This window comes from Paractinoplanes ferrugineus (assembly GCF_016862195.1).
Classification (GTDB): Bacteria; Actinomycetota; Actinomycetes; order Mycobacteriales; family Micromonosporaceae; genus Actinoplanes; species Actinoplanes ferrugineus.
In genome coordinates this window covers 56558-168990 of record NZ_BOMM01000003.1, presented here as the reverse complement: position 1 = coordinate 168990, position 112433 = coordinate 56558, and the positions used below count along the sequence as shown (strand labels likewise).

Here is a 112433-nt window from a genome sequence, read left to right as displayed (position 1 = left end):
GCCCGGCCACAGCTGGAGCCGGCTGGTGCGGCTGCTGCACGACGAGGTGGCGCACCCGGAGAGCCTGATCTACCGGCCGCTGATCGCCGAGCAGCTGCGCGGCTGTGTGCTGAGCGGGCTGCTGCTGAGCGTGCCGCACCGCCATCACGACGAGCTGACCAACCCCGGCACCGCCGGGCCGCCGCGGGCCGTCCGCCGGGCGGTGGACGCCATCCACGACGAGCCGGAGCGGCCGTTCACGGTGGGCGACCTGGCCGCCGTCGCCGGGATGAGCGTCCGCTCGCTCCAGGAAGGCTTCCGCCGGCACCTCGGCTGCCCGCCGATGGCCTATCTCCAGCAGGAACGCCTCCGGCGGGCGCACGAAAGCCTACGCCGGGCCGACCCGGTGCGGGTCACGGTGGCCGCGATCGCGCACCGCTGGGGCTTCGCCCACCTGGGCCGCTTCGCTTCCGCCTACCGCACCCGCTTCGGCGTTCCGCCGTCGGAGACCCTGCGGTCGTCCGGCTGAGAAATGCCGGTCACTCTCCCGGGTCGCGACGCGGTTGGGGTACGCCGTTGGTCCGGCTCACCCCGCCCGGAGCCCCGAAGACCTGTCCGCGTGGCGGAACCCAGTCACGGAACTGCCCCAGCCGGCGCGGCACGGCGATGAGCTCGCCGTCCCCGGCGCCCCGCTGCTCGCGCAGATAGGACACGACCCGGGCGGCGGCCACTCCGCCGTCCTCGGCGATCGCCAGCATCATCCGCCGGGTCTCGGCCGCCTCCGGATCACCCGGATCGATGCCGGGCAGCTCGTCCGTCGTACGGCGAAGCAGGGCGGCCAGACCGGCAAGCGCCTGCATCACGTCACACGCATCCCGTTCCGCGTCGGACAGGCTTGTCACGCGTCTCCCCCTCACCACACGGTTGAACAGTCGTGTTCATGCATGCGGGGCGCGGCATGCCCTGACCACCTGTCCACAAACGTGCCAGGCCGAAAATGTATTCGTCTCACTACATAGCGTCGATCCATAACACGCGAGCCCTGTCCAGTTAGCGCTCAGTTCGTCCCATCGACGACATGATCGTCCGTTTCGGTCACCTGGTCAGTCCGCGCCCGAGGGGGTAAGACGAAGGTAGCCGAGCTTGGAGGATCAGATGACCGAGAAACCGCGCCCACCACTCGAGGAGAGCCCGGAGGTGGCCGACGCGATCCAGGACGACGTGGCCGTCGACGCCTTCATCACCGGCGGGGGCACCGATCAGGACACCCCGGAGTTCCTCCCGCCCGGACCGGAGCCTCAGTGGCGTACGGGCGCCGACCAGCCGTGGGATCCAGCGGACCTGGCCGTCGCCGAGGGCCGCGACCCCACCCCGGAGAACGTCGAGCGCGCCCGCCGCGAACTGGCGGAGGACGGCCCGGCGGCGATCGAGCGCACCGTTCCCTGAGACTCCCGCAGCCGGCGCCGGACGGGCGTCAGCCGCTCATCCGACGCGGCGGACAGGCACCGTCCGGCCGCTGGTGACCGCCTGCTGGGCGGCTTCGAGGACGGCTGTCACCTCGGCGCCGAAACGCACGTCCAGTTCGGGCGCCGGGCCACCGGCGGCGGCCGCGAGAAGCTTGTCGATCGCTCGGCCGAGGGCCTCGGTCGGTGCCCACTCGGCCGCCGGGACGGCCCGCACGCCGGCCTCGCCCGCGATGATCGTCTCCTCGCGCTCGGAAGCCGGGGCGGCGTCGACGGTCAGGTTGAGCGTGCTGATCGCGCCGCTCTCGTGCCGCACCAGCACGTGCGTCATGTCATGCGGGCCGGCCATCCCGGCCACCTCGACGGCCGGGCCGAGCACCGGCAGCAGCATGGCGAGCGCGTGCGGCCCGACGTCCCACAGGCCGCCGCTTTCCTTGCGCCACGGTGACTGCCCGAACGGGTTGTCGCCGACGAAGATCGAGCCGAGATGGTCGACCCGGCCCTCCCGCCAGCCGCCGGTCGCGGCCGCCTCGGCCACGAATCCGGCCACCGGCGGCATCAACCGGCGGGTGAAGAACACGATGGAGGCGAGGTCGCGCTCGGCGACGGCGGCGGCGATCTCGTCGGCCTCGGCCGCGGTGAACGCGACCGGCTTGTCGAGCAGCAGGTGCTTGCCGGCGCGCGCCGCCCGCAGCGCCAGCGGCGCCTGGACGTCCGGCGGCAGCGCGATGGCGACGGCGTCGACGTCGGCGAGCAGGGCGTCGATCTCCGCGTACGGCTGGGCGTCGAACTGGCCGGCCAGCTCGGCGGCTTTGTCGGGATTGCGGCCCCAGACCCCGACAAGCTCGACATCTGGGTGTTCCGCGAGGGCCGGTGCGTGGGCCTGGTGGGCCCACGGTCCCGTGCCGAATAGTCCGAAGCGCATGATCGCAAACTATCCCGGCCGCACGCGCCCGGGCTACTCGCCATCAGTACTCTTTGCCGGGTGAACGGACCCCTGTCGGTCGCCACCATCGTCGTCGCCCTCGTGCTGGCGGCCTGGCTCCTGCTGCGCGCCGCGCTCAACCGCGCGCCCAGCCGCTTCGACCTGCTGGCCACCGCCGTCCTCGGCGTGCTGGTGGCGGTGCTGGTGCTGGTCGCGGTGGCCGGTCTGGTCGGCGACCACCGGCCGTCGGACACCCCCACCTTCGCCGGCTACCTGATCACTACGATCGCGTTCGCCCCGGTCGCGATCTATCTGGCCCGGATGGAGCCGACCCGGTGGGGCAATTTGATCCTCGGTGTCGCCTGCCTGGTGCTGCCGGTCCTGGTGCTGCGCCTGCAGCAGATTGCGTCGGTGACCGTTGCCTGACCAACCGCCCGCCACCACTCGCACCCGGCCGGCCGACGCCGCCCTCAACACCGGCCTGGGCCGGTTGCTGCTGTTCGTCTACGGCATCTTCGCGCTGTCGGCGAGCGCCCGGGCCCTGGTGCAGATCGCCACCCACTTCACCGAGGCCCCGCTGGCCTACCTGCTGTCCGGCGTGGCCGGCCTGGTCTACATCGCGGCCACCGTCGGCCTCGCGATCGGCGGTGAGCGTGGCCGCCGGATCGCGCTGGTCAGCTGCAGCATCGAACTGCTCGGCGTGCTGATCGTCGGCACCTTGAGCATCGCCGACGCGGTCGCCTTCCCGGACGACACCGTCTGGTCCCGCTTCGGCAGCGGTTACGGATATGTGCCGCTGGTCCTTCCGTTCGTCGGCCTGTGGTGGATCTGGCGGCACCGCCCGCGCGCGGCCGCCTGACCCTTCGGGGTTCAGCGCGGGGTGCGGACCGCGATCAGGGCCACGTCGTCCTCGTGGTCGTCGTCGGCCAGTTCGGCATAGAGGCGGTCGAGCAGCTCGGGCAGCGGTCGGTCGGCCAGGCCGGCCACCAGGTCGCAGAGCTGACTCACCCGGTCGTCCCACAGGCTGGTGCGGGTCTCGATCAGGCCGTCGGTGTAGAACAGCACGGTCGAGCCGGGCGGCACGTGCCGGAGGTGACTGGTCCGCGAGGTGCGATTGAGCACGCCCAGGAGCGGGTCGCGCTCCTCGAGCACGGTGACGACACCGTCGGTGACCAGCAGCGGGCCCGGGTGCCCGGCGTTGGACCAGTGCAGCTGATGGCCGTGGCCCGACGGGTCCGGGTAGAGGTAGGCCAGCACCACGGTCGCGGCGACCCGGTCGCCCAGCACCTGGCAGGCCGCGTCGAGCCGGCGCAGCAGGGCCGCGGGTGGCTCGTTGCGGTCCACCAGCAGGAGCCGCAGTTTGCTGCGCAGCCGGCCCATCATGGCGGCGGCCGTCATGTCGTGCCCGGTGACGTCGCCGATGACCAGGGCCAGGTGACGTGGGTCCAGCCGGACGGCGTCGTACCAGTCACCGCCGACATGCTCGCCCCGGGCGGCCGACTCGTAGCGGGAGGCCACCTCGAACGGGGTCGTGTCGGGCAACTCGGAGAGCAGTGCCGACTGCAGGACCTCGGCCGCGGACTTCTGGGCGAAAAGGTAGTCGGCACGCTGGAGCGCCTGGGCGACGTAACCGGCCACAGCCGCCAGCACCGCCTGCTCGATCTCGTCCGGCGCGAAGGGCTGCTTCCAGACGAAGGTCAGCGCGCCGATCGGGCCGGTCAGACTGGGCAGCGGCAGGCTGACCGCGGCCTCCCAACCCATCTCGGCGAACGTCTCGCCGGCGTCCGGCGCGTACGCCCGGATCGCCGCCAGGTCGGGCAGCATCACCGCGGCGCCCCGCCGGATGGCCAGCGCGGCGGGCGTGACGACGCCCGAGTAGCGGCTCCACCGCTCGGCGACCGGGGGTGGCAGCACGTCACCGGACCGCAGGCTGATCCGCCCGGCCCGGTCGACAAGCGAGACCCCGACAAAGTCCGGGCTGAGCGTCACTGTCGCCAACTCCCGCAGGACCTTGACGACGTCGTCGACGGTGCCGGTGTTGGCCAGCGCGACGCTCGCCCGCAGCAGGTGCTGACTGCGGTCGAAGGCCAGCCCGGCCCGGCTCTCCCGACGCCGGGCGGTCTGCGTGGCGATCCGCAGCCGCAGACTGTCCGAGCAGGCCGCGGCCAGGTCGGAGAGCACGGTGAGCTCGTGGTCGGTCCACCGGCGCGGCACCGAGTCGATCGCGCACAGCGATCCGAGGACGTTCCCGCCCTCGTCGGTGAGCGGCATCCCGGCGTAGCTGATGACGCCCAGCTCGGTGATCGCGAGATTGCCGGCCACCCGCGGGTCGGTACGGGCGTCCACCACGATCAACGGCGCGGCGGTCTCCACCACGAGCTTGCAGAACGAGTGCGACAGCGGGGTCTCGCGACGCTCCTGCCACGGTTCACCCAGTCCGCACGCGCCCGGGAAGACCTGGCGGTCCGCCTCCACCAGGCTGACCAGCGCCACCGGCACGTGCAGCACCCGGCGCACCAGCTCGGCGAGGCGGTCGAACACCGGGTCGGGCTCGGCGGCCAGCCCGGTTTTGGTCAGCGCGGTGAGCCGGTCGTCGCTGGGTGGCGACAACGGCACGTCTCCAACGGTCAAGCGTCGGCCTCGATCGTGTGCGGGAGGAAGAACGACGTGTCCTTGGTTACCAGACCGTCGGTGCCCAAACCCTCGCGGATGCCCATGCCGGCCGGCTCGCCGTCGATCAGCCACGAGCCGATCACCGGGTGGACCGTGCCCTCGAGACCGTCGAACGCCGGGAGCTCACACAGCTCCTGCAGCACGAACAGGCCGTCCGCCCCGTACTCCGTCGGGTTTTCGGTGATGACCTGGCCGTCACGCACCAGCGTGACCGAGCCGCCCTCGCGGCCCCACACCGGCTTCTTGGCATAGCTGGTCATGGCTTTCGCCCCGGTGGAGCCGGCGAAATGGGCGGGCAGGAGATATTTGGAGCGTTCCGGGTCGTCGCCGAACAGCTTCCACAGCACCGGCAGCAGGGCCTTGTTGCCCAGCAGGGCGGCCTTGTAGGGCGGCTCGATCCAGACCGTGCCGTGCTTGGTGGGGTCGGCCATGTTGCGGAAGAAGCCCTTGCCGCCCTCCTCGGTCCAGAACCACTCCCACGGGTAGAGCATGAAGATGATGTCGATCGGCTGGGCCTTGCTCTCCTTGCCCGGTTCGGGCACGAAGACGACCCGGTCGCCGGCCACGTCCCAGCCGATCTGGCTCATCGCGATCAGCTCGACCGGGTAACCGGCCTCCTCCGCCGTCGACATCAGGTACGCGACGTTCATGCGGTCCTCGCCGGAGGTCTCGCTCGTCTCGTAGGCAAAGAAGATCTTCGGCTTTTCCGGCAGCCACGTTCGGGCCTCGCGCAACTTGTTGATGTTGCGGCGCCAGGCGCCGGGGTTGGCCGGCTCGCCGTCGGCGGCCTCCCAGCCGACCAGGCGGTCGTGGATCGAGTTCCACTGGCGCCACGGGTGCCGGGTGAGCGCGGTCTGGTCGGCCCAGTGCCACTGCACGACCGCGCTCTCGACCAGCGACGTCGGGGTCTGCGCGTTGAATTCGAGCAGCTTGGGGGTGGTGCCGGCGCCCTTGTACCAGAAGTCGAACCGGCCGTAGACGCTCGGCGAGTAGTCCGGTGTCTCCATCGGCAACCGCATGTCGGGGTCTTTGTCGTAGTGCGTCCAGGTCTCCGCGTCGCCGTCGAACCAGGTCCGGATGATCTGCTCGTGCGCGAACTCGGGGATGCCGATCTTGGCGAGGAAGCAGCTCGACGGGTTGCAGACGGAGGCGAAGTAGCCCTCACGGCGGCCCTGCACGGTGTGCCGCGGGCACTGCTTCACCATCCAGTCGCCGGCCTCCGTGCACATGGCGAACAGGGTGGCGGTGGCCGACTCGAGCTCGCCGATCTCGGCCTCGGTGAAGTCGTAGTACGGCCCCTCCTGCCAGTACGACTGCATCGTGCCGTCGGGCAGTTCGGTGTCGTTGTAGGTCAGTCCGAGACTGTAGTTGGTCAGCTTCCAACCGTCCCGGACCGGACCATAGGGAACTCTCCGCACGTCAGCTGCCTGACTTCTTCCCACTCGACGACGACCCACTGCCGCCCTTGCCGACCACGCTCGTCTTGATGGTGCCGTTACCGATCTTGCCACTGGACGGCAGCCCGAACGACGAGCGGGACGCCTTGTCGTTGTAGGCGAACCGGCTGCCCCCGGAGGGGAGCCGACTGCCCACCGAATAGCCACGCCCGTACGACGGGGAGTGCCAGATGTAATAGGGGTACAGCCCACCGGACGAGTGGTAGTGGTTGTCGTCGCAGAGATCCTCGTCGACAATCACACCGTTCGCATCGGCGCAATAGAAGCCTTCGTCATGATATTTGCTACCTCGGTCGCAGGCCGCCGCCCCGCCCGCCGCCAGCAACAGGAACGTGCTGGTCAGCGAGACACTGCGGGAGGTCATGCGTCTGTTCATCATCTCTTTGTAACGCCCCTCAGCAACTGGTGAGGATTATTCAGGGCGGTGGAGACCGCCATGGTCATCCACCGCTCGTCGCCGGTCAAGGCAGGCCCTGAACAACGCTCAGTCGCGGGGGCCGCCCGCCACGTAGATGACCTGACCCGAGACGAACCCGGCGCCCTCGCTGACGAGGAAGGATACGGTGTTCGCGACGTCTTCGGGACGGCCCGATCGGCCCACCGGGATTTGACTGATCGCAGCTTTCTCGAAATCGGTGAAATCCATCCCGACCCGGGCGGCGGTGGCCGCTGTCATGTCGGTGACGATAAATCCGGGTGCGACCGCATTCGCGGTGATCCCGAAGCGGCCGAGCTCGATCGCGAGGGTCTTGGTGAAGCCCTGCATGCCCGCCTTGGCCGCGGCGTAGTTGGCCTGACCCCGGTTGCCCAGGGCGGACGTGCTGGACAGGCTGACGATGCGGCCCCAGCCGGCGTCGACCATGTGCTTCTGGACCGCCCGGCTGAACAGGAACGCGCCACGCAGGTGGACCGCCATGACGGTCTCCCAGTCGTCCTCGGTCATCTTGAACAGCAGGTTGTCGCGCAGCACGCCGGCGTTGTTGACAAGCACGGTCGGCGGGCCGAGCTCGGCCACCACCCGCTCGGTGGCCGCGGCGACCTGCACCGGGTCGGACACGTCGGCCCCGACGGCCAGCGCGGTGCCACCGGCGTCGTGGATCGCGGTCACGGTGTTGGCGCAGGCACCCTCGTCGAGGTCGACGACCGCGACGGCCATCCCGTCGGCGGCGAGCTTGCGGGCGGTGGCCTCCCCGATGCCGCGCGCGGCTCCGGTGACGATGGCTACGCGGGTGGGTGCGGACTGCGTCATTGCGGCCTCCGGTGGTGATCTCTGCGCCGACGGCCGACTGTAACCCGACTCATGAGCAACGCCGCATCCGGATCCACCGATAGCCATACCCGGCGACCGGGACCTGGTCGAACTTGCCCAGGTCAGGGTACTCACGGTCGGCCAGGATGTCGTTCGGGAACTCGGCCTCGGCGGACACCGAGCTGAGGTCGACCACCGCATCCTTTGTGCACAGGTTGTGCACAAAGAGCATCGTACCCGTGGAGTCCTCGGCACGGTGCACCAGAACACCCTCGGGAACCGGGACGTCGACGTGGACACAGCTGCCCGCGCCGATCTCGGGCGCCTCCTTCAGGGTCCGGATCATCCGTTCGAACCACGACAACAGCGACTTCGGGTCCTGTCGCTGGTTGGTCACGTTGATCTTCTCGTAGCCGTAGTCGCCGCTGTCGACCACCGGCCGGACCAGTTTCCCGGAGTCAGCCGTGGAGAAGCCCGCGTTCTCGAGCAACGACCACTGCATCGGCGTACGGATGGCGTCGCGCCCCTCGAGATAGAGGTCGTCGCCCATCCCGATCTCCTCGCCGTACCGCAGCACCGGCGTGCCCCGCAGGGTGAACTGCAACGAGTAGGCCAGCTCCAGCCGGCGCCGGTCACCGCCGAGCATGGGGGCCAGCCGCCGCCGGATGCCGCGTCCGTAGAGCTGCATCTCGGGCTCCGGGCCGAACTGGGCGAACACCTCTTCCCGCTGGCCGGCGGTGAGCCGGGACAGGTCGACCTCGTCGTGGTTGCGCAGGAAGGTCGCCCACTGGCCGCCGGCCGGCAACTTCGGCGTCTCGCGCAGCGCCTCGATTATCGATTCCGGGTTCTGCCGGGCCAGCGCCAGCATCACCTGGCCGTTGAGCATGAAGTCGAACAGCATGTGGATGCGGTTGTTCGAGCCGCCCGCGTCGCCGAAGAACTTCACCAGCTCGTCGGGCTCCACGTTCGCCTCGGCCAGCAGCACCGCGTCACCCTTGCGCCACTGCACGAACTGCCGCAGGTCGGTGAGGTAGTCGAGGTCCTTGGGCGGGTTGGCGTTGCCCGGCTCGGTCTCCTCGATGATGAACGGCACCGCGTCCATCCGGAACCCGGCGACGCCGAGCTGGAGCCAGAACGCGCAGATCTTCTTGATCTCCTCGCGCACGGCCGGGTTCTTGATGTTCAGGTCCGGCTGGAACTTGTAGAACCGGTGGTAATACCAGAGCTTCGCGGTGCGGTCGTAGGACCAGGTCTCGCCCTGCTCGCCGGGGAAAACCATGCCCTGGTGCCGGTCGGACGGCGCGCTGTCGGCCCAGACATACCAGTCACGGTACGGCGAATCGGGCGACGACCGCGCCGACTGGAACCACGGGTGCTGGTCGGAGGTGTGGTTCACGACCAGGTCGATGATCACCTTGATGCCGCGGTTGCCCGCCTGGTGCAACAGTTCGGCGAAGTCACCGAGGGTGCCGAAACGCGGGTCGACGTTGTAGAAGTCGGACACGTCGTAACCGTCGTCGCGGTCCGGCGACGGGTGGATCGGGTTCAGCCACAGGCAGGTGATCCCGAGCCGGGACAGATAGTCCAGCCGGCCGATCAGGCCCTGGATGTCGCCGACGCCGTCCCCGTTCGAGTCGGCGAAGGTATCGATGTCGCAGCAGTAGACGACAGCCTTCTTGTACCACTGGTCACTCATGCCCCATTACTTGTCCCGGCCATCGGAGCCCGAAACCGGCGGTCGACCTCACCGGCGACGACGAACGCCACGACCGGGACGACCACCAGCACGGCCCACTGCAGCGGGTCGATGAGCGCGATCGACTCGGGGTGGCCCGCGTTGTACTCGACGAGGCCGGCGAACCCCAGCCGGACCAGCGGGAACACGGCCAGGACCGGCACCGCGAGGACGACCACCCGGCGCCGGCCGGCGGGGTCCACCAGGGCGACCGCGATCAGGGCCAGCAACGCGGCCACGCCGAACAGCTGCCCCCGCAGACCCAACGGAGCCACCCCCTGGCCGACCAGCACCGCGCCCGCCGCCACCACCAACGGCCAGCCCCGGGGGACGCCTCGCCGGACGGACACCGTCGCGGCGATCAGCACCACCACCGCGGCCACCACGATCCAGTACGCGTTGAGGACCTGCGCGGGGGTGTCCAGATAGAACCGGAACGGCGCGACGATCTCGCCGGCCAGCCCGGCCGCCGCGCCCGCCACCCCGAGCAGCCGGATGCCGAGCACGACCCCGGCCACGGCGACCGTCCAGCCGAGCGTGCGAACCAGATCGACCCCGTAGAACCCGGTGAGGTCATGCTCCGGCCACCTGATCATCGCCCAGATCACCGCGACGAATCGACGGACGGCCATGGACAGCAGCAGGATCGAACCGAAGAGCTGCACCACGAACGCGGCGTGGCGCCACCGCTCGTCCCGATATGCCGCCCAGGCCTGCCGGAACTGGGCACCGGCGGCCGCCCGCAGCAGGTCGGCGGTCACTCCCGGCCCGGTGCGGCCGTCGGCCAGCAGGACGCCGAGCATCTCCTCGCCGTACTCCGCGCGGTGCTCTCTGGGGAAGAGCGCGAGCAGCCGACGAAAGCGTTTCTCCGGCGTGGTCATGCGGTGGCTCCCCCAAGCTCGGTCCAGCGGGCGCTCAGCCGGCGCTCCGCGATAGTGGCCTGCGCGCGCAGGCGGGCGGTCTCGGCGGTCAGGCTCCGCACGCCGGCCCCGGTGAGGCGGTAGTAGCGCCGCAGCCGGGACTGCACGATCTCCTCGCGGTCGACCTCGATCAGGCCCTCGGTGCGCAGCCGGTCGAGCGCCGCGTAGAGCGTGCCGGCACGCAGCCGGACCCGGCCGTCGGTCATCGCGGCGATGTCCTCGAGGACGGCATAGCCATGTCGCGGGTCGCCGGCGAGGGCGGTGAGGACCAGGAAGGTCGGCTCCCGCATCGGTCCGTCAGTCACGGCGGCAGCATATACCGATGATCAGTACATGAGAACGGTTGGCGGCGAGGTCATCGGGTAAACATGAGCGATGGCAGAAAGCGACCTTGGGCAGCTGTCCGGACTCACCGGCTGGGTCGCGTCGGTGATCGAGTCACTCGGCGAGGCGGGCGTCGGCCTGCTCGTCGCGCTGGAGAACCTGATCCCTCCCATTCCCAGCGAGATCGTCCTGTCGCTGGCCGGCTACCTGGCCGCCGAGGGCCGGGTCGGGCTGATCCTGGTGCTGATCACGGCGACCGCCGGGTCGGTGGCCGGGGCCTTGCTTCTCTACTGGCTCGGCCGCGGGCTCGGCGAGGACCGGCTGCGCCGATGGCTCGACCGGATTCCGCTGGTCGACGCGCAGGACCTGGACAAGGCGGATCGCTGGTTCGAGAAGCACGAGAAGTCGGCGGTGCTCGTCGGGCGCTGCGCTCCGGTCGTACGCTCCCTGGTCTCGATCCCGGCCGGCGCCAATCGCATGCCGATCGGCCAGTTCCTGGTTTTCACCGCGATCGGCAGCGGGATCTGGAACTCGCTGTTCATCATGGGCGGCTACCTGCTCGGCGCGCGCTGGCAGAACATCGAGAAGTACAGCCACTTCTTCGACTACGCGGTGGGGGCGTTCTTCGTCGGCGCGGTCATCTGGTGGGTGGTCAAAAAGCGACGCGCGGCCGCCCCGAAGAGCGACCGCGCGTCAGTCAACCGTGACTAAAATCCTGCGCTGATCTTCGTGAAGGCCCAGTCGGCCTGCGCGATGCCCGAGCAGTTGGAGACGACGCCGCCCCCGGCGCATCCTCGGTCCCGGTTGACCGCCCAGAAGGTGAACCGCGCGAGGCCCTTGCTCCTGGCGTAGTCGCGGATCCGGGTCCAGGTGTCGGTGGAGGTCAGCTCCTGCTGGTCGGACAGGCCGTTCATGCCGGAGATGCCCAGGTGGCTGTAGGCCTGCGCGTCGGTGTAGCCGAACGTCGTCTTGAGCAGGTTCTTCAGGCCCTCGGAGGCGCCGGTGGTGGCCGCGTACATGTCGGCGCCGCCGCCGAAGTCGAACGGCATCTGGGTGAAGATGTCGACGTTCGCGCCGAGCGCCTTGGCCTGCTGCACCAGCCGGGTGCCGTAGTAGTTCGGGCCCGTCGGCGACGTGCCGAAGGTCAGGATCGTCTTCACCGAGGGGTTCTTCTGCTTGACGATCTTCAACGCGTTCAGGATGCGGTCCTGCACGACGGTGTTCTCGAACTCGTCGGTGTTCTCGATGTCGATGTCGATCGCCTTCAGGCCGAAAGCGTCGATCACCTTCTGATACGCGCCGGCGAGCGCCTCCGGGGTGGCGCAGTTCGGGCCGAGCTTGTTACCGCTCCAGCCGCCGATCGACGGCACGATGCTGGCACCGGCCGCCTGGGCCTGCGCGATATAGGTGGCGTGCGCCCCGCCGGTCAGGCCGCCCTCGCCGTCCCACACCGGGTTGCAGCCGTTGGCCAGCACGAACGCGATGGTGAACGCCTTGATGCCGGTGGCGTTCATGACCGTGGCGGGCGCCGGCGGGTTGCCCCAGCCCGGGTAGACGTAGGGCGCGCTCGCCATCTTGGTGCCGGTGGACGGCGGGGTGGTGGGCGGGTTCGTGGTCGGGCCGGTGGTGGGCGGGGTGGTCGGCGGGGTGGTGCCACCGCAGGCGCCGTTGTCGGCCCACACGTCCCACTGACCCGAGTGGGTCGCCGGCGACTCGTTCTGGGTCCACCACTTCGCCGTGTAGTTGTGACCGCTCTGCGAGGCGCTGTTGCCACCGACGTAGACGGCGGACGAGGACCAGCCGGCGGCACAGGCGGTGGCCGCGTTCGACATCGTCATCGGGATGATCGCGGCGGCCAGGCCGGTGGCCGTGACCGACCCGAGGATCAGCAGTTTTCGACCGAGTTTCACGGGGACTCCTGGGGGTTGGGGCGCTCAGGGGAGGGTGGCGAGGTGCGGCTTGACGGTGTTGGCGAAGGAACTGCCGTTGGTGACGTCCCAGTTGATCGACCAGGTCATCGCGCCGCGGATGCCCGGGTAGGTCGCCGGCGGCTTGAAGCTCCCGCAGTTGGTGGTCCGAGCGAGGCAGTCGAGGGCGGCGTTGACGTTCGCCGGTGACTGGTAACCGCCACCCGCGGCGCTGGTGCTGGCCGGCAGACCGAGAGAGACCTGATCGGGGCGCAGGCCGTTCTGGGTCTGGATGCAGGCGAGGGCGGTCAGGAAGTTCACCGTGCCCTGCGAGTACGCGTTCATCTGGTCGCAGCCGAGCATCGCGCCGGAGTTGTAGTACTGCGTGTGCACCACGGTGAGGATGTCCTTGATGGACAGCGCCAGGGCGAAGTACGACGAGCCGGGGCTCTGCATGTCGATCGTCTGCGGCGCCATCGTGATGATCAGGTTGGCGCCCGCCTTGGCCCGCAGGCCGCGTAGCGCCTGGGCCATGTAGGTCGAGTTCAGACCGTTCTCGAGGTCGATGTCGACACCGTCGAAGCCGTACGTCGTCATCAGCGAGTAGACCGAGTTGGCGAAGTTGGTGGCCGCACCGGAGTCGGCGACGCTCACCGTGCCCTTCTCCCCGCCGACCGAGATGATCACCTTTTTGCCGCGCGAGTGCAGCGTGGCGATGTCGGCCTTGAACTGGGCGTCGGAGTAACCGCCGACCTGGGCGGCGAGGCCCGCATCCAGGGTGAAGGTGACCGCGCCGGGGGTCGGCGAAGCGTCCGCGAAGGCGACCGCGACCAGGTCGTAGTTGGTCGGGACGGCGGCGAGCTTGAGGGCGGCCGCGCCGTTGTAGAAGTTCTGCCAGTAGCCGGTGAGGAAGTGCTTCGGGAGCGTGCCGTTGCTCGGCGGGACCGTCGTGGGCGGGACCGTCGTGGGCGGGACCGTCGTGGGCGGAGCCGTCGTGGGCGGGGCGGTGGTCGGGGGCGCCGTGGTCGGCCGGGTGGTGGGCGGCGCCGTCGTCGGGGTGGACGTTCCGCAGGACCCGTTGTCGGCCCACACGTCCCACTGACCCGAGTGGGTCGCCGGCGACTCGTTCTGGTTCCACCATTTCGCGGTGTAGTTGTGGCCGTTCTGCGAGGCGCTGTTGCCACCGACGTAGACCTGGGTGGACGACCACGCGGAGGCACAGGCGGCGGCAGCGCCGGCCGGGCCCGAGAAGTAGACCGCCGCACCGCCCACGGCGAGCGCCGCCACGGTCGTGAGGACTACCGATCTGGAGCGCTTCATAGCCGTCCCTCCATGCGTCCTGTGATTTGCATCAATCTTTAGGACTGTTAACAGTGAAGTCCAGAGGGATGGACGTTAAACAACCTTAAATAATTTCGTACTATGCAACGATGGGCCGGAAGCGCAGGTCAGCACTTCCGGCCCATCGAGGCGGGTAACTACTTGCGGAACTGGATCCAGTTGAGGTTGACGAAGTCGTTCGGCTGCCCGCTGGTGAAGGTCACATAGACCGTGTGGCTGCCGGTGACGTTCGCGACGTTGCCGGGAATCGACGTCCAGTTCTGCCAGCCACCGGTGCTCGCCAGGGCGAAACTGCCGATCGGCGCGTTCGAGCGACTGTCCAGGCGGATCTCCACCAGGCCGCTGATCCCGGCACCCGCACCCGAGGCGACCCGGGCGACGAAGTCGCGGACCCCGCCGCCGCCGAAGTTGACATTGTTGAACTGCAGCCAGTCACCGTTCGCGACGGCACCGACGTTCTGCCCGCCCTCGGAGCAGGTCTCGACGATCACGCCGGCCGACGCGTTCGACGACTCGGCCTCGATCCGCGCGAACGCGTCCCGGCTGCCCCCGGTCGGCGGCGGCGTGGTGGGCGAGGTCGTCGGCGGCGTGGTCGTGCCCCCGCCCGACTGGTAGACCGCCACGTAGTCGACGATCATCGGCACCCCGGACTGCGTCGCCGAGGTGGGGCCGCCCCCGAACGCGGCCGGGAAGCCGCCGCCCATCGCCACGTTGAGGATCACGAACACGCCGTGGTGGGTGGCGTTGTTCCAGGTGGTCGCGTCGACCTGGTTGGCGTTGACGGTGAAGTAGTTGTTGCCGTCCAGGTACCACCGCATCTGCTCGGGCGAGACGCTGCGGTCGTACTCCAGCGCGTACGTGTGCATGCCGGTCTGGCAGCCGGAGCAGGCCTTCTCACCGCTGGTGAGGCCGGTGGTCTCGTTGCAGGGACCGCCCGGGTTGGTGCCGCAGTGCAGCGCGCCGAACACCGACGACCGGCCGTTGATGTCCTCCATGATGTCCCACTCGCCGATGCTCGGCCAGTTCGTGGCCCCCACCGGACGGGCGGCCGCGCCGAGCGTCCAGAACGCCGGCCAGTAACCGGCCGCCGCGGCTCCGCTGACGTTCGGCTGCTGCAGGCGCGCCTCGATGCGGACCTTGCCACCGGCCGGCGCCGCGAAGTCGGTGCGCTGCGTCTCGACCCGCCCCGACGTCCACCGCCCGGCCGAGTCCCGGATCGGCTTGATCACCAGGTTGCCGCTGCCGTCCTGGTAGACGTTGCTCGTCGAGTCGGTCATCGTCTCGACCTCGCCGGTGCCCCAGTTGGCCGCGCCGCCCGGATAGCCGGTGCCGATGTCGTAGAGCCAGTTCGACCGGTTGAGCCCGGTGCCGGCCGCGCCGGTGAAGTCGTCGCTGAAGACGGTGGTCATACCGGACGGCGCGGCGGGGACGGCCGCGTTGGCATCCATGGTAAAGACGGCGGTCGCAGCGACCGCGACGGCGGCGGTCGCCACCGCGAGAACGCCACGAAGCCTCTTCCGAGTGCGTGACATGGGTTGCGCCTTTCCGTAGGGGGGTCGAAGGCGGGAGTCGGGGCGCGTGAGAGCGCTCTCAGCGGATTTCACGCTTGTTACAGAGGGTTGTCAACATTGGCGGTCAACGATTGCCCGTTGTTACCGGCTTCCGCCGAACCGCATGTTCGAGCGCCGTCCACGCAGAGGACGTGACCAGGTAAAGGGCCCCGGCGAGCGGCATCCAGGCCAGCACCGGAACAGTCAGATAGGGCAGCATCCGCAGCAGCCTCGGCGTCTCCACCGGCATTCGCCGCGACGACCACCGAGCGATCAGGACAGCGACCGCAATCAATGCCAAGAACGCCGGCGCCCCCGCCCACAGATGCGCGGTCAACGGAACTCCGAAGACCGCCCCGGCCGGCGCCGTCATCGCCACCCGGTACATGATCATGAAGAACGGCGCCTGCGCCAGCGCGGGCAGAAACGCGGCGAACGGGCTGATGCCATTGGCCCGCTGCAGTGCGAACGTCTCCGCCATCAGCTTCGCGGGATCATCGGCATACTTCGCCCGCAACTGTTTCAGTTGCGGATCGAGCGCCGCCCGCCGCCGCTCCCCGAGCACCTGCAGATAGCTGATCGGGCTGATCAACAACCGGACGAGCAGCGTGAACACGACAATCGCCAAGGCCGCCGAGAGACTCCCGGCAACCGGACCGAGCAGTGTGGAAATACCTTCGACAGCGAAGTGAGCCGCGTCGACCACGGCCCCGAAAACGTCAGAAATGAACACCGATACCCCTTGGCCCGAAGCAATTTGGACACTGAGGCGGCAGTACGCAATTCCTCACCAAGATCAGCCCCGCACGTCGAGGCCGGACCGTGCACCCTTCCCGCGACACCCAGCTCGCCGGCGGGTCGTCGGCTCCAGCCGAGCCGGTGTCGCACCCGATGGCGCCCGGCCGCGCGTCGAACCGCGACCGAGGAGCCGTCGAGCCCGCAACTTCCCGTCGAGACCGCGACTTCAGGGAAAGAGGGCTCCCCCCAGTTCAGGAGGCCCCGACTTCCCTCAAAAAGGGCCCTCCGCGACCGAGGGCGCCGGCGAGGGCGCCGCATTCGGGATGGATCGGTTCGGGGCGCGGGTGCGGGCGGCCACAACCTGTCACCAGGGCACGCGGCTCCATGCGAGCAGGAGCAACGTCACCGGTGGAGCCGAGAGTCTGATCTTGGCGGAGGCTCAGGCTGCCGCGGGGCGCACAGCCGGCGCTCGCGAACGTGGGCGGCCGGGGGCGTCGGGGTCGGCCAGGCGGGGGCGCAGTGTGGCGCGGGCGCGGTGGGCCAGGGCATAGGTCGCCGGGGCGAACGGCGGAGCGAGGACCGGGATGGTCGCGGCGGCGACAAGCAGGACAGCGGCGATCAGCGCCAGCCCGACAACAAGCTGGGCCCCCGACAGCGCGGGTCCCGACAGCGCAGGCCCGGACAGCGCAGGCCCGGACAGCGCCGGCCATGCCAGAGCCGGCCCGAGCAGAGCTGACCAGAGCAGGGTCAGCCCGGAACGGGTGGGGTCGAGAAGGGCGAGGAGCGCCCGGAAACTCTCGAGCAGCATGCGGCAAAAGTAGCTTGTGCCCGCAACCGTTTCCACGCGTCAGACAAAGGGTATCCGGGGCGCATGGACGCCGCTGCCAGTGGAACCACGATCTCCGAAGAGTTGGCCGAGGAGGCCGAGTCGCAGAATCTTCTGACGCTCGGCATCGAGGAGGAATATCTACTCGTCGACGCGGTCGAGCCGCGTGGCGTGGAAGCGGTCGAGCAGGTGCTCGATCATGTTCCGGCGGAATATTCGGAGTCGGTGCAGCACGAGTATTTTCGCACCCAGATCGAGGTGGCCAGCCCGCCGCAGCTGGAGCTGAGCGGGCTCCACGCGGCGATGAAGGAGCTGCGCGGCGTGGTGGCCGGCGCGGCCGAGCAGGCGGGTGCGCGCCTGGTGGCGATCGGGGCCGGGCCGGCGGCGGGACCGGCGGCGCGGCTCGTCGACAAGCCGCGCTATCACCAGATGCGCGCGCGGTTCGGCGACCTTTCTCCTGGTCAGGGCATGTGTGGGACGCACGTACACGTCAGCATCCCCGATCGCGAAAGCGGCATCCGGGTGCTGAACCACCTGCGGCCCTGGCTTCCGGTTTTCCAGGCCGCTTCGGCCAATTCGCCGCTCTACAACGGTCGCGACACCGGCTACGCGAGCTGGCGGTCGATGCTCTGGGAGCGCTGGCCCACCGTCGGGCCGACGCCGCAGCTGGATTCGTTCGAGCATTACGAGGAGCTCGTCCGGGATCTCCAGGCGAGCGGGGCGATGCTCGACGAGGGAATGCTCTATTGGTACGCCCGGCTGTCCGCCGCCTATCCGACGGTGGAGATCCGGATGGGCGACGTGACGCCGAGCCTGGACGACGCGATGCTGCTCGCCGCCCTGGCCCGGGGTCTGGTGGCGACGCTGCTGCGAGACATCGGCGAGGGCGCGCCGGCCCCGGACGTGCCGCATCCGTTGCTGATGGCGGCGCACTGGCGGGCCGCCAAGGACGGGCTCGAGGGTCAGCTGCTCGACCTGGCCACCCGGGAGCCCCGGCCGGCCTGGCGGTTGATGCGGCAGTTGTTCGACTACGTACAACCGGAGCTCGAACGGCACGGCGACCTGGAGATGGTCACTGTCCTGATGGGACGGTTGCGGGCGCACGGCACCGGGGCGGCCCGGCAGCGCGCGATCCTGGGCCGCGACGGCACGGTCGCCGACGTGGTGGACTGGCTGGCGCGTACCACTCGCGGCGAAGCCTGATTTTTCGCCGGACCGCGACGTAGGTTGAAGGACGTGAAGCTCGTCGTCATCGGCGGTGATGCGGCCGGCATGTCGGCGGCGTCGCAGGCCCGCAAGCGTCTCGGTCCCGACCGGCTGGAGATCGTCGCGTTCGAGCGTGGCCGCTTCACGTCGTACTCGGCGTGCGGCATCCCCTACTGGATCGGTGGGGCGGTCGGCGAGCTCGACGCGCTTGTCGCCCGCTCTCCCGAGGCGCACCGCGAAGCCGGCATCGACGTGCGCCTGCGGCACGAGGTGGTCGCGATCGACGTCGAGAACCGCGAGGTCCTGGCGCGCGATCTCGTCGGCGGCGGCGAGGTGCGCGAGAAATTCGACCAGCTGATGTACGCGACCGGCGCGTCCCCGGTCACGCCGGAGTGGGCGCGCGTCCCGGCGGCCGGCGTCTTCGGGGTGCAGACGCTCGACGACGGCACCGCCATCCAGGAGTGGCTCGACGGCGAGCCGGCCCGGCGCACCGCGGTCGTGATCGGTGGCGGTTACATCGGGGTGGAGATGGCCGAAGCCCTGCTCAAGCGGGGTCTCGACGTCACGCTGCTGGAGAAGTCGGCGCAGCCGATGGCCAAGACGGTCGACCCCGACGTGGGCACGCTGGTGGCCGAGGCGATCCGCCGGGAGGGCATCAAGGTGGTCACCGAGGCGCAGGTGACCGGCTTGGCGACGACGGACGGCCGGGTCACCGAAGTGGTCACCCCGACCGGTTCGCTGCCGGCCGACATCGTGGTGCTGGGCCTGGGCGTACGCCCGAACAGCGAGCTGGCCGCGGCCGCGGGTCTGCCGGTCGGACCCACCGGCGGGGTGCGCACCGATCGGCGCATGCGGGTGGCGGGCACCGACAACATCTGGGCGGCGGGCGATTGCGTGGAGAGCCACCACCTGCTGACCGGCGCGCCGGTGAACATCCCGCTCGGCACGCACGCCAACAAGCAGGGCCGGGTGGCCGGCATCAACCTGGCCGGCGGCTACGCGACGTTCCCCGGGGTGATCGGCACCGCGGTGACCAAGGTGTGCGAGCTCGAGGTGGCCCGCACCGGTCTCACCGAGAAGGAGGCCACCCGAGCCGGCTTCGCGTTCGTGACGGCCAGTGTGGAGTCGACGAGCCGGGCCGGCTACTACCCGGGCGCCAGCCGGATGACGATCAAGCTGATCGCCGAGCGTCGCACCGGGACGTTGCTGGGCGCGCAGATCGTCGGCAAGGCCGAGGCGGCCAAACGGATCGACGCGTTGGCGGTGGCGGTGTGGAACCGGATGACGGTCGAGGAGATGACCGCTTTGGACCTCAGTTACGCCCCGCCGTTCGCCCCGGTCTGGGATCCGGTGCTGATCGCGGCGCGCAAAGCCACGGATGCCGTACACGCGGCGATGTGAGTATTTTGTGAGTTGCGGGGTCACCGACAGCTAGCTGGCGATACTACTCACCGTAGGAGTGGTATCACCGATCTGGTCTCGCATCAGATCTTGTCAGACGGTAGAGATGCAGCATGTCGCCGCAATCTCTTCGTTTCCCGAGCCCGGCGTCCGGCGACGTCGCCGAGGCGGGCGGCCGCCATCGTCGCCCCGAGTCGCTTGCCGACTCCCGGCCGCGGGTCTCTCTCGACCTGCCCCCGGTGACCGCGGATCCGGACTTCACCGAGCCGACGCCCGAGCGCCCGACCCGCTCCGCGAGGCATCAGCGCGGCACCGCCGGCCGGCGCGACATCCCGAGCCGGCGCGACATCCCGGGCCGGCAGGATGGCTCGGACCGGCAGGCCGGCTCGAGCCGGCCGGGCATTCCGGGCCCGCGCGACCGCACCGCCACCCGGCCGGGCCGCCACGCGGCGACGCACCGGTCCGGGGTCGCCGAGCGGCCGATCACCGGCAGCCACCGCGCCCCCGGGACCCTGCCGATCGAGTCCTGGCTGCTGATGGGCAAGACGCGGCAGCAGGTGCTGCTCGCCTCGCTGGTCGCGGTCGGCCTGCTGCTGATCGCGATCCCCGGCGCCCGCGGCACGAGCGGCCTCGACGCGATCAACGCCGCGTCCGAGGGCAAGGCCGGCACCCAGGCCGCCCAGAAGACCAAGCCGGACAACTCCTCGCGGGACCGGGACGACTCCCGCCCCGCGGGCGCCCAGCAGGCCAAGGCCCCGGCCGCACCGACGCCGAGCACGCCGGCCGCCACGGCCACCGGCACCGCCCCGTCGGCGGCGGCGAAGGAACAGGGCAGCGGCCCCGGCGCCTCGCTGCGAGTCACCGGCAACTCGACGGTGGCGCTCACCTTCGACGACGGCCCCGACCCGCAGCAGACCCCGAAGATCCTGGCGCTGCTCGGCCAATATCAGGTCAAGGCGACGTTCTGCCTGGTCGGCGAGCAGGTCCGCAAGCACCCCGAGATCGTGCGGCAGATCGTGGCCGCGGGACACACGCTGTGCAACCACACGTGGAACCACAGCCTCACCATCGGTAAGGACGACCCGGCGAAGATCGAGGCCGACCTCGCCCGCACCAACGCGGCGATCCAGGCCGCGGTGCCGGGCGCGCCGATCCCGTTCTTCCGGGCGCCCGGCGGCAACTTCACCGACCGCCTCGTCGGCGTGGCCGCGACCGCCGGGATGTCCTCGCTCTACTGGGAGGTCGACCCGCAGGACTGGAAGCACGACGCGGGTGAGAACGACGCCGCCCACACCGCCCGGGTGATCGCCGAGGTCAAGAAACACGTGCGGCCCGGCTCGATCGTGCTGTCCCACGACTTCAACCAGCCCGACACCATCGCGGCGTACCAGCAGCTGCTGCCGTGGCTGAAGCAGAACTTCAAGCTCGGCATCCCGGATCTGCCCACCCCGGCTCCGACCACCACGGCACCCGCACCCGCACCGAGCGCCACCACCACGGCACCCGGCCCGGCCCCGTCGGCCGGGCCGCAGCCCGCCGACGCGGTCCCGGCCGGCTAGCTCTGCTGGCAGGTGGGACACCAGTAGAGGTTGCGGCCGGCCAGGGGGCCACGGCTCACCTCGGTGCCACAGACCAGGCACGGCTGACCGGGACGGCGGTAGACGTACACCTCGCCGCCGTGCCGGTCGACGCGCGGCGCTCGCCGCATCGCCTCGGGGGTGTGTTCGGTGTGCACTGTGTCGATGCGTCCGCGCGCCACCCCCTCCTTCATCAGCGACCGCAGATCGGACCAGAGCGCGTCCCAGCCCTCGGCGCCGACCAACCGCCCCGGCGTGGTCGGTGCCAGCCCGGCCCGGAAGAGCACCTCGTTCGCGTAGATCAACCCGCAGCCGGCCACGATCGTCTGATCCAGCAGCAGCGCGAAGATCGGCTTGGTGCTTGTCGCGATCCGCTTGAACGAGGTGCTGGGGTCGGCGTCGTCCCGCAGCGGATCGGCCCCCAGCCGGTCCCGCAACTGCTGCGCCCGCACCGGATCGAACACCTCGCACGCGGTCGGCCCGCGCAGCTCCAGCCAGTGCCGTGCCCCGGCGAGCCGCATCCGCACCTGCCCGACCGGTTGCGGCACGGGCGGCGTCCCGTCCGCGAACTTTCCATAGAGTCCCAGGTGGACGTGCACGCTGAGGTCACCGTCGTAGTGATGGAACAGATGCTTGCCGTACGCCTCGGTGTCGCGCAGCGTGCGCCCGTCGACCAGCGCCGCCCCGGCCGTGAAGCGACCCTGCGGACTGCAGACGGCAAGCGGCTGCCCGGCGAAGAGCTCGCGATGCATCGCGGCAAGCCGATGAATGGTGTGTCCCTCTGGCACGAGAGGCAACGGTAGCCGCATTTCCGCCGAGAGGAGAATCGCTGGGTGACGACGTGGATGCTGAGGAAAGCTGGGGACATGAGTGACGAGCTGAAGAGGATGCCGGGCGGTCTCGAGATGCGCGGCGGGGCGACCTTCGACGACCAGGTGTTCGAGCGGCTCCTGCGGGAGCGGATCATCTTCCTGGGCAGCGAGGTGAACGACGAGGTCACCAACCGGATCTGCGCCCAGATGCTGCTGTTGGCGTCCAACGACAGCGAGCGGGACATCGCGCTCTACATCAACTCGCCGGGCGGCTCGATCAGTGCCGGCATGGCGGTCTACGACACGATGCAATACATCAAGAACGACGTCGCCACGATCGCTCTCGGCATGGCCGCCTCGATGGGCCAGTTCCTGCTCTGCGCCGGCGCCCCCGGCAAGCGCTACGCGCTGCCCCACGCCCGGGTGATGATGCACCAGTTGTCCGGTGGCATCGGTGGCACCGCGGCCGACATCGCCATCCAGGCCGAGAGCATGCTGCACGTCAAGCACGTGATGAACGAGCGGATCGCGTTCCACACCGGCCACACCGCCGAGGAGATCGAGCGCGACGCCGACCGTGACCGCTGGTTCACGGCCGAGGAGGCCAAGGCCTACGGCATGGTCGACCACGTGATCACCAAGGCCAGTGACGTGGTGGCTCTGCCGGTCTGACCAGGTCTTGTGTGCTTCTTGACGGATGTGGGTAGTGGAGTGTCATCCCCCATATCCGTCAAGGAGGTGCTGACGTGAGGCTCCCGACGTTCTCCCGCCAGACCGAGACCGATGCCGCGGAGGCGGACCGTCCGACGACGGCGAGTCCCGCCACCACCACTGACACCCCCGCTCGGGCCGGCACGCCCGTGCGCCCGCGCAGCGACGATGACACCACGGCCGATCTGCGGCCGAAAGACCGCACCGTGGCCCCGCCGCCCCCGCCCGCCGCGGTGAAGCGGTGGCCGGACAACCATGACACCGCCGAGACGCCCAAGGTCGTCGAGAAGCCGGTCGTCGCCGAGAAGCCGGTGCCGGTCGTGACCGGCCCCAAGCCGCGCGCGAGCCTGTTGGCGACGCTCGGCCTGATCCTCGGGGTGGCCTCGATCCTGCTGGTGCTCTCCGGCCCACTGCTCGGCTATGGCATCGGCGTCGCCGGCCTGGCCCTGATCCTGTCGCTGGGCGGCCTCCGCGCGACCGGCAAGCGCCACGTCGCCGGCAAGTCCGATGCCCTCCTCGGCACGGTTCTGTCGCTCGGCGCGATCGTGCTCGGCGTGCTGGCCCTGACCGGTTCGCTCTCCTGGCTGGGCACCGACTTGCAGCCGGTGAACACCCTTCGCGAGTGGCTTGATTCACAGTTTCTCAACCGGTTCTGAGGGCAATTAATCGTTCGCGGTCAGCGGTTCGCGACCGTGACAACCTTCGAAGGGCGGCTCAACGATGAGCCGCCCTTCGGTGTTTGCAACGAATCTTCGCAGCTAGGGCTGATCACGCAACGATCGATCGCGGAACGCACGATCGAGTCATAGATCCGTAAGCCACGGCGGCTCTAGCGTTTCAGTCATGCGCCGATACCTCATGTGCCGCCCGACCCATTTCGCGGTGACGTACCGGATCAACCCGTGGATGGATCCCACGGCTCCGTACGACAACGCTCTCGCCGTCCGGCAGTGGGAGACGCTCCGCCAGACGTACCTCAACCTGGGTCACACCGTCGAACTGATCGAACCGCTGCCCGGCCTGCCCGACATGGTGTTCGCGGCCAACGGCGCCACCGTGGTCGACGGCCGGGTGCTCGGGGTCCAGTTCCGCGACGCCGAGCGGGCCGACGAAGCCCCGGCGTACGCCGCCTGGTTCCGTGAGCGGCAGTTCGACGTCACGATGCCCAAGCACACCAACGAGGGCGAGGGCGACATTCTGCTCGCCGGCGACGTGCTGCTGGCCGGCACCGGTTTCCGCACGTCACACGCGTCGCACGCGGAGACGCAGGAGGTGCTGCGCCGCCCGGTGATCACACTCCAGCTGGTCGACCCGGCCTATTACCACCTCGACACGGCGCTGTGCGTGCTCGACGACACCAACGTCGCGTACTTCCCGCAGGCCTTCTCCCCCGGCTCGCTGGCGGTGCTCCGCCAGCTCTACCCGCACGCGGTGATCGCGAATGCGGAGGATGCCGCGGTGTTGGGCCTCAACGCGGTCAGCGACGGCCGTACCGTGGTGCTGCCGGTGCAGGCCGGCCACCTGGCCGCCGAGCTCAACGCGGCCGGCTACCAGACCGTCCCGGTCGACGTCTCCGAGCTGCGCAAGGCCGGCGGCGGACCGAAGTGCTGCACGTTGGAGGTGCGATGACAAGCGTCGACATGCGGACGCCGGAAGCTCTCGCGGACGCGGAGCGCTGGACCGCGCACAACTACCACCCGTTGCCCGTCGTCATCGCCTCCGGCGAGGGTGCCTGGGTCACCGACGTCGACGGGCGCCGCTACCTCGACTTCCTGGCCGGTTATTCGGCGCTCAACTTCGGGCACCGGCACCCCGGGCTGATCGCGGCCGCCCACGCGCAGCTCGACCGGGTCACGCTGACCAGCCGGGCGTTCGTGCACGACCAGTTCGCCGACTTCTGCCACAGGCTGGCCGCGCTCTGCGGCAAAGACCTGGTGCTGCCGATGAACACCGGGGCCGAGGCGGTGGAGACGGCGATCAAGGTGGCCCGCAAGTGGGGTTACCGGGTCAAGGGCGTGCCGGACGGGCAGGCCGAGATCATCGTGGCCTCGGACAACTTCCACGGCCGGACGACCACGATCATCAGCTTCTCCACCGACCCGGAGGCGCGTGCCGATTTCGGGCCGTACACCCCGGGCTTCGTCACCGTGCCGTACGGCGATCTCGCCGCGCTCGCCGACGCGTTCACGGCCAACACCGTGGCCGTGCTGATGGAGCCGATCCAGGGCGAGGCGGGCGTGCTGGTGCCGCCGGAGGGCTACCTGGGCGGCGTACGGGAGCTCTGCGACGCGCACAACGCCCTGTTCGTGGCCGACGAGATCCAGTCCGGGCTCGGCCGTACCGGTCGCACGTTCGCGATCGAGCACGAGGGCGTCGTCCCCGACATGTACGTGCTCGGCAAAGCCCTCGGCGGCGGCATCGTGCCGGTTTCCGCCGTGGCCGCCAACCGCGAAGTGCTCGGTGTGCTCAAGCCCGGCGAGCACGGCTCCACGTTCGGCGGCAACCCGCTGGCCTGCGCGGTCGGCGCGGCGGTCGTACGCCTGCTGGAGACGGGCGAGTTCCAGGCGCGCTCCGCCGAGCTCGGTGACCGGCTGCACGCCGGCCTGAACGCGCTCGTCGGCCGGGGCCTGCAGGAGGTGCGCGGCCGCGGCCTCTGGGCCGGCGTCGACATCGACCCGGCCCTGCTGACCGGGCGGCAGGCGGTCGAGCGACTGGCCGAGCGCGGCATCCTGGCCAAGGACACGCACGGCTCCACGATCCGGCTGGCCCCGCCGCTGGTGGTGACGGCCGACGAGCTGGACCACGCGGTGGCCCAGCTCGCCGCGATCCTCGCCGCTGGCTGACGACAAGGGCGATCGCTCGACGAGCGACGCGCCGCCGGCTCAGCGGTCGAACTTGCGCAGCGCCATCGTCGGCGCCTCACCCATCACCGAAGCGGGCTGGGTGAGGCCGCCGGTGGCCCACATCTTCGACCGGCCCACGTTGACCCCGGCATAGAGCTCGACCACGTCGGTCGGGCCCAGCGTGCGGCTCTCGTTGCGGCCCAGGGTGAGGCGCTCGTCGTCGTCACCCGAGCCGCCCAGGCGGATGCCGGAGCCGTTGGTGCTCACGTCCTGGACGGTCAGTGTGCCGTCCGGGCGCAGCGAGAACTGCACGTGCCCGCGGCTGATCCACTTGCGGGCGTCCTCGCTGAGCCACTGGCCGAGCATCACGCCCCGGCCACCTTCCGGAGCCCGGCCGACGACCGTCGGTTCGTCCGTCGAGACGACGAACCGTTTGCGGACGACGCCGTCGATGCGTACCGAAAGCACCTCGACCGCCGGGCGGGGACCGGCGTCCCGGAGTTTCTCACCGTGCCGGGGGCAGGTCGGCGCCCCGGCCCGCAGAGCCGGCGGCGGCTGGGCGACCGGGCTGGTGAAGGTACGCATGTCGGCGAACATGCTGTCGGCGTCGCCGCTCGACCCGTAGGTCGTGCAGTTCGACTCGGGGCAGCGCCAGACGCGGGCCAGCATCCGCTCCCCCATCGGCGAGCGCTCGGCCTGATGGGTCGGGTCGCCCCGGCCGACCCGGGAGACCAGCACCGGGATGCCACCCTCGCCGGCCACCGCGGCCAACAGCCGGCCGGGTTCGTCGACCCAGGGACGCCGCGCCCGGAACTGATCCCCGCGACTGCGGGTCAGCACCGGCACGCCGAGCAGCTCGGCCACCTCGAAGACCCGGTCGTCGAGCATCGGCACGACCTCGACCTTGCCGTCGTCGGCCCAGCGGCGGATCACCATCCGCTCGTTCGAGGTCAGGTCGGTGTCGGAGAGCAATCCCCGCGGCGAGATGACATAAACCGGAACATTCTCCTCAGAGAAGTATTGCCCGAGGGCGTCCACGACCAGTCCGAGACGCACCGAGCTGGCCGGCCGACCGCCGTCGAGGTCGGCGTACCGCACGATCTCCGACAGGTCGACGACCGCCCGCGCGAGCGCGGGATCGGTCGACAACCGCGCTTCGATGGCGTCGAGGACCTTGCTGACCTCGAATCTCACGGCTCCTCCAGGTGTTCTGCCTCGGCCCATCATGCCGTACCCCGAGGGTGCCGTTTGACCAGCGGGGCGGTCGGGAATTGACAGCCGTCAAGACGCGATCAAACCTCTGGAGGACGGACATGCGAACACCACGGCTCGCTGGGCCGGTTGTTGCGATGGTCACGGTCGCTGTCGCGGTGGCCGGATGCGATAACAGCACCGCCACATCCCCCACCCCCGCCGCGAGCGCGCCCGCGCCGAGCATCGCCGCCACCCCTTCCACAGGTGCCGCCGACGCCGGAGCGGTGTCGGCTCTGTCGAAGGCCACGGCCCTGCTCGGCACCACCAGCTTCGCGCTGACCGCGACCTCCGGTTCCGGCTTCAAGCTGACCGGCGCGATCGACCCGGTGGGCAGCAAGGCGAACGCGCAGCTCACCGCGAGCGGCCCGAACGCCGAGATCAACATCAAGACGCTGCTCATCGGCAACGACCTGTACGCCCAGGTGCCGGGCATCACCAAGGCCGGCACGTGGACGCACCTCGACGGCTCGCGGCTGCCCGCCGGGGTCACCATCGGCCTCCGGCCGAACCAGATCGACCCGGTCGGTACGGCCAACCTGCTCGGCGCGGCCACCGACGTGAAGTCGACGGGTGGCTCCTCCTATGCCGGGACGCTCGACCTGACCAAGGCCGCCGGTCTGGCCGGTCTCAGCCAGGTGACCATCGACAGCTACGGCACGGCCGCCTCGAAGGTGCCGTTCACCACGACCCTGGACGACCAGGGCCGGCTGTCGAAGCTGACGATCACGGTGCCGCAGGGCGCCCCGATCGAGGTGACCTATTCGGGTTACGGCGCGCCGGTCGACGCGACCGCCCCGGCCGCCGCCGAGATCACCGAGGCGCCGGCCAGCTTCTACAACTCGCTCGGTTCCTGATTGCGCCGGCGGGCGGTCCAGTCCGTGGACAACGGACGGGCCGCCGGCCGGTTCTCCTCGATCCAGGCGTCGATCCGCGCCCACCAGTCGTAGAGCCAGGCGACGCGCTCCTGCTCGTCGGCCGGAACGTCTTCCGGCTCGACGCTCCAGAACCGCATGATGAGCTGCTTGTCCATCGGTAGCTCGCGCCACATGTCGGCGACCGACACCATCCGGTCGAGCCCGGTGTGGGCCACGAAGATCACGCCCGCGTCGGGGGCCGAGTCGATCGCCGCCGACAGGCCACCGGGCTTCGGCGGCAGCAGGTTGCGCAGTTTCTCCGCCCGCCGGGCCAGCCCCGCCATCCCGCGCGACCGCAGCCACTCGATTCCCTTGATCCGGCGGTTGGGCGTGAAGTTGCCGCCCTCCGGGAAGATCACGAACGCGTCGTTCTCGTCCAGGCCGATCGCGAGCTCGCCGACCTCGTCCTCCAGGCTCTTCGCCCCCGGCACCGCCCGGCCCGGCGTGATGAACCGGCTCGGCAGCCGATTGAGCAGCACGTCGACCGCCGGGTCCCACTGCAGGGCCGCCTTCAACACGATCCGCGGTTCCCGGTCGAACCAGTTGACCAGGGCGTGGATCAGGATGAACGAGTCACCCGGGCCGGCATGCCGGCTCACCACGATCTCCGGGCGGCCGGGCAGCGCGATGTCGGGGTCGGTGCCGACCACATCCACTGTCAGGTGCAGCGACCAGCGGGCGACCCAGAACAGCACACCCAGGAACTTGCCGGTCAGCACGTAGTGGGCGCGCTGGAAGCCGGGGCTGCGGATCTTCCACCCGAAGCCCGACGCCACCCACATCGCGGCCAGCGCGACCAGGGCGGCGGCGTCCCAGACCACGTAGACGATCGAGAGCAGCACCAGACGCGGCACCCGCAGATGGCCCGGCACCAGCGGGGACGCGACCAGGGCGAGCAGCAGCCAGACCGGGAGCGTGGTGAGCAGTCCGATCGCGAGCAGCACCACCACGGGTCCGAAGACCAGCCGCCGGATCCAGACCGGGGGCATCAGTTACCGCTGTCCGGCAACGGGTGCACATTGGCCGCCAGGTAGCGCCGGGACGCGGTGTAGGCGCGGCTGATGCGACGGCCGACCGCAGCCATGTCGCGGTAGGCCCAGGGCGAGTCGTCGCGACCCTCACCGCCGCCGCTCGGCAGAACATGCACGCGCACATCGTCGGGCAGCGAGGCGATCTCGCGAGCGAACCGGTGCCGGCGGGCGATCTCGAACGCCACCTGGGCCACCTCCCACGGCCGGCGGGGCACGCTGAGCGGGCGCTCGACCCGCCCCACCTGGAGCACGAAGATCAGTTTGGCACCGAGCCGGACGGCCTCGCCGATCGGGATCGAGTTGACGATGCCACCGTCCACATAGTGCTCGCCGGAAATCTCCATCGGGGGCAGCAGGCCCGGCACCGCCGACGAGGCGAGCACCGCATCGACCAGCGGTCCGCTGTCGAACCAGTGCTCGGCGGCCCGCTCGATGCTGGCCGCGCAGCAGTGGAACGGAGTCTTCAGGTCGGCGAACGTGGTGTGCTCACCCAGCTCGCTCTCGAGCAGGCGACGCAGCGGCATCGGCGAATGCAGGTGGGTCCGGGCCGCGAATCGGCGCACCTGCCGGCCGATCGAATCGCCGTAGACCGCGGCTGCCTCGGGTGACGTCCAGAGCCGCACCAGCCGGTCGGTGACCGACTCGCTCGGGTCGGCCGCGACCAGCGCACCGTTCACCGCACCGATCGACGTACCGACCACCACGTCGGGCCGGAAGCCGGCTCGGAAGAGTGCCCGAAGCATCCCCACCTCGACCGCTCCGAGAACACCGCCACCACCGAGAACGAACGCCACCGAACCGTCGACCATGCCGCCATGGTGTCACTTCGCTCTGCTCGCCACCTGCGCACGGCCGACGATCGTGTCATCATCGTCGCCGTGACTCTTCCGCGCCGCGCGATATTGGCCGCCGGTCTGGCCGCCGGGCTCGCCGGTTGCGGCCGGGCCTCGTCGGGTTCCGCCGGCACCTGGACCGAGCCGGGCGCCTCCGCCGGGCCGTCGGGCGCCGCCCCGGCGTCCGCCGCCGCCCCTGCCCAGTCCGCGCCGGCCACGTCCGCCCTCGCGGCCGGGCCGTCCTATGCCGGCAAGGTCCAGGAAATCCTCACCAAATACCTCAAACCAACCAAGGACAACCCCCAGCACCCCGGGTACGCCGGAGCGGTCGCCCTGGTCATGCAGGGTGGTACCACCCGGCTGACCACGGCCGTCGGGCACGCGCTGCGCTACGGTGCCGGTCCGGTGGAGCTGGCCGCCGCCAAGCGCGTCACCATGCGCAAGGACTCGATCTTCGACCTGGCCTCGCTCACCAAGGTCTACACCGCGATCCTCACCCTGCAGCTGGTCGACCAGGGCAAGATCGCACTCGACGCACCCGTGCGCGACTACCTGCCCGACTTCACCGGCGCCGGCAAAGAGAAGATCACGGTGGCGATGCTGCTGGCCCACACCAGCGCGCTGCCGGTCGGCGCCAAGGTGACCGGCCTGACCACCAACACCGCCCGCTGGACGTCGGTGATGAAGACCCCGCTGGTCAAAGGTGGGGTGCCCGGCACCGTCTTCCGCTATTCGAGCACCGGGCTGATGGTGCTGGGCCGCCTCGTCGAGAAATTCACCGGCAAGACCCTGGACAAGGCGCTGCGCGACAACCTGCTCACGCCGCTCGGCCTGCCGGACACCGGTTTCCAGCCCCTGAAGTGGGTGCGCGACAAGCAGCGCCTGGTCGCCACCGACGCCCGCACCTCCCGCGGCCTGCTGCGCGGCACCGTCCACGACGACGTGTGCAACGCCCTCGGCGGGGTGGCGGGCCACGCCGGCGTCTTCGGCACCGCCGCCGACGTCGCGGTGATCGGCCAGATGCTGCTCGACGGCGGCACCTACCGGGGCCAGCGCATCCTGTCGGCGGCCACGGTCAAGAAGATGCTGACCGACGTCAACAAGGGCAAGAAGGCGATCGACGCCGAGCGGCCGGGCCGCTCCGCCGACCATGGCCTCGGCGTCGAGATGAACCAGCCCTGGTTCATGGGCAAGCTGGCATCGGCCACCGCTTTCGGGCACACCGGCTTCACCGGTACGTCGTTGCTGGTGGTCCCGGCTCGTCAGATGGTCGTCGTGCTGCTGACGAACCGGGCCCACCCGAACTGGTCGTGGTCCGACCCGGACACCCACCGGGTGGCTCTGCACAACGTGATCGCCGCTTAGCCGCAGGCCGGCCGAACGGGGTTACGGCAGTGCTTTGACGTACTTGCCGTTCTGGTTCTGGAACTCCCAGCTGTAGAACTTGTCCCAGTTGATGCTCCAGGTCATCAGCCCCCGCAAGTTCGGGTTGGGGCCGCTGCGCACCGGGTAGCCGCCGCAGTTCGACCCGTTCACCAGGCAACCGACCGCCTGCTGGACGGCCGCCGGGGCGATGTAGCCGTTGCCGGCGCTCACCGAGCTGGGGGCGCCGAACGCGACCTGGTCCTCGCGCAGGGCCGGGAAGACGTTCGCCGTGTTGCCGGCCACCGGGAAGCCGGCCAGCAGCATGTCGGTCATCGCGATGTGGAAGTCGGCTCCACCCATCGAGTGGTACTGGTTGTCCAGGCCCATGATCGAACCCGAGTTGTAGTCCTGGACGTGCAGGATCGTCAGGTCGTTACGCAGGGCGTAGATGACCGGGAGGTACGAGCCGGCCCGCGGGTCCTGGCCGCCCCACGGTCCGGAACCGTAGTACTGGTAGCCGAGCTGGACGAAGAACGTCTCCGGCGCCATGGTCAGCACGAAGTTGGCGCCGTACCGGGCCGTCAGCGACTTCAGCGCGCCGATCAGGTTGACGATCACCGGCGTGGTCGGGTTCTTGAAGTCGGTGTCGCCGGTGTTCAGGGACAGCGAGTGGCCCTCGAAGTCGACGTCCACGCCGTCCAGGCCGTACCTGTCGACGATCGCGCTCACCGAGCTGACGAACTTGTCCCGGGCCGCGGTGGTGGTCAGTTGCACCTGGCCGTTGGCCCCGCCGATGGAGAGCAGCACCTTCTTGCCGGCCGCGCGCTTGGCCCGGATGGCGGCGATGAAGTCGGCTTCCGACTCGACGCCGGGGCACTCGGTCGCCGGGCAGAGGGTGAACCGGATGTCCCCGGAGGTGGCGCTGGTCGGCTCGCCGAACGCCAGGTTGATGACGTCCCAGTCAGCCGGTACGTCGGCCATGCGCAGGTAGCCGGAGCCGTTGGCGAAGCTGGCGTGCAGGTAGCCGATGAGCGCGTGCTTCGGGATGCCGCTGACCGGGGAGCTGGTCGGCGGAGTCGTCGGTGGCGTGGTCGGCGGGGTGGTGGGTGGAGTGGTCGGCGGGGTGGGTGGAGTGGTCGGTGCCGTGGCGGGTGGCGTGGTCGGCGGGGTCGTGCCGCCGCACACCCCGCTGTCCGCCCACACGTCCCACTGGCCGGAGTGGGTGGCCGGGGACTCGTTCTGGGTCCACCACTTGGCCGCGTAGTTGTGGCCGTTCTGCGAAGCGGAGTTGCCACCGACATAGACCTGGGTGGCGCTCCATGCGGGCGCGCACGCGGTGGCGGCGCTCGCGGTCGAGGCGAGGTAGATGGGGACGCCGCCCGCGGCGAGCACGGCAGCCATGGCGATGGTCATCGATCGACGCATGGCTAATTATTAGGATTATTAACTGTAGTTGTAAAGAGTTCAGCTGCCGTGCTCGAACTCCGTACGGTCCAGATAGCCGTCGCCGTCGTCGTCGAACATTCGCTTCTCGAAGACGCTGTCGTGGTTCTTGTCGTACTCGGCGAAGTCGACCCGGTTGTCGAGATCGGTGTCGTGGCCGATGAAATCGGCGCGGCCGTCCCCGTCGAGATCGACCCGGATCTCGGCGCCGCCGTGTCCGTCACCGGAATAGGTCGCCTTGTCGAAGTGGCCGTCGCCGTCGGCGTCGACCCGATTGTGGTAACCCTCGGGCGCGACGACCCGGGCGGTCACGTGCCGCACCGCCTCGTCGAGACCGATCGTCGGCGCGTCGCCCAGGCCCTGCCGCACCGCCGGCAGGCCGTCGAGATCGGGGCGGTCGCCGAGGCCGGACCGGCCGCCCAGCGCCTTGCCGGCGGCCATCCCGAACTCCGACCACCCGCCGAGGTCGTCGTTGCCGTCCTGCTGCGTCATCCCTGCACGGTACGGCTTTCAGTCCAGTTCGGGCATCGCCACCGGGTGTGGTCGGGGCCGGCAGGTGCCGCATTGGACCGCGTCCTCCACCACCAGCGCCTCCACCCGTTGCCGGGTCTCGGATCGGTTCACCTGGAGGATGAACGGCCCGAACCGGGCGTGATCGGGACAGACGGCGCGCCCGCAGAAGCGGCAACTTCCGCGGGCGGCCTCGGCACAGAACCAGCAGAGCATCGGCTCCCCTTTCCGATGCGTCTGACCTTACCTAGTTGTCGGGGCTTCCCTGTACCGCGGAATTCGACGGGGTCGACGTCGTCTGGGTCGGGTCCGGGGCGGGCGTGGTGGGCGGGGGGTTGGCCGGCGGCGTGGTCGTCGCCGGTTTGCTGGTCGCGGTGGTCGCGGGCGGCTTGGGGACGGTCGGCCGCGTCGTCGTCGGCGGCCGGGTCGTGGTGGCCCGGGTCGGCCGGGTGGTCGAATTGTTGGAGTCGTCCTCCGGAGTCGTCGGAGCGGCCGTGGCGCTGGTGGCACTCACGGCCGGGGCGACGCTCGCCGACGGGCCCTCGGTCGCCGACTCGCTCGGCGCCGGCTCCTCGCTCGGCGGCGCCGATTGCTCCTCCGACGGCGGAGTGATCTCGATGCCGTCGCCGCAGGTCAGTTTCGCGCCGGTGCCGTCGGTGGACTTCCCGGCGGCGGACACCGTGCCGGTCGAGACCGCGACCGTGCTGGTGTCGACCGAGTACCAAGCGGCGCCCTTGTTGGTCACGGTCCCGTCGGGCCGGGTCACACTGAGCGCGAGCGGGTTGAACGCGCCGCTCGTGCCGGCGGTGTCGGCCAGCACCCGGCCGGCCTGCAGAGTGACCTTGCCGCGCGGGGTCTGGTGCCGGCCGCCGTCGACGGACAGGCCGGCGATCATGATGCGCGAGCCGGCGCACAGCACCGTGACACCGCCGCCGGGGAACGTGAGGCGGGCCGTCGACTGGGTCGGCACGTCGACCTCGGTGCTGCTGCCGACATAGCGCTCGTCGCCCGGTTCCACCGTCACCGGACTGTCGCCGGGTGCCTGGGCCGTCGCGCGCCCCTGGTCGACGGTGATCAGCACCTGATCGCGGGGCATCTCGGCCCAGGCCGGGCCGGGCCGGAAGCTGAGCACGGTGAGCACGAGGGCGAGCACCAGCAGCAGCACGGTGAACCACCACAGACGACCCTCGAAACGGCGGTCGATCGACTGGTCGTCGGGACCCTCCGGCGGGCCGGGCGGAAGCGCGAGCGGAGGGTACGCGTCGGGCGCCGGCGCGCCGGGCCGGACTCCACCGTTCACCGCCACCAACGGCATCGGCGAGCCGGGCCGATGGCTGGCACCGACGAGCGGGGGCAGGTCGGAAGCATCGGGCAGGATCCAGAGACGTACGGGCGTGAGGGTCTGCGCCACCATTCCCGGGCTGCCGTCGCCGACCGGGCCGACAAGCGTGCCCCGGCGCAGTTCGGTGCCGTCGGCCATGGCGATCACGCCCGACTCGACGACAACCGCGTGGGTGGGACCGGGCAGGATGACCGGCGCACCGGCCTCCAGGTCGACCGGGTGCGCCGAGGCGATCAGGGCGAGGCGCTGGTCGACGGCGAGACCGGACAGCGCGGGCGTGTCGGCGAACAGCGACTCGGCCTCGGCGCGGTCCTGCGGCGGCGGCCCGGGCAGCGGGCCGACCACGGTCGCCACGGTGGCGCTCGGGATGTAGAGCAGGGTCGTGCCGGCGGTGTACCAGTCGAGCTGAGTGGACCGCCCGGTGAGCGCGTTGACCAGGCCGACGACGCCGCCGGGACCGACGTGGTGGCGGACCGTGCCGGGCGGATCGCCGGGCTTACGGGCGGCCAGCCCGCCCTCGACGACCACATAGACAGCTGACTGCGAGGTGCCGGCCAGGATCAGCGGCCGGCCGGTGGACGGATGCTCCCAGCGGGCGCGCGCGGCCAGTCCCTGCAACGCCGGCTCGGGCAGGCCGCCCAGTTCGGAGGCGCGCAGCGCGGCCAGCCGGCGGGGGTTGTCGGCCTCGCGGTCGTTCTCCGCCCGCTTCTGCCGGGAGCGGCGCCACCGCCGGGTCAGCCGGCCGAGCAGGAAGAAGACGGCGGGGGCGCCGAGGCCGAGGACGACAAGCACCAGCAGCAGGCCGCCGAGCAGCCCGGCCTGCCACAGCCCGGTGGCCAGGCCGGAGATCCGGTCCTCGCAGATCCGGAAGGCCAGCACGCCGGCAAGCGCCAGCCAGGCCACCGACACGATGCCGTAGAGCGCGACGAGGCGGCCCTCGCGGTCGAGCGCCGACCAGCGCGGTGGGCGGCCCCGCAACCGGGCACTGACCCAGGCGAGACCACGGGCGCGCAGCTGCGGGATCTCGAGCCAGTCCATCAGCAGGTACTGCCCGTCGAGCGGCAGGAACGGGCTGAGCTGGAAGAAGGCGTTCAGGTACCACAGAAAGGCGAGCTTGAAGGCGAGCCCGCCGAGAGCCGGCACGGCCAGACCACCGAGCTGGATCAGGCCGCCCAGCAGCAGCGCGCTGCCCGGTCCGGCCGCGGCCACCAGCATCCGGGCGCGGCGCCCGGCCATCCACACGTCGGTGGTGTCGACGAACAACGACGGGATGCCGAAGTAGACGAGCAGGCCGGCGGCCGGCACCTCACGACCGGCGGCCTTGGTGGCCAGCGCCCGGGCGAGCTCGTGGGTGGCCAGCACGAGGCCGTTGAGCACCACCAGCACGACCGCGCCCAGCAGGTAGGAGTCGCCGGCCAGGAACAGCGAGCGGCTGCCCCGCGCCCAGGTGGTCACGAACAGGCCGAGACCGACGGCCGCCAGCAAGCCGGTGAGCACGAACGCGGCGGTGCTGAAGAAGACCTTGCCGCCGGCCCGGTAGAGCCCGGTGATCAGACCGTCGACGTCGAAGACGAGCATGCGCCGGCCCCGGGCGGCAGCGAGCATGCCGTTGCCGACGCGCTCCGGCAGCGGCCGGCGCCGAGCCTCCTCGACCGGGCGGAACGCGTCCATCGGCAGTTCGTCGAGCATGCGGTTGCCGGCCAGGTCGGCGACGACCCGGCGGACCTGATCGGGGGCGAGCCGGCCGGCGATGCGGGCGAACTCGGCGACCAGCCGGGCCACCGTGTTCTCGCCGTCCATCAGCACCGCGAGCTGCCACTCCTCGGGCGTGAGGCGAAGGTATCCGGCCCGGGTGGCGCCGTCGGGCGAGCGCAACATGATGTACGCCTCGCCGCGCGCCGAGGTCAGTTGCACGGCCTCGATGCCGGCACGCAGCACCGGGCGCGCGCGGACCGGGTTGAGCCGGTCGACGACTGCGCCCCAGAGTCCGGGGTCGGCAGGGCCACCGGGTTCCCCCGGTGCGCGCCCGGCCAGGGCTTCCCAGACGTTCATCCGGGTCTCGACGTAGGTCACCTGAGCGGCCTCTCCCTGCACGGCGGCGGAAGCCGCCGATAGCGGATTGGAGACTAAGTGCTCGGCCGTTACCTGCGCGAGTCCCTGGCGAATATAGGACCTATTTGTCCTGAATTCATAATTGCCGGCCTACCCAAATGCGCGGCGGGCGGCATGCCAACCCCCTTGGCACACCGCCCGCCGCCGCGGGATGGAAAGTCGTCAGTCGGACTCGGCCAAAGTGACCGTGGCCTGCTTCTTCTCGCCGTTGCGGGTGTAGTCGATGGTCATCTTCTGACCGACCGCGCCGCCCTGCACGGCGGCGACCAGGTCGTCGGACCCGTCGATGTTCTTGCCGTCCACCGCGGTGATCACGTCACCCTGCTGGAGCTGGGCCTTCGCCGCGGCGCTGTTGGCGGTGACCGAACTGACCAGCGCGCCGCCGTTCTCGCCGTCGGTCACGCTGACGCCGAGCGCCGGGTGGCTGACCTTCTTGCCGTCCATCAGGTCCTTGGCGACCTGGGCCGCCTTGTCGCTCGGGATGGCGAAGCCGAGGCCGATGTTGCCGGAGCTCTGGCCCTGGGTGGCGATCGCCGAGTTGATGCCGATGACCTCACCGCTCGTGTTGACGAGGGCGCCACCCGAGTTGCCGGGGTTGATCGGCGCGTCGGTCTGCAGCAGGCCGGACATCGTGGTCGAGCTACCCGACTGCTGCTGCTGGTTGCCGCCGCCGAACGGGCTCTGCTGCTGACCGTCCTCGCTGCTGGACTTGATGGTGCGGTCCTTGGCGCTGATGATGCCGGCGGTGACCGAGCCCTCCAGGCCGAGCGGGCTGCCGATGGCCAGCACGGTGTCGCCCACCTGCATGTTGGCGCTCTTGCCGAACGTCGCCGCCTTGAGGCCGGCGACGCCGCTGACCTTGACCACGGCCAGGTCGGTGCGCGGGTCGGTGCCCACGATGGTGGCCTGCGCCTTCTTGCCGTCGGCGAAGATGACCGTGACGTTGCTGCCCTGCGCGGTCGCGACCACGTGGTTGTTGGTCACGATGTAGCCGTCGGTGTTGAGGATCACGCCGGATCCCTCACCGGTCTGGGTGGTGATCGAGACGACGCTGTCCTGCACGGCCGAGGCGATCTGCGACAGCGAGGAACGGTCGACCACCCGGCTGACCGACGAGCCGTTGCCGGTCTGCACGGTCGGACCGTTGTTGTCGTCGAACGCCAGTGCCGTTGCGGCGCCGACCCCACCCGCGCCGAGGGCGATCAGCACGGCAGCGGCGCCGGCCACGAAGATCTTGCGACCCCGGCCGTTGGACGGCGGGCGCTGGTCGGTGCCGACCGGGGCGGCCCAGGCGGGCTGGCCGTTGTGGTCGGTCGGCGCCCAGGTCTGCTGCCCGGTCTGGTCGGCGGACCACGGCTGCTGGCCGGTCTGGTCGGTGGCCGGCCAGGCCGGCTGGCCCTCGACGGCGGGTTGCGCGGTGGTCTGGGCGGCGGCACCGGACCAGGCGCCGGCATAGGCCGACTGCTGGCCGTAGTGCGGCTGGCCGTAACCGGGGTGCTGCTGGTAACCCTGGCCCGGGTAACCGGGCGTCTGGTAGCCGGGCGGCTGCTGGTAACCCTGGTGCGGCTGGTAGCCGGGCTGCTGCCAGGGCGACTGCGGCTGCTGCTGGGGCCAGGGCGTGCCGGACTGCGGCGCGGCACTCTGCGGCGCGGCGGCCGCCGGCGCGGCGGAGGCCGGGGCAGCCGACGCGGGCACAGCGGAAGCCGGCGCGGCGGAGGCCGGGCCGTCCGAGGCCGGCGTGCCGGCGGCCGCGGTCGCGGCGACCGGCGTGCCGGCGGCCGGGGAACTCGAGGTGGGGGCGTTCCACTGCGGGGCGGCGGCGGGGGCCCCGGCGGCCGGCTGCTCGGCAGTCGGCTGCTCGGACTGTCCCCGCTCCGGGCTGCTCCCGGCGGAGGCGTCCACTGGGCGCGGGTTGGTCTCGTTCTCGTTCATGGGGACTAGATTGCCCCACCTTGCTCGGCCATGCCTGTAGAGCGCCTGAACGTATTCTGTGAGTCGCGAACCCGGCTCAGGACGGCTCGACCGCCGGCAGGGTGACCCGGAACGTCGCACCGTGGCCGGGCTCGCTGTCGACCTCGACGGTCCCCTCGTGCGCGTGCACGATCGCCGCGACGATGGCCAGCCCCAGGCCGGTGCCGGTCTCGGTGCGATCGACCCGCCGGGTGCGGGCCTCGTCGGCGCGGTAGAACCGCTCGAAGACGTGCGCCTGCTGCTCCTCGGCCAGACCGGGGCCGGTGTCGGCGATCTCGACGACGGCGCGGTTTCCCGGCACCGCGTAGAGCCGCACCACCACGTCGGCCTCCGCCGGGGTGTGCACCAGGGCGTTCGTCATCAGGTTGCCGATCACCTGGCGCAGGCGTGTCTCGTCGGCCAGCGCCACCAGCATCTCCGGCTCGTCGCGGACGTCCAGCTCGATCTTGCGGGTGGGCGCGGTGGCCCGGGCGGCCGAAACCGCGTCGAGGGCCAGCACCGGCAGCTCCACCGGCCCGATGTCGAGCGGGCGCTCCCGGTCGAGCCGGGCCAGCAGCAGCAGGTCCTCCACCAGCAGACCCATCCGGGCGGCCTCGTCCTCGATCCGGCGGACCAGGCGGGCCACATCCTCGTCACCGCGCACCGCTCCCTGGCGGTACAGCTCGGCGAACCCGCGGATGGTGGTCAACGGCGTACGCAATTCGTGTGAGGCGTCCGCGACGAACTGCCGCATCTTGGCCTCCGAGCGCACCGCCCGCACCTCGGAGGTCTGCGCGGCCTCGGCCGCGTTGCGGGCCGCCGACTCCGACTCGGTACGCGCGGTGAACGCCGCCTCGATCTGGGCCAGCATCGCGTTCAGGGCGCGGGACAGCCGGCCCAGCTCGGTAGCCGGCTCGCCGTCGTGGGCCTCCGGATCGGGCACCCGCTGGGTGAGGTCACCGGCCGCGATCGCGGCCGCTGTTCGCTCGATCTGCAGCAGCGGGATGAGGCTCTGCCGGACGATGGCCGCACCCACCGAGGCGAGCGCGATCAGCACCCCGACGCCGACCAGCACGTCCACCCAGACGATCCAGGTGACCGCCTTCTCGATCACCGAGAGTTTCTCGGCCACCTGGATGACGCTGCCGCTGGGCGAGGTGGTGATCAGCACCCGCCAGTAGACCCGGCCGCTCGGCGAACGCACCGAGTAGGGCTCGCCACGGACGGCGTAGACGTCCTCGAGGCCGACCACCAGCGGCGGCCAGTCGTCCTTGGTGAGCGACGTGTCGCCGACACCGGGCTCCCCGCGGACCCCGTCCATCGAGCTGATCGACACGTAGTAGTCGCCGGGCACGGTGAACTTGGCCACTCTGGTGCCGGCCAGCGTCTGCGCGTAGATCGTCAGCGAGTCGTCGAGCCGCTGGAGCAGGTAGTTGTGCAGCGCGTAGGTGCTGGCCGAGCTGATCAGGGTGAGTGCCGCGACCACCAGCACCAGCACCGATGCGACCAGTTTGGTGCGCAGCGAGATCTGGCGCAGGCCGGTCTGCGGCGGGATCGAGTTGCGAACCCGCTCGGTCAGCGTCACGGCCGGGCTCAGACCGCGGGTTTGCGCAGCACGTAGCCGACGCCGCGGAGCGTGTGGATCAGGCGCGGCTGGACGTTGTCGACCTTGCGCCGGAGGTACGAGATGTAGGACTCCACGATGTTGTCGTCACCCCGGAAGTCGTACTTCCACACGTGGTCGAGGATCTGCGCCTTGGACAGCACCCGGTTGGCGTTGAGCATCAGGTAGCGCAGGAGCTTGAACTCGGTCGGCGAGAGCTGCACACGCTGGCCGGCCCGGTAGACCTCGTGGGTCTCCTCGTCGAGCTCGAGGTCGGCGAAGACCAGCCGGGACGGCTCTTCCTCGCCTGCGGTGGTGCGGCGCAGCACGGCCCGGATGCGGGCGGTGAGCTCCTCGAGGCTGAACGGCTTGGTCACATAGTCGTCGCCGCCGAGGGTGAGGCCCCGGATCTTGTCCTCGGTGCCGTCACGGGCGGTCAGGAACACCACCGGCGTGCGCTGGCCGCCCTCGCGCATGAGCCGGATGACCTCGAAACCGTCGAGGTCGGGCAGCATGACGTCGAGAACGACCAGGTCGGGTGTCGCGTTCTTCGCCGCGCTGACGGCCGCACTGCCACTGGTCGCGGTGCTGACGTCGAACCCGGCGAAGCGCAGGGAGGCGGAGAGCAGCTCGAGGATGTTCGCGTCGTCCTCGACGACGAGGAGCTTCGCCTCGCTCTGCTTGGGCTGGGTCTGAGCGGCCATGGCGCTCATTCTTTATCAGTACGCTGCACCTTCGCTGCACGCTTCCTGAAAGTTGACTGAGAAAGTACTCAGGCAGCGAGCCGGTAACCACCAGGTCCGAGCGAGGACTGCACCGCGCGAGCGAGCGTACGGCGGTCGGCCTCGACGGTCGGGCGCAGAGCCGGCGCGGTCACCAGAGTGATCGTCAGCGACCGTAGCGCGGCCACCCGGCGGATCGAGTCCATCAGCGTGTCGTCCCCGATGAACGCCGCCGCAGTCGTGTCGTAGCGGATCGAGGCGGGCACCACCGGCGCGTTCGCGTCGATCGCCGCCTGGAACAGGGCCGGGCGGAACCGGCCCTGGTTGGCCCCGCAGAACGTCGTACCCTCCGGGAAGGCCGCGACCGTCCGCCCGGCCCGCAGCTCGGCCGCCACCTCGGCCACCGTTCTCGGCAGCGCCTTCGGGCTCGACCGGTCGATGAAGATCGCCCCCGAGAGACCGGCCAGCGCGCCGATAGCCGGCCACGCACCCACCTCCCGCTTGGCCACCAGCTTGACCGGCGCCACCGCGAGCAGCACCAGGATGTCCAGCCAGGAGACGTGGTTGGCGACGAGCAGGCTGCCCGGCCGCAGCGCCGGTCCCTGCCGCACCAGCTTGATCCCGAGGACCGCGAGCATGGCGCGGGCCAGGGTCCGGACCGCGGTGCCGCGCAGGAGCGGCATCAGCAGGAAGCCCCCGACGAGTACGCCGGCCAGCGTCACCAGGCGCACCAGCGCGAGACCCGGGACGGCCCGCCGGTCGGCGCCGTCCCGACAGTGATCTCCGCAGCCGGAGACGGGTTGCCACATCATCGGTTGGCTCCCAGGAAGTGTCGGCGGTAACGCGGGTCCAGCCGGTCCATCGAGAACAACACGTAGAAGTCGGCGCACTGGAAATCCGGGTCGTAGGCCGGTTGTCCGCAGACCCAGCTGCCCAGGCGCAGGTAGCCCTTGAGCAGTGCGGGCGGCGGCGTCCGGGGGTCGCCGACCAGTTCGGTCCGGTGGACCCAGTTGTCCCGCGGGGTGACCCGCAGCGCCGGCGGGGCGAGGTGCTTGGACTGCACCCGGGCCCAGACCCCGGCCGCGGTCACGCCGCCGTCGGCCAGCGGCACCGAGGCGCAGCCGCCGAGCCAGCGCAGGTTCTTCAGGTACATGTAGCGGGCGATACCGGCCCACATCAGGTTGACCACGGCGCCGGTGCGGTGGTCGGGGTGCACGCAGGAGCGCCCGGTCTCGACCAGCTGGTCGCGCAGGGGCCGGAGCCCGGTGAGGTCGAACTCGCCGTCGCCGTAGCGACGCCCGGCGGCCTCGGCCGACTTGGGGGAAAGCATCCGGTAGGTCCCGACCACGGCGCCGGTCGCGTCGTCGCGAACGATCAGGTGGTCGCAGTGCTCGTCGAACTCGTCGATGTCCATCCCGTTCACGGCGCCGTGCAGAGTGGCGCCGAGTTCGCCGGCGAAGACGTCGTGGCGCAGCCGCTGCGCGGCGGCGACCTGAGTGGGATCGTCGGCGATGAGCAGGGTGTAGCCGCTGGTCCCGGTAGATGCGGGGGCGGTCAGGAGAACTGCCATGTCATCTGTGTAAGGGCGACAACTGCCGATGGAATGTCCGCTCAGGTGGGGATTAATGGCCGAAACATGAACGCCTTGTGCTTTCCACCGCGGGCCCACGTCGATGGCCCCGACCGAGTACCTTGATCCCTCCGGACCAGGTGGATGAGGGGGCAGTTCCGATGAGCGACGACATCGTCGTCGATCACCTGACCAAGCAGTACAAAAAACTGCGGGCAGTTGACGATCTGAGTTTCAGCGTGCGTTCCAGCCGGGTCACCGGCTTCCTCGGCCCCAACGGTGCGGGTAAGACGACCACCCTGCGCATGCTGCTGGGCCTGGTCACGCCGACCGCCGGCAACGCCACCATCGGCGGCCAGAAATACACCGAGCTGCCCGACCCGATCCGGCACGTCGGCGCGGTCCTCGAGGCGTCCAGCGCGCACCGCGGCCGCACCGGCCGCAACCACCTGCGGATGATCTGCCGGGCCGCCGGGCTGCCCGACTCCCGGGCCGACGAGGTGCTCGCGCTGGTCGGGCTCACCCCGGCCGCCAACCGCAAGTTCAAGGGCTTCTCGCTCGGCATGAAGCAGCGGCTCGGCATCGCCGCGGCCATGCTCGGCGACCCCCGGGTGCTGATCCTCGACGAGCCCGCCAACGGCCTCGACCCCGAGGGCATCCACTGGATGCGCGACCTGCTCAAGGCGTTCGCCGCCGAGGGCCGCACGGTGCTGGTCTCCAGCCACCTGCTGGGCGAGATGCAGTTGCTCGCCGACGACGTGGTGATCGTGGCGGCCGGCAAGCTGATCCGCCAAGGCCCGGTCGACGAGGTGCTCGGCTCGATGGGTGCGGCCCAGGTCAAGGTGCGCACCCCGCAGCCGGCCGAGCTGACCACCGCGCTGGCGTCCCTCGACGGGGTGACGGTGGCCCCGCAGGCCGACGGGTCGCTGCTGATCAGCGGCACCGGAGCGGCCGCGGTCGGGCACGCCGCCTTCACCGCCTCGGTCGAACTGCACGAACTAGCTTCCGAGCGCGGCGACCTCGAACAGGTCTTCCTCCAGCTCACGGCCGGAATGGCGGGAATCCGATGAGACTGGTCAACGCCGAGCTCTTCAAGCTCCGGTCCACCTCGCTCTGGTGGATCATGGGCATCGTCCTGCTCCCGCTCTACGCGGCGAGCGTGCTGGCCAACTGGGCGCAGTACGCCAACACCAACGCCGGCGACGTGAGCGACCCGGACCAGGCCGAGGCGGTCCGCGCCGCCCTGGAGCCGATCAACGTGGCCACCAGCATGTACACCAGTGGTCAGTACTTCGGCATTCTCATCCTCCTTCTGCTCGCCGCCATCATCGTCACCAGCGAGTTCTTCCACCTCACCGCGACCACCACGTTCCTGGTGACGCCGAGACGGGAGTCGGTGATCCTGGCGAAGTTCGGCGCCGCGGTGCTCGTCGGAGTACTGCTCTGGCTGCTCACCACCGTGCTCAACCTGATCTTCGTACCGCCGATCATGAGCAACCTCGACCTCGGCAGCCAGCTCGGCGAGCCGGCCGTGTGGCGGGCCATCGGGCTCAACCTGCTGGCCTTCGTGCTGTGGGCGGTGCTCGGCGTCGGCCTCGGCGTACTGATTCGCAGTCAGCTCGCGGCCACGCTGTTGCTCGGCATCGTCTACGTGGTCGGCACGCCCGCCGTCGGCCTGATCTTCTTCCTGCTCACCCGGTACGTGGCGGACTGGTTCGACAAGCTCCAGGTGCTCTTCCCGCCCAACGCCTCGCAGCTGATGATCTCCGGCACCGATCTGCCCGGTAACCCGCCGCGCTGGGTCGGCGCCGTCGTGCTGATCGGATACGCGGTGATCACCGGAGTCATCGGCACATTGATCACCAAGCGCCGCGACATCAGCTAGTTGACTTTGACCTTTACGTGTCCATCGGGCCGACGCGGGGGCGGATCTTGCCCCCGCACGGCGTAGCCTTTACACCGAATCCTTCCCGTCCCATGTGACGAAAACAGTCGCGTGCTGACAAACATGGTGAAAGAGGCGAACACGCAAGTGTCGACCCAGCAGACTTCGCATGAGAACCCACTCGCGGATTTCGGTCCGAACGAGTGGATCGTCGACGAGATGTACCAGCGCTACCTGGCCGACCCCTCGAGCGTCGACCCGGCCTGGCACGACTTCTTCGCCGACTACAAGCCGGCGATGGCAACGGGTTCGATCGTCACTCCCGACGAGGCGACCGCGGCCAACGCGACCGCGTCGGCAGCCCGGGCCGGCACCGACGCCCCGGCTGCCTCGACCGTCGCGCCGGTGAAGCCGACCGTCCCCGAAACTGCGAAGACTGCTGCGAAGCCCGCGCCGGCGGCCAAGCCGGCCCCGGCCGCCTCCTCGAACGGCAAGGCCCCGGAGGGCGCGAAGGTCACGACGCTGCGCGGCGTCGCGGGCAAGATCGTGCAGAACATGGAAGCCTCGCTCGAGGTGCCCACCGCGACCTCGGTGCGGGCCGTGCCGGCCAAGCTCATGGTCGACAACCGCATCGTGGTCAACAACCACCTCGCCCGCGGGCGGGGCGGCAAGGTCAGCTTCACCCACCTCATCGGGTGGGCGCTGGTCCGGGCGGTGCTCAAGCGCCCCGAGATGAACAACTCGTACGCTCAGATCGACGGCAAACCGGCCCTCGTGCAGCCCGAGCACATCAACCTCGGCATCGCGATCGACCTGGCCAAGAAGGACGGCACCCGCACACTGGTGGTGCCCTCCATCAAGAACTGCGAGAAGATGGACTTCCGCAAGTTCTGGCAGGCCTACGAGGACGTCGTGCGGCGGGCCCGGCGCAACGAGCTGACCATGGACGACTACGCCGGCACCACGATCTCGCTGACCAACCCCGGCGGCATCGGCACCGTGCATTCCATCCCGCGCCTGATGAGCGGCCAGAGCGCGATCATCGGCGTCGGCGCGATGGAATACCCGGCTCCCTACTCCGGGATGAGCGACGAGACGCTCACCGACCACGGCGTCAGCAAGGTCACGACGCTGACCAGCACCTACGACCACCGGGTCATCCAGGGTGCGCAGTCCGGCGAGTTCCTCAAGGCGATGCACGAATACCTGCTGGGCGAGCACGGCTTCTACGACGAGATCTTCACGTCGCTGCGCATTCCCTACGAGCCGGTCCGCTGGGTCCGCGACGTGGCCCGCACCTCCGAGGGCCAGATCGACAAGGCCGCCCGGGTCGTCGAGCTGATCCACGCCTACCGCGTGCGCGGTCACCTGATGGCCGACACCGACCCGCTCGAGTTCGAGATCCGCCGGCACCCCGACCTCGACGTGCTCCAGCACGGCCTGACGCTGTGGGACCTCGACCGCACGTTCCCGGTCGGCGGCTTCGCCGGCAAGCAGCGGATGAAGCTGCGGGACGTGCTCGGCGTCCTGCGTGACACGTACTGCCGCCGGGTCGGCATCGAGTACATGCACATCCAGGGTCCCGAGGAGCGGCGCTGGATCCAGGACCGCATCGAGATCAAATACACCAAGCCGGACCAGGACGAGCAGAAGCACATCCTCAACCGGCTGAACGCCGCCGAGGCCTTCGAGACCTTCCTGCAGACGAAGTACGTCGGGCAGAAGCGCTTCTCGCTGGAGGGTGGCGAGTCGCTGATCCCGCTGCTCGACGCCGTCCTCGAGTCGTCCGCCGACGCCGGTCTCGACGAGATGGTCATCGGCATGGCGCACCGGGGCCGCCTCAACGTGCTGGCCAACATCGTCGCCAAGCCGTACGAGAAGATCTTCAGCGAGTTCGAGGGTCAGATGGACCCGAAGACCGCGCACGGCTCCGGCGACGTGAAATATCACCTGGGCCAGACCGGGAAATACACCACGCCCGACGGCGAGCACTCGACCACCGTCAGCGTGGTGGCCAACCCGTCCCACCTGGAGGCCGTCGACCCGGTCCTGGAGGGCATCGTCCGGGCCAAGCAGGACCGCCTCGACCTCGGCCTGCACGGCTACACGGTGCTTCCGGTGCTGGTGCACGGGGACGCCGCGTTCGCCGGCCAGGGCGTGGTCGCCGAGACCCTCAACCTGTCGCAGCTGCGCGGTTACCGCACCGGTGGCACTGTGCACGTGATCGTCAACAACCAGGTCGGCTTCACCACGGCGCCGGAATACAGCCGCTCGTCGATGTACTCCACGGATGTCGCCCGGATGATCCAGGCGCCGATCTTCCACGTGAACGGGGACGACCCCGAGGCTGTCGTGCGGGTCGCCAAGCTGGCCTTCGAATACCGGCAGGCGTTCAACAAGGACGTCGTGATCGACCTCGTCTGCTACCGCCGCCGCGGGCACAACGAGGGCGACGACCCGTCGATGACCAACCCCCGGATGTACGAGATCATCGACACCAAGCGCTCGGTCCGCAAGCTCTACACCGAGGAGCTGATCGGCCGGGGCGACATCACCGTGGACGACGCCCAGGAGCAGCTGCGCGACTACCAGTCCCAACTGGAGCAGGTCTTCAAGGCCACCCGGGACGCGGCCGGCACGCCGCCCCGCCCGCGGGTCATCTCCGAGGAGCCGGAGCCGCTGGTCGAGACCGCGGTCGACGCCTTGGTGGTGGGCTCGGTCGGCCAGTCGCACCTCGACCTGCCGGAGGGCTTCACCCCGCACAAGCGGGTCCAGCAGCTGCTCGAGCGACGGGCCAAGATGTCCGCCGAGGGCGGCATCGACTGGGGCTTCGGTGAGCTGATCGCCTTCGGCTCGCTGCTCAACCAGGGCGTCACCGTCCGCCTCGCGGGCCAGGACTCGCGCCGTGGCACCTTCGTCTCCCGGCACGCCTCGATCGTCGACTCGAAGACCGGCAAGGACTTCCTCCCGCTGAGCACGCTGGCCACCGGAAACGCCCGGTTCTTCGTGCACGACTCGCTGCTGAGCGAATACGCCGCGATGGGCTTCGAGTACGGCTACTCGGTGGAGAACCCGGACGCCCTGGTCCTCTGGGAGGCCCAGTTCGGTGACTTCGCCAACGGCGCCCAGTCCATCGTCGACGAGTTCATCTCGTCCGGCGAGGTGAAGTGGGGTCAGCAGTCGTCGCTGGTGCTGCTCCTCCCGCACGGCCAGGAGGGCCAGGGTCCGGACCACTCGTCCGGCCGGCCCGAGCGGTTCCTGCAGCTCTGCGCGCAGGACAACATGCGGGTCGCCAACCCGACCACCCCGGCCAACTATTTCCACCTGCTGCGCCGGCAGGCACTGTCGAGCAAGCGCAAGCCGCTCGTGGTGTTCTCGCCGAAGTCGCTGCTGCGGCACAAGCTCGCGGTGTCGTCGGTCGCCGACTTCACCACCGGCACGTTCCAGCCGGTCATGCCCGACGCCGGGGTCAACGGCACGCCGCTCGACGCCGGTTCGGTCAAGCGGGTGCTGCTCTGCTCGGGCAAGGTCTACTACGACCTGTTCCAGGCCCGGGCCGAGCGCGGCATCACCGACACCGCGATCATCCGGATGGAGCAGATCTACCCGCTGCCGGTGGCCGAGCTCAAGGCGATCCTCGCCCAGTTCCCCGAGGCCGAGGACTTCGCCTGGGTGCAGGAGGAACCGGCCAACCAGGGGGCCTGGTCGTTCGTGGCGCTCAACCTGCTCGAGCACCTCGAGGGCGTCCGACTCCGGCGGATCTCCCGCCCGGCCGCGGCGGCCCCGGCGGTCGGCTCGGCCAAGATGCACGACGCCGAGCAGTCGGCGCTGATCGAGGCCGCTCTGCCGCGTCCGTGACCTGACGGAAAGGGGGCGCTCCGCCGCGGCGGGGCGCCCCCTTTTACTATCCGGGCATGTACTTCACCGATCGAGGCATCGAGGAGCTGGTCAACCGCCGTGGCGAGGAGACCGTCACGCTGGAGTGGCTCGCCGAGCAGTTGCGCACCTTCGTCGACATGAACCCCGAGTTCGAGACCCCGATCGAGCGGTTCGCCACCTGGCTGGCCCGCGACGACGAGGATGACGAGGAGTAGCTCGCCGCCGCCGATCCGGCGGATCGAGCTCGCCCCGGGCGCCGTGGTCGACGGGACCGCGTGGTGGGCGAAGATCCCGGCGATCGCGGCGGTGCTCGAGCACGGACTGAACCTGCCGGCCGGGGTGACCTTCCTGGTCGGCGAGAACGGTTCGGGCAAGTCGACCCTGATCGAGGCGCTGGCCGGGGTGCACGGTCTCAACCCGGAGGGCGGCTCGCGGGGTGCGAGGCACTCGACCCGGGTCACCGAGGCGCCGCTGGCCGACCTGCTGCGGGTCGTCCGCTCCCCGGGCAAGCAGGTCAACTCGTACTTCCTGCGGGCCGAGACGATGCACGGGCTCTACACGTACCTCGAGGATCTGCCCGGCTCGCCGGATGATGATCTGCACGACCGCAGCCACGGTGAGGGCTTCCTGGCGCTCCTGGAGCGCAAGTTCCGGGGGTACGGCTTCTATCTGATGGACGAGCCCGAGGCGCCGCTGTCGTTCACCTCGACGCTGGGGCTGGTCGCCCACCTCGACACGCTGCGCCGGGCCGGGGCGCAGGTGGTGGTGGCCACCCATTCGCCGCTGCTGACCGCCCTGCCCGGGGCCACCATCCTCGAGTTGAGCGAGTCCGGCATCCGGCGCACGAGCTGGGACGACCTCGAGCTGACCAATCGGTGGCGGCTGTTCCTGAGCGCTCCGGAGTCCTACCTGCGACATCTCCTGTAGTGACTTTTGACCCGGCGGCGTGCCCGTCCGGGCCGGTAGTTTGAACGCGTGGCAAGAAGCGTCTACGTGGCCGGGCTCGGCCCCGGTGTCGGCAAGAGCACCGTTGCGCTCGGCTTGGTCGAGCTGCTCTCCCGGCAGGTCGCCCGGATCGGGGTTTTCCGTCCGCTGCTCTCCGGTCCCGGCCAGGACCCGTTGCTGGAACTGCTCACCGAGCGCTATCCGGTGATGGCCCCCTATGCCGACTCGTTCGGCGTGACCGCGGCCGAGGCCGGGGAGCTGGTCGCCGACGGTAAGTGGGAGGAGCTGATCGCCCGCATCGTCGAGCGCTACCGCGAGGTCGAGAGACGGTGCGCGTCGGTCGTGGTGATCGGCAGCGACTTCACCGGCGGGCCGTCCACCGGCGGCGACGAGATGCCTCGTGAGCTGGGCTTCAACGCCCGCCTGGCGACCGAGTTCGGCAGCGTGGTGATCCCGGTGATCAGCGGCGAGGGGCGCACCGAGGAGTCGATCGGGGCGGCCGCGCGAAGTGCGTACCATTCGCTTGTCGATCTTGATGCCACCGTGCTCGCGGTGATCGCCAACCGGGTGCCGCGGGTGCCGATGCAACCGGCCGCCGGTCTGCCCGTGCCGATGTGGTCGATCCCCGAGGTGCCGGCCGTGGCCGCGCCGACCGTCGCCGAGGTGGCCGCCGCGCTCGACGCGACCGTGCTCGCCGGCTCGGAGAGCGCGCTCGACCGCGACGTCCTCGACTACGTGGTGGGCGCCGCGCACGTGCCGGCCCTGCTGGAGCACCTGACCGACGGGGCGCTGCTGATCACCCCGGGCGACCGCGCCGACCTGCTGGTGGCCGCGAGCGCGGCGCACGCGGCCGGCGACGTCACGCTCTCCGGCCTGGTGCTGACGCTCGGCGAGCACCCCGACCCGCGGGCCGTGGCGGTGATCGAGAAGCTCAACACCGGCCTCGCCATGCTCGTCGTCGACTCCGACAGCTACCACACGATCTATTCGGCCGCGCACATCGAGGCCCGGCTCAGCACCAACACGCCGCGCAAGGTCGAGGCGGCGCTCGGCGCGTTCGAGGAAAATGTCGACACCGGCGAGCTGGCCCGCATCCTCGACGTGGCGCGTTCGAGCCGGGTCACCCCGCTCATGTTCGAGAACGACCTGATCGACCGGGCCCGGGCCGACCGTCGCCGGCTGGTGCTGCCCGAGGGCACCGACGAGCGCATCCTGCGCGCCACCGAGACGCTGCTGCGCCGCGGCGTCGCCGAGCTCACCCTGCTGGGCGACCGGGCCGAGATCACCCGGCGGGCCCGCGAGCTGGGCGTCTCCATCGGCGGAGCCAAACTCGTCGACCCCGAGACGAGCGAGCTGCGCGACCACTTCGCCGAGCGGTACGCCGAGCTGCGCAAGAAGAAGGGCGTAACCCTCGATCTGGCGTACGACGTGGTCCGCGACGTCAACTACTTCGGCACCCTGATGGTCGAGCAGGGGCTGGCCGACGGCATGGTCTCCGGCGCCAACCACACCACGGCCGCCACCATCCGCCCCGCCTTCGAGATCATCCGTACGGTCCCGGGGCTGTCCGTCGCGTCCAGCGTGTTCTTCATGCTGCTCGCCGACCGGGTGCTGGTCTACGGCGACTGCGCGGTCAACCCCGACCCCGACGCCGCCCAACTCGCCGACATCGCGCTCTCCTCGGCCGACACCGCCGCCGCGTTCGGCATCGAGCCCCGGGTGGCGATGCTGTCCTATTCGACAGGCAGCAGCGGGACCGGCGCCGACGTGGAGAAGGTCGCGGCGGCCACCGCCCTGGTCCGGGAACGCCGGCCCGACCTGCCGGTGGAGGGCCCGATCCAGTACGACGCGGCCGTCGACCCGGCGGTGGCGGCCACCAAGCTGCCGGACAGCACGGTCGCGGGCAAGGCGACGGTGTTCGTGTTCCCCGACCTCAATACTGGGAACAACACCTACAAGGCGGTCCAGCGGTCGGCCCACGCGGTCGCCGTCGGGCCGGTCATGCAGGGCCTGCGGCGACCGGTCAACGACCTGTCCCGGGGTGCGACGGTCAAGGACATCGTCAACACGGTGGCGATCACGGCGATTCAGGCGGCAGCGCGATGACACGGGTCTTGGTTCTCAACACCGGTTCCTCCTCGGTGAAATACCGGCTCTTCGACGGCACCACCACGCTCGCGAAGGGGCTTGTCGAGCGGATCGGCGAGTCCGGCGGCGGGACCGCCGACCACCGTGCGGCACTCCAGCAGATCATGTCCGAGACCGACCTCGACGGCCTTGCCGCGGTCGGCCACCGGGTCGTGCACGGCGGTTCCGACTTCACCGAGCCGACCGTGGTCGACGACGACGTGGTGGCCCGGATCGAGGCGCTGATCCCGCTGGCGCCGCTGCACAACCCGGCCGCGGTCAGCGGGCTCGAGGTCGCCCGCACGCTCCTGCCCGACATCCCGCAGGTGGCGGTCTTCGACACCGCGTTCCACTCGACGATCCCGGCCGAGGGCGTGACCTGGGCGATCGACGCGGAGCTGGCGGCCAAGTGGCAGATCCGGCGCTACGGGTTCCACGGCACCTCGCACGGGTACGTGGCGCGCCGCACCGCCGAGATCCTCGGTAGGCCGCTCGAGGACACCAACGTGATCACCCTGCACCTCGGCAACGGCGCGAGTGCCGCGGCCGTGCGAGGCGGTCGCAGTGTGGCCACCTCGATGGGCCTGTCCCCGCTGGACGGCCTGGTGATGGGCACCCGCAGCGGCTCGATCGACCCGACGGTGATCTTCCACCTGCACCGGGTGGCCGGCCTGTCGCTCGACGAGATCGAGAGTTCCCTGACCCGGCACGGCGGCCTGTTGGGCCTCTGCGGCGACAACGACATGCGTGCCGTCGAAGACCGGGTCGAGGCCGGCGATCCGGCCGCCGTCCTGGCCTTCGACGTCTACTTGCGGCGCCTGCGTGAGACCGTCGGCGCCTACCTCGCGGTGCTGGGCCGGGTCGACGCGATCACGTTCACGGCCGGCGTCGGTGAGCACTCGCCCACCGTCCGGGCTCGCTCGCTCGCCGGTCTGGAACCGCTGGGCATCGCGATCGACCCGACCCGCAACGAGGCCGGCGCCGAGATCGTCTCGCCCGCCGACAGTCGCACCGCGGTGCTGGTGGTGCCGACCGACGAGGAGCTGGAGATCGCCAACCAGACCCGCACCGCGCTGGGCCTGGCCGACTGAGCTCCGGTCCGGCTAGGACGCGAGCCAGACGATCAGGGCGATGAGGACCACCGCGACGACCACGCCGGCCGCGATGATCGGAGTCTTGGACGGGGTTGGTGCGGCGGCCTGCTCGGCCGGGGCGGTCTGGAAGGCCCGGAACGCCTCGGTGTTGCCGCTCGGATCGACACTGTTGTCAGACATGCGCACGACCATAGCGAAAAGTTGCTCGTGAGCCGACCCCCGCATCCGCCCGGTCGCGTCTCCTACCAGGAGAAATGCGCTCGCTCTGGGGATTTCACCCCTTCGTGGGCGGGTCGGGCCGTAACTTCGGGTCATGGGAAGGCGGCGATTCACGTTTGCGGCGGTGGCCCTGGCCGTCGCGTTGACGGCCGGTGGTTGCTCCGGCGCCGCGGCCGGGCCGCCGACGACCGCTCCCGCGCCGCCGGCCGCCGTTCCGGCCGTTCCGGAACACCAGACCTACCCGGTCGGCTTCCGCACCCTTGACCTGCATCGAGGGCCGGGCCGTCCACTCCCCACCCTGGTCTTCTATCCCGCGCTCAGTTCTTCGCCGGGCGAGCGGACCACCGGCCACCGCGCCGAGCCTGCCAACGGCCTCTTCGTGATGGCCGGCGGGCGGTCCGCAGCGCGCCGGGACGGGACGCTGCCGCCGATCACCCGGATCGGGCCCGCCGCCTACCCGGAGCTCGTCGCGCGGCTCCAAGCGGTGGCGACAGCCGGGACGCCGCCCGCCGCCGGGCGCTTTCCGCTCGTCCTGTTCAGCCACGGACTGTTCGGGTCGGCGGAACGGTACGCGGCGGTGGCGGCCCAGCTCGCGTCGGCGGGGTTCGTGGTGGCCGCGCCGACCTACCCGTACACCAGTGAATTCGCCCCTCGCTTCCGGCGGTCCGACCTCGTGCACCAGCCCGCCGACGCGCGGTTCGTGCTCACCCAGGTGCTGCGGCTCGACCAGACCGCGGGCGATCCGCTCCGCCGGCGGATCGACACCGAACACATCGCGGCGGTCGGGCACTCCGCCGGCGGCTACACCACCACCGGGCTGTTCGTCGCCGGGCACGACCCACGGCTTCGGGCGGGCGTGGTCATGGCCGGCTGGGCGGCGGCGGGGGCGTTCGCGGGACCGCCCGCCACGATGCTCTTCCTGCAGGGCACCTCCGATCCGGTGGTGCCCCGGACGGTGAGCCACGCGGCCTGGCTCCGGGTGCCCTGGACCAAGGCGTACGTGCTGCTGCGCGGCAACTCGCACTCGACGTACCTGCAGCCGGGTGATCTCGGATACGCCACGATGCTGTCCACCGTCACCGATTTCCTGCGTTGGACGCTGGGCGGCGACGAGACGGCCCGCAAACCTCTGCCGAGCATGGTCAAGGCCACAGCCGGGACCCAAGGAACTCACAGCTGAGCACCGCAGAATGGGTCGGGTGCAACGCCGTACCCTGCTCAAAGCCCTTGCCCTGACCGGCGCGACAGCCTCGCTCGCCGCCTGCTCGACAGAGCCGGCGCCGGCCGCCCAGCCGAGCGCGAGCGCGGCTCCGGCGACTACCGCGCCCACCGGCACCTTCGCGATCGAGAGCGAGAAGCTCGAGCTCAGCCGCGGCAGCGACCGGCCCCTGCCGACCACGATCTGGTACCCGACGTCCGGGGGCCCGTTCGCGCTGATCCTGTTCAGCCATGGCCTGACCGCGACCCCCAGCGAATACGAGACGTTGCTCATCGCGTGGGCCAAAGCCGGTTTCGCGGTCGCCGCACCGGCCTATCCGCACACCTCGGCGGGGGTGCGCGACTACAACGCGCTCGACGTGCTCAACCAGCCGGCCGACGCCAGCTATGTGATCACCGAGCTGTTGCAGCGCTACCCCGGCCAGATCGACACCGACCGGATCGCGGCGGCCGGCCACTCCGCCGGCGGGGTGACCACGCTCGGCATGTTGTCCGGCACCCGCGACACCCGGCTCAAAGCGGCCGTCGTGCTCGCCGGGCGGCAGCTGGTGACGACGCCGCTGCAGGGCGCCGCGACGCCGATTCTCTTCGTGCACGGCAAGCTCGACGACACGGTCGCGATCGCCGACGCCCGCTCCGTCTACAACGCGATGACCTGGCCGAAAGCCTTCATGACGGTGACTCGGGGAAATCACGTGGCGACCAGCGCCGAGTTGCCGGCCATCGCCGCGACAAGCACCGACTTCTGGCGCTGGAGTCTCTTCGCCGACGAGACGGCGAAATCCCGGCTGGCGGCGGACGCCACCGAGGGCGGCCTCGCGACCTTCGAGGAGAGCCTCGACGTCTAGCGATCAGTGCTGGAAGTCGAGTGTGACCTTGCCGAAGATCTCCCCCTGCGCCAGGTGCGCGAAGGCGTCGGCCACCGCGCTGAAGCCGTAGGTGGCGTCGATGATCGGCCGGATGTCCTTGTCGATCAGGAAGGCCATCAGGTCGACCAGTTCCGGCAGTGTGCCCATCACGCTGCCGAGCAGTTCGAGCCGCATCGCGAACAACCGCCGCAGGTCGACCCGGGGCAGGTGGCCGCCGGTGGCCCCGCAGACGACGATCCGGGCGCCGGCCGCCGCACACTTCATGGAGTGCGCGAACGTCGGCTCGCCCACCGACTCGATCACCACGTCGACGCGCTCCGGCAGCCGGGCGCCCGGCTCCACCGCCACCGCCCCGAGCGCCGCGATCTTCTCCCGTTTGCCGGGGTCGCGGCTGGTGGCGTAGACCCGCTTGCCCATCGCCACGGCGAGGACGACCGCCGCCGTGGCCACCCCGCCGCCCGCCCCCTGCACCAGCACCGACGAGCCGGACTCGATCCGGCCGCGGGTGGTGAGCATGTGGAACGCGGTCAACCAGGCGGTCGGCAGGCAGGCCGCCTCCAGGAAGGACAACCCGGCCGGCTTGGGGACGAGGTTGTCCCGGGGCACCGCGACCCGTTCGGCGAGGGTGCCCGCGAATCGCTCCGAGAGCAGCGACATCCCCCGCGGATCGCCGTCGTCCGGCACCACCGGATAGATCACCACCTCGTCACCCTCCGGCGTCACCCCGGCGGCGTCACACCCGAGGATCATCGGCAGGCGGTCGGCCGCCAGCCCGACTCCGCGAAGAGACCACAGGTCATGGTGGTTGAGTGAGGCGGCTCGCACCTCGACACTCACCCAGCCCTCCGGCGGTGTCGGATCCGGCACCTCACCGACCGTGAGCGCGGTGAGGGGCTGATCGGGCGACGCGGCGGAGGCGAAGGCGGCACGCATTCCCCGACCCTATTGAGCGGGCAGCCCGACGGAAACCCGCCGGGCTGCCCGGAGTCGATCTCAGCCGGCCGAACGGCGGGTCGAGCCCGGCCGGCCGACGCGCCTCAGCCGGCCGGCTGGCGGGTCACCGCGGCCGGGACCGGCGCCGGCGCGACCTGGCGGCGCGCCACGCCGTCCCGCATCGCCGCCGCGGCCACCGCGGCCGCGACCGCCGGGGCGACCCGCGGGTCGAGCGGCGACGGGACGATCGCGTCGGCGCGCAACTCGTCGGTGACGATCGCGGCGATCGCGTCGGCCGCGGCCACCTTCATGGCCTCGGTGACGGTCGTCGAGCGGGAGTCGAGCGCGCCCCGGAAGATGCCCGGGAAGGCGAGCACATTGTTGATCTGGTTGGGGAAGTCGCTGCGGCCGGTCGCGACGATCGCGGCGTACTTGTGGGCGACCGTCGGGTGGACCTCGGGCGTCGGGTTGGCCAGGGCGAAGATGATCGCGCCCGGGGCCATCCCGGCCAGCGCGCTCTCCTCGATGGCCCCGCCGGAGACACCGATCAGCACGTCCGCGCCGATCAGGGCTTCGCCGATCCCGCCGGTACGGCCGGAGACGTTCGTGGTCGCGGCGATCTCGGCCTTCATCCCGCTCAGGCCCGGCCGGTCGGCGTGGATGATGCCCCGCGAGTCGCAGACGATCATGTTGGCGCCCTCGACGCCCGCCGCGATCAGGGTCTGGGTGATCGCGACCCCGGCCGCACCGGCGCCACTGATCACCACACGCAGGTCGGCGAAGCGACGGCCGAGCAGCTTGGCCGCGTTGCGCAGGGCGGCGAGCGTGACCACCGCCGTACCGTGCTGGTCGTCGTGGAAGACCGGGATGTCGAGCTCGGCGTCGAGCCGGCGCTCGATCTCGAAGCAGCGGGGTGCGCTGATGTCCTCGAGGTTGATCCCGCCGAACGACGGGGCCATCGCCTTGACCGCCGCGATGATGCCCTCGACGTCCTGGATGTCCAGGCAGATCGGGATCGAGTCGACCCCGCCGAACTGCTTGAACAGGATCGCCTTGCCCTCCATCACCGGCATGGCGGCCTTGGGACCGATATTGCCCAGACCCAGCACCGCCGAGCCGTCGGTGACGACCGCGACCGTGTTGGCCGTCCAGGTGTAATCGGGGTAGAGCTCCGGATCGTCGGCGATGGCCTCGCAGACCCGGGCGACGCCGGGCGTGTAGGCGAGGGACAGGTCGTCGCGGCTGGCCAGCGAGACGGTCGGACTGATCGCCATCTTGCCCCGCTGGTGGAGCTCGAAGACGGGATCGGCGGCCAGGGCGGGATCGAGTTCAAAGGAGAAGAAAGACACGGTGACTCCACACGGCATCGGCATTGACACGGTGCACCGGCTCAAGCCTCGGTCGCGAATGGGCGCCGAGCGGCGGTGCGATGCGGGGATCACCCGGGGTGAGCAACCACGGCGCCAGATGCGGGTATGCGGGTGGGCGCTGCGGTTCTCGAACCCTAACTTAGCCGACCTACCCGCGGGTAGTAGCGAATTACGCCTCGGCCGATGACATCTGCCACCCCGTACCTGCGGGAGTCGTCCTCGATCAGCTGATTGTCACCCTGAATCCACCAGCCGCCGTCCTGCTCGCGGATGGCTCGCTTGACAACCAGCAGGTCAGGACGCGTGCGGAAGCGCGCCACGACGATGTGCCCGGCTCGCACCCGGCCCCCGCGCCGCACCAGCAACGCGTCGCCGGACCGCAGGGTGGGCACCATCGACGGCCCGTGCACCAGAACCGCGAACAGTGGCAGTTGCCATCTCAAGGCAGTAGTCCTCCGTCGCGTTACGGGCGAGGTGTAAGGGGTAGGGTCAAGAACGGATCATCGCAAACCCGTATGGAGGAGTCCTCATGCGACTTCCGCACTTCCTCACGCCGCGGACCGTGGTAAGCGCCCACTGCGATCTGCCCTGTGGCGTCTACGACCCGGCCCAGGCCCGGATCGAGGCGGAGTCGGTTAAGGCGATCGCCGAGAAGTACCAGGCGAACACCGACCCCGAGTTCCGTACTCGCGCCATCCTGATCAAGGAGCAGCGGGCCGAACTGGTCAAGCACCACCTGTGGGTGCTGTGGACGGACTACTTCAAGGCCCCGCACTTCGAGAAGTACCCGAACCTGCACCAGCTCTTCAACGAGGCCACCAAGCTCGCCGGCGCGTCCGGCGCCAAGGGCTCGGTGGACCCGGCGGTGGCCGAGCAGCTGCTCGCCAAGATCGAGGAGATCTCCAAGATCTTCTGGGAGACGAAGCAGGCCTGATTCGTTGCGGCCGGCCCACCCCTCGGGGCGGGCCGGCCGTACCGTATCCGGGGCCAAGGACGAACGGGCCTCCCCTACTCGCCCGGCCAGCAGATAGGCTCTCCTCCGTTGGGAGGATGCTTACGGTGATTCTGACGCAGCAAGAGCCGGACCAGTCACTCGGCGACGACGTCGTCCTGCTGACTGTGCCCGCTGACGGCGGCTATCTGGGTGTGCTCCGCACGGCGACGGCCGGGCTGGCCGCCCGGCTGCACTTCGCCCTCGACGAGATCGAGGATCTTCGCATCGCCGTCGACGAGGCGTGCGCGATGCTGCTTGCGATCGCGACCCGGGGCGCCGAGTTGGACTGCCGCTTCGCGGTGACCGACGACGCGCTGGCCGTCGAGGTGAGTGTGACGACGGTGCGCGGCGCCAAACTGCCCGCCGAGTCGTCCTTCGCGTGGAAGGTTCTCACCGCGTTGACCACCTCGGCGTCGGCCGAGGCGAGCGGCAAGCACGCGACGATCCGGCTTCTTACCCGGCGTACCGAGGGGTGACGTCGACCGGCTGCGTCGCGCGCACGATGTAGTCGAGATGCTCGGTGGCGGCCCGGCGGGCGGCCTCCGCATCCCGGCTGACCAGGCATTCGAGCAACTGCTGGTGGTCGGTGTCGATGTGCTGCCAGTAGTTCTCCGGCAGGTTGGCGGTGACCTGCTCGCCGTACGACGCGTAGTAGAGCGGCCGCACCACCAGCTCGAAGAGCGGATTGACGGTGGCCTTGGCCACTGCCATGTGGAACGCGGCGTGCGCGGCGAGCATCGTGTCGAGGTCGTCGAGCACGGGGTCGAAGAGCGCACCGCGGATCTCGAAAAGGTGGCCGTCGTCGCGGCGCAGCGCGGCCAGCCCGGCGGCCGGCACCTCGAGGGCGCGCCGCAGTTCGAGCAGGTCGGCGAGGCCGACGCCGGTGGAGTTGGTGAGCAGCGTGAAGCCGGTGGCGAGCCCGGCGGCCAGCTGTTCGGCATCCGGGTGCGAGACGAAGCTGCCCCCGGTGACACCCCGCGTGGTGATGATCAGATGCTGGCTGGCCAGCAGTCGGAGCGCCTCGCGCACCGTGCTGCGGCTGACCCCTGTCTTGATGCACAGTTCCGGCTCGGGTGGCAGTCGTTCGCCGGGCTGGAGCCGCCCCGAGGTGATATCCGCCCGCAACTCGTCAGCCAGCACCTGATAGGCGGGCGGACGCACCGTAGATCCGGTCACCTACACAGGGTAGGCCCTGACCAACGGTTCGAGAGTCATTAATCGACGCCAAGCGCTCTGGTACTCGGCGGAACGACAATGAGTACCCCCGTCACCGCGCCCGTAACCAGCAGGATCAACCCGAGCCAGAGCGGGCCGACCTGCACCTGGAAGCCGCCGGACGCGATCACGAAGAGCTGCACGACGATGGCGGGACCGCGGGCGCCCTTCTGTCGGCGGCCCAGCGACCGGGCGAGAAAGAACACGACGACGGCCGCCAGGGCGGCCATCACGGTCAGCGAGATCGCGACCCCCACCGCGAGCGAGTCGGCGGTCAGATCGCGATAGATGAGGTACGCCGTGACCGCCGCCAGCCCTACGCACTCCAGGTAGAGCAGCCACACCGCCAATACCAGACTTTGGGGGTTGTCAACGACAGCTTTCTCACCGGTCACCCGTGCACCATACCGACAGTCTTTCAGCGTCCGTCCAGGTACAGTGCCGCCCATGCGAGCGTTACTGGTGGTTAACCCCAAGGCCACCACCACCAGCGAGCGCAGCCGTGACGTGCTGGTCCGGGCCCTGCGCAGCGCGGTCAGTCTGACCGTCGAATACACCACCCGCCGTGGCCACGCGGCGACCCTGGCGCGGGCCGCCGCGGAGAGCGGGGTCGATCTGGTGGTGACCCTCGGCGGTGACGGCACCGTCAACGAGGCGGTCAACGGATTGATGACCGCGCATGCCGCCCTGGACGGCATCTCCGGTCCTCGCGCGCATGCGCTCCCCGCCCTCGCCGTGGTTCCGGGCGGATCGACGAACGTCTTCGCCCGCGCCCTCGGCCTGCCCCGCGATTGGGTCGACGGCACCAGCATGATCCTCGAGGCCCTCCGCGAGGGCCGGCACCGGGTGATCGGCCTCGGCCGCGCCGACGATCGCTACTTCACGTTCGCCGCCGGTCTCGGCCTGGACGCGGCTGTGGTGCGCCGGGTCGAGCAGGCCCGGCTCCGTGGCCGCAAGTCGACGCCGTCTCTCTATTTCCGTTCGATCGTCGGCCAGTTCCTGGTCAACGACGACCGCAAGACCCCACCGATCTCGATCGAGCGCCCGGGCGAGCCGGCCGAGGCCGATCTCGGCACGGTGATCGTGCAGAACACCGCGCCCTGGACCTATCTGGGTGACCGGCCGGTCAACCCGAGCCCGGGGGCGTCCTTCGATCGTGGACTTGACGTGTTCGCCCTGCGCCGCCTGGCCGTGACAAGCACCACACGAACTTTGGCACAGTTGACGACCCGCAAGGGCGGCCCGCACGGCAAGCAGACGCTGCACCTTCCCGACCAGGACGAGTTCACCGTGGTGGCGAATCGGCCCCAGGCGTTCCAACTGGACGGTGACTACCTCGGGGAGCGGCAGAAGGTGCACTTCGTGTCCGTTCCGGAGGCACTGCGCGTGATCTGCTGAGCGCCGGACGTGTTAACCGTCCAGTCTCGGGTACACGATCACGATCCGTTACAGAAATACGGTCAAAAGAGCGGCGACGGGGCCGGGACCGTACTACATTGATAGGAGCGTTCGTCAACCGGTCCTGGTTCTACGGGACAGAACCGGACAAAGGGTCGTGAGGCAGCTCACCCGGGTGGAGAAATTTCCGCCGCTACCCTTGACATCGCAGGAGTTCGTGAAAGCATTCACAAGCGATAAGAAGTAACCGGTTGCTGCTTGTGCGCGTTCCTAATCCAGAGGCGCCGAACAGCACCAAGCAACACCAATAAGGCTTGCTGCCGCAGAGGCGCTCTCATCGGGTCCCGCCCGACCGACGTCGACGCGCACGCATAGGTAATACCAGTACGCGATTCATTACCCCATCCGAAACAAGGAGTGTTGCCGCCATGGACTGGCGTCACGATGCGATCTGCCGCGACGAGGACCCGGAGCTGTTCTTCCCGATCGGGACGTCCGGCCCCGCGCTCCTGCAGGTCGAGCAGGCCAAGGCCGTGTGCCGGCGGTGCCCCGTGACCGAGGAATGCCTCTCGTGGGCACTCGAGTCCGGTCAGGACGCCGGCGTCTGGGGCGGGATGAGCGAAGATGAGCGGCGCGCAGTCAAGCGTCGTGGCGGCCTCCGGGTCGGCGCTCCTACCGCCTGAATCCAATCCCCCTAAGAGCATTTGCGCCCCGGGCCGATCGGCACCGGGGCGTCTTGCTGTTCTGACCCGATTACGGTGGGCTCATATTCCTGAGAGCTTTATGAGTGTTGTGCTCGCCGTTCCGGAGAGCGCCAATTGGATCACTGCGAGTCCGGTCGAGATTCGCGAAATGATCTCGAAATTGCGCCGTGCGTAAAGCCGATCACGCTCCGCTGTGGACTTGCCGAACCGGTACAGTGCCACATGATCCAGTTACTCTCCGCAATGGAGGGCCGGGTTGCTCTCAGGCGGCGGCTGCGGGCCGCGCGGCCACCTCGGCGACGCGCGCTGTGACCAGGCTTACCAAGTCGGGTGCGTCGGTCAGCGGCTCGGCGATCGCCACCGCGCCGGCCGAGCGGGCCGAGTCGGCCGCGAGGTCGTAGAGAAAGCCGGGAGCCAGGAAATAGGCGGCCATCGCGACCCGCTGAGCGCCTGAGGCCCGCAGCAGATCCACAGCGGCGCCCGGAAGAGGCGGGGCGGCCGAGGCGTAGGCAACCGCGCACGGCAGCCCCAGACGGGCGCTGAGAGCGTCGGCCACCCACTCGACCGTCACCCGCGCGGCTGAGTTCCGGGTGCCGGCCGCCGCGAGCACGACAGCGTCGAACCGCCCCGCCGGGAGCCGCTGGACAAGGCCGTCGAGCAGGGCGGCCGGAACCGGGGCCGAGCCCGGCGGCAGCGGGCCCGGCTGCGGGCCGAGCACCTCGGCCAGGGTCACCGAAACGGGTAGATCCACGGCCGCCTCGACGACCGCCGGGATGTCGATCCGGCCGTGGTAGGCCTTGGTCAGCAGCAGCGGCACCAGGACGGCCCGGCTCCCCGGGGCCAGGCCGGCGAGCACGTCGAGCGGGCGCGGCCCGGCGTGGTCGAGATAGGCGGCGCGCACGTCCCACGACGGCTGGGCCCGGCCCACCGCGCGGGTGAGCGCCTCGGTCGCCGCGGCCGCCCGTGGGTCGCGGCTGCCGTGGGCGACCAGGACGACGGTCAGACGTGCAGGCCGCATTCGGTCTTCTCGAACATCGCCCAGCGGCCGGCCCGGGGGTCCTCGCCGGCCTTGGTGCGGCGGGTGCACGGCCAGCAGCCGATCGACCCGTAGCCCTTCTTGAACAGCTCGTTCACCGGCACGTTCCACCGGCTGATGTAGCGGTCGACGTCGCCCTGGGTCCAGGCCGCGATCGGGTTGACCTTGACCTTGCCCTTCTTCGCGTCGAACGCGACGACCGGCGTGTTGGCGCGGGTCGGCGACTCGTCCCGGCGCAGGCCGGTGGCCCACGAGTCGTACTCGCTCAGGGCCCGCTCGAGCGGCTCGACCTTGCGCATGAAGCAGCACTCGTCGGGGCTGCGGGCGAACAGCCGCGGACCGAACTCGCCGTCCTGCTGGCCGACCGTCATGTTGGGGCGGATCGAGCGCACGTTGACGTTCATGGTCGCGGCGACGGTGTCGCGCACCTTCAGCGTCTCCGGGAAGTGCAGGCCGGTGTCGAGGAACACCACGTCGACGCCGGGCGAGACCCGGCTGAAGAGGTGCGCGACCACCGCGTCGGCCATCGAACTGGTCACGCAGAAGCGCGCGCCGAACGTGTCGGTCGCCCACTTCGCGATCTGCTCGGCGGGGGCCCCCTCGAGCGCGCCGGCGGCGTCGAGCGCGAGTGCCTTGAGCTCTTCCGGCGAGCGCCGGCCGGCCTCGACGACAGCCGGCGCTCCGAGCGAGACGAGATTGAGTGAGGTGGCGGCCACGACCGTCATCGGTTGACTCCCTTTTCAGACGCTATGCCGCCTTTTGAAGGATTCGGCAGAGCCAGCAACCCGTTGAACTTGACCGTGAAGACACGCGCGCAGGAGTGGCACTCCCACGCACCATGCGATGCCTCGTTGGGACGGATGTCCTCTTCACCGCAGTAGGGGCAGTAGAGAGGTGCGGACCGGGCGTCGCTCATTTGAGGAGCTCCTCGTCGGCCCGCATCACCCAGTTGGCGAACGCCTCGCCGTCGGTGCGACCGGCCAGGTAGTTGCGGGCGACGCGTTCCACGTACTCCGGAAGCTCCTCCGCCGTGGCCTTGAGGCCGCGCACCTTGCGGCCGAAGCCGGAGCTCTGCCCCTGGGCCATGCCGAGGCCCCCGCCGAGGTGCACCTGGAAACCCTCGACCTGCTCGCCCCGCGAGTTCATCACGAGCTGGCCCTTGAGGCCGATGTCGGCCACCTGGGTGCGGGCGCAGGCGTTGGGACAACCGTTGATGTGGATCGAGATGTCGGCGTCGAAGTCCTTCAGGCGCTCCTCGAGCCGCGTGACCAGCTCCTGACCGCGTGCCTTGGTCTCGACGATGGCGAGCTTGCAGTACTCGATGCCGGTGCAGGCCATCGTGCCGCGCCGCCAGGCCGACGGCCGGGCCTCGAGGCCGATCTCACGCAGCCCCCGGATCAGCCCCTCGACGTTCTCCTCGGCGACATCAAGGACAAGCAGCTTCTGGTACGCGGTGAGCCGCACCCGGTCGGACCCGGCGGCCTCGGTGAGGTCGGCCAGCTTCGACAGCTGCGTGCCGGACGAACGCCCGACCACCGGGGCGGCACCGACATAGTTGCGGCCGTCGCGCTGCTTGTGCACGCCGATGTGGTCGATCGGCTTGGCCGGCAGCTCCGGCGCCGGGCCGTCGAGCAGCGCCCGGCCGAGGTATTCCTTCTCCAGAATCTCCCGGAACTTCGCCACGCCCCAGTCGGCGAGCAGGAACTTCAGGCGGGCGCGGTGCCGCAGCCGGCGGTAGCCGTAGTCGCGGAAGACACCGACGACGCCCTCCCAGACATCCGGGATCTCCCCGATCGGCACCCAGACACCCAGCCGCTCGGCCAGCCGCGGGTTGGTGGACAGCCCGCCGCCGATCCAGAGGTCGAAGCCGGGGCCGTGATCGGGGTGCTCGACGCCGACGAACGAGATGTCGTTCGTCTCGTAGGGCCCGTCGGCCAACCAGGAGACCTGCGACTTGAACTTGCGCGGCAGGTTCGAGTAGCGGGGGTCGCCGACGTAGCGCTTGATGATCTCGTCGATCGCCGGGGTGCCGTCGAGCACCTCGTCGGTCGAGATGCCGGCGACCGGCGAGCCGAGCACGACGCGGGGGCAGTCACCGCACGCCTCGGTGGTCTGCAGGCCGACCGCTTCCAGCCGCTTCCAGATCTCCGGCATGTCCTCGACCCGGATCCAGTGCAGCTGGATGTTCTGCCGGTCGGTGAGGTCGGCCGAGTCACGGCCGAACTCGGTCGAGATGCCGGCGATCGTGCGCAGCTGAGCCAGGTTGAGGCCGCCGCCGTCGATGCGCACCCGCAGCATGAAGTACTCGTCCTCGAGCTCCTCCGGCTCGAGGATCGCGGTGCGGCCACCGTCGATCCCGGCCTTGCGCTGGGTGTAGAGACCCCACCAGCGGAACCGGCCACGCAGGTCGGCCGGGTCGATCGAGGCGAAGCCGCCGTGCGCGTAGATGTTCTCGATGCGCGCCCGGACGTTGAGCGGGTTGTCGTCCTTCTTGCTGCGCTCGTTGGGGTTGAGCGGCTCGCGGTGTCCGAGCGCCCACTGGCCTTCGCCGCGCGCCTTGCGGGGGCGGGCGGTCGGCGTAGCTGGGGTGTTACTGGACACCATGTCGGTGGTCCTCCGGATGTTCGATGGGCGCAGTGTTCGTACAGGCTCTGCGACGCTCTCGGCATCTGGAGGACTCGTGACGACTGTGTCAGGAGAGTGCCGGCGCGTCTCGCACGCCCGGACTCAACTCGGGCGGCGTCAGTAAGCCGGACACATCGCGCTGCGGACCCGCCCGTAATCGACGTGGCGACGAGCCACGAAGCGGCGGTCAACTGCAGCGGTCATGTCGGTAAGCCTCTCACGCGGTGGCATTCTCGGCCAGTACGGTCCAGATTCCGGGAGTGTGCCGACCAGCACACAAGTTCACCTGCGACTCTCTTACCTCGTGAAGGCCGCGCAACTCCGCTACTGGGCGCTGCCCGCCCTGCTCACCGCGATCGTGGTGAGCTTCCGGGCGGGCGATGCCGGACTCTGGCGTGACGAGATCGCGAGTTGGAGCGCGGCCACCCGGCCGGTCGGCGAGATCATCGCGATGGGCCGGAACATCGATGGCGTCCTGGTGCCGTACTACCTGTTCCTGCATGCCTGGATCGGGGTGTTCGGCGACTCGGTGCTCGCGATGCGGGTGCCGTCGATCATCGCGATGACCGCCACCGCCGCCGTCGTGGCGCTGCTCGCCCGGCGCTGGTGGGGTGAATCCGCCGGGCTGCTCGCCGGCCTGCTGTTCGCGGTCGTGCCGGCGGTGTCGCGGTACGGCCAGGAGATCCGGGGCTACGCGCCGGCCGCCCTGTTCGTCATGCTGGCCACGCTGCTGCTGACGATCGCGCTCGACCGGTCGCGCTGGTGGACCTGGTCGCTCTACGCCGGATGCGTGACGCTGGCCGGACTTTCCCACCTGCTCAGCCTGCTGGTGCTGACCGGACACGCGGTGCTGGTGCTGGTGGTCGACCGGCGCCGGGCGCCCTGGTGGGCGCTCGCGGCGGCGCTCGGCCTCGGCACGGTGCTGCTGGCCGTCCGGTCCGGGCTCGGCCAGCAGTCGGCGCAGCTGAACTGGCTGCACCCGGCCGACTTCAAGACGCTCACCGAACTGCCCGGCAGTCTCTTCGAGGTGCCGGTGCTGGGCGGGGCGGTCTGCGCACTCGCGCTGGGCGCGAGACGATCCCCGGCGGCGATCCTCTGGGCGGCGGTCCTGCTGCCGGTCGGCCTGCTGTTCGGGTACGACCATTGGCGCGCACCCATCTTCGTGCCCCGTTACCTGCTCTATCTCGTACCGCTGCTGTGTGTGCTGGCCGGGGCGGCGCTCGCCGCCCTCCGCCGGCCGGTGGCCCTGGCGGCCGTGCTGGCGCTCGGCCTCATCGGTCTGCCGTCGCAGCAGAGCATCCGCCGGGCGCACTCGCCGTGGGACTACCGGGCGGCCGCCGACGTGCTCCTCGACCACCAGGTCGCGGGGGACGGGATCGTCTACGCGCCGCGCGCCGACTGGTCAGTCGTCGACCTGGGCCTGTCCTACTACCTGCGGTCCCGGGCCCCCCGCGATCTGCTGGTCGTGCGGGACGAGCGGGCGAACGCGTCGTTGTGGGCCACCGAGTGCGCGACCTGCCTGTCCGGCACGCAACGGATCTGGGTGGTCGCCGCCGACAACATCGACCCGTCGTTCCGGGCCACCGACACCAACCAGCTCGCGGCCGCCACCAGAACCGCCCTGGCGCCCTATCACCGGTCGGCGTCCTACCGCGTCAGCGGCTTCACGGTGACTCTTTTCGCCGCTCCGCTCCGCTAGGCGATCGCGGGCAGTTCGGTGGCTCCGCGCTCGCGCAAGCGTCGATCGTCAGCGCTTCCCCAGCGGGACCACCAGGACGGCCTCGGTGCCGCCGCCGGCCCGGTTGCGCAGCTCGATGCTGCCGCGCAGCTCGCCGGTGGCCAGCGCGCGGACGATCTGCAGACCCAGATTGCTGCTCGACTCGGCGCGGAAACCGTCGGGCAGGCCCTGGCCGTTGTCGGCCACCGTGACGTGCAACTGCTTGCGGAACCGATGCGCCGAGACGACCACCTCGCCGACCTCGGCGCGGTCGGTGTCCAGCGGCGAATCGTCCTCGGTGGCCGGGAAGCCGTGCTCGACCGCGTTGATCAGCAACTCGTTGACGACGATCACCAACGACGTCGCGATCTCGGCCGGCAGCACCCCGAACGTGCCCTCGCGCCGCATCTTGACCGTGAAGTTGGTGGCCGCCACCTCGGTCGCGGCGGTCGCCACCCGGTCGACGATGCCGTCGAACTCGACCGCCTCGTCGCTCGACATCGACAGCGTCTCGTGTACCAGGGCGATCGAGGCGACCCGGCGCACCGACTCCTGCAGCGCCATCTTGCCTTCCGGCGAATCCACCCGGCGGGCCTGCAGACGCAGCAGCGCGGCCACGGTCTGCAGGTTGTTCTTCACCCGGTGGTGGATCTCCCGGATGGTGGCGTCCTTGGTCATCAGGGCGCGGTCCCGGCGACGGACCTCGGTCACGTCGCGGACCAGCACCAGCGCGCCGATCGGCACCCCGGCCGGCAGCAGCGGCAACGCCCGGGTGAGCACGGTGGCGCCGCGAGCCTCCACCTCCTGCCGCGGCGGGAACTCGCCGCGCAGCGACGCGTGCATCCGCTCGGCGGTGTCGTTGCCCTCCAGCGGATCGGCGGCGAGCCGGCTGGTCAGCATCGACAGTTCCTCGCCGACCAGGTGCGCGTTGAAGCCGAGCCGGCGGTAGGCGGACTGGGCGTTCGGCGACGCGTAGGTCACCTTGCCGCTCGCGTCGAGCCGGATCAGGCCGTCCCCGACGCGCGGCGCCGAGGTGGTCTCCCCCGGGTGCCGGGGCGGCGGGAACGTGCCGTCGGCCACCATCTGCGCCAGGTCGTCGGCCGTGGTCAGGTAGTTGAGCTCGAGCTGGCTGGGGGTGCGCGCGGTGGACAGGTTGGTATCCCGGCCGATCACCGCGATGACCTCGCTCCAGCCCTCCTCGCGGTTGGTCTCGTCGCGCAGCCGCACCGGGATCGCCTCGTGGCGGGCGGGCGTGTCGCCGTACCAGACCGGATCGCCCTCGCGCCAGATCCGCTCCTGGGTGAAGGCGATGTCGAGGTGGGCCACCTCCGGACCCCCGAAGATCTTGCCGACCTGGTCGTCCTGGTAGGCCGTCGGGGCGGTGGTCGGCCGCACCTGCGCCACGCAGAGGAACTCGCGCGGCCGACCGGAGTCGCCCTTGACCGGCACCCACAACAGCAGGTCGGCGAAGGACAGGTCGCTCAGGAGCTGCCAGTCCCCGGCGAGCCGGTGCAGGTGGTCGATGTCGGCGGGGCCGAGGTTGGTGTGCTCCTCGGCCAAATCACGGAGCGTGGACACACCCCCTTTTCTACAGGGTCGTCGTTACCTTCTTGAGTCCACGCGGCGAGTCCGGGTCCTCACCTCGGGCCAAGGCCAGCGCGAGGGCCAGTTTCTGCAGCGGCAGGATGTCGAGCAGGGCGCTGTATCGCTCGTCGGCGACCGCGGGCACCGGGAGCCGGCCGGCGGCCCCCTCGATGTCGTCGGCGCCGATCGTGACGACGTCGGCGCGACGCTCGGCGAGCCGGCCGACCACGTCGCGCATCGCCTGGCCGCCTGGGCCGTCACCGACCACGGCCAGCACCGGCACGTCGGGGTCGGCCATCGCCAGCGGGCCGTGCAGCAGGTCGGCCCCGGAGAACGCCAGAGCCGGCAGGTACGACGTCTCCATCAGCTTGAGGGCGGCCTCGCGGGCGGTCGGGTAGGCATATCCCCGGCCGGTCGTGACCATCCGGGAGGCGAAGCGGTAACGCTGGGCCAGCTCGTCGGCGGCCGGGTCGGCGAGGGCGTCCTCGGCCAGCTGCGGCAGTTTGTCCAGGGCCGCGCGCTCGTCGTCGGGCAGTCGGCCGTCGCCCGCGCGTACGCCCTCGATCAGCAACAGGAGCGCGAGCAGTTCGGCCGTGTAGGTCTTGGTGGCCGCGACCGCCCGCTCGTGGCCGGCGGCGACATCGATCGCGAGCTCGGCGGCCCGGGCGAGCGGCGAGCCGGGGTTGTTGGTGATCGCGAGGGTGAGGCCGCCGCTCTCCCGGGCCGCGTTGAGCACCCCCGCCAGGTCGGGTGAGCCGCCGCTCTGGCTGACCCCGATGACGAGCGTGCTGCTGAAGTCGGGCCGGGCGCCGTAGAGGGTGATGGCGCTGGGTGACGCGCTCGCGACCGGGAGGCCGAGCCGGATCTCGGTCAGGTAGGCCCCGTAGAGCGCCGCGTGGTCGGACGTGCCCCGGCCGACGAACATCACGTTGCGCGGTTTGCGGGCGGCCACCTCGGCCGCCACCTGGGCGATCGCGGACAGGTGCGCGTCGTCGAGCAGCCGGGCGAATCCGCCTGGTTGTTCTGCGATGTCCGCCGCCATCCCTTGACCTCGCTGGGTCACTTTTCCTCCCCTGGTAAACGCTTCTTCGCGCATCTCGTGCGCAGTCTTGCAAGAAACCGATCGTACCGTCAACGTTTCGCGCACTAATGAGCAGCGAGCGGTACTGACATTCGTGGCCTTCTTCGCCTACTGTTCTCGTTCGTGGATGCACGCCGCGCTGCCGACCGCGCACTTGAGCAGGCAAGATCCGCTTTGGCGCGGGACGAGCCGCAGCAGGCCGCCGATCACCTGGCCGGCGCCCTCGCCCACGCGCCGACCCTCCCCGAGGCCCATGAGCTGCTCGGCCGTCTCGCCGCCCGGCCCGGTGGCGGGCTCCCGTTCTTCCCGCTGGCCCCGCACGTTTCGCCGGGCGGGCTCGCCGCCCGGGCCCATCTGCTCGCCGCCGCCGGTCACCCGGACGAGGGCCTGCCCCTGCTCGCCGCGGTGAGCGGCCGCGCACCCGCCGCCGACTGGGCCGGGGTGCCCTGGGTCGGCGATCCGGCGCTCGGCGGGCGCATCGACCCCGGTCTGCTGGTTCAACTTCTCATGCGGCTGTGCACGGCCGTGGGCGATCCGGCCCCTGAACGAACCCGCACCACGCTGCGGCCCTATCTGACCGTCGCGACCCACGCCGTGCGCGCCAACCCGGAGCACGCGATGCTGCTCGGCGCCGGCTCCGCGCTGGCCCGGCGCATCGGCGAGAGCGACCTCGCGGTCGAGTGGGCGGCCCGCGGCGCCCGCGTCCGTCCGTCCAAGCTCGCCGAGATCTGGCTCGGCTACGCCTACCGCAGCGCCGGCAAGGTGCCCGAGGCCCTCGCCGCGCTGCGCCGGGCCGTCACGCACGACCCCGACGACCTCTCGGTGTACGCCGACATCGCCGGCACCCTCGCCGACCACGGCCGCCTCGCCGACGCGCTGAGCTGGGTCGACCGCGCCCTGGAGAAAGACCCGGACTACGACTGCGCCGTGCACACCGCGCACCGGCTGCGGCACCGCGCCGACGGCGACCTGGCCCACCTGGTGCGGCTGGCCGACTTCATCCGCGACCACCCCGACGAGTCGCACGAGCACACCGACCTCGCCGACTGCTGCCGGGGCGTGTCCTGGCTCGGCGGCACCCCGACCGCTGCCCCGCTGCCCCGCGGCACCGCCCGGGCCGCCGCGGAGCCCTCCGAGGAATCGGTGCGCCGGCTCCGTCAGGTCGCGTCGCTGTCCTGGTCACACCCACCGGGCGCGTACGACGCCGCGGTTCAGCTGATCCTGGTGCAACCGTTCGACCTGCTCGCCGTCCTCGCCCATCCGCCGGTCGACGTCGCCGCCGCGGAGATCTGGGCATGCCTGGGCCTGCTGCATCATGGTGCCGAGGAGCCCTGGCTCGACTCGGCCCGCCGCAAGATCCTGCTCGACCTGACCGAGGGCGGACTCGACCGGGTCACCGAGGCCGCGCTGTTCGCGATGATCGTGTCGGCCTGGGTCGACCCGGAGGCGCGGGCCGACGTGGCCACGATCGTCGCCGCGCGGCTCACCGAGGTGGCCGGCCGACCCGGCTCGCGGGCCGTCGCCGAACTTGCCCTGGCCACGCCCGACCTCGACCCGGCGGCCCGCGAGAAAGCCGCCGGGATGGTGCGCGTCGTGCCGCGCCCCCGGGGCCGCAGCCGGCTGCTGCTGCGCTGGCGCCGCGGCTAGCTGTAGCGATCAGGACCGTTGTTGACGCGGGTGATGGGTGGCTGGCCTCCGAGCGCGGTGTGGGCTCGATGGTAGTTGTAGGTGTGCAGCCAGCCGGGTAGGGCGTCGGCGCGGTCTTGGCCGTTGGTGAAGGGCCGGGAGTAGATCCATTCGTCGGCCATGGTGCGGTTGAAGCGTTCGGCTTTGCCGTTGGTCTGTGGCCGGTAGCGGCGGGTGAAGCGGGGTTGGGCGCCGAGGTCGGTCAGGGCTTGGTGCCAGGCGTGGCCGCGGCGGTAGGCCAGGGCGTTGTCGGTCATGACCCGTTCGATGCGGTCGATGCCCAGGGCGGCGAAGTGGGCGGCGGCGCGGCGCAGGAAGCCGGCGCAGGTGCCGGTTTTCTCGTCGGGGTGGATTTCGGCGTAGGCGAGCCGGGTGTGGTCGTCGATCGCGGCGTGGACGTATTCATAGCCGATTCGGGTGCTGGCGCGGGCGCGGCGGTGTTCGAGGCTGTCTCGGCCGTGGACGCGCCAGCCGCCGCCGTCGCGGAGCCGGCCGATCTTTTTGACGTCGACGTGGATGAGTTCGCCGGGCCGGTCGCGTTCGTAGCGGCGTACGGGTTGTCCGGTGGGCCGGTCGAGCCAGGCGAGGCGGTGCAGGCCGTGGCGGGTGAGGACGGCGTGGATCGTGGAGGCGGGAACGCCGAGCAGCGGGGCCAGGCGGCGTGGTCCGCGCTTGAGCGTGGTTCGTAGCTGGCAGATACGGGCCTCGGTGTCGGGGCTGGTCTTGCCGGGCAGCCGATGCGCGGTGCTGGGCCGGTCGATCAATCCGGCATCGCCGTCGGCGCGCCACCGGGCCAGCCATTTGTAGCCGGTGGCTCGGGAGCAGCCGAGTTCTTCGACCACGTGCGCGACCGGGCGGCCATCTCGCACGACACGCTGGATGAGCAGGCGTCGGCCGTGCACAGTCAGCCGGGCATTACGGTGGGCCATGAAGACCTCCGGTCTCGGTGAAAGCGTCGTAACTTCCACCTCGCCGGAGGTCTTCTCATTGATCAAGCCGCCACGCCGCGTCAACAACGCTCATGGTCACTACAGCTAGCCGCACGGGTCAGCCGATCACTGCGATCAGGTCACCCTCCTGCACCACGTCACCCTCGTTGACGACCAGCTTGCTCAACGTGCCATCGGTCTCGGCGAGCACCGGGATCTCCATCTTCATCGACTCGAGGATCACGAGGGTGTCCCCCTCGGCGACCGTGTCGCCGGCGGACGCCACGACCTTCCACACGTTCGCCACCATCTCGGCCCGGATCTCGTCCGCCATCGAACCCTCCTCATCGAACGCTCGTTCAGGGTCATCAAACCATGGATCCCGGTCAGCCGAGTCCGGCCGGGCGTGGCGCGCCGACTACGATCGGGCCGGGTAACACGTAACTGAACAGGAGTCGGATATGGCCAAGAAGGCTCGCAAGAAGAAGGCCCGCAAGAAGAGCAGCGCGAACCACGGCAAGCGCCCCAACAGCTAGAACATAGGAAAGGCCCGGCGAGAACCTCGCCGGGCCTTCCTCGTTTCGGAGGTCTTACGGGAGGTACTCCCGGGTCTCGACCTGAACCTCGAGCTGGTCGAGCTTGACCCGGAGCCGGTCCCGCAACTCGCGGGGCGCCGTCTCGTCGCCGCAGCAGCGCGCCACCAGGGCCTTCACCTCGTGCTCGATGCCATATTCCTGCAAGCAGCCGGTGCAGTCGTCCAGGTGCTTCTGGATCAACGACCGCCGGTTCTCGCTGCACTCCAGGTCGAGGTAGAGATAGACCTCGCTGAGCACCGTGCCGCAATCCGGCTCGTGCTCGTCGCCGTCAAAGCCGCTCATCTCGCGTCACGCCTCCTGCGGTTCAGCTGCGGTCCGGGTGATCCCCCGGTCGACGGCGTACTGCTCGAGGAGCTTGCGCAAATTGCGCCGGCCGCGGTGCAGCCGCGACATGACGGTGCCGATCGGGGTTCCCATGATGTCGGCGATCTCCTTGTACGAGAAACCCTCGACATCAGCGAGGTACACAGCCAGCCGGAAGTCTTCCGGCAGGGTCTGCAGCGCATCCTTGATGTCGCTGTCCGGCAGGCGGTCGAGCGCCTCGGTCTCGGCCGAGCGCAGACCGGATGACGTGTGCGACTCCGACGAGGCCAGCTGCCAGTCCGAGATCTCCTCGGTCGGAGCCTGGACCGGCTGCCGCTGCTTACGCCGGTAGGAGTTGATGTAGGTGTTGGTGAGGATGCGGTACAGCCACGCCTTGAGGTTGGTGCCTTCCTCGAACTGGTGGAACGCGGAGAACGCCTTCAAGAACGTCTCCTGCACCAGGTCTTCGGCGTCGGCCGGATTACGGGTCATCCGCAGGCCGGCAGCATAGAGCTGGTCGACGAACGGCAACGCGTCCCGCTCGAAGCGCGCGCGGCGCTCCTCCGTACGCTCTTTCTGGGCCACCCTGGACTCTCCCCTCGACTGCCCCGCCGAGGATACGGGTAGTGCCCCGGAGAACGCTGAGGAAACCGCCGGTGTGCTGACACTCACCGATGGCGTGGTCTCGGCAGCGGGCCAGTCGGGGGCCGACAGAAGGTCACGGACCCGGTCGACCTCGCGGTCCTTGTATCTGATTTCGGCTCGCACCTGCTGAACCCCTCTCGCCGGACAAGCTGGCGGGTGTCATAACCACTCAGGCGCAACTTGCATTCCTGGCTAGCCGGCCCACTGGTGCCGGCGTAGCCAGTCGACGGCCAGCTCAGCGGTCTCGGTCACACCCTTGCGCAGATCGTGGGTGGCGCCGGGACGGACGACGACCTCGACGTTCGGCTGCGGGGCGGGCACACCGAAGGCATCCCGGTCGCCGTTGAGGACCAGGGTGGGCAGCTCGGCGGGCAGCTCGGCGGCCCGGGTCTTCGCCGGCCTACCCGGCGGGTGCAGGGGAAACGCCAGGGCCACGACCCCGGCGGCGCCGAGCAGCGGGGCGGTTCGGCAGGCGACTCGCGCTCCGCTGGACCGCCCGCCGAAGATCAGCGGAAGGGCGGGCACGGCGTAGTGCGCGATCACGGCCGTCCACGCCTCGTCGAGCTGGCCGGCCGGGGCGGGCGCACGGCGTCCGGCGACCCGGTAGGGCTGGGTGACGAGCACCACGCGTACACCCGCCGCCGTTGCCTTTTCGGTGAGCGCGACCAGATCGGGTGCGTCGACCCCACCGCCCGCGCCGTGCCCGAGAAAGAGCAGGCTGGCGGGTGGGCCGACCGGTTCGACAAGGCGAATTCCGGCCGGCCCGCGCGGCGTCTGGATCTCCGTGTCGATCACCGCTCTATCCAAGCAGCAATGACCGGTGTGGGATCAGCGACTCAACGGGATAAGCGTGAGCAGCCGGCGATCCTCCTCATCCGGGCCGTCGTCGACGGCCGACCCATCCGGTGTGACCCGCTCTCGCCAAGCGACCAACATGGCCCGGCGCTCGCGCGGCGTGGTGCCGCCCCAGACGCCGTGGCAGTCGCCGACCTGGAGTGCCCAGGCCAGACAGGGACCCTGCACCGCGCACGTCCCACAGAGCGCGACCGCGCTCTCGGACGGCTCATTGGGTGCCGGAAAGAACGTTTCCGGATCAACGCTGCGGCAGGCGCCTCTTGTGCGCCAAGCCTCATCGGTGCGGCGTTCCTGGATCGCTTCCAGAAGTCGCGGATCGCGTCTGGCGATGGCAACCTCGTGCGGACGCGGCATACGTGCCCGTGTCATCAGCCCACCTCCCCCGTGGGACCGGTAATGCACGTGGTGACATGCCCGCACCGTGCGGACCGGCACCACTCCGGCGCTGGTTTCTATCGCACCGTAGAAGATCAGAACAAGGGGCTTATCTATCTCGAAACAAAGTTCGCAGCTGGAAATACGCACATAGTTCGACAAAGACGGCTGTTGATCATGCGATGTTCAGAACAGCGTCGCCTCGACGGCCGGAGTGGACGGCGGCTCGATCAGGTGCGGTCCGTTGTTGCGGACGTTGCCCACGGCCGGGCCGACCGGGCGCATGTCGATCGCGGCCAGTTCCCGGTCGGTCATCGGGTGCAACAACTCCTCGACCGGGTCACCGGTCAACCACTCGGCCCAGCGATCGGGCGGCAGGATCAGCGGCATCCGATCGTGCACCCGCTCGAGGCCACCGCGCGCGGCCGTGGTGAGCACGCTGCACGTCTTGAGCGATTCCCAGACCGACCAGATGCCGGCGAAAGCCAGCACCGAGCCGTCGGCCGGGGTCAGGTAGAACGCCTGGCGCTCCTTGCCGGTGCGCACCCACTCGAACCAGCCGTCGGCGGGCACCAGACAGCGGCGCCGGGCGAACGACGGGGCGAAGGCGCGAGAGGTGGCCACCGTCTCGGCGCGCGCGTTGATCATCTTGGCGCCGCCGCGCAGGTCCTTGGCCCACGGCGGCACGAGGCCCCAGCGCACGGTGTCGAGCACCCGCTTGTCGTCGTGGCTCGCCGACACCCGGATGACCGGCACCGGGTCGGTGGGCGCGACGTTCCAGCTCGGCCCCAGCCCCTCGGTCACGTCGACGGCGTCGAAGAGGTCGCTGAGGTCGGCTTCGCTCCGCGTCGTCGCGTACCGGCCGCACATGAGTCGGTACGGTACGCCTTCGGAATTGATCCCGGGGGGCGGGAATGCGCCGCGGGAATGTCGGACCCGCCGGGCAGAATGGCCACCATGCCCGCTGAACCCCGCCCCTGGCTCGCCCCGACCGCGTCGACCCAGGTCACCACGACCGTGCGGCTGCCCGGCTCCAAGTCGATGACGGCCCGCGCGCTGATCCTGTCCGCGCTCGCCGGCGGCCCGTCGGTGATCGAGCGGCCCCTGCGGGCGCGCGACACCGAGCTGATGGCGGCCGGCCTGCGCGCGCTCGGTGTCGCCGTCGACACGAGCGACGACGAGCGGTGGCCGGTCGGGCCCGGCCCGCTGCACGGTCCGGCCCGGGTCGACGTGGGGCTGGCCGGCACGATCATGCGGTTCCTGCCACCGGCCGCCGCGCTGGCCGACGGCGTCGTCGAGTTCGACGGCGACCCGCACGCGCGCAACCGCCCGCTGCGCCCGATCATCGAGGCGCTGCGCGCGCTCGGCGTGTCGATCGACGCGTCCCCGACCGGCGGACTGCCGCTCACCGTGCACGGCTCCGGCCTGGTCGAGGGGGGCGAGACGGTGATCAACGCGTCGGCGTCCAGCCAGTTCGTCTCCGGTCTGCTGCTGTCCGCGCCGCGCTTCACCAAGGGTCTGGTGCTGCGGCACGAGGGGCCGCCCGTCCCGTCCGCGCCCCACCTGCGGATGACGACCCACATGCTGCGCGCGGCCGGCGCACTCGTCGACGAGTCGGTGCCGGACGTGTGGGCGGTCGAGCCGGGCCCGCTGCACGGTCGCTCCTGGGTGATCGAGCCCGACCTCAGCGGGGCCGCGCCCTTCTTCGCGGCGGCCATGGTCACCGGCGGCGCCGTCACCCTGGCCGGCTGGCCGGCGGCGAGCTGGCAACCGGTCGAGCGCCTCACCGAGCTGCTCACCGCGCTCGGCGGCGACGTGTCCCAGGGCCCCGACGGCCTGACCGTGCGCGGCACCGGAGCGCTGCACGGCCTCACCGCCGATCTGTCCGAGGTGAGCGAGCTGACCCCGGTGCTCGCGGCCCTCGCCGCGCTCGCCGACGGCCCCAGCGAGCTGCGCGGGGTCGAGCACATCCGCGGCCACGAGACCGACCGCATCGCGGCCCTGGTCGCCGAGCTGGCCAAGGCGGGCGCCGAGGTCACCGAGTTCCGCGACGGCCTGCGCATCGAGCCGCGGCCGCTGCGGGCGACCACTTTCGAGACCTACGCCGATCACCGGATGGCGCACGCCGCCGCGGTTATCGGACTCGCCGTCCCGGGCATAGAGCTCACCGACGTAGCGTGTACGTCGAAGACATTGCCCGAGTTCCCCGAACTCTGGGCGGGACTCGTGGCGAGGAGCTAGACCTGCCGGCACATAAACGGGAATACGACGAGGACGACGTTCGGATCCGTCCGGGCCGGTCGTCCCGTCCGCGCACCCGCACCCGACCCAAGCACGACGACGCGGTCGACGGGCTGGTCATCACCGTCGACCGGGGCCGCTACGGCTGCGTGCGCGAGGACGCCGACGTCGACAGCCCGATAATCACCGCGATGCGGGCGCGTGAGCTCGGCCGCAAGTCGGTCGTCGTCGGGGACCGGGTCGCCCTCGTCGGCGACGTGACCGGCGACTCCGGGGCGCTGGCCCGCATCGTCCGGATCGGCGAGCGCACGTCGGTGCTGCGCCGCACCGCGGACGACGACGACACCACCCCCGAGGGCCGCCTCGAACGCGTGGTGGTCGCCAACGCCGACCAGTTGGTGATCGTCAGCGCGCTGTCCGACCCGCCGCCACGCACCGGTTTCATCGACCGTTGCCTGGTCGCGGCGTACGACGCCGACATCGAGCCGCTCCTGTGCCTGACCAAGGCCGACCTGGCCGGCCCGGCCGCGGTTCTCGACTACTATGCCGAGCTCGACCTGCCGTACGTCCTGGTGCAGCCCGACAGCGACCTGGCCGACCTGCGCACCCGCCTGGCCGGCCAGATCTCGGTGCTCGTCGGCCACTCCGGGGTCGGCAAGTCCACCCTGGTCAACCGCCTGGTCCCGGACGCTCTCCGAGCCGTCGGGGTGGTGTCCGCCATCGGCAAGGGCCGGCACACCTCGACCAGCGCGGTGGCCCTGCGGCTGCCGCCGGTGGGTCGTTCCCGCAAGGACCCGGGCTGGATCATCGACACCCCCGGCATCCGCAGCTTCGGCCTCGCCCACGTGAGCGCCGAAAGCCTCCTGCACGGCTTCCCGGACCTGGTCGAGGGCACCGTGGAGGACCAGCCGAACTGCGGGCACACCCCGAACGACGCCGACTGCCGGCTCGACGCCTGGGTGGCCGCGGGCCACGCCGACCCGCGCCGGTTGGCGTCCTACCGCCGGCTGCTGGCCTCCCGGGCCGGCGACCTCGACCCGCGTGAGCATCCACCGGCCTGACCGTTGGTCCAGCACACCCCCGATCGGCTAGCGTGCGACGCATGGCCGGATATGCCGACGACCTCTCGCTCGCTCATCTGCTCGCGGACACCGCCGACTCGATCTCGATGAGCCGGTTCCGGGCGCTCGATCTGCGAGTGGAGTCGAAACCCGACCTGACCCCGGTCTCCGACGCCGACACGGCCGTCGAGCAGGCGCTGCGGGGCACCCTGGCGCGGGCCCGGCCGCGCGACGGGGTGATCGGCGAGGAGTTCGGGCACACCGCGGCCGCCGCCGGGCCGGGCAGCCGCCGCTGGGTGATCGACCCGATCGACGGCACCAAGAACTTCGTGCGCGGCGTGCCGATCTGGGGCACGCTGATCGCCCTGCTCGAGGGGGACACACCGGTGGCCGGCCTGGTCTCCGCGCCGGCCCTGGGGCGGCGCTGGTGGGCGGCGCGCGGGCACGGGGCGTACGCCGGGAAGCATCAGCACGCCGCCACCCGCATCAAGGTCTCCGGCGTGCACCGGTTCGCCGACGCGAGCTTCAGTTATGCCAGCCTGACCGGGTGGGCCGACACCGGCCGCCTGGAGCCGGTGGTCAACATGGCGCTGAGCGCGTGGCGGAGCCGGGCCTACGGTGACTTCTACGGCTACATGCTGCTGGCCGAGGGCGCCCTCGAGGTGATGATCGAGCCGGAGCTGTCATTGTGGGACGTTGCCGCGCTGATCCCGATCGTGTCCGAGGCCGGTGGCACGATCACCGACCTGACCGGCCGCCCGCCGACTGACAAGACCGCGGCGATCGCCACCAACGGGCTGTTGCACGAGACCGTCCTGACGACGTTGACGACCCCGCAGCGCTGACCGCCGTCATTTCCCGCCCGCCCCAAACGCCGATCGCCCGCCCGCCCGCCGCAGACGCTGACAAATGGGGTGCTTCGCTGCGGCCGGGGTCGGGGTTCAGCCGTCGCCGGGGTGGGAATCTCGTCTATCGTGCGTCAGGTGGCGTCTTCCGGCTGGTTCTTCCTCGCGGCCATGATCTTGGCCTACGGGGTCGCCAACCTGCTCCAATCCGCGGCCGCCGCGAAGACCACGGTGCACCACACGTTCGACCCCGGACTGCTGCTGCGGCTCGCCGGGCAGCGCACCTACCTTCTCGGTCTCGGCTGTCAGACGCTCGGGTTCGTACTCGCCTTCCTCGCCCGCCGCGACCTGCCGCTCTTCCTGGTGCAGGCGAGCGTCGCGGCCGGGCTCGGCGTGACCGCCCTGCTCGGCGTACTGATCCTGAAATGGAGCCTGCCGACCGCCGAGGTCTTTCTCCTCGCCCTGCTCCTCGCCGGGATCACCGCCCTGGTCATCGCCGCGGAACCGGCGCATTCGCGCCGGCTGGGGCCGGTCGTGGTGGTCTTGCTGGCCGCCTCGGTCCTGGTGATCGGGGTGTGCGGGATCTTTGCGGTACGCCTGCACGGCGCCCTCGGATCGGTGGTTCTGGGCTCGCTCGCCGGCGTGGACTTCTCGGCCGCGGCGATCGCGGCCCGCCCCCTGGCCAACGAACATTCGCCGGCCGGCTTCCTCACCAACCCGCTGCTCTACCTCCTGATCGTGCACTCCCTGGTCGGCCAGTTGCTGCTGGGCCTGGCGATGCAGCGCGGCTCGACCACCGCCGCGGTGGCCGCCATGGACGCCGCGGGCGCGGTCCCGGCGGCGATCGTCGGCCTGCTCCTGCTGGGCGACCGCATCGCCGAGGGCCTGTTCTGGCTGGCCGCGCTCGGTTTCGTGGTGACCCTGGCGGCGGTGATCGGCCTGACCCGCTATGCCGAGCCGCAGCATCACCACACCACCGCCCCGACCCGCCGCCCGGACCCGGCATCGCCGCTGCGAACCGCCCCGACCGGCCACTGACCGGCACCGGCGGGCGGCCGCCGGACCGCGGCGCAACCGGACCGCGGGCGCAACCGGACCGCGGCGCAACCGGTCTCGGGCGGTTCCGGGCGCCGGGCGGATCGCAATCGTGCTTGAGAGTTGCCAGGTGGGGTACAACTCGGGCATGACCGCCTGGCGGTTATGTCCCTGTCGATGGCAATCGCGGGGGCGGCCGGCGCAACTCCGCGGACGCGCGGAAATGCGCGTTGGGGTGGGTTATGCACAATGGAGCGATCATGTCGAGCGAGGTGAGACACCTGGTGGACAGCGCCCGGCCGTACCCGATGGTCCGGCTCATCGGGGTGCTTGATTCGGGCAGCGCGCCGCAGGTCCGGTCGGTGTTGCTCGACGTGCTCGCCGGGCAGCCCGAGGCCATCGTCGTCGATGTCGGCGAGTTGGCGGTCGGTGAGCCGGATGCCGTCTCGGTTCTGCGCGATGTCCGGCAGGACACCTTCGATTGGCCGGGAGCGCGGCTCACCCTGTGCAACACCGATGGGGCCGACGCCTGGGGCGACTGCGGCTGGCCCGTCCGGCCCGACATCGACGAAGCGTTTGCCCAGCTCGGCCCGCCCAAGGCGGGGGAACGTGTGAATGTCGAACTCGAGCCGCAGGTCGGCGCGGCGCGACGGTCCCGCGAGCTGATCAGCGGGGCCTGCTCGGAGTGGGGGCGTGCGGAGCTGGCCGGCTCGGCCTGCATCGTCGTCACCGAGCTGGTCAACAACGTGGTGCAGCACGCGCACACCGAGATGACCCTGCTGCTGGCCGTGCACGGGGAAGCGGTGAGCGTGGCCGTCCGGGACCACTCGGCGGGGGTCCCGTCGTTCACCGGGGCGCCCGCGCCGACCTCCTACGGCGGGCGCGGCATGCTGCTCATCGACTCGGTGGCCAGCCGGTGGGGCAGCCTCCCGCTCACCGACGGCAAAGTGGTGTGGGCGTTGATCTCGGACGACGTGCGAAGCATGACCGGGCCGGACCGCGGGTAGATTGCCACCATGCGAGACAACGACTACCCGTCCGAGGTGTCCGACCCGGAAGCGTCGGGTCTTCCGGGCACGGCGGACGACGATTCCAACGCGTACGACTCGGTCGAGACCGGCCGCTGGGCCGACGGCCCGGATCCGGCCGCGCTGCCCGGCGTGGGCCCGGGTGGGTCCAACCGGTTCGGCGACACGGCCGAGGAGCAGCGCGAGGGCGAGTCCCTCGACTACCGCCTCCGGCAGGAGGAGCCGGACTTCGGGGCCGAGGACCCGATCCCCGCGCGCCGGGACCCGCTCGACGAGACGGTGGACAGCTCGGCGCAGCGCGACTTCGACGCCGACGTCTGGGGTGAGAGCCCGACCTCCGACCCCAAGTCGCAGATCTCCCTCTACGACGACGGCCAGCTCGACGACGACAACCCGGAGTCGGTCGGCCGCCTGGTGGCCACGGACGAGGGCTACGGCTTCGACGACGAGGCCGACAGTGTGGCCTACGACGCGGGTGCGGCCGGCGGCGGCGCGAGCGCCGAGGAGCTCGCCATGCACGAGACCAACCCGCCGGATTACAGCTAGTCGAGCCCCTGCTCGATGGCATAACGGGTCAGCTCGACCCGGTTGTGCAGCTGAAGCTTGCCGAGCGTGTTCTGCACGTGGTTCTGCACGGTCCGGTGGCTGAGCACCAGACGCTCGGCGATCTGCCGGTAGGACAGGCCCTTGGCGACGAGCCGGAGCACCTCGGTCTCGCGCTCGGTGAGCTTCGGCGTCGTCTCGTCGGATTTGTCGGGCCCGGCGGCGAGCCGCCGGAACTCCCCGAGCACGAGCCCGGCCAGCCCTGGCGTGAAGACCGTGTCGCCGGCGGCGGTTCGCGCCACCGCGTCCAGGAATTCCGGCAGGCCGGCGGACTTCAGCAGATAGCCGTTGGCGCCGGCCTTCATCGCGTCGAGCACGTCCTGCTGCTCGCCACTGGCCGACAGCATCAGGATGCGGACCGCCGGCAACTCGGCGCGCAGACCGGTGATCACCTCCACGCCGCTGACGTCGGGCAGCTGGAGGTCCAGGATCACGACGTCGGGCCGGGCCGCCGCGGCGATCCGGACCGCCTGCTGCCCCTCGCCGGTGGTCGCGGCCACCTCGTAGCCGGCCGCCGCGAGATCACGGCTCACACCCTCACGCCACATCGGGTGGTCGTCCACCACCATCACCCGGAACATCAGGCCAGCCTAGTCACCGTCATCTCGACCTCGGTGCCCTGACCGGGCGCGGAGACGATGTCGACGGTCCCGCCCAGGTCGGCGATCCGGCCCCGGATCGACTGCGCCACCCCGAGCCGCCCCTGGGCCTCGGCCTGGGCGAGCCGGTCCCCCGCGATGCCGGGGCCCTCGTCGCGCACCGTCACCACGACCTCCTCGGGCGCGTCCTCCACCAGGATGAAGGCCTGGGTGCCGTGGGCGCAGTGGTGATCGACGTTGTCCAGGGCCGCTGCCACCGCCGCCGCGACGCCCCGGGCGGTCGGCGCGGGCAGGCGCACCGGCGCGGCCGGCCCGGACACCGTGACACAGGGTGATTCGTAAGGCGCGAGAAGCGCCATCAGGTCGAGGTCGGCCCGATCATCGACGGCCTCGACCGCCCGCCCGGCGACCAGGCTGCGCAGCTTGGCCTCCTGCTCCCCGGCCAGCCGGGCAAGCTCGCCGGCTTCCCCGTCGAGCCCGGCGCCACGCCGTTTGACCAGGGCAAGAACCTGTAGAACGGAATCGTGGATGTCGCGGGCGAGCCGTTCCCGCTCCCGGTTGGCCGCTTCGAGCTCGATGGCCCGCTGCAGCCGCTCCTGGGCGACCTCGGCGATCCGCACCAGGTAGCCGACGGCGATCGCGGCGAGCAGCATCAGCACCGAGCCGGTGAGCGCGGCCTGGTCCCGGTGGGCGCGAACGGCCAGGTCGGTGACGCCCATCAGCACCGCCGCCACGATCCCGGTGCGGCGCCCACCCCAGACCGCCCAGGCGAGCACCGGCGCGACGTGCCACGCGACGGCGAGGGTCGGCTTGCCCTCCTCGAGGGCGGCGCGGCCGACGACCGGGACGCTCGCGGCCATCACGGCCGCGACGACCAGGAGATCGGCGATCAACAGGGCCGGCCGGCGGCGGGTGGGGTCGGCATAGGCGTACGTCGTGAAGACCGTCCACGCCAGCATGAGCGCCACCACCGGCCAGGCCAGGACCGGCAGCCGATAGTGCGAGACGTTGCGTACGACGAGGATGGTCGCGTAAGTCACAGCGGCGATCCGGTAGACCGCGATGGCCCGCCACAACGGCGCCTGGAACGTGGTGTCCTGCCCCGGCCGCATGGCCCGACCCTTCCACATCGGGCTCGTCGCGCGGGGCCCGCCCTGCGGGAAGATCCGGCGTCGCTTAACGTCGAGTCATCGGCACCGAGGTTCTTCTCTCCGAGACGTTCGACCGCAGCGCGATCACGGCACTGCGGCATGCCGTCGCGTCCGGTGCGGCCGGAGCCGGTCTGGTCGGCGACCGGCTCGACGACTTCGTGGTCGCGGTCAACGAACTGCTGACCAACGCGGTCCGGCACGGTGGTGGCCTGGGCCGGGTGGCGCTGTGGTGCGCCGACGATTCGGTGGTGTGCGAGGTGAGCGACGAGGGAAGGGGACTTCCCGAAGCGGCACCGGACCGGCCGGTGCGACCGGCGACGACTCAGCCCGGCGGCTGGGGGTTGTGGCTGGCGGAGGAGCTGACCGACACTTTCACGCTGATCACCGGGAACGGCGGCACGACCGTCCGGATCTCCAGCCGCGTTTCCTTAAGGGAACCTTAAGCCTGGCCCTCTGATCTTGCGGGATTGGCGTCGCGTCAACAATATGACGCCTGCATTACCTGAGGGGGGTCAATGGTGCACGAGGCACGTCATCGGTCCGGCACGCCCAGTTGGTTGTCCCGGCCACGGACTGTGGCGGTTCTCGCGGTGGCCGCCGCCGGCCTGGTCGTGGCGGTTGTGCTGCCCTCCCGCGACGACGTCGCCTCGGCCGACACGCACCAGCGCAACGGCGCGCGTTTCGGCCGCAGCGCCTTCGCCGACGACTTCACCGCCGGCCGCCTCGACCTGGCCAAGTGGTGGCTGCTCAAGGACAACGGCACCCCGGTCGGGGACGGCGCCGGGATCCAGGACGGCAAGCTCGAGGTCACCCGGCTGCTTCGCTCCAAGCAGCGGTTCACCGACGCGTTCGGGCACGCCGAGGCGCGCATCAAGGTGCAGCGCCGCAATGGCGTGTGGCGGGCGTTCTCGCTGCTCGACCAGAACGGGCGGGTCCCGTCCGGCAGCCTCGAGGCGATCAACGGCGGCATCGACCCGACCTCCGGCCGCAACTTCCACACGTACGCCCTGGACTGGTCGCCGGAGTCGGTGCTCTGGACGGTCGACGGGAAGCCGAGCCTGAAGCTCAACCGCGACGGTGACGGCGGACCGCTGACGCTCGTGCTCAACCTGGCCACCGACGGCGACTCGGCCGGGCGCATGGAGATCGACTTCGTGCAGGTGTTCACGAGCCCGTCCGGCCCGCCGACGGCGAACCCCGACCCGGACCCGAGTTCGGCGTCGCCGGAGCCCGACCCCACCACGACGGCGCCCGACCCGGACCCGACCACGACCACCACGGCCCCGGACCCGGCGCCCACCACCACGGCCCCCGACCCCGAGCCGACCACCACGGCCCCCGCGCCGGTGCCCACCACCACGGCGCCCGCCTCGAAGCCGACCACCACCACGGCTCCGCCGGCGAAGACCCCGGCCGCGTGGAAGGCGTTCACCTCGTACTCGGCGGGGGACCTGGTCAGCTTCGGCGGCGCCGTCTACAAGGTGCTGGAGACGCACACCGCGCTGCCCGGCTGGGAGCCCACCAAGCTGCCCAACCTCTTCGAGAAGGTGTAAATAAGGGTCGATTTCCCGGGTTCAGGTTGACCGGCAGCCGTCTATCTATAAAGACTGTTGCCGGTAACGCACGCCTCTTCCCCGGAGGAATCCCCCATGCGTAAGACCCGTTTCCTTCTCGCCGCGGCCGTGGTCGCGACGACCCTCACCGCCGGACTGTGGGCCGGCACCCGCAACGACACCGCCGAGGCCGCGGTCGGCCCGGTCACCTGGTCGGACGAGTTCAACGGCGCGTCCGGCAGCTCGGTCGACCCGGCGAAGTGGAAGTTCGACATCGGCGGCAGCGGCTGGGGCAACAACGAGCAGGAGTACTACACCAACTCGACGCGGAACGTCTACCAGGACGGTGCCGGCCACCTGGCGATCACCGCCCGCAAGGAGAACCCGTCGAACTACCAGTGCCACTACGGCACCTGCCAGTACACCTCCGGCCGCATCCTGACCGCTGACAAGTTCGCCCAGACCTACGGCCGGTTCGAGGCCAGCATCAAGATCCCGAAGGGCCAGGGCATCTGGCCGGCGTTCTGGATGCTCGGCGGCAGCAACTGGCCCACCACCGGCGAGATCGACATCATGGAGAACGTCGGCAACGCGCCGAACACGGTGTACGGCACGGTGCACGGCCCCGGCTATTCGGGGGCGGGCGGGGTCGGCGGCAACCGGACCATCGGTTCCGCCCTCGGCGACAGCTTCCACACGTACGCGGTGGATTGGTCGCCGAATTTGATCGTCTGGTACCTGGACGGTTCCGAGTACTTCCGGGTCACGCCGTCGAACGTCAGCGGCAACTGGGTCTTCGACCACAACTTCTTCATGATCCTGAACCTCGCGGTCGGCGGTTACTGGCCCGGCTACCCGGACGCCTCCACCGTGTTCCCGCAGACCATGCTGGTCGACTACGTGCGCGTCTCGGCCTGGAACAAAGACGGCGGCGGTGGCGGCAACACCGGCACCGGCAACGCCCTGAAGAGCAACTTCAGCAACCGCTGCATCGACATCCCGAACGCCGACCCGGCCGACGGCGCCCGCCTGCAGATGTGGGACTGCAACGGCAGTGCCGCGCAGAAGTGGACGGCCAACAGCGACGGCACCATGCGCGCCATGGGCAAGTGCATGGACCCGGCCGGCGGCGCACTGGCCAACGGCACCCCGATCCAGTTGGTCACCTGCAACGGCAACCCGGTGCAGCGCTTCACCCTCTCGGCTGCCGGTGACCTGGTGAACGTGTCGGCCAACAAGTGTGTCGACATCAAGGACTGGAACAGCGCGAACGGCGCGACCCTGCAACTGTGGGACTGCGGCGGCACCACCAACCAGAAGTGGACCAAGGCCTAGTACGACGAGGATCGCCGCCGGCTTCTAGTCGGCGGCGATCCGGTAGGTGTCGCCGTAGACCTTCCAGGTCAGCGGGCCGATCAGATCCAGGTTGGCCCGCCGCAGCAGAACCCGTTGACCGGTGTCGACCCGGCTGGTGTCGCTGTGTGCCTCCTCGGTGCGCATCTCGGCCGCCCGGGCGTCCAGGAACGCGTCGAGATAGGCGATCTCGTCACCGCCGTCGGACGGCGCTTTCGCGGCACGCAAGGCGCTCGAGCGAATGCCGCGCAGCCCCGACACGCCGTGCATGACGGCCGCGTCGAAGTAGGCGAACTGGCCGAGCGCCCGCAGACCGTCGGCCCGCGCCATGCGCACGGCCGGGTCGAAGTACATCCAGTCCCGCTCGTCCTCCTGCGCCTTCTGGAAGATCGGGTCGCGGGCCGCCGCCCGCCAGGCGGTCGGGAAGCCAGGGTCGAGGCCGGCGTGCGAGTCGGAGCCATCGACCGTACGCAGGGCCGGCAGATAGGGCGCGAGCACGTTCTGCGGCTTGCGCCGGGTGTACTCGTTCACCAGGTCGAGCATGTCCGAGGTGCCGGAGCAGAACCCGACGAGGCCGGCCGTGTAACCGCGCCCGTCGCCGATGTCCTCGATGTAGGAGTACGCGCTGCGCCAGTCGAGAGTCGAGTTCTCCGCACTCGACACCAGCTCGAGCGCGATCTCCTTCTTCCGGCCGTCGTCGAGCCCGGCGGCCAGGGCGCCACTCACCGGGGTGACCGTCCGCAACGGGGTGGCCTCCGGCCCGTACGCCTTGACCTCGGCCAGCGAATAGCCGCCGGTCGCCCGGCCACGCTGGATGGCCAGCACCCGCACGAACCGGCCGGAGCCGCCGAGCCGCTTCAGGTCGTCGGTGCCGCCGTTACCGGAGCGGGTCGCATAGACGTCGGTCCAGTTGGCTCCGTCGACCGAGGTCTGCACGCGGTAGGTCCGGGCGAACCCGTCGTCCCACCGCAGCCGCACCCGGTCGACCTTGCGGATCGCCCCGAGGTCGACCTGGACCCACTGGGTGCCGGGACCGTCGGTGCTGGCCCAGCGGCTGGCCGGGTCGGCGTCGGTGACCTTGCCGGCAACCCACTGCGACCCCCGCACCGAGGAGGCCACGGCGGTGCGGTCCCGGGAGATGAGCACGTCGCTGGCGGCACCGGCACCGATCGAGACGGCCAGCGGGACACACACCAGCACCGAGATGCCGGCGCCCAGCGCGAGTGTCCGCCGGCGCATCCGCATCCTTCAACGCTAGGTCGGGCCCCGCCCGGCCGCTGCCGCTTGGCGGAATTACTTCTTCCGGCGCCGGCTCCGAACGATCAGGAACACGATGAGCCCGACCCCGGCCACCACGGCGATGCAGCACACCGCAGCGAATCCGAAGAACCCGAAGCCCCGGCGCCGGGTCCGATATTTGGCCGCCTCGATCGCCACATCGGCCACGCCGTTGCTCGCCGCCCATGCGTGCACCGGCACGACCAGAGTGAGCATCAAGCCGGTCACTGCCGCGGCCGTCCGGGACCACCACTTCACTACAGAAGACATGGGCCCCATGGTGCCCGAACTGCGCAAGTGCCACACACGCTGTCCCTATTAAGGAGCTTCGGGCAGGGTATGAGGCAGGGTACCGAGCGAAAGGGTTTCCGGATGGACGCCGATCTGGTCGCATTGGCCGAGGCACACGGGGTGGCCACGTGGTACGAGGACTGGCACCGCAAGCGCAAGGAGGTCGCGGCCGAGTCGGTCGTGGGTGTCCTGGGTCTGCTGGGAGTCGATGCCACCACCCCGGAGGCGATCAAGTCCGCGCTGGTCGCGGTGCACGAGCGCGACGGTCTGGGCCGATTGCCGGGGACCCTGGTGGTCCGCGAGGGCACCGGCCGGGAGCTGCCCGGTCCCGGCACGATCGAGCTGGAGGACGGCGGCCGCCGCGAGGTCACCGCCGGGATTCCGGCCGACCTGCCGCTCGGCTGGCACCGGCTGCGGCTGGGCGGGCAGGACATCACGCTGGTGGTGGTGCCGGGCGAGCTGCCCGCGGCCCCCGACACCTGGGGCTGGATGCTCCAGCTCTACGCCCTGCACTCGGACCACTCGTGGGGCCTGGGTGACCTGGGTGACCTGCGCACCTTCATCGGACAGTCGGGCCGGCCGGGGCTGATCCTGCTGAACCCGCTGCACGCGATCACCCCGACGTTGCCGGTGCCGGCCTCGCCGTACTCGCCGTCGAGCCGCCGCTTCGCGAACCCGATCTACCTGCGCATCGAGGACACCGCCGAGTACCGGCGGGCCGATCCGCCGCTGCGCGCGAAGGTCGACGCGTTCAAGCCGGCCACCACCAAGCTGATCGACTACAGCCGGGTGTGGCAGGCGAAGCGGGCCGCCCTGGAGACACTGTGGCCGCTGGCCGGCGAGGTGGATCTGGAGTCCGATCCGGAGCTCACCGACTTCGCCCGGTTCTGCGCCCTGGCCGAGCTCCACGGGGCCAACTGGCAGGAGTGGCCGGCCGAGCTGCGCCGCCCCGACTCCCCCGCCGTACGCGCGTTCCACAGCGACCGGATCGCCTTCCACGTGTGGCTTCAGCGCCTCGTCGACCAGCAGCTGGGCGCGGTCAACGAGGCGGCCCGGGCCGAGGGCATGCCGGTCGGTGTGGTGCTCGACCTCGCCGTCGGCACCGACCCCGCCGGGGCGGACGGCTGGCTGCTGCAGGACGTGCTGGCCGCCGGGGTGCACATCGGCGCCCCGCCGGACGCGTTCAACCAGCTCGGTCAGGACTGGGGGCTGAGCGCGTGGCGGCCGGACCAGCTCATCGAGACCGGCTACGCGGCCTACCGGGACATGCTGCGGCGCATCTTCAAGAACGCCGGCGGACTGCGTGTCGACCACGTGGCCGGGCTGTGGCGGATCTGGTGGGTGCCGCCGGGCATGCCCGCCGACAGCGGCACCTACGTGCACTACGACCCGGCGGCGATGCTCGGCATCCTGGCCCTGGAGGCGAGCCGGGCGGGGGCCGTGGTGATCGGCGAGGATCTCGGCACCGTGCAGCCGGCGGTCACCGAGGGCCTGGAGCGGATGAACATGCTCGGCTCGGCGGTGCTCTGGTTCACCCGCGACTGGGCAAACCCGGAGCAGGTCTTCTACCCACCGTCGGAGTACCCCCGCAACGCACTCGCCACGGTCTCCACCCACGACCTGCCGACCGCGGCCGGCTTCCTCGTGGGTGAGCAGGTGAAGGTGCGCGCCGAGCTGGGTCAGCTGGCCGGCTCGGTGGCGGACGAGCGGGCCGCGGCGGAGCTGGACCGCACCCGGCTCCGGCTGGCGCTGGCCAACGAGGGTCTGATCACCGAGGCGAGCACCGACGACGAGGTGGTGGTCGCGATGCACGAGTTCCTGGCTCGCACGCCGGCCCGGCTGATCACAGCGTCCCTCTACGACGTGCTCGGTGAACTCGATCAGCCGAACCTGCCCGGCACCTTCGACGAGTACCCGAACTGGCGGATGCCGCTGCGGCTTAGCCTTGAGCAGATCGCCGCCGACCCACGCATCGAGCGGACCGCGGCGATCTTGCGCAACCGAGACCCGAAGGAGAGCCGATGAGCTTCTTGGACAAGGCCAAAGACTTCATCGACAAGCACGACGAGCAGGTCGACCAGGCGCTCGAGAAGGTCGGCGCCGAGGTCGACAAGCGGACCGGGCACAAGTACACGACGCACATCGACAAGGGCGTCGACGAGGCGCAGAAGCGCACCGGCGAGGGTGACACCCGGCCGTAAGGCCTAGCCGACGAGTGGTTCCGGCCCTGGGTCGTCGTCCACGGCGAACAGCATCGGGTGCAGCGGGAGGAACTGGTCCCGCTGCCGGCACAGGGCCGGCGGCAGCAGCGAGGAGCGGTGCTCCGGGTGTTCGGTGCAGTGCCGCATGGCTCGGATCACCGCGTCCTCGTGGTGCCGGCCGCCGCCGTACTCACCGCAGTCCTCGCAGTCCCAGCGCCAGAAGTACTGGCCGTCATCGGACTCGTGGCGGCGGATGCGCAGTGGCGGACCGGCCGCCACCTCGGCCGCCGCCAGGATCGCGGGCATCGCGGCCATCGGCGGGGGTCCGGCCGGGCGGCGCGGCTCGTCTCCGATGCTCTGGGCCAGCACGTCGCTCGTTGTCACGGTAACCAGCTTAAAAGCCGCACCACGTCGTATATGGCTATTTCAAGGATTAATGTGTCGCTTCGCAATAAAAGGATCGTCGAGACGGTCGCCTCCGGGGTTGCCGAGCTCATCGGAGAAGCTGACCGGCCCGAGTCGTTCACCCTGCTGCTCGACGGCGCCCCGCAGTCCCACGTCGACCTCCGCGACCCCACCCACCTCGAGTTCGAGTACATCCGGCGGATGGCCGCGGCGATCGACCTCATCGCGCCACCCGGGCAACCGCTGCGTGTGCTGCACCTCGGCGGCGGGGCACTCACGCTGCCCCGATACGTCGCGGCGACCCGGCCCGGCTCCCCGCAGCGGGTGGTGGAGATCGACGGACCGCTCGTCGAGATGGTGCGGCGAGAGCTGCCGCTTCCGGCCAAGGCTTCGATCCGGGTACGTGTGGCCGACGCCCGCGCGGCCGTCGAGGGCATCCGGGAGGCCGGCTACGACCTGGTCGTCCTGGACGTCTTCGCCGGCTCGCGCACCCCCGCCCACCTCGCCTCGGCCGAGTTCGTCCAGCAGGTGGCCCGGGTGCTGGCCCCGGCCGGCTGGCTGGTTGCCAACGTCGCCGACGGCCCGCCGCTGAAGTTCGCCCGCGGTCAGGTCGCCACGATCCGCGCGGCGCTGCCCGAGGCGTGCCTGGTGGCCGACGCCGCGGTGCTGCGCGGCCGCCGGTTCGGCAACCTCGTGGTGCTCGCCGGTCGCATCCCGCCCCCGATCGCCGAGCTCACCCGCCGCGCCGCCGGCGACTGGTTCCCGGGCCGGGTAGAAACTGATCTTTATCGATTTACCGGTGGCGTTGCACCTGTCACCGACAGTGACGCGGTCGCCTCGCCCGTCCCCCCAGCGGGATTGTTCAGTAACAGAAAGTAACTAAGTCGCGTTGTTGTCAACAAATCCGGTGTGAATCCCCACCGGTGACTTGTCGCGGCCGAAGTTACTCGGATGTAATCGGAGCCAGCCGCGTTCCTCTCGCGGTCGCCGACTGGGGGGTAGGCGCATGATCGACAAGTTTTTCCTGGCCGAGCCGGGCACGTCCGCCGGTGACACGGCCGGCGCACGCGTGCTCTGGAGCGGCCGCTGCGCCGTGGCGGAGTACGCGTTCGAGGAGCCCAGCTCGCTGCCGCGCTGGACCTTGCCGGAGGAGACCGAGGTCTTCGTCACCGACGACCGGGTGATCTACCGGGATGCCGCCACCGGCTCCACCGGCGATCTGCCCTGGCCCTGGCCACAACACCTGCGGGTACAGCCGGGCAACCGCGACTCCGGCCGCTCCGCCACCGTCACCCAGATCCAGCTGGTCTGCGCGGGTCCGAGTGGCACGTTCCCGGCGCTGGTCTTCGCGGGCGGCGACATCGCCACCGTCGGTGACGCCGACCGCCTGGCCAACGTGTTACGACAGGCGATCGCGCGCTACCGCGTCGAGCACGCCGCCGAGCTCGGCATCCCGGCCCCGCAGGTTCGCATGTTGTCCCGGCTCGTGATCGGCCCCGAGTTCAGCAACTACCAGGGCGGCGAGGGCCAGACCGTGTCGCTGCTCGGCTCGGTGGCGGTCACCCCGGCGCGCAAGCCCCAGCCGCAGCCCTCCTACAGCGCCTCGGCAGCGGTCCCGGCCTCCGCCTCGGAATGGTCCGCGCCCGCCTCGGAATGGGCCACGCCCGCCGCCGGCACCGCGTGGCCGGTGGCCGATGACCCCGGGTTCGGCACCACCCCGCCGCAGGTCCCGCGGCCCGGCTTCGACTCCGCCGCCGGGGTCCGCCCGGCCCAGCCCGCCGACGCCGCCACCCTGCGAGGCACGCCCGATCTCGCGGCCCGCGCCGCCGACCTGGCCGCCCGGGTCGCCAACCTGGTCGCCGGCCGCGACTTCGGGCAGCCGCAGAGCACCAACCTCTCCGCCTACCTCGGCGGCCCCGGCGAGCAGCCCGACCGCGCCGAGCAGGTGCGCCGCACCGCCGCCCGGCTCGCCGCCAACTCGGCCCGCAACCGCGGCCTCAACCAGCGCCGGTCGGTCGACGACGAGTTGGGCTCAGCGCGTCCCATCTGATCCGGGGTCGGCGGGCGCGAAACAGCGGCCGTCCGCCACCCGCGCGGTGTGCTCCTCGTGGGCTCGGCGGATCAGCGCCATCAGCTCCTCCTGCGCCCGGACGCGCTTCCGGTAGCGCTCCGGCAGCTGCGACAACTGCTTCTCCTCGTCGAGCAGGCGGTGGAAGATCTCGTCGCAGTAGTTCGGGTCGGACTCGATGTCGAGGAACTCCAGCGCGCGCCGGCGGGCGGCGGCCACCGAGGTCTGCGCCCGCCCCTTCGGGCTCAGCAGCGAGACCACCACGGTGAGGGTCAGGATGCCGACGATGAGCGTCAGGGACAGGCCGGTGGAGATCTCGGCGGCGTGGATCGGGTCGCCGTCGTTGATGAACGGCACGTTGTTCTCGTGCATGGCGTGCAGGATCAGCTTCACGCCGATCAGCGCCAGGATCGCGGCCAGCCCGTAGGACAGGTAGACCAGCCGGTCGAGCAGCCCGTCGATCAGGAAGTACAGCTGGCGCAGGCCCAGCAGGGAGAACGCGGTCGCGGTGAAGACCAGGTAGACGTTCTGGGTCAAGCCGAAGATGGCCGGGATGGAGTCGAGCGCGAACAGGATGTCGGTGCCGCCGATCGCGACCATGACCAGCAGCATCGGCGTCATCACGCGACGGCCGTCCTGGTCGGTGAAGAGCTTGTCGCCGTCGTACACGTCCGAGGTGCTCAGGAAGCGGCGGGCCACCCGGATCACGAAGTTGTCGGGCGTCTCGTCGTCGTCGCGCCCCTGCTCGCGCAGCAGGTTGCCGGCCGTGAGCAGCAGGATCAGGCCGAACAGGTAGAACACCCAGGCGAACGAGTTGATCAGCGCGGCACCCAGGAAGATGAACCCGGTGCGCGCCGCCAGCGACACCGCGATGCCCACGAGCAGCACCTTCTGCTGGTCCGCCCGCGGCACCTTGAAGCTGGACAGCAGTAACAGGAAGACGAAGAGGTTGTCGACCGACAGCGCCTCCTCGGTGACATAGCCGGCGAAGTACTCCGCACCCATCTGCCCGCCACCGAAGATCGTGACGCCGAGCCCGAACAGCAGCGCGATGGACACGTAGATCGCCGTCCAGCGGGCGGCCTCGCCGAGTGTCGGCACGTGCGCCTTGCGCACATGGAAGAAGAAGTCGAAGAGCAGCAGACCGACAATGCCCAGAACGGTCAGCAGCCACAGCATGGGCACATCCTAGGGATCAGTGACCGCCGCGCGCAGTTGTGAACCCGTCAGGAAAAGGGCATCTTCGAGATCGGCCCCGCGCAGATCGGCCCCGCGCAGGTCGGCGCCGGTGAAATCAGCCCGCCGGAGATCGGCGCCACGCAGGTCGGCCCCGATCAACAGCGCGCCCCGCAGACTCGCCCCCCGCAGATCGGCGCCGCGCATCCTGCGACCGATCAGGTTGGCCCCGCGATGATCGGCCCGCTTGGTGCCGGCCCGAGCCAGGTGACTCGCTTTCAGCAACAGCGGGTTGACCTTCCGCCGCTGCGCCTCGGCCTGCTCGGCCGCGGGCGTCCCGCCCGCCAGGTGATCGATCTCGGCGAGGGCGTCGCGCATCTTCTTGTGTACGGGCGTCGCGGCGTCGAGCTTCAGCGCCTCGGTCAGCAACCACATCAGCTCGTGCAACTGCCGCACGGTCGACAGGTCGGCACCGGGGTTCTCCTGGGTGATGCGCTGCCCCGCCCCGAAACAGTCGAACACCACGCACCCGTGGAAGCCCTTTTCGTCGAGCTTCTCGTGAATGGTGCACCGGAATCGGTCCGACAAATTGGGACAGGCCCGGCCGGCGGCTTTAGTGATCGCGAAGTCTGACGATTTCACGAAGGCCGGCACGACGCAGCAGAGCCCCGCGCAACTCGCGCAGTCCGCTTGCAGCACCCGTTCGCCCATCTCGGCCATTCTCCCAGACCGCGTCCCCGGTGGCCGTTGCGGGACTCGAGGTGCGTCAGCACGGTCACGGCAACCCGTGGGTCGGACCGGCCGGAAATCCCCTCGGAAAACGCCGGAGAACCCGGCCGAAATATTTACGAGCAACCGTCCGCGACCGATTCATCAGGTGTCAAACGGTGCGCACGGAAGCCCACCGAACTCCAGGCCACGAGGGCGATCGTCCGGCTGGCTGCCGAAACAAGGGGAATTGATCCTATGCGTTCGTTGGGCATGCTTCAGATCGCCGGTGGAGTCGTAGCGGCCGGGATCGTCGCGGCGGGCACCACCGCGCTTACCGGCTCCGGTGTCTCCTTCGCCGGCGGCAGCACCCCCGGTGTCACCGGCGACAACCAGTTCATCGGTGGCACTGTCACCCAGGTGATCAACGGCGCGACGATCAACTCGGTCACCCTCACGACCGACGGCACCGGCAGCCACACCACCAGGATCGTGGTGGTCGTCGCCGGCGCCAACGGCAAGACGCTCACCATCACTCCGACCGGCGGCACGCTCACCGCCCCGGCGACCCAGTGGTCGTGCAGCGGCAACATCAGCGGCGGCCCGATCCTGCACGCCTCCGCGCCCGCGGTCGTGCTTACCGCCGCCACGTCGACCGTCACGTGCGACACCATGGACACCACTCCCGTCGCCGCCGGTTACTACGCCGGTATCACCAATGTCGGACTGGCGATCGCCTAACCCACTTCATCCGGTAACTCGCGATGCGAGGCTGACATCAGCTTCGCGAGCCCGGGGGAAACCGATCCAGAAATCCGTTCGCACCTACCTCGTGGCCGCCATCCTTGGGATGGCGGCCATCGGTGCTTGGGCGGTCATGACGGACCGGATCGGTTACGTCGTCACCCAGGGCGTCAGCATGAACCCGGTCTATTACCAGAACGACCTGGTCTTCGTCGTGAAGGCCGATTCGTACCAGGTCGGGCAGATCGCCGCCTATCATGGGAAAAGTCCCGGGCAGCGGGTCCTGCATCGCATCATCGGCGGGAGCGGCTCTTCGGGATTCGTGATGCGGGGCGACAACAACGAGTCCACCGACCTGCTCACCCCCACGACCGAGGAGATGATCGGCCGCGCCGTCCTGCGCGTTCCGCACGGCAGCATCTGGCTGAAACCGCTGCTGGGCCCGAGCGGCATCGGCATGCTCACCTTCCTGGTCATCAGCGGGTCGGCCATGACGGCGCGGACACGCCGGGACATCCCGCGCGGTCGCCGGAAGAAAAGGGTGAAGGCCATGTCGTCCGGCCAGACAGGCTCATGGGCGTCCGCCGCGGCGGTGTACAAGGCGGTCGAGCGCCTGTCGCCGATGTTGCGCGCGGCCGCGGCCACCGCCGCCTCGTTGTTGCTGCTGGCCCTGGTCCTGGGAGTTCTCGGCTGGATGAAGCCGGTCGCCGAGCGAAAGGCCGCCGCCCGGACGCCGGCCCAGTCGATCACGTACGCCTACTCCGCGAAGGTGCCGCTGTCGGCCGCCTACGACGGCACGACGGCCCGGTCACCCGACCCGATCTTCCGACGGCTCGCCGACCGGGTGACCGTCAACGCGCGTTACGACGGTCCGGCCGGCACCTTCACGCTGACCGCCACGCTTACCAACGGGACCGGCTGGCACACGAGTCAGACCCTGGTCAAGACGACGGCTTTCACCGCGACCCGCTTCGACGCCACCGTTCCCCTCGACCTCGCGGCCCTGGTCGCCCGGGCCGACGAGGCGACCGCCGCGATCGGCAGCGGGCCCAAGGGCCAGGTGGCCGTGGGCCTGGTCGCGCAGGTCACCTCGCCCGGCCTGAACAACCTGGTCGCGCCCCTGCAACTGGTGGTGAGCCCGGTCCAGCTGAGTCCCGGTCAGGGGGCGAAGTTCGTGACCGAGACCGACACCACCGCGCCCGACCTCGTGGTGGCGCGCGAGATAACGGTGTTCGGGCATTCCTTGCTGACGGCTTCACAGGCCCGCTCGTACGCGTTCCTCGCCCTGCTCGGTGCCGTGGTGATCGCCGCCCTGGTCCTTTTCGCGGCCCTGCGCAAGCTGCCGGTGCGGACCCGGGCCGAGATCGAGCGCCGCTATCCCCAGCTGCTCGTGCACGTCGAACCGATGGCGAGCCCGCCCGGCAAGCCGGTGGTCAACGTCGACAACTTCCCGGCGCTGGTCCGACTCTCCGAACGCTACGGTCAGATGATTCTCACGTGGCGGCGGCCCGAGGCCGACGACTTCGTGGTGCGCGACGAGGGAATCACCTATCGCTATCGGGTGCCGCTCGACGGCGAACCGACTCTGCAGAATGTGGAACTGATCGATCAGAGCGCGGCGGGCAAGCATCGCACCGAGGCCTCGCCGGTCTCTTGACCATCCCGGCACACTGTGCCGGTGAACCGTGCGCAGCGACAGCAGCTCATCGAGATCGACGAACGGCTCTCCGACGACGATCTCGCCGACCGGGCCCTGGTCCACGCCATGGTGCAGGCGGAGTGGTACGGGGCGCAGATGCGCCGGACCCGTCGTCGCTATGTCATCTCCGAAGCCGGCGCCCTGTTCCTCGCCGGTGCCGCCACCGTCCTGGCCGCGCTCAGCGCGCCGCCGTGGATCACCGCGACCGTCGCCGCGCTGGTGGCCTTCCTGGCCGGCCTGCGCCGCATCGTCTCGTGGCACGACGACTGGCTCGCCGCCTCCGAGGCCCGGGCCAAGGCCACCGCCGAGATCAGCCAGTACCGCCTGCTGGCTGACGCCGAGCGCACGGCACAGCGCCGGCAGGAGTTGGTCGCCGCGATCGACGCCCTGGTTCTGACCGAAACCCGCAGCTGGGGCCGTCGTCGCCGGGAGAAGGCCCAGCCCGGACCGGCGGCCTGAGCCGGCCGCGCCCGGCCTGGCGCGCACGGCGGAAACGGCCGTCTCGAGTCGCTCGTCCGCGTAGCGTCGAAATGGTGGCCCGGGAGGTGAACGCCGAGCGCGGACTCGGGCGGCGCTCCGGGGTGGTCGTCGCGCTCGTCGTGCTGCTCGGGGCGCTCGGCACCGGGCTCGCCGCCACCACCCTGCATGTGTCGGCGCACCGGGCGGCGGAGCGGGCGTTCGCGCAGGAGCAGGACACCGTCGCCAAGGTGATCACGGCGGAGATCATTCAGTACGGGCTGGCACTGTCCGATCTGTCGGCCGCGGTGGGCGCTCAGTCGGTGCTGTGGGCCGAGGAGTTCGCCGCGATGACGGCGACCATCAACTCGCAGCGACTGCCCGGCGCAACCGAGATCAACTACTTCGTACCGGCCACCACCGCGGATGTTCCCGCACTTCAGGCCCATTGGCGTGGCCGTGGCAGCAGCGGGCTCACCCTCGACCCGGAACCGGGCGACGGCCGGCATGCCTTCGCGGTGCTCGGCCGGGCGCTGGACGGCGGCACACTCCGGCTCGGATCCGACTCCCGGGCGACCCCCGAGGTGGCGGCGGCGTTGCAGGCGGCCCGGTCGAGCGGGATGGTCGCGACCGGCCACACGTTCCGGCCCGCCGGTGGCGGCGAGCTGTCCTTCGTGATGGCCGCGCCGGTCTACGCGACCTCGCCACCCAGCCAGGCCGGCCAGTTCCGCGGCTGGATCACGATGACGTTCCGAGGCAGCGACTTCCTCGGACAGACGGTCGGGGTCATCGCCGGGGAGTCGGTGAGCGTCGAATTCGCCGACCTGGTGGACGGCACGGCGGTCCCGATCGCGACGTGGCGCCCGGCGGCCCGGCTGGACGACTCGATCCCGGCCCGCACGATGGTGCTGCCGTTCCCCAAGGACCAGTGGAGTCTGACCGTGGCCGCGACCGAACGGCTGCGGCCGGCCGCCGAGGCCTGGCTGCCGAGGATCGCCGTCGGTGTCGGCGGGCTGCTCACGCTGCTGCTGGCGGCGTTGACCGCGGCCGTGGTGACCTCGCGCGACCGGGCGTTGCGCCGGGTCGACGAGGCGACCGCCGAACTGCGGCACGACATCACCCGGCGGGAGGCGGTCGAACAGCAGTTGCGCCGCCGGGAGGAGGAGCTGGTCGCCTTCGCCGGAGTGGTCGCGCACGACCTGCGCAGCCCGCTCATGAGCGTGCTCGGTTACTCGGATCTGCTCGCCGAGGACGACGGTGAAAACCTGACCGAACGACAGATCAACTACCTTTCGCGGGTCCGCGGCAGTGCGACTCGGATGCGTGGCCTGATCGATGACCTCCTCGCGTACGCGATGGCGGAAAGCAATTCGCTGCGGACGATGGAGATCAAACTCGGCGAGGTGGTGGACAGCGTCCTGGCCGAGCGGCTCGGCAGCGCGCCGATCGAACCGGCGCCGCGAGTCGATCACGGCGAGCTGCCGATGGTTCTCGGCGATCCGACGCTGGTGCGGCAGATCCTCGACAACCTGATCGGCAACGCCCTCAAGTACACGCCGGCGGGTCGGGCCGCGGAGATCACGGTGAGCGCGACCGTGGTCGACGGCGCGGCCCGGATCGAGGTGGCCGACCACGGCATCGGCATCCCCGACGAGCAGCGGGCCACGGTGTTCGACGCGTTCACCCGGGCCGGCGGCAGCGAACGCTATCCGGGCACCGGGCTGGGCCTGGCCATCGTGCAGCGGATCGTCACCCGACACGGCGGCACGGTCGGCGTGGACGCCAACGACGGCGGCGGGAGCCGTTTCTGGTTCACCCTGCCGACTCCTCGAGGCTGACGACGAAAACCGAGCCACCGTCCCGGCCGGGCTCGTAACCGACGTCACCGCGGTTGGCCTGGGCGAGGCCCTGGACGATGTAGAGGCCGAGTCCGGTGCCGCCGACCTGGCCGGCGTCGCGGGCGGCCCGGCTGAGGCGGTCGAACAACCGGCTGCGGAATTCTTCGGGTACGCCGGGACCGTCGTCGACGACGTGCAGGCGCACCCGCCCGCTCCCCGTGGTGATGCGCACGGCGGTGGCGCCACCGGCGTACTTGTCGGCGTTGCTCAACAGGTTGGTGAGGATCTGCTGGAGCTGGCCGGGGTCGGCGAGCACCTCGGCGTCGGCGCCCTCGACCGGTACGTGCTCGTGGCCGCCGACCAGCGCCTGGCGGATCTGATCGTGGACCGACAACTGTTGCCGGTGGGCGGTGAGGACACCGGAGTCGATGGTGACCATCGCCAGGATGTCCCGGACGATCTCGTCAAGTCGTTGCGCCTGCCGGTGAATGGCTTCGATGGAGCGGGTCCGGCGAGCCGCGTCGAGGGCCGCCCAGTCGTCGACGAGCACCTCGGCGTAACCGCGGATCGACGACAGCGGGTTGCCGATCTCGTGCCCGAGCATACCGACGATGTCGTACCGGAGCTGGTGGGCGGCCTCCAGTTCGTCGTTGCGGACGGCAAGCTCCTCGGCCGCCGCGTCGCGGGCCCGTTCGGCGGTGCGCCGGTCGGAGATGTCGACGATCGCGGCCAGCACGTGCTTCGGCGTTCCGTCGGACTCGCGGACCAGCGAGATGGTGGCATCCACGTCGACCCAGCGGCCGGTGGCGTGCTGAAGCCGGCCCTCCACGTGGTAGAAGTCGGCGCGGCCGGACAGCAGCTCGGCGAGACGCTCGGCGCGGCCGGTGCCGTCCTCCGCGTCCACCAGCCCACGGTCGGCCCGGCCGACCAGCTCCGCGATGGGATGGCCGACGAGCCGGCTGAAGGCCGGGTTGACCGCCAGCATCCGGCCGTCGAGCTCGCAGATGACCTGTCCGACGGCGGAGTTGGTGAACTGGCCGCGGAAGCGCTGCTCGCTCTCGGCGAGGGCCCGCTCGGCGGTCCGCTCGGCGGTGACGTCCGCGTTGATCTCCAGAACCTGGGCGTCGGTGCTGCTGTCCGGCCGGTGCAGGGCCCACCGGCTGAGCACGATGACGGTGGAGCCGTCGGCGGTGCGGTGTTCGAGCGGACCGTCCCAGTGGCCGTCGATGAGCAGCCGATCGCGTAGCTCGTCGCGGGACGCGCCATCCGGAAAGGCGGTGCCGAGCAACTCATGGGTGATCCGCCCGAGCGCCTCCTCGGCGGACCAGCCGTACAGCTCGGTGGCACCGGCGTTCCACCAGCGGATGGTGCCGTCGAGGTCGCGCACGATGACGGCGGCCGGGATCAGCTCGAGCATCCGGGCGTGCCGGCGCAGCACGGCGAGCGACTCGGTGCGCTCGGCGAGCAGGGCGGCATTGCGGGCGGCGTCGTCGGCGTGCCGCAGGGCCGAGCTGAGGCTGTCCGCCAGCAGTGCGAGGTGCTGCTCGTCGGTGTCGTCGAAGCCGTACGCCCGGTCCGAGGTGATGGTCAGCGAGCCGATGATCCGGTTGTCGGCGTAGAGGGCGGAGGTGATCGCGGCGGCGACGCCGAGCTGGGCGCAGGCCGCCCGGTCGACCCGGTCGTCGACGCTGGTGTCCGGGCACGACGCGGTCCCGCCGGTGGCCAGCGCCAGCCCGGTGAAGGTGCCGGTCGCGCAGATGACCTGACCGGCCGCCGCCGAGAGGGTTCCGGCCGCGGCGACACAACGCAGCTGCTCGCCCTCGAGCAGGACCACCCCGCTCGCCACCGCCGCCCCGAACACCCGCAGGGACCGCTCGGCCATGACTCGCAGGGTGGCGTCGCGGTCGGCGGCCACCGCGGTGACCTCGCGCTGCAGGTCCAGTGTGGTCCGCAGGCGCTCCACCTGCCGCTTGACGACGTCGGCGGCGGCCCGCTCGGCCGTGATGTCCTGGGCCTGGACCAGCCGCCACCGGCCCTGGTTCAGGCCGGGAATCATCGACAGCGTCGCCCGCACCCACACGGTGCTGCCGTCCGGTCGCCGGACCTGCTCCTCGATGAAGTCCTCGGTGGCGGCCACCCGCCACCGTTGTTCGTCGATGAGCTCGTTCGTCGACAGACCGTCGAGCTCGGTGCCGCTCCGGCCGGTCAGGGCCTCCGCGGCCGGGTTCGCCTGCCGGATCCGGGCCTGCTCGTCGCTTATCAGCATGGCGATCGGGCTGGAGTCGAAGGCGGTGCGGAACTGCTCCTCACTGCGGGTCAGCCCGGCCTGCGCCTCGCGGGCGGCGGTCACGTCGAGAAACTGGATCACCGCGGTCTGCGGACTGCCCTCGTCCTCGATCACCGACGTGTACGCCGTGACCGTCACCGGCCGGCCGTCGGCCCGCCGGAGCACCACCTCCCGCTCGCCGCCCGGGTCGTGGCCGCTCGCCAGCCCGCCCAGCACCGCGGCGAGCTCGCCGGCCTGCTCCTCGACGATCAGGTCGGTCATCCGCAGCCCGCCGACCCGGGCCACGGGATGGCCGAAGATGTCGTGGAAGGCGGGGTTGGTGTGGATGATCCGGCCGAGGTCACCGGCCCGCAACCCGACCACGATCTTGGCCACCGGTCCGTGCTTGAAGACCGAGGCGAACCGCCGCTCACTGCGTACCAGCTGCTCCACCGCGGACAGCGTGGCTTGTTGTTCCTTGGCAAGGGCCCGCACCGCGGCCCGCGCGCGCTCCAGCAGCAGGGCGTTCTCGGCGGCCGCACCGGCGTGGCGCAGAGCCCCGCTGAGCGCCTGGGCCAGCAGCGTGAGCTGCTGCTCGTCACCATCGTCGAACGAGTGCGGTCGGCGGCCGGCGACCAGCAGCGCGCCGAGGGGCGAGCCGTCGACCTCCGACAGCGGAGCGACCACCAGGGAGCGGTTGCCGGACAGGCCGCTCAGCACCGCGTCGACGCGCGGGTCGGTCTCGGTGTCGTCGCAGCGCACGGTGCGCCCGGTCGCGAGGGCGACCCCGGGCAGCGAGCCGGCCGGCGGCATCGGCGGCAGAGTCGGCCCGGTCGACCGCCCGGACCGGGCCGCCGCGCGGAGCAGCCCCTCGGCCGGGTCGATCAGGAGGACCACACAGCTGTCGCCGGACGACAGCACCTCGAGGGTGCGGTCGGCGATCAGTTTCAGCACCGCGTCCCGGTCCCGGGCCACCGCGGAGATCTCCTGCTGTACGTCGATGGTGGTGCGCAGCCGCTCGGTCTCGGCGTCCCGGCTTTCCACCACCTCGACCATCGCGTACGCCGTACCCGAGTCCCGCAGCGCGACCACCGAACCGGACGCCCGTACCCGTGTCCCGTCCGGCCGGCGAAGGACGCACGGAGCCGGCGCCTCGACACCCAGCTGCCCCACGGCCGAGTCCTCGGCGCACAGCGTGCGCCAGGGAGCACCGACCAACTCGTCGTGCTCGCGCGCCACCAGCCGGCAGAAGGCCGCGTTGGCCTCGGCGACCACTCCGGGCACACCGGCCTCGAAGGTGACCACCACCTTCGCCACCGGGCTGCGCGCGAACGCCTCCGCCAGCAGGCTCTCCCGCTGGAGAAAGCCGACACTCATACCCATCCGATCGGCCGAGCGACCGGTTTCGTGAGCCCGTCCCCGAGCTACCTCGCGGTTGCCCGCGGAAGCACCATCAGGGCCTCGGCGACGTCGGGCCCGTCGTCGAGATGGAAGTGCGGAGTCGGATAGCCGGTCTCCGCACTCTTCGGCGTGTCGTGGAACAGCCGCAGCTCGTCGACGGTCCCCCGGAACGGCTCGATCGGCCGGCCGCCCTTGACGGGATCCCACACCCACAGCTCACTGGCCGGCTCGAGGAATTGACACTGCTCCCGGCCCCGCCCGACGAGCGGCAACCCGGGACTGTCCGGATCGTGCAGAATCTCGAACAGCCCGTCGGCGGACCGCACCAGCGACCGGTAACCACATTCCGCCAGCTGCTCCGAAACCGGTTTCGCGCTCCCTCTCGCCCCGGCCAGCAACGCAGCCGCCGGCCCACGCAGCTCCGTCCGCGCCCGGTTGGTGAGCCGCTGCTCACCGGCCGCCACGATCCCGACGTGGTTCGGATATGCCGTCGGTGCCGCCACCACGAGCCACCGCTTCCTGCCTCGCCGGCTCCACCGCGAGACCCCCGGATAGCGAACCACCGGCGCCGCCCCCACATAGAGCGCCACCGCATCGACGACCGCGCCGCCGCGCAGCAGCTCGACGCCCCCGTCCGCCCGCCGCCGCAGCACACAGATCGGATACGAGTGGTAGTCAGCCACCACCGCCCACGTGCCGTCCAGAGCCTCGACGCGCCCGTCCTCCGGACGAAACCCGTCCCCCCCGTACACCCCCGGCACATACGGATTCGGACCCACTTCCCACTCCCCCCGCACCCGCCGCTTCGCTCTGCTTGGCCGCTTCGCGTCCGCCGCTCTGCTTCCGCTCTCCGCTTCGCTTCGGCTGCTTTCCGCTCCGCTCCCGCGACGGTTCCGCTTCCCCCACCCACGCTCCGTGGGGCTTCCGGGGCTCGGCCCCGGAGCAGAAATGCGAAGAGGCCCCCTACTCCGCGTTTTCCGCGGAAAGAGGGCCCCTAGGACTCGTAGCGGGGACAGGATTTGAACCTGCGACCTCTGGGTTATGAGCCCAGCGAGCTACCGAGCTGCTCCACCCCGCGTCGGCTTCTAAAGCTTAGCGGGTCTGCTGGAGTGGTGTCGCCCGGGGTCGGCGAACCCGCTCCAGCCCTGCTTGGTCGGCCTGTCGGGTCGGCGCTCACAACACGTTCACCTGGTCGAATGTGCTGGTGTTGAGGGCGCCGCCGTTGTGCGCGGTGACGAACAGACCGATCGTGGCCGGGCCGTCCAGGGCGGCCTGGCCGATCTCGGTCCAGGTCACCCCGTCGGTCGAGCGGTAACCGGTCACTGTGCCGCCCACCCGGGTCAGCTTCAGCCAGGTGCGTACGCTGCCCGGTCCGCCGTCGAGGTCGGTGTTGAACCCGGTTTGCAGGTGGATGCCGTGTCCGGGGCTGAGGAACAGGGACACGTACGGGGTTCCGGCCGACGCCGCCTCCTTGATCATGAGGCCGGTCTTGGCCCAGTCGCTGGTGTTGCCCTGGGTGAGCGGGCGAGCGACGATCGTGCCGTCGCCGGCGAGTTCCCGATACACGTAGTGGAACTGGTCGGTGTCGTTCCAGATGTCGTGTCCGGCGCCGGCCACGGTCCAGGTGGTGCCGCTGACCGAGGCCGAGCCGAGCAGCCCCGGCGCCCCGATGTCGGCCTGGCGCCAGCCGCTGGGCAGGCCGGGTGCCGCCGCGCCCACGCTGACGTGGTCGAAGGTGGCGGTGCCGAGCGAGCCGGCGTCGTGCGAGGTGACGAACAGGCCCACTTCGACGGTCGGGGGCAGGGCGCCGAGGTCGACCGTGCCGGTGAGCGTCCAGCCGATGCCGTCGGACGACTCGTACCCGGTGATGACGTTGCCGTTGCGGCTCAGCTTGAGCCAGCGTGGGGCGGTGCTCGCGCTGCCGGCCAGGCTGGTCGTGAAGTTGGCCTGCAGTTGGGCGCCGTGGTCCGGGGTGACGAGCATCGCCGCGTACGGCGAACCGGCGGTGACCGACGCCTTGACCATGATCCCGGCTTTGGCCCATTCCTCGGTTCCCTGCTGGGAAGCGACCCGGGCGGTGACGGTGCCGTTGCCGGTGAGCGGCTGGTGGACGAAGTGGAACTGGTCGGCGTCGCCCCAGATGTCACCGCCCGCCCCGGCCACCGTGAACGTCCCGGCGATCTCGCTCGCGTTCCCGGCCCGCGCCGGCGCGCCCACGTCCTGGTGGGTCCAAGGCGCCGGCAGTGCCGGGTTCACGTCGCCGGTGACGCCGACGTTGTCGAAGACGCCGGTGGACAGCACGTTGTTGTCGTGCGAGGTGACGAACAGCCCGATGGTGGCGGTGCTCGCCAGGGCAAGCGTCGTCGACCCGATCTCCGACCAGGTGAGGCCGTCGCCGGACCGGTAGGCGGTGACCGTGTCGCCCACCCGGGTCAGCTTCATCCACGCGTTCGCCGGGGCGTACGGGAATTCGCCGTCGTCCTCGTCGAACTTGGCCTGGAAGTGCATTCCGTGTCGGGGGGTGACCGCGATCAACGCGTACGGGGCGCCGGCCGCCGCCGACTGCTTGATCATGACGCCGGCCTTGGCCCATTCGTAGGTGTCACTCTGCGCGGTCAGCCGGGCCACGATCTCGCCGGCGCCGGTGAGCGGCTGATAGACGTAGCGGAACTCGTCGGTGGCGTCCCAGATGTCGTGGCCGCCGCCCTTGACCAGGTAGACGCCGTCCTCGTAGGAGGAGAGCCCGGTGATGGTCCGGGTGCCGATGTCGTCGCTGGTCCACGGGGCCGGCGGCGGGTTGATCTGGTCGAAGGAGACCGTGTAGGTGGCGTCCACGGCGGGTGTGGTGACGACGTGGGTCTGGGCTTTCCCGTCCGACCAGCCCCGGTAGAGGTACTGCTGCCCGGCCAGGAACTGCGACGAGGCGGCACTGAGCGTACGTTCCACGCCGACCACCGCGTCCTCGGTGTACGTCGCCGTGGCCGGGATGCCGTCGACCGCGTACTGAAGTCCCTCGACGTTGGCCTTGAAGGTGAGCCGCACCAGGTTCGGTTTGACCGCCACCGACGAGGTGTGGGCGAGGCCGCCGCCGTCGGTGACGGTCAGCTTGATCTCGTACCAGGTCGTGGCGACGTTGTCGGCGATCCGCGGGATGGTGAACGAGCCCCCGGTGACGCCGGTGATCGGGCCGAGGAACGGATGCACGTGGTCGGCGTGGTGGAACACCACCGACCAGGAGTACGCGCTTGCCGGCAGGGCGCCCTGATCGGGGTCGCTGGACGTGCCGGTGTAGCTGATCGTGTCGCCCGCGTCGTAGCGCGACTCGGCGATCGGGGCGGTGATCACCCCGGTCGGTCTTCGGTTGCCGACCTGCACCTCGATCGTGGCGGTATCGGACTTCTCGCCGTCGCTCACGGTAAGCGTCGGGTGGTAGACGCCGTTGGCCGCGTACGTGTGTGCGGGGTTGCGCGAGCTGGAGGTGCCGCCGTCCCCGAAGTTCCAGCTGTAGGTCAGCGGGGTGCCGTCGAGGTCGGCCGATCCGGCTGAGGAGAACGACACCTGGAGCGGGCCGAGACCGTTGTCCGGCGAGGCGGCTGCCTTGGCGACCGGCGCCCGGTTGCCGCCCGACGGCGCGATCCGGTAGAGCGCCCCGGGATAGATGTTGAGCTGGTAGATGTCGCCGTCCGGCCCCGCCGCCAACTGCACCGGGGTGCCGGCGGCGAGGTCGAAGTCGTGCACGGCGATGACGCTCGTGTACGTCTCGTCCATCGTGAGGTATTTGACGAATCCGAGCGTGTAGTCGCCGACGAAGACGGCATGGTCGATGACCGCCACCGAGGTGATCGAACCGGCGCTGGCCGGTGGCGGGGTGTGCGGGTAGGTCCAGACCGGTTGCGCGTAACCGCAGCCGGCGCAGACTCCTTCGGCGTTCGGCCAGCCGTAGTCGGCGCCCTTCTCGATGACGTTGAGCTCTTCGAACTGCGAGCCGCCGACGTCACCACCGAGCGGCTTTCCGGCGTTCGGCCCGTCCGGGATGATGTCGAAGCGGAACGTGTTGCGCAGCCCGTACGCCCAGATCGCCGGTTCCGCCCCGGGAGTGCCGACGAACGGGTTGTCGGGCGGGATCGTACCGTCCGAATTGATCCGCAGGATCTTGCCGTGGATCGTGCCCAGGTTGGGCGCGTTGGGGTTGTAGACGTTGATGCCCAGCGACCAGTAGAGCTTGCCGTCCGGCCCGAAGCGCACCTCGCCGCCGTGGTGGAAGACGTTGGCCTGCTGGTTGCTCTTGATCAGCACGAACTCCGAGGCCGGGTCGATGGTGTGGCCGGTGACCGTGAAGCGGCTGAGCCGGTCCAGGTTCTCCACGTGCGTGTAGGCCAGGTAGATGTAGTGGTTGACGGTGAAGTTCGGGTCGAGTTCGAGGCCGAGCAGCCCGCGCTCGTCGGCGTTCGCGGTCGGCACCGTGATCATCGGCTGGTCGGACAGCTCGCCGTGGTCGTACAGCCGCACGGTGCCGTTCTTCTCGGCGATGAAGATGCTTCCGTCCGGGGCGAACCGGAACGCGGTCGGCGCGTCCAGCCCGTCGGCGACGAGCGTCTTGTCGAACTCGGCCGGTGGTGCCGCGACAGCCGGTCGCGGCACCACGAGAACGGCCAGGACGAGAAGCAGCGCGAGGCTAAGCCGGCTCATGAGAGACCAGCCCGTGCTCGGTCAGCTCCCAGAAATGTCGCTTGCTCGGCCGCAGCAGCTGGAAGACCGCCTTGTACGCGGCCACGCTCATCAGTCCCCAGTAGAGCGGTACGGTCAGCATCGCCCGCATTGCCCGGTGCAGGCCACGCTCCATGCAGCCGTTCATCAGGCAGTAGCACATCAGCACGTTGCCCAGCACCATCGTGGCCAGGCCGGCATAGAGGCTGAGCGGCGGGAAGAGCGGCTCCAGATATTTCGGCCCGGTGATCAGATAGCTGGCGAACAGTGCCCAGAAGATCGGATTGACGAGCGTGGTGAAAGTGGAGAAGCCGAGCGTCAGGTGCATCGCCACGGCCCGTTTGGTGCCGAGCTCGCGCCAGACCCGCAGCGGATGGCGGGAGTGGACCAGCCAGGTCTGGATGTAGCCCTTGATCCAGCGGCTGCGCTGCCGGACCCAGTTGCCGAGCCGACTGTTGGCCTCCTCCTCGGTGACCGAGACCATCATCCGCACGTCCCAGCCCCGCCGGGCGATGCGGATGCCCAGGTCGGCGTCCTCGGTGACGTTGAACTGGTCCCAGCCGCCGAGTTCGCGCAGCGCGTCGGTGCGGAAGTGGTTGGAGGTGCCGCCGAGCGGGATGGCCAGCCGGTGCCGGTCGAGTCCGCGCAGCGAGAGGCTGAAGTTGGTGGCGTACTCGGCCGCGAAGCACCGGGTGAGCCAGTTCGTCCACGGGTTCCAGTAGTGCAGCTCGGCCTGGACGCAGACCACCCGTTCGGGCAGCAGCCGGAAGGCCAGGACCGCCTTGCGCAACTGGTCGGCCTCGGGCCGGTCCTCGGCGTCGTAGATGACGCAGAACTCGCCGGTGGCCCGGGCCAGCCCGACGTTGCACGCCTTGGGCTTCGTCTTGGGCGGCGAATCCGGAATGATCACCACCTCGAACTGGGCCGCCAGTTCCATCGTCGTGAGCGCGGCCCGGGTCTCGGTGTCGTCCTCCTCGATCAGCAGCAGGATCTGCACCTTGTCGGCCGGGTAGTCCAGCGCCGACAGCCGGTCCACCAGGTAGGGCAGGACCGACGCCTCGCGGTAGAGCGGCACCAGGATGGAGTAGACCGCCAGGTCGGAATCGGGGATGGCGCGCAGGTCCTCGGGCTCGAACCGCAACGTCGGCGCCCCGCCCGCCCGGAAGACCATGGCCAGCTTGAAGACGATCACGACGACGTAGATCACGGTGACCGCGGCCACCGCGAGCTGGCCCCATCGCAGCAGCGACGGCCCGATCCCGAAGGCCGAGAGGGTGAGCAACGCCACGATGACCGCGCCGGCCACCGCCCCGCCGACCGACTGACCGCGGCTGAGCAGCCGCTCGGCGGTCAACTCCGAGCTCAGCGTCGTGGTGGGCTTTTCCACACCTAGCTGGGTCACCGCTACTGCTCCTTCCGGTGATAGATCATCCGATCGCCCGCGCTGTAGACCAGGTCGTACGACCTGGTGAGCTGCGGAGTTCCGTGGAGCTGCTTGAACACCAGGTCTTCCGAGCCGGGCAGCCCACGCATGTAGATCCACTCGATGCGGTGCGCGGCCGGGTCCCGCAGCGCGGGCTCCCACATCTGGTAGCTGCCCTCGTAGACGATCCGCTGGGTCGGGATCTTCGAGTCGAAGGTGACCGACTCGTTCTCGTAGGACATCATCAGCGTGAGCCCGCCGTCGTGATGCTCGCGGAGCCACCCGGACGCGGCGGCGTTCGCCGACTCCCACTGGCTGCCCCGGAACTCGACCGCCTCGTCGAGCGTGACGACGCCCGGCACGGCCAGCGCGGTGGCCAGCACCCCCGCCGCGGCGACGCCCTTGGCCGCGCGGACCAGCTCGGGCCGCCGCACGACCGACGGCACCAGGCCGATCAGATAACCGGCGAAGATCGACGCGGGCAACAGCATGATCAGCCCGAACCGGACGTTGTACAGTTCGCCGCTGATCTCCTTGACGTGCAACGGCCGCTCGCCGGCATACAACGCATAGATGAAGAAGACGCCGAAGAACAGCAGCGGATAGACCGCGACCGCCTCCGACCGCAGGCGGTAACGGGCCACGTAGGCGACCACCCCGAGCGCCCCCAGAACCAGCGTGGCCAGGCCGATGTTGTGCTCGGCCGCCAGCCAATAGGTCCGGGTGGCCACCCCCAGGTCGCCGACGGCCTTTTCCCCGCTCTTGACCCACAACGACGAATCGGCGTATTCGCCGAACTTCCAGTACAGCGGATTCCGGAAGATCACAAAGTTCCAGACACACCACCCGGCGATGCCGGCAAAGGCGATGAAGCCGAAAAAGATGAAAGAGGCTTCGGTACGGATGTAGCTCCGATGCCGCCGCAACTCCGTGTACGTCACCACGGCCAGTGCCGCCAGGCACAGCACCCAGCCCTCATAGCGCGTCAGCGTGGCCAGGAAGATCGCAAGCGAGGTAGCGATCAGATCCTTGTACCGCCCGAATCGGCACCACTCGTGCAGGTAGTAAATGGTCGCCACGATGCAGGCGAACAGCAGGCTCTCGGTCATCGCCGTCGACTGCAGATAAAGCACGTTGGCGTTGACCGCGAACAGCATCGCGGTGGCGATCCCGGCGAACCGGCTGCGCGCCAGTGACGCCCCCAGCAGGTAGAGATAGCGCACCGTGAAAACGAAGGCGATCATCGAGACGACCGCACCGGCCAGCCCGTTCTGGTAGAGCGCGTCGCTCCACACCAGAGGCAGCGCGAGCAGGTGCGGCAGAGGCAGCCACACGCCACCGAGCTGGGCGGCGCCGGCGGTCGGGCTCTCGAGCACGCGCCGCGCGATCAGCAGGTGCGAGTTGGCATCCTTGTACGCCAGCACCACGCCCTGATGCCGGAAGTAGAGATATCCGCCGACCGACAGCAGAACGGCGGCCACGGTGACCAGGGTCAGCAGCGGATCCTTGGGGCGCAACAGCCGCCGCACCCACGACTGCTTGTCCGGCGCCCACACCATCTGCCCGTAGATGCTCGCCAGGCTGGCCAGCGACCGGGCGATGACCGACAACTTGGCGCCGGTCTGCTCACCGTGCAGGCGTGGATGGTGCCGCACCGGATGCTCCACCAGCCGCGCCTCCCGGGCGGTGAGCTTGGCCAGGAGCTCCGGCGAGATCGCCGCCGCCTCCCCGGTCAACCGCACTCCCTCGAGCAGCCGCCGGTCGATCAGCTTGAACGCGCAGTCCACGTCGCGGCTCGGCACCCGCAGCACGATCCGGCACAGCCAGGTCCAGATCCACGCGTTCAACCGCCGGCGCCACGGATCCGCCCGCTGTTCGCGGTAGCCGACCACGGCGTCCGCCCGCTCACGCCGCCGCACCTCGAGAAACTCGACGAGGTCGTCGCTGCGGAACTGCCCGTCCGAGTCGGTGAGCAGCACCCAGCGCAGCTCGGTCTGCTCCAGCGCGGCCGCGATCCCGCTGCGCACGGCCGCCCCGTACCCCTGGTTGACCTCGTGGTGGACCGCGACGACCCGCCCCGGGTTGGCGGCCGCGAGCGCGTCCAGAACCGCACCGGTCCGGTCCGAGCTGCCGTCGTCGACCACCACCACCGCGTGCGGAAGCCCGGCCTGCTCGAGCGTACGCAGGAAGTCGGTCACCGTCGCCGTCAGATTGTCCTGCTCGTGGTAGGCCGGCATGACCACCGCGACACCATCGGTGTAGGTGCGCACCGCCAGCCGAACCGGAACAGCCATCGCGGTCATGCCGGAATCTCCGCTTCTGCGACCGGCACCCGGCGCACCTTGAAGATCAGGAAGTTGCAGACCAGATAGGTGAAGACCGCACCCGACCCGACCCCGAGGACCGCGGCGAGCGGTACGCCCACAGCACTGTGGACAGTGCTGAAGACCACCGTGTTGACCGCCAGTCCAAGCAGGGCAGTCGAGTTGTAGGACGCCCACCGCAGCCACGACAGCCGAGCCCCGCCACCCCAGGTGAACACCGAACTGAGCACAAAGTTGAGCTGCGCGGAAACCGCGAACCCCACCGCGTTCGCCACCGAAAGATCAATGCCAATTCGGCGCAGACCGATCATCACGGCGTACTGCACCACAAAGCAGAACCCACCGACCAGCGCGAACCGAAGAATGCGCCCCCGATGAACCCGAAATAAATCCACGTTTCCCGGCACCGCCCCGTCACCCCCTGATGAACAGTTGCGAAAATAGCTGCTCAACGAGCCCGAGACGCAATAATCGAAACTGGCAGATAAATCACCTCCCCAGATTGCCCATCCCACAATTCACGGTCAAGCACACCGTGTTACACCCCTTGGACGCACACATAGCAGACGCATTACGCCACCCGACAAACCAAGCCGCACCCGCCCTTTCCCACGGGACTTTCCCGACATCCCATCCACCCAGAAAAGACAACCCACCCGTTCCCAAAAATTGCACGTTCTCCCGATCCCCTCCGCCCGCCCACCCTCCACACCAGAACCCGCCCTCTCTCCACACCAGACCCCCACCCACCCGCCGGCCCACCCGATCCCCGCCCGCCACCAGCACGAACACCCAGACCCTCACCAGCCAACCCCCCGTCCCGCGCCCCCAGACCCCCACCAGCCACCAGCCACCAGCCCCCACAGACCGACTCCAGCCACTACCAGCAGATGCCCCGGACCCGCCGCACAAACAGACCCAGGCCAACAGCCGCCACGAGACCGCCTCACCCAACAGCCCCGAAAGACGCCCGCCCCGCCACCACCAGGGGCCAGCGCCATCTGGCCAAGCCGGACAGGCCGGGGCCGGGCAAGCCGGGCCGGGCGCGGGCAGAGCCGGCGCGAGGGCCTGGGCCGGGGCCGGGCAAGCCGGGCCGGGGCTGGGGCGTAGGCCAGGGCGTAGGCCGGGCAAATCAGTAGGACCGCGCCGGGCGACTGAGCTGGTCAGTCAGGGATCGAGCGGGGCCGGCCGGGTGCCGAGGAGAGCAGGCAGACCGAGCCGAGCCAGCCGGGCGGGGGCAGGCAGAGCGGGGCAGGCGGGGTGGGGCAGGCAGAGCGGGCGGGTCGCAGCGCGGCGAGTCGCGCTGGTCGCGGCGCGGCGGAGCAGCCCCTGCTGCCAGCCAGCAGGTAGGCATGCACGCAGGGCCCAGAACCGAAGCGAGTCAGCAGGCAGCACCCGAGCTAGCCCAAAA

103 protein-coding genes, 1 tRNA gene and 2 pseudogenes (1 of these 106 cut by a window edge) are annotated in these 112433 nt (G+C 70.4%); 47 read left to right on the top strand and 59 right to left on the bottom strand.

Features of this window, described 5'->3' with window-relative positions:
* A protein-coding gene (locus tag Afe05nite_RS03575; protein ID WP_239117524.1) for a helix-turn-helix transcriptional regulator crosses the window boundary here: on the top strand, nucleotides 1-508 show its 3' portion. Its footprint begins 455 nt before the window's first position; 508 of the gene's 963 nt are visible here — the last part of the coding sequence; its start codon lies off the left edge, out of view; it ends in the stop codon at nucleotides 506-508.
* Between the two features lie 10 nt (nucleotides 509-518).
* Here Afe05nite_RS03575 and Afe05nite_RS03570 read toward each other — a convergent pair whose 3' ends face one another.
* Nucleotides 519-881 (bottom strand): hypothetical protein, encoded by a 363-nt coding sequence (locus Afe05nite_RS03570; RefSeq protein WP_239117523.1) that lies wholly within the window; start codon nucleotides 879-881, stop codon nucleotides 519-521.
* 253 nt (nucleotides 882-1134) lie between these two features.
* Here Afe05nite_RS03570 and Afe05nite_RS03565 point away from each other — a divergent pair, with 253 nt between their 5' ends.
* Nucleotides 1135-1425 (top strand): hypothetical protein, encoded by a 291-nt coding sequence (locus tag Afe05nite_RS03565; protein WP_203815483.1) that lies wholly within the window; start codon nucleotides 1135-1137, stop codon nucleotides 1423-1425.
* Nucleotides 1426-1461: 36 nt separating this feature from the next.
* Here Afe05nite_RS03565 and Afe05nite_RS03560 read toward each other — a convergent pair whose 3' ends face one another.
* Nucleotides 1462-2367, bottom strand: coding sequence for a Gfo/Idh/MocA family protein (locus Afe05nite_RS03560; protein ID WP_203815482.1), 906 nt, complete (start codon nucleotides 2365-2367; stop codon nucleotides 1462-1464).
* A gap of 60 nt (nucleotides 2368-2427) precedes the next feature.
* On the opposite strand from Afe05nite_RS03560, the gene Afe05nite_RS03555 reads away from it, so the two are divergent.
* Both Afe05nite_RS03555 and Afe05nite_RS03550 read left to right on the top strand, forming a co-directional pair.
* Nucleotides 2428-2793: a hypothetical protein gene (locus Afe05nite_RS03555; RefSeq protein WP_203815481.1), complete on the top strand. Its 366-nt coding sequence runs from the start codon at nucleotides 2428-2430 to the stop codon at nucleotides 2791-2793.
* Complete coding sequence (locus Afe05nite_RS03550) at nucleotides 2786-3226, top strand: hypothetical protein (protein WP_203815480.1); 441 nt, start codon at nucleotides 2786-2788, stop codon at nucleotides 3224-3226. The genes Afe05nite_RS03555 and Afe05nite_RS03550 overlap by 8 nt, the downstream gene beginning before the upstream one ends.
* A gap of 11 nt (nucleotides 3227-3237) precedes the next feature.
* Here Afe05nite_RS03550 and Afe05nite_RS03545 read toward each other — a convergent pair whose 3' ends face one another.
* The 7 genes from Afe05nite_RS03545 to Afe05nite_RS03515 all read right to left on the bottom strand — a co-directional run bounded on the left by Afe05nite_RS03545 (nucleotide 3238) and on the right by Afe05nite_RS03515 (nucleotide 10706).
* On the bottom strand, nucleotides 3238-4998 hold the full coding sequence (locus Afe05nite_RS03545) for a SpoIIE family protein phosphatase (protein WP_239117522.1): 1761 nt from the start codon (nucleotides 4996-4998) through the stop codon (nucleotides 3238-3240).
* A complete protein-coding gene (locus Afe05nite_RS03540; protein WP_203815479.1) occupies nucleotides 4995-6458 on the bottom strand; it encodes a glutathionylspermidine synthase family protein in 1464 nt (487 codons plus the stop codon). Before Afe05nite_RS03540 ends, Afe05nite_RS03545 begins: the two co-directional genes overlap by 4 nt.
* Before the next feature lies 1 nt (nucleotide 6459).
* Nucleotides 6460-6861, bottom strand: coding sequence for a hypothetical protein (locus Afe05nite_RS03535; RefSeq protein WP_239117521.1), 402 nt, complete (start codon nucleotides 6859-6861; stop codon nucleotides 6460-6462).
* A 120-nt stretch (nucleotides 6862-6981) separates the two neighbouring features.
* A complete protein-coding gene (fabG, locus tag Afe05nite_RS03530) occupies nucleotides 6982-7746 on the bottom strand; it encodes a 3-oxoacyl-ACP reductase FabG (RefSeq protein ID WP_203815477.1) in 765 nt (254 codons plus the stop codon).
* Nucleotides 7747-7795: 49 nt separating this feature from the next.
* Nucleotides 7796-9442 (bottom strand): alpha-amylase family protein, encoded by a 1647-nt coding sequence (locus Afe05nite_RS03525; RefSeq protein ID WP_203815476.1) that lies wholly within the window; start codon nucleotides 9440-9442, stop codon nucleotides 7796-7798.
* Nucleotides 9439-10362 (bottom strand): hypothetical protein, encoded by a 924-nt coding sequence (locus tag Afe05nite_RS03520; protein WP_203815475.1) that lies wholly within the window; start codon nucleotides 10360-10362, stop codon nucleotides 9439-9441. The genes Afe05nite_RS03525 and Afe05nite_RS03520 overlap by 4 nt, the downstream gene beginning before the upstream one ends.
* Nucleotides 10359-10706: a PadR family transcriptional regulator gene (locus tag Afe05nite_RS03515; RefSeq protein WP_239117520.1), complete on the bottom strand. Its 348-nt coding sequence runs from the start codon at nucleotides 10704-10706 to the stop codon at nucleotides 10359-10361. The genes Afe05nite_RS03520 and Afe05nite_RS03515 overlap by 4 nt, the downstream gene beginning before the upstream one ends.
* Nucleotides 10707-10776: 70 nt before the next feature.
* Here Afe05nite_RS03515 and Afe05nite_RS03510 point away from each other — a divergent pair, with 70 nt between their 5' ends.
* Nucleotides 10777-11436 carry a DedA family protein gene (locus tag Afe05nite_RS03510; RefSeq protein ID WP_203815474.1) on the top strand — a complete coding sequence of 220 codons (660 nt, stop codon included), beginning with the start codon at nucleotides 10777-10779 and terminating at the stop codon, nucleotides 11434-11436.
* On the opposite strand, the gene Afe05nite_RS03505 is transcribed toward Afe05nite_RS03510, so the two are convergent.
* From Afe05nite_RS03505 to Afe05nite_RS03485, 5 genes are all read right to left on the bottom strand, one after another.
* The gene (locus Afe05nite_RS03505; RefSeq protein ID WP_203815473.1) at nucleotides 11433-12635 is read right to left on the bottom strand and encodes a glycosyl hydrolase family 18 protein; all 1203 of its coding nucleotides are present in this window, start codon (nucleotides 12633-12635) and stop codon (nucleotides 11433-11435) included. The genes Afe05nite_RS03510 and Afe05nite_RS03505 overlap by 4 nt on opposite strands.
* Nucleotides 12636-12659: 24 nt before the next feature.
* A complete protein-coding gene (locus Afe05nite_RS03500; protein ID WP_203815472.1) occupies nucleotides 12660-13952 on the bottom strand; it encodes a chitinase in 1293 nt (430 codons plus the stop codon).
* 158 nt (nucleotides 13953-14110) lie between these two features.
* The gene (locus Afe05nite_RS03495; RefSeq protein WP_203815471.1) at nucleotides 14111-15505 is read right to left on the bottom strand and encodes a carbohydrate-binding protein; all 1395 of its coding nucleotides are present in this window, start codon (nucleotides 15503-15505) and stop codon (nucleotides 14111-14113) included.
* A gap of 103 nt (nucleotides 15506-15608) precedes the next feature.
* Complete coding sequence (locus Afe05nite_RS03490; protein ID WP_203815470.1) at nucleotides 15609-16256, bottom strand: YidC/Oxa1 family membrane protein insertase; 648 nt, start codon at nucleotides 16254-16256, stop codon at nucleotides 15609-15611.
* 444 nt (nucleotides 16257-16700) lie between these two features.
* Nucleotides 16701-17069: a hypothetical protein gene (locus tag Afe05nite_RS03485; RefSeq protein WP_239117519.1), complete on the bottom strand. Its 369-nt coding sequence runs from the start codon at nucleotides 17067-17069 to the stop codon at nucleotides 16701-16703.
* A 63-nt stretch (nucleotides 17070-17132) separates the two neighbouring features.
* Here Afe05nite_RS03485 and Afe05nite_RS03480 point away from each other — a divergent pair, with 63 nt between their 5' ends.
* From Afe05nite_RS03480 to Afe05nite_RS03470, 3 genes are all read left to right on the top strand, one after another.
* The gene (locus tag Afe05nite_RS03480) at nucleotides 17133-18290 is read left to right on the top strand and encodes a carboxylate-amine ligase (protein ID WP_203815469.1); all 1158 of its coding nucleotides are present in this window, start codon (nucleotides 17133-17135) and stop codon (nucleotides 18288-18290) included.
* A gap of 33 nt (nucleotides 18291-18323) precedes the next feature.
* Nucleotides 18324-19694 (top strand): FAD-dependent oxidoreductase, encoded by a 1371-nt coding sequence (locus Afe05nite_RS03475; protein ID WP_203815468.1) that lies wholly within the window; start codon nucleotides 18324-18326, stop codon nucleotides 19692-19694.
* Between the two features lie 113 nt (nucleotides 19695-19807).
* Nucleotides 19808-21253: a polysaccharide deacetylase family protein gene (locus tag Afe05nite_RS03470; protein ID WP_239117518.1), complete on the top strand. Its 1446-nt coding sequence runs from the start codon at nucleotides 19808-19810 to the stop codon at nucleotides 21251-21253.
* Here the strand turns inward: Afe05nite_RS03470 and Afe05nite_RS03465 are convergent.
* A complete protein-coding gene (locus tag Afe05nite_RS03465) occupies nucleotides 21250-22059 on the bottom strand; it encodes an Fpg/Nei family DNA glycosylase (RefSeq protein ID WP_203815467.1) in 810 nt (269 codons plus the stop codon). The two genes, Afe05nite_RS03470 and Afe05nite_RS03465, sit on opposite strands and share 4 nt — an antisense overlap.
* A 78-nt stretch (nucleotides 22060-22137) precedes the next feature.
* On the opposite strand from Afe05nite_RS03465, the gene Afe05nite_RS03460 reads away from it, so the two are divergent.
* From Afe05nite_RS03460 to rocD, 4 genes and pseudogenes are all read left to right on the top strand, one after another.
* The gene (locus Afe05nite_RS03460; protein ID WP_275407440.1) at nucleotides 22138-22755 is read left to right on the top strand and encodes an ATP-dependent Clp protease proteolytic subunit; all 618 of its coding nucleotides are present in this window, start codon (nucleotides 22138-22140) and stop codon (nucleotides 22753-22755) included.
* A 74-nt stretch (nucleotides 22756-22829) separates the two neighbouring features.
* Complete coding sequence (locus Afe05nite_RS03455; protein WP_203815466.1) at nucleotides 22830-23450, top strand: hypothetical protein; 621 nt, start codon at nucleotides 22830-22832, stop codon at nucleotides 23448-23450.
* Nucleotides 23451-23628: 178 nt separating this feature from the next.
* Nucleotides 23629-24423: pseudogene (ddaH, locus tag Afe05nite_RS03450) on the top strand (dimethylargininase); the annotation flags it as partial.
* The gene (gene rocD / locus Afe05nite_RS03445; RefSeq protein WP_203815464.1) at nucleotides 24420-25637 is read left to right on the top strand and encodes an ornithine--oxo-acid transaminase; all 1218 of its coding nucleotides are present in this window, start codon (nucleotides 24420-24422) and stop codon (nucleotides 25635-25637) included. The pseudogene ddaH and the gene rocD, both read left to right, overlap by 4 nt.
* 39 nt (nucleotides 25638-25676) lie before the next feature.
* Here rocD and Afe05nite_RS03440 read toward each other — a convergent pair whose 3' ends face one another.
* Entirely contained in the window at nucleotides 25677-26831 is a 1155-nt protein-coding gene (locus Afe05nite_RS03440) for an FHA domain-containing protein (protein WP_203815463.1), read from the bottom strand.
* Nucleotides 26832-26986: 155 nt separating this feature from the next.
* Between Afe05nite_RS03440 and Afe05nite_RS03435 the strand changes: the two genes are divergently transcribed.
* Nucleotides 26987-27745 carry an LppX_LprAFG lipoprotein gene (locus Afe05nite_RS03435; RefSeq protein WP_239117517.1) on the top strand — a complete coding sequence of 253 codons (759 nt, stop codon included), beginning with the start codon at nucleotides 26987-26989 and terminating at the stop codon, nucleotides 27743-27745.
* On the opposite strand, the gene Afe05nite_RS03430 is transcribed toward Afe05nite_RS03435, so the two are convergent.
* Complete coding sequence (locus tag Afe05nite_RS03430) at nucleotides 27724-28794, bottom strand: 1-acyl-sn-glycerol-3-phosphate acyltransferase (RefSeq protein WP_203815461.1); 1071 nt, start codon at nucleotides 28792-28794, stop codon at nucleotides 27724-27726. The two genes, Afe05nite_RS03435 and Afe05nite_RS03430, sit on opposite strands and share 22 nt — an antisense overlap.
* The gene (locus Afe05nite_RS03425; RefSeq protein ID WP_203815460.1) at nucleotides 28794-29645 is read right to left on the bottom strand and encodes a patatin-like phospholipase family protein; all 852 of its coding nucleotides are present in this window, start codon (nucleotides 29643-29645) and stop codon (nucleotides 28794-28796) included. Before Afe05nite_RS03425 ends, Afe05nite_RS03430 begins: the two co-directional genes overlap by 1 nt.
* Before the next feature lie 69 nt (nucleotides 29646-29714).
* On the opposite strand from Afe05nite_RS03425, the gene Afe05nite_RS03420 reads away from it, so the two are divergent.
* The gene (locus Afe05nite_RS03420) at nucleotides 29715-31034 is read left to right on the top strand and encodes a serine hydrolase domain-containing protein (protein ID WP_203815459.1); all 1320 of its coding nucleotides are present in this window, start codon (nucleotides 29715-29717) and stop codon (nucleotides 31032-31034) included.
* A gap of 21 nt (nucleotides 31035-31055) precedes the next feature.
* On the opposite strand, the gene Afe05nite_RS03415 is transcribed toward Afe05nite_RS03420, so the two are convergent.
* From Afe05nite_RS03415 to Afe05nite_RS03375, 9 genes are all read right to left on the bottom strand, one after another.
* Complete coding sequence (locus Afe05nite_RS03415; RefSeq protein WP_438867557.1) at nucleotides 31056-32447, bottom strand: chitinase; 1392 nt, start codon at nucleotides 32445-32447, stop codon at nucleotides 31056-31058.
* Between the two features lie 51 nt (nucleotides 32448-32498).
* Nucleotides 32499-32969 (bottom strand): EF-hand domain-containing protein, encoded by a 471-nt coding sequence (locus tag Afe05nite_RS03410; protein ID WP_203815457.1) that lies wholly within the window; start codon nucleotides 32967-32969, stop codon nucleotides 32499-32501.
* An 18-nt stretch (nucleotides 32970-32987) separates the two neighbouring features.
* On the bottom strand, nucleotides 32988-33203 hold the full coding sequence (locus Afe05nite_RS03405) for a hypothetical protein (RefSeq protein ID WP_203815456.1): 216 nt from the start codon (nucleotides 33201-33203) through the stop codon (nucleotides 32988-32990).
* Nucleotides 33204-33234: 31 nt separating this feature from the next.
* On the bottom strand, nucleotides 33235-36402 hold the full coding sequence (locus tag Afe05nite_RS03400) for a cyclic nucleotide-binding protein (RefSeq protein WP_203815455.1): 3168 nt from the start codon (nucleotides 36400-36402) through the stop codon (nucleotides 33235-33237).
* Between the two features lie 201 nt (nucleotides 36403-36603).
* Nucleotides 36604-38373: a S1C family serine protease gene (locus tag Afe05nite_RS03395; protein WP_203815454.1), complete on the bottom strand. Its 1770-nt coding sequence runs from the start codon at nucleotides 38371-38373 to the stop codon at nucleotides 36604-36606.
* Between the two features lie 76 nt (nucleotides 38374-38449).
* Entirely contained in the window at nucleotides 38450-39976 is a 1527-nt protein-coding gene (locus Afe05nite_RS03390; protein WP_203815453.1) for a sensor histidine kinase, read from the bottom strand.
* Nucleotides 39977-39984: 8 nt separating this feature from the next.
* The gene (locus Afe05nite_RS03385) at nucleotides 39985-40698 is read right to left on the bottom strand and encodes a response regulator transcription factor (protein ID WP_203815452.1); all 714 of its coding nucleotides are present in this window, start codon (nucleotides 40696-40698) and stop codon (nucleotides 39985-39987) included.
* A 68-nt stretch (nucleotides 40699-40766) separates the two neighbouring features.
* On the bottom strand, nucleotides 40767-41528 hold the full coding sequence (locus Afe05nite_RS03380; protein WP_203815451.1) for a lysophospholipid acyltransferase family protein: 762 nt from the start codon (nucleotides 41526-41528) through the stop codon (nucleotides 40767-40769).
* Nucleotides 41525-42286 carry a GNAT family N-acetyltransferase gene (locus Afe05nite_RS03375; RefSeq protein ID WP_203815450.1) on the bottom strand — a complete coding sequence of 254 codons (762 nt, stop codon included), beginning with the start codon at nucleotides 42284-42286 and terminating at the stop codon, nucleotides 41525-41527. The genes Afe05nite_RS03380 and Afe05nite_RS03375 overlap by 4 nt, the downstream gene beginning before the upstream one ends.
* A 161-nt stretch (nucleotides 42287-42447) precedes the next feature.
* Between Afe05nite_RS03375 and Afe05nite_RS03370 the strand changes: the two genes are divergently transcribed.
* The 7 genes from Afe05nite_RS03370 to Afe05nite_RS03340 all read left to right on the top strand — a co-directional run bounded on the left by Afe05nite_RS03370 (nucleotide 42448) and on the right by Afe05nite_RS03340 (nucleotide 52213).
* The gene (locus Afe05nite_RS03370; RefSeq protein ID WP_203815449.1) at nucleotides 42448-43356 is read left to right on the top strand and encodes an ABC transporter ATP-binding protein; all 909 of its coding nucleotides are present in this window, start codon (nucleotides 42448-42450) and stop codon (nucleotides 43354-43356) included.
* The gene (locus Afe05nite_RS03365) at nucleotides 43353-44171 is read left to right on the top strand and encodes a DUF2705 family protein (RefSeq protein WP_203815448.1); all 819 of its coding nucleotides are present in this window, start codon (nucleotides 43353-43355) and stop codon (nucleotides 44169-44171) included. The genes Afe05nite_RS03370 and Afe05nite_RS03365 overlap by 4 nt, the downstream gene beginning before the upstream one ends.
* 123 nt (nucleotides 44172-44294) lie before the next feature.
* Nucleotides 44295-48029 (top strand): multifunctional oxoglutarate decarboxylase/oxoglutarate dehydrogenase thiamine pyrophosphate-binding subunit/dihydrolipoyllysine-residue succinyltransferase subunit, encoded by a 3735-nt coding sequence (locus Afe05nite_RS03360; RefSeq protein ID WP_438867500.1) that lies wholly within the window; start codon nucleotides 44295-44297, stop codon nucleotides 48027-48029.
* A gap of 56 nt (nucleotides 48030-48085) precedes the next feature.
* Nucleotides 48086-48265 (top strand): DUF6104 family protein, encoded by a 180-nt coding sequence (locus tag Afe05nite_RS03355; RefSeq protein WP_203815446.1) that lies wholly within the window; start codon nucleotides 48086-48088, stop codon nucleotides 48263-48265.
* Nucleotides 48252-48977, top strand: coding sequence for an AAA family ATPase (locus Afe05nite_RS03350; RefSeq protein WP_203815445.1), 726 nt, complete (start codon nucleotides 48252-48254; stop codon nucleotides 48975-48977). Before Afe05nite_RS03355 ends, Afe05nite_RS03350 begins: the two co-directional genes overlap by 14 nt.
* Nucleotides 48978-49025: 48 nt before the next feature.
* A complete protein-coding gene (gene pta / locus Afe05nite_RS03345) occupies nucleotides 49026-51101 on the top strand; it encodes a phosphate acetyltransferase (RefSeq protein ID WP_203815444.1) in 2076 nt (691 codons plus the stop codon).
* Nucleotides 51098-52213, top strand: a complete 1116-nt coding sequence (locus Afe05nite_RS03340) for an acetate kinase (RefSeq protein WP_203815443.1) — start codon at nucleotides 51098-51100, stop codon at nucleotides 52211-52213. Before pta ends, Afe05nite_RS03340 begins: the two co-directional genes overlap by 4 nt.
* A 12-nt stretch (nucleotides 52214-52225) precedes the next feature.
* On the opposite strand, the gene Afe05nite_RS03335 is transcribed toward Afe05nite_RS03340, so the two are convergent.
* On the bottom strand, nucleotides 52226-52396 hold the full coding sequence (locus Afe05nite_RS03335) for a hypothetical protein (RefSeq protein ID WP_203815442.1): 171 nt from the start codon (nucleotides 52394-52396) through the stop codon (nucleotides 52226-52228).
* A 133-nt stretch (nucleotides 52397-52529) separates the two neighbouring features.
* Here Afe05nite_RS03335 and Afe05nite_RS03330 point away from each other — a divergent pair, with 133 nt between their 5' ends.
* Both Afe05nite_RS03330 and Afe05nite_RS03325 read left to right on the top strand, forming a co-directional pair.
* On the top strand, nucleotides 52530-53615 hold the full coding sequence (locus Afe05nite_RS03330; RefSeq protein ID WP_203815441.1) for an alpha/beta hydrolase family protein: 1086 nt from the start codon (nucleotides 52530-52532) through the stop codon (nucleotides 53613-53615).
* Nucleotides 53616-53634: 19 nt separating this feature from the next.
* Nucleotides 53635-54501: an alpha/beta hydrolase family protein gene (locus tag Afe05nite_RS03325; protein ID WP_203815440.1), complete on the top strand. Its 867-nt coding sequence runs from the start codon at nucleotides 53635-53637 to the stop codon at nucleotides 54499-54501.
* 3 nt (nucleotides 54502-54504) lie between these two features.
* On the opposite strand, the gene Afe05nite_RS03320 is transcribed toward Afe05nite_RS03325, so the two are convergent.
* The 3 genes from Afe05nite_RS03320 to Afe05nite_RS03310 all read right to left on the bottom strand — a co-directional run bounded on the left by Afe05nite_RS03320 (nucleotide 54505) and on the right by Afe05nite_RS03310 (nucleotide 57268).
* A complete protein-coding gene (locus Afe05nite_RS03320) occupies nucleotides 54505-55455 on the bottom strand; it encodes a zinc-binding dehydrogenase (protein ID WP_203815439.1) in 951 nt (316 codons plus the stop codon).
* Between the two features lie 104 nt (nucleotides 55456-55559).
* Nucleotides 55560-56822, bottom strand: coding sequence for an NAD(P)-dependent malic enzyme (locus Afe05nite_RS03315; protein ID WP_203815438.1), 1263 nt, complete (start codon nucleotides 56820-56822; stop codon nucleotides 55560-55562).
* Nucleotides 56823-56959: 137 nt separating this feature from the next.
* Nucleotides 56960-57268 carry a S26 family signal peptidase gene (locus Afe05nite_RS03310; protein WP_275407439.1) on the bottom strand — a complete coding sequence of 103 codons (309 nt, stop codon included), beginning with the start codon at nucleotides 57266-57268 and terminating at the stop codon, nucleotides 56960-56962.
* A gap of 86 nt (nucleotides 57269-57354) precedes the next feature.
* On the opposite strand from Afe05nite_RS03310, the gene sodN reads away from it, so the two are divergent.
* Both sodN and Afe05nite_RS03300 read left to right on the top strand, forming a co-directional pair.
* Nucleotides 57355-57759: a superoxide dismutase, Ni gene (gene sodN, locus Afe05nite_RS03305; RefSeq protein ID WP_203815437.1), complete on the top strand. Its 405-nt coding sequence runs from the start codon at nucleotides 57355-57357 to the stop codon at nucleotides 57757-57759.
* Between the two features lie 116 nt (nucleotides 57760-57875).
* Nucleotides 57876-58295, top strand: coding sequence for an ATP-binding protein (locus Afe05nite_RS03300; RefSeq protein ID WP_203815436.1), 420 nt, complete (start codon nucleotides 57876-57878; stop codon nucleotides 58293-58295).
* On the opposite strand, the gene Afe05nite_RS03295 is transcribed toward Afe05nite_RS03300, so the two are convergent.
* Together Afe05nite_RS03295 and Afe05nite_RS03290 are read right to left on the bottom strand one after the other, a co-directional pair.
* Nucleotides 58273-58995, bottom strand: a complete 723-nt coding sequence (locus tag Afe05nite_RS03295) for a FadR/GntR family transcriptional regulator (protein ID WP_203815435.1) — start codon at nucleotides 58993-58995, stop codon at nucleotides 58273-58275. The two genes, Afe05nite_RS03300 and Afe05nite_RS03295, sit on opposite strands and share 23 nt — an antisense overlap.
* Before the next feature lie 38 nt (nucleotides 58996-59033).
* A complete protein-coding gene (locus Afe05nite_RS03290) occupies nucleotides 59034-59429 on the bottom strand; it encodes a hypothetical protein (RefSeq protein WP_239117516.1) in 396 nt (131 codons plus the stop codon).
* A 52-nt stretch (nucleotides 59430-59481) separates the two neighbouring features.
* Between Afe05nite_RS03290 and Afe05nite_RS03285 the strand changes: the two genes are divergently transcribed.
* Together Afe05nite_RS03285 and Afe05nite_RS03280 are read left to right on the top strand one after the other, a co-directional pair.
* Nucleotides 59482-60432: a diacylglycerol/lipid kinase family protein gene (locus Afe05nite_RS03285; RefSeq protein WP_203815434.1), complete on the top strand. Its 951-nt coding sequence runs from the start codon at nucleotides 59482-59484 to the stop codon at nucleotides 60430-60432.
* A 428-nt stretch (nucleotides 60433-60860) separates the two neighbouring features.
* Nucleotides 60861-61115 (top strand): WhiB family transcriptional regulator, encoded by a 255-nt coding sequence (locus Afe05nite_RS03280; RefSeq protein WP_093619131.1) that lies wholly within the window; start codon nucleotides 60861-60863, stop codon nucleotides 61113-61115.
* A gap of 283 nt (nucleotides 61116-61398) precedes the next feature.
* Here Afe05nite_RS03280 and Afe05nite_RS03275 read toward each other — a convergent pair whose 3' ends face one another.
* The 3 genes from Afe05nite_RS03275 to Afe05nite_RS03260 form a co-directional block, all read right to left on the bottom strand.
* A complete protein-coding gene (locus tag Afe05nite_RS03275; protein ID WP_203815433.1) occupies nucleotides 61399-62154 on the bottom strand; it encodes a sirohydrochlorin chelatase in 756 nt (251 codons plus the stop codon).
* Nucleotides 62136-62897, bottom strand: a complete 762-nt coding sequence (locus Afe05nite_RS03270; RefSeq protein ID WP_203815432.1) for a phosphoadenylyl-sulfate reductase — start codon at nucleotides 62895-62897, stop codon at nucleotides 62136-62138. Before Afe05nite_RS03270 ends, Afe05nite_RS03275 begins: the two co-directional genes overlap by 19 nt.
* 187 nt (nucleotides 62898-63084) lie before the next feature.
* Nucleotides 63085-64776 (bottom strand): nitrite/sulfite reductase, encoded by a 1692-nt coding sequence (locus tag Afe05nite_RS03260; protein ID WP_203815430.1) that lies wholly within the window; start codon nucleotides 64774-64776, stop codon nucleotides 63085-63087.
* Between the two features lie 325 nt (nucleotides 64777-65101).
* Between Afe05nite_RS03260 and Afe05nite_RS03255 the strand changes: the two genes are divergently transcribed.
* Nucleotides 65102-66496 carry a glycosyltransferase family 39 protein gene (locus Afe05nite_RS03255; RefSeq protein ID WP_239117515.1) on the top strand — a complete coding sequence of 465 codons (1395 nt, stop codon included), beginning with the start codon at nucleotides 65102-65104 and terminating at the stop codon, nucleotides 66494-66496.
* Between the two features lie 48 nt (nucleotides 66497-66544).
* On the opposite strand, the gene Afe05nite_RS03250 is transcribed toward Afe05nite_RS03255, so the two are convergent.
* Both Afe05nite_RS03250 and Afe05nite_RS03245 read right to left on the bottom strand, forming a co-directional pair.
* The gene (locus Afe05nite_RS03250) at nucleotides 66545-68092 is read right to left on the bottom strand and encodes a sensor histidine kinase (RefSeq protein WP_203815428.1); all 1548 of its coding nucleotides are present in this window, start codon (nucleotides 68090-68092) and stop codon (nucleotides 66545-66547) included.
* A 10-nt stretch (nucleotides 68093-68102) separates the two neighbouring features.
* Nucleotides 68103-69140, bottom strand: coding sequence for an SIS domain-containing protein (locus Afe05nite_RS03245; protein WP_203815427.1), 1038 nt, complete (start codon nucleotides 69138-69140; stop codon nucleotides 68103-68105).
* 213 nt (nucleotides 69141-69353) lie between these two features.
* On the opposite strand from Afe05nite_RS03245, the gene Afe05nite_RS03240 reads away from it, so the two are divergent.
* Nucleotides 69354-70826, top strand: coding sequence for a tetratricopeptide repeat protein (locus Afe05nite_RS03240; RefSeq protein ID WP_203815426.1), 1473 nt, complete (start codon nucleotides 69354-69356; stop codon nucleotides 70824-70826).
* On the opposite strand, the gene Afe05nite_RS03235 is transcribed toward Afe05nite_RS03240, so the two are convergent.
* Both Afe05nite_RS03235 and Afe05nite_RS03230 read right to left on the bottom strand, forming a co-directional pair.
* Nucleotides 70823-71794: an IS481 family transposase gene (locus tag Afe05nite_RS03235; RefSeq protein WP_203815425.1), complete on the bottom strand. Its 972-nt coding sequence runs from the start codon at nucleotides 71792-71794 to the stop codon at nucleotides 70823-70825. The genes Afe05nite_RS03240 and Afe05nite_RS03235 overlap by 4 nt on opposite strands.
* A 118-nt stretch (nucleotides 71795-71912) precedes the next feature.
* Complete coding sequence (locus tag Afe05nite_RS03230; protein WP_203815424.1) at nucleotides 71913-72128, bottom strand: biotin/lipoyl-binding carrier protein; 216 nt, start codon at nucleotides 72126-72128, stop codon at nucleotides 71913-71915.
* A 127-nt stretch (nucleotides 72129-72255) separates the two neighbouring features.
* Between Afe05nite_RS03230 and Afe05nite_RS45055 the strand changes: the two genes are divergently transcribed.
* Nucleotides 72256-72330 (top strand): 50S ribosomal protein bL37, encoded by a 75-nt coding sequence (locus tag Afe05nite_RS45055; protein WP_369752275.1) that lies wholly within the window; start codon nucleotides 72256-72258, stop codon nucleotides 72328-72330.
* A 54-nt stretch (nucleotides 72331-72384) separates the two neighbouring features.
* Here the strand turns inward: Afe05nite_RS45055 and rsrA are convergent, their stop codons facing one another.
* The 5 genes from rsrA to Afe05nite_RS03205 all read right to left on the bottom strand — a co-directional run bounded on the left by rsrA (nucleotide 72385) and on the right by Afe05nite_RS03205 (nucleotide 75438).
* Complete coding sequence (rsrA, locus tag Afe05nite_RS03225) at nucleotides 72385-72672, bottom strand: mycothiol system anti-sigma-R factor (RefSeq protein ID WP_203815423.1); 288 nt, start codon at nucleotides 72670-72672, stop codon at nucleotides 72385-72387.
* Nucleotides 72673-72678: 6 nt separating this feature from the next.
* Nucleotides 72679-73461: a sigma-70 family RNA polymerase sigma factor gene (locus Afe05nite_RS03220; RefSeq protein ID WP_275407438.1), complete on the bottom strand. Its 783-nt coding sequence runs from the start codon at nucleotides 73459-73461 to the stop codon at nucleotides 72679-72681.
* A gap of 69 nt (nucleotides 73462-73530) precedes the next feature.
* Nucleotides 73531-74133, bottom strand: coding sequence for an alpha/beta hydrolase family protein (locus tag Afe05nite_RS03215; RefSeq protein ID WP_203815421.1), 603 nt, complete (start codon nucleotides 74131-74133; stop codon nucleotides 73531-73533).
* Between the two features lie 33 nt (nucleotides 74134-74166).
* On the bottom strand, nucleotides 74167-74562 hold the full coding sequence (locus tag Afe05nite_RS03210) for a WhiB family transcriptional regulator (protein WP_203815420.1): 396 nt from the start codon (nucleotides 74560-74562) through the stop codon (nucleotides 74167-74169).
* Between the two features lie 192 nt (nucleotides 74563-74754).
* Nucleotides 74755-75438 (bottom strand): SOS response-associated peptidase, encoded by a 684-nt coding sequence (locus Afe05nite_RS03205; protein ID WP_203815419.1) that lies wholly within the window; start codon nucleotides 75436-75438, stop codon nucleotides 74755-74757.
* Nucleotides 75439-75516: 78 nt separating this feature from the next.
* On the opposite strand from Afe05nite_RS03205, the gene aroA reads away from it, so the two are divergent.
* The 6 genes from aroA (at nucleotide 75517) to Afe05nite_RS03175 (ending at nucleotide 81324) form a co-directional block, all read left to right on the top strand.
* Complete coding sequence (gene aroA, locus Afe05nite_RS03200) at nucleotides 75517-76809, top strand: 3-phosphoshikimate 1-carboxyvinyltransferase (protein ID WP_239117514.1); 1293 nt, start codon at nucleotides 75517-75519, stop codon at nucleotides 76807-76809.
* 2 nt (nucleotides 76810-76811) lie between these two features.
* Nucleotides 76812-77870: a ribosome small subunit-dependent GTPase A gene (rsgA, locus tag Afe05nite_RS03195; RefSeq protein WP_203815619.1), complete on the top strand. Its 1059-nt coding sequence runs from the start codon at nucleotides 76812-76814 to the stop codon at nucleotides 77868-77870.
* A gap of 41 nt (nucleotides 77871-77911) precedes the next feature.
* Complete coding sequence (gene hisN, locus Afe05nite_RS03190; protein WP_203815417.1) at nucleotides 77912-78715, top strand: histidinol-phosphatase; 804 nt, start codon at nucleotides 77912-77914, stop codon at nucleotides 78713-78715.
* Nucleotides 78716-78886: 171 nt separating this feature from the next.
* A complete protein-coding gene (locus tag Afe05nite_RS03185; RefSeq protein ID WP_203815618.1) occupies nucleotides 78887-79753 on the top strand; it encodes a hypothetical protein in 867 nt (288 codons plus the stop codon).
* Nucleotides 79754-80010: 257 nt separating this feature from the next.
* Nucleotides 80011-80757, top strand: a complete 747-nt coding sequence (locus Afe05nite_RS03180) for an ATP-binding protein (protein ID WP_239117512.1) — start codon at nucleotides 80011-80013, stop codon at nucleotides 80755-80757.
* A gap of 9 nt (nucleotides 80758-80766) precedes the next feature.
* Nucleotides 80767-81324, top strand: coding sequence for a DUF5709 domain-containing protein (locus tag Afe05nite_RS03175; protein ID WP_203815415.1), 558 nt, complete (start codon nucleotides 80767-80769; stop codon nucleotides 81322-81324).
* Here Afe05nite_RS03175 and Afe05nite_RS03170 read toward each other — a convergent pair.
* Nucleotides 81321-81962, bottom strand: a complete 642-nt coding sequence (locus Afe05nite_RS03170) for a response regulator (RefSeq protein ID WP_203815414.1) — start codon at nucleotides 81960-81962, stop codon at nucleotides 81321-81323. The two genes, Afe05nite_RS03175 and Afe05nite_RS03170, sit on opposite strands and share 4 nt — an antisense overlap.
* Complete coding sequence (macS, locus tag Afe05nite_RS03165) at nucleotides 81962-83092, bottom strand: MacS family sensor histidine kinase (protein ID WP_203815413.1); 1131 nt, start codon at nucleotides 83090-83092, stop codon at nucleotides 81962-81964. Before macS ends, Afe05nite_RS03170 begins: the two co-directional genes overlap by 1 nt.
* Nucleotides 83093-83169: 77 nt before the next feature.
* On the opposite strand from macS, the gene Afe05nite_RS03160 reads away from it, so the two are divergent.
* The 3 genes from Afe05nite_RS03160 (at nucleotide 83170) to Afe05nite_RS03150 (ending at nucleotide 86019) form a co-directional block, all read left to right on the top strand.
* On the top strand, nucleotides 83170-83574 hold the full coding sequence (locus Afe05nite_RS03160) for an ATP-binding protein (RefSeq protein WP_203815617.1): 405 nt from the start codon (nucleotides 83170-83172) through the stop codon (nucleotides 83572-83574).
* 132 nt (nucleotides 83575-83706) lie between these two features.
* Nucleotides 83707-84684 (top strand): carbohydrate-binding protein, encoded by a 978-nt coding sequence (locus tag Afe05nite_RS03155; RefSeq protein ID WP_203815412.1) that lies wholly within the window; start codon nucleotides 83707-83709, stop codon nucleotides 84682-84684.
* A 96-nt stretch (nucleotides 84685-84780) separates the two neighbouring features.
* Entirely contained in the window at nucleotides 84781-86019 is a 1239-nt protein-coding gene (locus Afe05nite_RS03150) for a glycoside hydrolase family 16 protein (protein WP_203815411.1), read from the top strand.
* A 24-nt stretch (nucleotides 86020-86043) separates the two neighbouring features.
* Here Afe05nite_RS03150 and Afe05nite_RS44460 read toward each other — a convergent pair whose 3' ends face one another.
* Together Afe05nite_RS44460 and Afe05nite_RS03140 are read right to left on the bottom strand one after the other, a co-directional pair.
* A complete protein-coding gene (locus Afe05nite_RS44460) occupies nucleotides 86044-87282 on the bottom strand; it encodes a chitosanase (RefSeq protein ID WP_307835617.1) in 1239 nt (412 codons plus the stop codon).
* Between the two features lie 48 nt (nucleotides 87283-87330).
* Complete coding sequence (locus Afe05nite_RS03140) at nucleotides 87331-87585, bottom strand: hypothetical protein (protein WP_203815410.1); 255 nt, start codon at nucleotides 87583-87585, stop codon at nucleotides 87331-87333.
* A gap of 102 nt (nucleotides 87586-87687) precedes the next feature.
* Here Afe05nite_RS03140 and malQ point away from each other — a divergent pair, with 102 nt between their 5' ends.
* Both malQ and Afe05nite_RS03130 read left to right on the top strand, forming a co-directional pair.
* A complete protein-coding gene (malQ, locus tag Afe05nite_RS03135) occupies nucleotides 87688-89631 on the top strand; it encodes a 4-alpha-glucanotransferase (RefSeq protein ID WP_203815409.1) in 1944 nt (647 codons plus the stop codon).
* Nucleotides 89628-89807 carry an antitoxin gene (locus tag Afe05nite_RS03130; protein WP_203815408.1) on the top strand — a complete coding sequence of 60 codons (180 nt, stop codon included), beginning with the start codon at nucleotides 89628-89630 and terminating at the stop codon, nucleotides 89805-89807. Before malQ ends, Afe05nite_RS03130 begins: the two co-directional genes overlap by 4 nt.
* Before the next feature lie 3 nt (nucleotides 89808-89810).
* Here the strand turns inward: Afe05nite_RS03130 and Afe05nite_RS03125 are convergent, their stop codons facing one another.
* The gene (locus Afe05nite_RS03125; RefSeq protein WP_239117511.1) at nucleotides 89811-90191 is read right to left on the bottom strand and encodes a hypothetical protein; all 381 of its coding nucleotides are present in this window, start codon (nucleotides 90189-90191) and stop codon (nucleotides 89811-89813) included.
* Nucleotides 90192-90245: 54 nt separating this feature from the next.
* On the opposite strand from Afe05nite_RS03125, the gene Afe05nite_RS03120 reads away from it, so the two are divergent.
* Together Afe05nite_RS03120 and Afe05nite_RS03115 are read left to right on the top strand one after the other, a co-directional pair.
* Nucleotides 90246-91091 (top strand): spermidine synthase, encoded by an 846-nt coding sequence (locus Afe05nite_RS03120; RefSeq protein WP_239117510.1) that lies wholly within the window; start codon nucleotides 90246-90248, stop codon nucleotides 91089-91091.
* Nucleotides 91092-91218: 127 nt separating this feature from the next.
* Complete coding sequence (locus tag Afe05nite_RS03115; RefSeq protein ID WP_203815406.1) at nucleotides 91219-92262, top strand: translation initiation factor 2; 1044 nt, start codon at nucleotides 91219-91221, stop codon at nucleotides 92260-92262.
* A gap of 222 nt (nucleotides 92263-92484) precedes the next feature.
* Here the strand turns inward: Afe05nite_RS03115 and Afe05nite_RS03110 are convergent.
* Both Afe05nite_RS03110 and Afe05nite_RS03105 read right to left on the bottom strand, forming a co-directional pair.
* Nucleotides 92485-93459 (bottom strand): annotated as a pseudogene (locus Afe05nite_RS03110) (TerC/Alx family metal homeostasis membrane protein); the annotation flags it as partial.
* Between the two features lie 9 nt (nucleotides 93460-93468).
* Nucleotides 93469-94167 (bottom strand): pentapeptide repeat-containing protein, encoded by a 699-nt coding sequence (locus Afe05nite_RS03105; protein ID WP_203815404.1) that lies wholly within the window; start codon nucleotides 94165-94167, stop codon nucleotides 93469-93471.
* A 270-nt stretch (nucleotides 94168-94437) separates the two neighbouring features.
* Here Afe05nite_RS03105 and Afe05nite_RS03100 point away from each other — a divergent pair, with 270 nt between their 5' ends.
* From Afe05nite_RS03100 to Afe05nite_RS03085, 4 genes are all read left to right on the top strand, one after another.
* Entirely contained in the window at nucleotides 94438-94905 is a 468-nt protein-coding gene (locus Afe05nite_RS03100) for a hypothetical protein (RefSeq protein ID WP_203815403.1), read from the top strand.
* Nucleotides 94906-95041: 136 nt separating this feature from the next.
* Complete coding sequence (locus Afe05nite_RS03095; protein ID WP_239117509.1) at nucleotides 95042-96565, top strand: DUF5305 family protein; 1524 nt, start codon at nucleotides 95042-95044, stop codon at nucleotides 96563-96565.
* Between the two features lie 21 nt (nucleotides 96566-96586).
* The gene (locus Afe05nite_RS03090; RefSeq protein ID WP_203815401.1) at nucleotides 96587-97066 is read left to right on the top strand and encodes an SLATT domain-containing protein; all 480 of its coding nucleotides are present in this window, start codon (nucleotides 96587-96589) and stop codon (nucleotides 97064-97066) included.
* Nucleotides 97067-97140: 74 nt separating this feature from the next.
* A complete protein-coding gene (locus Afe05nite_RS03085; protein WP_203815400.1) occupies nucleotides 97141-98901 on the top strand; it encodes a sensor histidine kinase in 1761 nt (586 codons plus the stop codon).
* Here the strand turns inward: Afe05nite_RS03085 and Afe05nite_RS03080 are convergent.
* The 7 genes from Afe05nite_RS03080 to Afe05nite_RS03050 all read right to left on the bottom strand — a co-directional run bounded on the left by Afe05nite_RS03080 (nucleotide 98876) and on the right by Afe05nite_RS03050 (nucleotide 111474).
* On the bottom strand, nucleotides 98876-102544 hold the full coding sequence (locus Afe05nite_RS03080; protein WP_203815399.1) for a PAS domain S-box protein: 3669 nt from the start codon (nucleotides 102542-102544) through the stop codon (nucleotides 98876-98878). The two genes, Afe05nite_RS03085 and Afe05nite_RS03080, sit on opposite strands and share 26 nt — an antisense overlap.
* Nucleotides 102545-102591: 47 nt before the next feature.
* Nucleotides 102592-103347, bottom strand: coding sequence for a hypothetical protein (locus Afe05nite_RS03075; RefSeq protein WP_203815398.1), 756 nt, complete (start codon nucleotides 103345-103347; stop codon nucleotides 102592-102594).
* Between the two features lie 225 nt (nucleotides 103348-103572).
* Nucleotides 103573-103646, bottom strand: a tRNA-Met gene (locus Afe05nite_RS03070).
* Nucleotides 103647-103741: 95 nt separating this feature from the next.
* Complete coding sequence (locus tag Afe05nite_RS03065) at nucleotides 103742-107257, bottom strand: PQQ-dependent sugar dehydrogenase (protein ID WP_203815397.1); 3516 nt, start codon at nucleotides 107255-107257, stop codon at nucleotides 103742-103744.
* On the bottom strand, nucleotides 107244-108677 hold the full coding sequence (locus Afe05nite_RS03060) for a glycosyltransferase (protein ID WP_239117508.1): 1434 nt from the start codon (nucleotides 108675-108677) through the stop codon (nucleotides 107244-107246). The genes Afe05nite_RS03065 and Afe05nite_RS03060 overlap by 14 nt, the downstream gene beginning before the upstream one ends.
* A 2-nt stretch (nucleotides 108678-108679) precedes the next feature.
* Nucleotides 108680-111001 carry a glycosyltransferase gene (locus Afe05nite_RS03055; RefSeq protein WP_203815396.1) on the bottom strand — a complete coding sequence of 774 codons (2322 nt, stop codon included), beginning with the start codon at nucleotides 110999-111001 and terminating at the stop codon, nucleotides 108680-108682.
* On the bottom strand, nucleotides 110998-111474 hold the full coding sequence (locus Afe05nite_RS03050) for a GtrA family protein (RefSeq protein ID WP_203815395.1): 477 nt from the start codon (nucleotides 111472-111474) through the stop codon (nucleotides 110998-111000). Before Afe05nite_RS03050 ends, Afe05nite_RS03055 begins: the two co-directional genes overlap by 4 nt.
* Nucleotides 111475-112433 lie beyond the last annotated feature (959 nt).

What these genes read in the sequence shown, in the direction of transcription:
- Afe05nite_RS03275 (WP_203815433.1), bottom strand. Translation starts at nt 62,154, where the DNA reads ATGCGGCCTGCACGTCTGACCGTCGTCCTGGTCGCCCACGGCAGCCGC.
- Afe05nite_RS03470 (WP_239117518.1), top strand. Translation starts at nt 19,808, where the DNA reads ATGTCGCCGCAATCTCTTCGTTTCCCGAGCCCGGCGTCCGGCGACGTC.
- Afe05nite_RS03140 (WP_203815410.1), bottom strand. Translation starts at nt 87,585, where the DNA reads ATGTCTTCTGTAGTGAAGTGGTGGTCCCGGACGGCCGCGGCAGTGACC.
- Afe05nite_RS03385 (WP_203815452.1), bottom strand. Translation starts at nt 40,698, where the DNA reads ATGGCCGCTCAGACCCAGCCCAAGCAGAGCGAGGCGAAGCTCCTCGTC.
- Afe05nite_RS03370 (WP_203815449.1), top strand. Translation starts at nt 42,448, where the DNA reads ATGAGCGACGACATCGTCGTCGATCACCTGACCAAGCAGTACAAAAAA.
- Afe05nite_RS03485 (WP_239117519.1), bottom strand. Translation starts at nt 17,069, where the DNA reads ATGCTGCTCGAGAGTTTCCGGGCGCTCCTCGCCCTTCTCGACCCCACC.
- Afe05nite_RS03520 (WP_203815475.1), bottom strand. Translation starts at nt 10,362, where the DNA reads ATGACCACGCCGGAGAAACGCTTTCGTCGGCTGCTCGCGCTCTTCCCC.
- Afe05nite_RS03425 (WP_203815460.1), bottom strand. Translation starts at nt 29,645, where the DNA reads ATGGTCGACGGTTCGGTGGCGTTCGTTCTCGGTGGTGGCGGTGTTCTC.
- Afe05nite_RS03320 (WP_203815439.1), bottom strand. Translation starts at nt 55,455, where the DNA reads ATGCGTGCCGCCTTCGCCTCCGCCGCGTCGCCCGATCAGCCCCTCACC.
- Afe05nite_RS03270 (WP_203815432.1), bottom strand. Translation starts at nt 62,897, where the DNA reads ATGACGGTCGTGGCCGCCACCTCACTCAATCTCGTCTCGCTCGGAGCG.
- Afe05nite_RS03315 (WP_203815438.1), bottom strand. Translation starts at nt 56,822, where the DNA reads ATGCCGTGTGGAGTCACCGTGTCTTTCTTCTCCTTTGAACTCGATCCC.
- Afe05nite_RS03395 (WP_203815454.1), bottom strand. Translation starts at nt 38,373, where the DNA reads ATGAACGAGAACGAGACCAACCCGCGCCCAGTGGACGCCTCCGCCGGG.
- Afe05nite_RS03260 (WP_203815430.1), bottom strand. Translation starts at nt 64,776, where the DNA reads ATGGTGTCCAGTAACACCCCAGCTACGCCGACCGCCCGCCCCCGCAAG.
- Afe05nite_RS03205 (WP_203815419.1), bottom strand. Translation starts at nt 75,438, where the DNA reads ATGTGCGGCCGGTACGCGACGACGCGGAGCGAAGCCGACCTCAGCGAC.
- Afe05nite_RS03150 (WP_203815411.1), top strand. Translation starts at nt 84,781, where the DNA reads ATGCGTAAGACCCGTTTCCTTCTCGCCGCGGCCGTGGTCGCGACGACC.
- Afe05nite_RS03565 (WP_203815483.1), top strand. Translation starts at nt 1,135, where the DNA reads ATGACCGAGAAACCGCGCCCACCACTCGAGGAGAGCCCGGAGGTGGCC.
- Afe05nite_RS03130 (WP_203815408.1), top strand. Translation starts at nt 89,628, where the DNA reads ATGAGCTTCTTGGACAAGGCCAAAGACTTCATCGACAAGCACGACGAG.
- Afe05nite_RS03300 (WP_203815436.1), top strand. Translation starts at nt 57,876, where the DNA reads ATGCTTACGGTGATTCTGACGCAGCAAGAGCCGGACCAGTCACTCGGC.
- rocD (WP_203815464.1), top strand. Translation starts at nt 24,420, where the DNA reads ATGACAAGCGTCGACATGCGGACGCCGGAAGCTCTCGCGGACGCGGAG.
- Afe05nite_RS03495 (WP_203815471.1), bottom strand. Translation starts at nt 15,505, where the DNA reads ATGTCACGCACTCGGAAGAGGCTTCGTGGCGTTCTCGCGGTGGCGACC.
- Afe05nite_RS03210 (WP_203815420.1), bottom strand. Translation starts at nt 74,562, where the DNA reads ATGACACGGGCACGTATGCCGCGTCCGCACGAGGTTGCCATCGCCAGA.
- Afe05nite_RS03180 (WP_239117512.1), top strand. Translation starts at nt 80,011, where the DNA reads ATGTCGAGCGAGGTGAGACACCTGGTGGACAGCGCCCGGCCGTACCCG.
- Afe05nite_RS03330 (WP_203815441.1), top strand. Translation starts at nt 52,530, where the DNA reads ATGGGAAGGCGGCGATTCACGTTTGCGGCGGTGGCCCTGGCCGTCGCG.
- Afe05nite_RS03105 (WP_203815404.1), bottom strand. Translation starts at nt 94,167, where the DNA reads ATGGGCGAACGGGTGCTGCAAGCGGACTGCGCGAGTTGCGCGGGGCTC.
- Afe05nite_RS03500 (WP_203815472.1), bottom strand. Translation starts at nt 13,952, where the DNA reads ATGAAGCGCTCCAGATCGGTAGTCCTCACGACCGTGGCGGCGCTCGCC.
- Afe05nite_RS03510 (WP_203815474.1), top strand. Translation starts at nt 10,777, where the DNA reads ATGGCAGAAAGCGACCTTGGGCAGCTGTCCGGACTCACCGGCTGGGTC.
- Afe05nite_RS03335 (WP_203815442.1), bottom strand. Translation starts at nt 52,396, where the DNA reads ATGTCTGACAACAGTGTCGATCCGAGCGGCAACACCGAGGCGTTCCGG.
- Afe05nite_RS03365 (WP_203815448.1), top strand. Translation starts at nt 43,353, where the DNA reads ATGAGACTGGTCAACGCCGAGCTCTTCAAGCTCCGGTCCACCTCGCTC.
- Afe05nite_RS03435 (WP_239117517.1), top strand. Translation starts at nt 26,987, where the DNA reads ATGGTCACGGTCGCTGTCGCGGTGGCCGGATGCGATAACAGCACCGCC.
- Afe05nite_RS03280 (WP_093619131.1), top strand. Translation starts at nt 60,861, where the DNA reads ATGGACTGGCGTCACGATGCGATCTGCCGCGACGAGGACCCGGAGCTG.
- Afe05nite_RS03375 (WP_203815450.1), bottom strand. Translation starts at nt 42,286, where the DNA reads ATGGCAGTTCTCCTGACCGCCCCCGCATCTACCGGGACCAGCGGCTAC.
- Afe05nite_RS03525 (WP_203815476.1), bottom strand. Translation starts at nt 9,442, where the DNA reads ATGAGTGACCAGTGGTACAAGAAGGCTGTCGTCTACTGCTGCGACATC.
- Afe05nite_RS03285 (WP_203815434.1), top strand. Translation starts at nt 59,482, where the DNA reads ATGCGAGCGTTACTGGTGGTTAACCCCAAGGCCACCACCACCAGCGAG.
- Afe05nite_RS03230 (WP_203815424.1), bottom strand. Translation starts at nt 72,128, where the DNA reads ATGGCGGACGAGATCCGGGCCGAGATGGTGGCGAACGTGTGGAAGGTC.
- Afe05nite_RS03175 (WP_203815415.1), top strand. Translation starts at nt 80,767, where the DNA reads ATGCGAGACAACGACTACCCGTCCGAGGTGTCCGACCCGGAAGCGTCG.
- fabG (WP_203815477.1), bottom strand. Translation starts at nt 7,746, where the DNA reads ATGACGCAGTCCGCACCCACCCGCGTAGCCATCGTCACCGGAGCCGCG.
- sodN (WP_203815437.1), top strand. Translation starts at nt 57,355, where the DNA reads ATGCGACTTCCGCACTTCCTCACGCCGCGGACCGTGGTAAGCGCCCAC.
- Afe05nite_RS03170 (WP_203815414.1), bottom strand. Translation starts at nt 81,962, where the DNA reads ATGTTCCGGGTGATGGTGGTGGACGACCACCCGATGTGGCGTGAGGGT.
- Afe05nite_RS03350 (WP_203815445.1), top strand. Translation starts at nt 48,252, where the DNA reads ATGACGAGGAGTAGCTCGCCGCCGCCGATCCGGCGGATCGAGCTCGCC.
- Afe05nite_RS03430 (WP_203815461.1), bottom strand. Translation starts at nt 28,794, where the DNA reads ATGCCCCCGGTCTGGATCCGGCGGCTGGTCTTCGGACCCGTGGTGGTG.
- Afe05nite_RS03065 (WP_203815397.1), bottom strand. Translation starts at nt 107,257, where the DNA reads ATGAGCCGGCTTAGCCTCGCGCTGCTTCTCGTCCTGGCCGTTCTCGTG.
- rsrA (WP_203815423.1), bottom strand. Translation starts at nt 72,672, where the DNA reads ATGAGCGGCTTTGACGGCGACGAGCACGAGCCGGATTGCGGCACGGTG.
- Afe05nite_RS03235 (WP_203815425.1), bottom strand. Translation starts at nt 71,794, where the DNA reads ATGGCCCACCGTAATGCCCGGCTGACTGTGCACGGCCGACGCCTGCTC.
- Afe05nite_RS03355 (WP_203815446.1), top strand. Translation starts at nt 48,086, where the DNA reads ATGTACTTCACCGATCGAGGCATCGAGGAGCTGGTCAACCGCCGTGGC.
- hisN (WP_203815417.1), top strand. Translation starts at nt 77,912, where the DNA reads ATGGCCGGATATGCCGACGACCTCTCGCTCGCTCATCTGCTCGCGGAC.
- Afe05nite_RS03480 (WP_203815469.1), top strand. Translation starts at nt 17,133, where the DNA reads ATGGACGCCGCTGCCAGTGGAACCACGATCTCCGAAGAGTTGGCCGAG.
- Afe05nite_RS03185 (WP_203815618.1), top strand. Translation starts at nt 78,887, where the DNA reads ATGATCTTGGCCTACGGGGTCGCCAACCTGCTCCAATCCGCGGCCGCC.
- Afe05nite_RS03535 (WP_239117521.1), bottom strand. Translation starts at nt 6,861, where the DNA reads ATGACCTCCCGCAGTGTCTCGCTGACCAGCACGTTCCTGTTGCTGGCG.
- Afe05nite_RS03360 (WP_438867500.1), top strand. Translation starts at nt 44,295, where the DNA reads ATGGTGAAAGAGGCGAACACGCAAGTGTCGACCCAGCAGACTTCGCAT.
- Afe05nite_RS03560 (WP_203815482.1), bottom strand. Translation starts at nt 2,367, where the DNA reads ATGCGCTTCGGACTATTCGGCACGGGACCGTGGGCCCACCAGGCCCAC.
- aroA (WP_239117514.1), top strand. Translation starts at nt 75,517, where the DNA reads ATGGCCACCATGCCCGCTGAACCCCGCCCCTGGCTCGCCCCGACCGCG.
- malQ (WP_203815409.1), top strand. Translation starts at nt 87,688, where the DNA reads ATGGACGCCGATCTGGTCGCATTGGCCGAGGCACACGGGGTGGCCACG.
- Afe05nite_RS03080 (WP_203815399.1), bottom strand. Translation starts at nt 102,544, where the DNA reads ATGAGTGTCGGCTTTCTCCAGCGGGAGAGCCTGCTGGCGGAGGCGTTC.
- Afe05nite_RS03115 (WP_203815406.1), top strand. Translation starts at nt 91,219, where the DNA reads ATGATCGACAAGTTTTTCCTGGCCGAGCCGGGCACGTCCGCCGGTGAC.
- Afe05nite_RS03415 (WP_438867557.1), bottom strand. Translation starts at nt 32,447, where the DNA reads ATGACCATCGCCATGGCTGCCGTGCTCGCCGCGGGCGGCGTCCCCATC.
- Afe05nite_RS03410 (WP_203815457.1), bottom strand. Translation starts at nt 32,969, where the DNA reads ATGACGCAGCAGGACGGCAACGACGACCTCGGCGGGTGGTCGGAGTTC.
- Afe05nite_RS03055 (WP_203815396.1), bottom strand. Translation starts at nt 111,001, where the DNA reads ATGACCGCGATGGCTGTTCCGGTTCGGCTGGCGGTGCGCACCTACACC.
- macS (WP_203815413.1), bottom strand. Translation starts at nt 83,092, where the DNA reads ATGCGGCCGGGGCAGGACACCACGTTCCAGGCGCCGTTGTGGCGGGCC.
- Afe05nite_RS03245 (WP_203815427.1), bottom strand. Translation starts at nt 69,140, where the DNA reads ATGGCGGCGGACATCGCAGAACAACCAGGCGGATTCGCCCGGCTGCTC.
- Afe05nite_RS03460 (WP_275407440.1), top strand. Translation starts at nt 22,138, where the DNA reads ATGAGTGACGAGCTGAAGAGGATGCCGGGCGGTCTCGAGATGCGCGGC.
- Afe05nite_RS03380 (WP_203815451.1), bottom strand. Translation starts at nt 41,528, where the DNA reads ATGATGTGGCAACCCGTCTCCGGCTGCGGAGATCACTGTCGGGACGGC.
- Afe05nite_RS03405 (WP_203815456.1), bottom strand. Translation starts at nt 33,203, where the DNA reads ATGCTCTGCTGGTTCTGTGCCGAGGCCGCCCGCGGAAGTTGCCGCTTC.
- Afe05nite_RS03100 (WP_203815403.1), top strand. Translation starts at nt 94,438, where the DNA reads ATGCTTCAGATCGCCGGTGGAGTCGTAGCGGCCGGGATCGTCGCGGCG.
- Afe05nite_RS03340 (WP_203815443.1), top strand. Translation starts at nt 51,098, where the DNA reads ATGACACGGGTCTTGGTTCTCAACACCGGTTCCTCCTCGGTGAAATAC.
- Afe05nite_RS44460 (WP_307835617.1), bottom strand. Translation starts at nt 87,282, where the DNA reads ATGCGGATGCGCCGGCGGACACTCGCGCTGGGCGCCGGCATCTCGGTG.
- Afe05nite_RS03095 (WP_239117509.1), top strand. Translation starts at nt 95,042, where the DNA reads ATGACGGACCGGATCGGTTACGTCGTCACCCAGGGCGTCAGCATGAAC.